This window comes from Brenneria salicis ATCC 15712 = DSM 30166, assembly GCF_003315515.1.
In the GTDB taxonomy this organism is placed as follows: Bacteria; Pseudomonadota; Gammaproteobacteria; order Enterobacterales; family Enterobacteriaceae; genus Brenneria; species Brenneria salicis.
This window is the reverse complement of sequence record NZ_QNRY01000003.1, coordinates 1-115,343: the sequence shown is the minus strand read 5'-3', so window position 1 is coordinate 115,343 and position 115,343 is coordinate 1. Positions and strand designations below refer to the sequence as shown.

The following is a 115,343-nucleotide window of genomic DNA, read 5'->3' as shown; positions in this document are numbered from 1 at the left end:
CCACCATGCAGTAACGACAGCCGGTGCAAATGCTGGCGTCGTAGTGCACCACGCCGGTTTTGGCGTCTTTCTTCAGGGCCGTGACCGGACAGACCGATACGCAGTTGGGATCGACGCAATGCATGCACTGTTTCTTGATGTAGGCGTAGCCGTTGTCGGCCTGATCCTTGTTTTTCCCGTCGCCGGAGCGCCATACCTGGATGATGTTATTGGTGTAAGGACTCAGCTTGTCATTGTTGGACCAGATTGCCGAACCGCCCGCATAGATCTTGCTGTCAGGATTGTAGGCCGATTGGTTGACCAATTGACATTCGGTCACGCACGCCTGACAGCCGACGCACAGTGTTGAGTCATACAACATACCCAACGCGCCGGGGATCGGCGGTTTGTTCTGCGCCGCGGCCTGGCTGGTCAATGGCTTACCGACCAGTAACGCACTGGCGGAAGCCAGTTTGAAAAAATTGCGTCTGTTCACGGCTTAACCCTCCCGGGGTCCGTTTCCGGCGTCTTGCTGGCTTTGGCTCTGCTTTTGCTGACGCCCCAACTCACGCACGGTCATCAGACTGACGCCGCCCACCACCCCCAGTACGCCGCCAATCAACCCGACGGCCGTCGCCGATATCTCGCCGCCTTCCGGACGATGGATGTCCGGTTTTTCGACGCGCGGCGTGGGATTTTCTACGTTGGCCAGTTGGAAGATACCTTTGGTAAACCCGATCCCTTTCTCATTACAGCCGTAGCAGGGATGTCCGATCCCCACCGGCCAGATGCCGCCGCCCACGTCGCAAAATTCCAGCGTCGGACAGTTGCCGTACGTTTCCGGGCCTTTACAGCCCAGATGGTAGAGGCACCATCCTTGCCGATGGCCTTCATCACCAAACTCTTTGGCAAAACGTCCGGCGTCGAAATGCGGCCGCCGTTCGCAGTTTTCATGGATCAGGCGCCCGTAGGCAAAGGTAGGCCGCCCCTCGGCATCCAGGGCGGGCGGACGTTGGTAAGTGATGATGTGGGCGACGGTGGCGAGGAAATTATGGGGATTCGGCGGACAACCCGGAATATTGATGACCGTCTTGCCGGGCAGCACATCCTGCAAACTGACGGCGCCGGTTGGGTTGACGCCTGCCGCCGGTACGCCGCCCCAGGCCGAACAGGAACCGATGGCGATAATGGCGGCGGCATGTTCCGCCGCTGCGCGGATATGATCTACAATCGGCTTGCCCGCCACCATGCAATAGATACCGCCATCCTTCATCGGTATCGAGCCATCAACCACCAGAACAAATTTCCCTTTATATTGTTCAACGGCACGATGTTTGTTTTCTTCCGCCTGCTCGCCGAAGGCGGCGGAAAGCACTTCGTGATATTCCAGCGAGATGGTATTCAACAACAGAGTTTCAATGGTTGGATGCGTTGCCCGCAACAGGCTTTCCGTACACCCGGTGCACTCCTGCGCGCCGATCCAGATAACCGGCGGGCGCTGAGGAGCACTGATTGACTTGGCAATCTCTGCCGCTGCGCAATCCGCCAATCCCATTGATGCCGCCAGTGCCGCACATAACTTCATAAAATCACGGCGAGTCACGCCATGATGGGAAAGCCGTAAATTTTCCCCACTCATTTTTATTATTCTCCTGTACCTGAACGGAGTAACACACAGTATGTGTGTGGGTATGGTAAGGAGTAATTTAAGTTAACAGACTTGATCTCTATCAATCGCTCGGGCAATAGATTTATTGTTTCTGTTATAACTGTGACTTAATACGCACCGCGTCTATTTAAAAGAATGGAGATATTTTTTAAATGAGAAATAATCGCAATAACATTAGAACATTATCGCCTTATTGATATTTAATGAGTTAAATCAATTAATCACCTTATGCAATCATCTAAATAAAAACAAATAGCAACATGATATAAAAAGATTTTTCCACAAAAGCTCCTTATGGATATTTATTTATTCATAAGCACGGAAAGGTATTTTTTCTGCCTGATAAATTATAAATAAAATTACTTACTTTAAGTATTTTAGTTTAAAAAAATTCCAAACGCCCTGAATTACAACGGAAGAAAATGCCTGATAACCGAATACCCCTGGCACAATAAATATTGGTTATCTTTGTTGGCGGAATACAGAATAAACCCGGCTTTCAACGCCTATTCTTGTTGCTGAAGGCCAAATAGAAAGGCAGCGACGGATCAACCGTGCTGCCCTGAATAAGAAATTTCGCCGTTCTCGGCTATTGGTTACTGGATCCCCTGACTGCGCAGGTAATCTTCGTAATTGCCCGTAAAGTCGATGACTTTATTTGCTGTGATTTCCAGAATACGGGTCGCCAGCGAACTGACGAACTCACGGTCATGAGAGACAAACAATAGCGTCCCCTCGTACATTTCCAACGCCATATTGAGCGATTCTATCGATTCCATGTCCAGGTGGTTGGTCGGTTCATCCATCACCAAAACATTCGGACGCTGCATCATCAACTTACCAAACAGCATCCGGCCTTTCTCGCCGCCGGACAGGACTTTCACTCTCTTCTTGATATCGTCCTGACTGAACAGTAATCGCCCCAGCACGCCGCGCACCGCCTGTTCGTCGTCCTTTGCCTGTTTCCACTGGCTCATCCAGTCAAATACGGTCAGGGAATCGTCGAATTCATATTCATGATCCTGCGCGTAATAACCGATTTTCACATTTTCCGACCACTTCACCGTGCCGCTGTCAGGCTGCATATCGCCGACCAGCGTTTTCAGCAACGTCGATTTACCGATACCATTGGTTCCCAGAATCGCGACCTTCTCGCCCACTTCCACCATCAGGGTCAATTTGTGAAACAGCGGGCCGTTATCAAACCCTTTCGCCAGCGCTTCCACTTCCAGCGCATTACGGAACAGTTTCTTATCCTGTTCAAAGCGGATGAACGGATTCTGACGGCTGGAGGCCTTCACCTCTTCCAACTGGATTTTATCAATCTGACGGGCGCGGGAAGTCGCCTGTTTGGATTTGGAGGCATTGGCGCTGAAGCGGCTGACGAAAGACTGCAACTCGGAAATCTGGGCTTTTTTCTTGGCGTTATCCGCCAGCAGACGTTCACGCGCCTGCGTCGCCGCCGTCATGTATTCATCATAGTTACCGGGATAAATTCGCAGTTCGCCGTAATCCAGATCGGCCATGTGGGTGCAGACCATATTGAGAAAGTGACGATCGTGGGAAATGATGATCATGGTGCTGTTGCGCTCGTTCAATACCTGTTCCAGCCAACGGATGGTCGCGATATCCAGGTTGTTGGTCGGTTCATCCAGCAGCAGGATATCCGGATTGGCAAACAACGCCTGCGCCAACAGTACGCGCAGTTTCCAGCCGGGGGCCACTTCGCTCATCGGGCCATAGTGTTGCTCCACCGGAATACCGACGCCCAGCAGTAATTCGCCAGCACGCGCTTCGGCGCTGTAACCATCCATTTCACCATATTGCACTTCCAGATCGGCAACTTTATAACCGTCCGCTTCGCTCATTTCCGCCAATGAATAAATACGATCGCGCTCTTCTTTTACCGCCCACAGTTCCGCATGGCCCATGATCACGGTATCCAGCACGCTGTATTGCTCAAATGCGAACTGATCCTGACGCAATTTACCCAGACGCTCATTGGGGTCAAGGAATACGTTACCGGAACTCGGCGCCAAATCGCCGCCCAGAATTTTCATCAATGTGGATTTGCCGCAACCATTCGCGCCAATCAAACCGTAACGGTTACCGCCGCCGAATTTAACGGAAATATTCTCAAACAACGGCTTGCTGCCGAACTGCATGGTGATATTGTTGGTACTTAACACAGCGCTCACTCAAGTCAAAAATGTGATTTAGCGCGCATTATGCCACAAAAGCGCCTCATAATCGCGGCTAGTTTTGTGCAATCTTTAACCAATAATAAATGATTGAGATGAACGATTGATGAGAAATGGTTGATAAAAAACGGTCGATGAGAAACAGTCTATAAAAAACTGAGGAAGAATAACCTATGCCATTACCTCGCCGTTTTAAACAAGTCGATGTTTTCACCCGGCAGCCTTTCAAGGGCAATCCGCTGGCGGTCATTATGGAGGCGGATGGTCTGAGTGACGAACAAATGCAACAGATCGCCCGCTGGACCAACTTATCGGAAACAACATTTTTATTACCGCCCACCGAACCAATGGCCGATTATCGCGTGCGGATCTTTACTCCGGAAACCGAATTTCCGTTTGCCGGCCACCCGACGCTCGGTTCCGCACACGCTTTATTAGAATCCGGGTTACAGACCAAAACGCCCGGCCAGATCGTCCAGCAATGCGGCATCGGTCTGGTACCGGTTAATATCGGGGATAACGGAATGTTGGCTTTTCATGTGCCGCCAGCCGCTATCGAGCCCTTTGATAGCGGACTGTATCCGTTGCTGGAGCGCACGCTCGGCAGCGGCAAAATCGATAAACGCTGTCCGCCCGCCAACGTCAACATGGGAATACGTTGGCTGGTTATTCGTCTGGACTGCGCCACGACCTGTCTGGCTATCTCGCCTGACGCTTCATCGCTGGCGATGTTAATGCAAAGCTGTCGCACGGACGGCATCGCCATTTACGGTCCTCACGATCATGCCACGCCAGTAGATTATGAAGTGCGTACCTTTTATATTGAGTTGGATGCGTTAAAGGAAGATCCGGTCACCGGCAGCGCCAATGCCTGCATAGCCGCGCTTCTGCGTCATCAGCGTTACCCGGATAATATTGCCGATAAACTGGGCTACAGCGTCCGCCAGGGCGTCAAGCGCCACAGTGATGGTCGGCTGTTGATCACTTATCTGGATGATGAACTCTGGGTAGGCGGACACAGCGTGACCATTATCGACGGTACGCTGCAAGCGTAAATATCATTACATGGAAAGACAACGACATTAATTAAAGGAGCAACAATGGAAACACTCGCCGAATTACATTATCCGCCGCATCTGCATTTAAGTATTCAGGATGAGCGCGACGTCGAAGCGATTTTCACCCTGATCCAGCAAGAAAAGCCCCGGCTGCTACGAACGCTGTCGGGACCGGACTCCTTGACTTGCGTTGATGATTTACGCCAGGCGATCAAAACCAACCGGAAGGCTTTCGAAGCCGGCCTCGCAGTAGTGTATGTGATTCGCTGGGATGAGGTGATCACTGGCGTCGTTTGCTTTGATAGCATCCATAATAAAACCGGTGATATTGGCTATTGGATTGCGCAACAGTTTGAAGGCAAAGGTATCGTTTCGCAGGCGGTGACGACCATGATCGAAGCGTACCGCGCTGCTGGCATCGTTGATCGCTGTATCATCAAGGCGTCGGTTGAAAACTCCCGCAGCAATGCGTTGGCCCGGCGACTCGGCTTTGGGTTTTACCGGCTGGTTGAGAAGGCGGAAAGAATCGGCGATCGTGATCTGGACCAGAACATTTATTACTATCCTGTCTGACGCCTTTCAGTAAAGCCGCCTCAACGCAGGCGGCTTTTTTAACGCAGCCGCCCCGCATTTTTCCTTCTGCTGATGAAAAGATCCGCCAGATTGATGCCGCAGAACGCTGCCCTTTAAAAATAAAACAATGCGCTATGCTTTATATCTGGCGATAGTGATCGCAACGTTCATCCCTGCCGATGTTCACCGGCACCCTGAGAGGCGTTGGTTGCGAACCGCTGGCAAACGTTTGATTTCAACAAGGAGATCTTCATGACGACATCCGTCCCCTGGTGGCAAAATGGCGTGATTTATCAAATCTATCCGAAGAGCTTTCAGGACAGTACCGGCAATGGCGTGGGAGATATCAGGGGAATTATCTCGCGTCTCGGTTACCTGCAACGGCTGGGCGTTGATGCGATCTGGATCACCCCGGTTTACCTCTCGCCGCAAGTTGATAACGGTTATGATGTCGCTGGCTACTGCGTTATCGATCCCGCTTACGGCACCATGGAAGATATGGAAAGATTGATTGCCGAGGCGCACCAACGCCGTATTCGCATCCTGATGGATATGGTGTTTAACCACACCTCGACACAGCACTGCTGGTTTCAGGCCGCGCAAGAACGCCGCAGCGCCTACCGCCATTTTTATATCTGGCGCGATGGCAACGGCAAAGCCCCGCCGAATAACTGGCGCGCCAAGTGCGGTGGTTCGGCCTGGCGATGGCATGCCGCAAGCCAACAATATTATTTGCATCTTTTCACCATCGAACAGGCCGACCTCAATTGGGAACATCCACGGGTACGCGGCGCATTGAAAAAGGTATGTGAATTCTGGGCGGACAAAGGCATCGACGGATTGCGGCTGAATGCAATCAGTCTGATCTCCAAGCAGCCCGATTTCCCTGACGATGAACAGGGCGACGGAGAGCGCTACTATACCGATGGCCCTCGCATCCATGACTATCTGCAAGAATTCAGTCAGGAGGTATTCCAGCCACGTGGGTTGATGACCGCGGGAGAGATGTTATCCGCTTCTCTTGAGCATGCTCGCCGTTACGCGGCGCTGGATGGCAGCGAACTTTCCATGATCTTCAATTCCCAGCATCTGGAAATTGATTACGCCAATGGTGAAAAGCAGCCCTTAACAAAACCGGACTTCATTAAGCTGAAACAGATAATGAACCGATGGCAACAGGGCATGTACCAGCATGCCTGGAATTCGCTTTTCTGGTGCAATCACAATCAGCCCCGTATCGTTTCCCGCTTCGGCGATGAAGGCGAATTCCGGATTCAATCGGCCAAAATGCTGGCGATGATACTGCACGGTATGCAGGGAACGCCCTATATCTATCAGGGAGAAGAAATCGGCATGACCAACCCCGGCTACACGACATTGAGCCAGTATCAGGACACGGAAAGTCTGAATAGGGTTGCCGAACAGCACGACGGCGCACAGTCGGATGAACAACCGCAGGCGATACTCGCCGCCCGCTCGTGTGATAACAGTCGCACGCCGATGCAGTGGAATAACAGTGAAAACGCCGGTTTTACCGCTGGCGTCCCCTGGCTGCAACCTTGCGAAAATTACCCGCAGATTAATACCGAACAGGCGCTGGCCGATCAAAACTCGGTCTTCTATACCTATCAGCAATTGATCATGATACGTAAAACGCTCCCGCTCGTGATACAGGGCAATTATCAGGATCTCCTGCCCGATCATCCCGCTATCTGGTGCTATCAGCGGTGCTGGAACGGGCAGCGGCTATTGGTTCTGGCGAATCTCGCTAAACAACCGCAACTCTGGCAACCTTCGCCGGCTATCATCACCGACAATCGCCGTTGGCGGTTGCTATTGAGCAACTACGCCGATGCCGCCGTCCACCCCGCCACGCTGACGATACGTGCTTTTGAAGCGATTTACTGGGTGCAAGGCATCGCGGAAAAAGAGGATAAAGTTTAAGTGGACGTTATTGATCAAACGCTGCCGGGTTAAACCAGTCAAAAGCAGGCGATTATACATCCCTGTACAAGCTATCTTATGGTGCAAATGATTCATCGCATACACAGACTAGCGTTTGGCCAGAAGCAACCCCAAAACCAGCCCGACGGTCGCGCCGATACCGATACCATGCCAGGGTTTGTCGTGCACATAAACGTCCGCTTTATCCGCAACCTTTTTTGCCCGTGCATAGTAACTGTCGCTCGCACCAATGCGCGACTTCACTTCCTGCAAGGCTTTTTCCGCTCCTTTTTTCAGGTCCATATAGGCTTTGTCAGCCTGATCCCCTGAGTAACGCAATAACTCATCCAGCGCATCAGACAAAAGTTTCAGATCGTCATCAACGCGGATTTCTTCAGACTGTTGCTTTGCTGCTGCCATAACGTTTTCCCTCTGGTTATAAAAAGTGATTGTCTGAGTAACTATAGACAATTCTTAGCACTTTCGGTGTTAAACGCCGACCAGACCATTCCTAAATAAAAACGCCGCTGATCCTCATCAACGGCATTTTTATCCACTACCACACTCTGTTTACTGTTACATGATGGGCTGCGCCAACTGCACCAGCGAAATCAGCGGTTGCGGGTAAAAGCCCAGGAGCAGCACCATTATTGCTGAAATCACGACTACCGCGCCGCCAGCCGTCAATGCCCAGCCTCCCGACACATCACGATTTAATACTGTCGGCGCATCCAGATAAAGGCTGACCATAAGCCGCAGGTAATAATAAAGACCAATCGCGCTACCCAGTACAACGGCGCCGGCCAGCCACCACAGTTCAGCGTTCACGCCCACGGCCAATACATAAAATTTACCGAAGAAGCCCAGCGTCATCGGGATACCGGCTAGCGACAGCATCATCACGGTCATCACTGCGGACAATACCGGTTTACGCCAGAACAGACCACGGTAGGAAAGCATCGAATCCGCCTCCTGATCATTGTTTGGACTGGACATCAAACTGACGACGCCAAAGGCGCCCAGGCTGGCGAACAGATAGCCCACCAGATAAACGCCGACGGTTTCCAGCGCCAACTGATGACTTTGCACCGCGATCAACGCGACCAGCAGATATCCCATGTGCGCCACAGAGGAGTAGCCCAATAAACGTTTGATGCTGCTCTGCGAAACCGCCATCACGTTACCAAACACAATCGAAGCGAGCGCAATCACGCCAAGCGCAATTCTGACCGAATCGCTGTCCACCATCGGCGCATAGAGGAACAAACGCATCACCGCGCCAAAAATAGCGATTTTGCTGGCGGTTGCCAGAAAAGTGGAAACCGGCGCCGGCGCGCCCTGATAAACGTCCGGCGTCCACAGTTGAAAAGGAACCAGCGACAGCTTAAAGCCCACGCCAACGATTATCATCCCTAAACCAGCCAGCAACAGCGGCTCATGGATACGCTGATCGCTCAGGCTCTGCCCCAGACTGGCAAAGGTCAGGTTACCCGACTCCGCATACACCAGCGCCATACCGAACAGCAGGAAAGACGACGATGCGGCCGATAGCAGCATGTATTTGATGCCAGCCTCCAGCGAACGCTCCTGATGGTAGGCATAGCTGACCAGCCCAAATAACGGCAGTGAAATCAATTCAATACCGATGAACAGTGACGCAAGATGGTTGGCGCTTGCCAATACAATTCCGCCTAACGCGGCAATCAGCACCAGCAGATAGAACTCATCACGGTTATCCGCATAGCCCTCCAGCCATGAATAAGCAAAAGTACAGGTGGCCAGACTCGCGACCAGTACCAGTCCGGTATAAAGCATGGAAAAACCATCAACCCGTAACAGCGGAGTGACATCGGTCGGTTCTGCCTGGCCGACGAAGTAAAGCGACAGCAGCGCTATGCTCAGGCCGATAACCGCCAGAGTTGCGTTGAAAAAATGGTTGCGTCGCCACGCAATGCACAGCATCACAGCCACTACCGTCAATCCTACGATCAACAGCGGCGATAGCGCGATTAGTTGTTGATGAGTTATTGTCATGGCGAATTACGGCCTTGTTGTTGAGATTATTGAATCTGGAGCAGACGACATAAACCACTGCTGGATACCTGACATCGTCGCGCTGGACGTATCCAGAATCGGCTGCGGGAACACCCCTAACAACACCAGTAATACCACCAGCGGCATAACGACGGACAATTCACGCATCGTCATACCCGGCAGCGGTTGTTCCGATTTTGGGGCACCATAATAAGCGCGCTGCATCAGCATCAGCGAATAAACCGATGCAAACACCAGGCCGAATGTGGAAATCACCGTAATCACCGGCACAACCTGATAACTGCCGATCAGAATATTAAATTCGCCGACAAAGTTACCGGTGCCCGGCATACCTAACGTGGCGACGGCAAAGAACAGCGACAGCGCCGGTAAATAGCGCAGGCGAGCCCATAGCCCTCCCATCTGGCGCATATCCCAGGTATGCAAACGCTGGTATAGCTGACCACACAGGATAAAAAGCCCCGCAGCCGACAAACCGTGCGCAATCATCAGAATTACCGCGCCCTGAAAAGCCTGTTGGCTACCTGAGTAGATCGCAATCATCACGAATCCCATATGGGAGACGGAAGTATAGGCGACCAGACGTTTGATATCCGTCTGATTAAACGCCATCCAGGCGCCGTAGAATACGCTGATCACCCCAAGCCACATGGCAATCGGCGCAAATTCGTGCGACGCGTTGGGAAACAGCGGCAAACTGAAGCGTAGCAGACCGTAGGCCGCCGTTTTCATCAACAGTCCGGCCAGATCGACGGAACCCGCGGTCGGAGACTGGCTGTGCGCATCCGGCGACCAGCCATGAACCGGCACCAATGGCATTTTCACCGCAAACGCGACAAAGAATCCCAACATCAGCAGGTATTCAATGCCATACGACATTTCAGTATTCAGCAACGCTTCATAACTAAAGGTCCAGACGCCCGTCGCATCGTAATGCACAAACGCCAGCGCCAGAATCGCGATCAACATGATCAACCCGCTGGTCTGGGTGTAGATGATAAACTTGGTGGCGGCGGCGGTGCGGGTTTTGTCGTCAGAACCTTTGTGTCCCCAGATGGCGATGAGGAAATACATCGGCACCAGCATCATTTCCCAGAAGAAAAAGAACAGGAACAGGTCGATGGCGACGAACACGCCAATCACGCCGACCAGCGTCCATAATATTCCCAGGTGGAAAAGTCCCTGGTTGTGTTGCTCTTCATTCCATGAGCAGAGTACCGCCAACACCCCAAGTAACGCGGTCAACACCACCATCAGCACCGAAAGTCCATCCAGTGCGAGATGGAAATTAATGCCGAAGCGCGGGATCCACGGAACATTGTACTCAGCCTGCCATTGCGGTAGTCCGCTGGGCGTTACCAAAGAATAACCACCTTGCAACCACAGTTGCAGAGATAGCACCAGAGTCAGCCCCATCGCAATCAACGAGATCCAGCGCGGCACTTTCGTGCCCAAACGCGCTGACTGCCAACACAGCAGACCGCCGATAAAGGGGATAAGAATTAGCCAAGGTAGTAGCATGGCGCTTTGTGTCCCTAAATTAAAGAAATCTGAAAACTTGCCGGGGCGGACATTCACATCGGGAATGCCCCACCCATCATACGTTCCCGGCTACCGTCTTAAATCAGCAATAACAACGCCAGCACGACGACAGCACCCACCCCCATGGAGGCAACGTACCAGCGCACCTGACCATTTTCGCTCACGGTCAACCCCCGGTTCCCCCAGCGGGTAATGCAAGCCAGAATATTCATCAATGCGTCCAGCGGATCACGCCGCAGCAACTTCGCAATAGCCAGGTAAGGTCTGACAAAGACTTTGTCGTACAACCAGTCGAAGCCCCAGGCATGGAACCACCAGGTCGAGAAGAAACGTCCGGGCGCGCTTTGTGCAATATTGTTCACCAATCGACGTTTACCCAGCCACAGCATGGCAGCCAGTACGATGCCCGCGACGGCGACCACGCCGGAAGCAATTTCCAGCGTCATTAGCTGACCATGCTCAAGTTCCGTTGTTTGCGGCAGTACGCCCTGCAAAGGAGGAACAATCATCGCGCCGATAAACGTCGACAGCACCATCAACACGATCAGCGGCAAATGATGAGAAATCCCTTTTCCCGCATGCGCCTTGGTTTTTGCTTCGCCGTGGAACACGATAAAAATCATACGGAAGGTGTACAACGAGGTCATAAAGGCCCCGGCCAATCCCGCCACCATCAAGTTGAGATGACCATTCGCCCATGCCCCGGCCAGAATTTCGTCTTTACTGAAGAAACCTGCCGTCAGCAACGGCAATGCCGACAGCGCCGCGCCGCCAACCAGGAAGCAGACATAAACCAACGGAATGGTTTTCCGCAGGCCACCCATTTTGAAAATGTTCTGTTCATGATGACAGGCCAGGATGACCGAACCAGAAGACAGGAACAGCAGCGCTTTGAAAAACGCGTGCGTCATCAGGTGGAAAATCGCCGCGTCCCATGCCTGGACGCCCAACGCCAGAAACATATAACCAATCTGACTCATGGTGGAATAGGCCAGCACACGTTTGATATCCGTCTGCACCAACGCGGCAAATCCGGCCAATACCAGCGTAAACGCACCGATGATGCCGACCAGATGCAACACATCCGGCGCCATCAGGAACAGGCCGTGAGTACGGGCGATCAGATAAACGCCGGCGGTCACCATGGTCGCGGCGTGGATCAATGCGGAAACCGCCGTCGGGCCGGCCATCGCATCGGCCAGCCAGGTCTGCAACGGCAACTGCGCGGATTTACCCACCGCGCCGCCAAGCAACATCAAGGTCGCCCAGGTTATCGCCGGGGAACCTTCCGCCAGTTGTTGCGGCGCCAGCACCATCAATTCACGGAAGTTGAGCGTGCCTAGTTCGTTGTAAAGGATGAACAAGGCGAATGCCAGAAACACGTCGCCCACGCGGGTTACCACGAAGGCTTTCATGGCCGCCGCGCCGTTCTTAGGATTGGTATAGTAAAAACCGATCAGCAGATAGCTGCACAGCCCCACGCCTTCCCAGCCGAGATACATCAGCAACAGGTTATCCGCCAGCACCAGCACCACCATGCTCGCAATAAACAGGTTGGTGTAGGCAAAAAAGCGCGAATATCCCTCTTCGCCGCGCATGTACCATGAGGCAAACAGATGGATAAAGAAGCCAACGCCGGTGACAACGGACAACATGGTGACGGACAAGCCATCAAGCGTCAGCGTAACGCCGATATTGAAGTTGCCGACCGCCATCCATGTCCACAAATGCTGGTTAAAAATGGTCGCGCCGCTTTGTTGCTGGCCGATAAAATCGACCACAACCCAGGCGGTAATCAACGCTGCCAGACCAATCGAGCCAACGCCGACGGTTGCAGAGGTATTCTCAGACCAGCGACCGCGGGAAAAAGCCAGCAACAGAAATCCGAGCAGCGGAAATAATATGGTTAAATAGAGTAAGTTCATCCGCGCATCTCACTGACTGTATCAATATTCAGGGTTTGACGGCGACGATACAGCTGTAGCAGCAACGCCAGACCAATACTTGCTTCGGCAGCCGCCAGCGTAATCGCCAGAATGTACATCACCTGACCGTCCGGCTGCTGCCAATAACTCCCCGCCACCACAAACGCCAACGCTGCGGCATTGATCATGATTTCAAGACTAATTAGCATAAACAGCAAGTTACGGCGAATTATCAGCCCGGTTAGCCCTAACACAAACAGCGTGGCGGCTAAAATCAAGCCATGCTCTAACGGAATCATGCGCGTTCCCCCGCTATTTTCTTATCAACATCCTGGTTCTCATTACTGATGACCTCGCCGCGTTTGTCTTCACGACCAATATGGAAAGCGACGACCAATCCTGACAGCAACAGCATCGAGGCAAGCTCAACCGCTAAGACATAAGGCCCGAACAGACTGATGCCTACCGTTTTCGCATCCACCATTTCACCGGTGATGCCCTGATCGCTCAGGCTGAGTATCGCCTTCACCACCACGATCAGTAAAACCAGCGACAGCAGTCCGGGACCAATCCAGACGCCCGGTTTCAGCCAAACGCGCTCCTGATCCTCCACGGTGTTACCGAGGTTGAGCATCATGACCACGAAGACGAACAGCACCATAATGGCGCCCGCGTAAACGATGATTTCCAGCGCGCCGGCAAAGTAGGCGCCCAGCGAGAAAAATACGCCCGCGACAGCCAACAGGGAAACAATCAGATATAACAGCGCATGCACCGGATTAGTGTGGGTAATGACGCGCAATGTCGCCAGTACCGCCACCAGACCCGTAATATAAAAAGCGAATTCCATGCTAGCTCCTTAGGGCAACAGACCTTTGACATCAATGGGTTTGGCTTCGTTTTCGGCTTCGCCTTTATCTTTCCCATCAATGGCCATGCCCGCCATCCGGTAAAAGTTGTATTCTGGATATTTACCCGGCCCCGATATCAGCAGATCTTCTTTTTCATAAACTAGATCCTGACGTTTGTAATCGCCCATCTCAAAATCCGGCGTTAGCTGAATAGCGGTGGTCGGGCAGGCTTCCTCACAGAATCCGCAGAAGATACAACGCGAGAAGTTGATACGGAAAAACTCGGGATACCAGCGGCCATCTTTGGTTTCGGCTTTCTGTAACGAGATGCAGCCGACCGGACAGGCTACCGCACACAAGTTGCAAGCCACACAGCGCTCTTCACCATCGGGATCGCGCGTCAGTACGATCCGCCCACGATAGCGTGGCGGCGGATTCACCGGCTCCTCAGGATACATTTTGGTTTCACGCTTTTTAAAAGCGTTTGATCCCACCATACAGATACTGCGTACCTGGGTGCCGAAACCAACCACTAAATCTTTTAATGTCATGGTTTATTCACCCCTTCTCAAGCGTTGTACAAAATGACGGCGGCAGTCGCCAGCAGGTTCAGCAGCGTTATCGGCAGACAGACTTTCCAGCCGAAAGCCATCACCTGGTCATAACGCGGACGGGGCAACGCGGCACGGATCAGAATGAACATCATCATGAAGAAGGCCGTTTTCAGTGCGAACCAGATAAATGGCGGCAACAACGGACCATGCCAGCCGCCGAAGAACAGGGTTACAATCAGCGCGGAAACCGTCACGATACCGATATATTCGCCGACAAAGAACAAACCGAACTTCATGCCGGAATATTCAATGTGATAACCATCAGCCAGTTCCTGCTCTGCTTCCGGCTGGTCAAACGGATGGCGGTGACATACCGCGACACCGGCGATAGCAAACGTAATGAAGCCGAAGAATTGCGGGATCACATTCCACAAATGCGCCTGCGAATCCACAATATCGCGCATATTGAATGAACCGGCCTGCGCCACCACCCCCATCAGGGATAAGCCAAGGAACACTTCATAACTTAAGGTTTGCGCCGACGCACGGACGGCCCCCAGCAATGAGTATTTGTTGTTGCTTGACCAGCCGGCGAACAGCACCGCATAAACCGCCAACCCCGCCATCATCAGGAAAAACAACAGTCCGATGTTCAGGTCGGAAACGCCCCAGGTGGGGCTGACCGGAACAATGGCGAAAGCCAGCAACAATGAGGTAAACGCGATCATTGGCGCCAGAGTGAAGATGACTTTGTCAGTAAACTTCGGCACCCAGTCTTCTTTGAAGAACATTTTGATCATATCGGCGACAAGCTGCAACGAACCTCCCCAACCTACCCGGTTCGGCCCGTAGCGCCCCTGAAACAGCCCCAGCAACTTACGTTCGCCCATACTCATAAATGCCCCGCAGGTCACGACGACCAACAGGATGACGATCGATTTCCCAACTGAACTCAGAATCTCGATAATTTCCGGTGTAAACCAACTCATTGCGCAGCCTCCCGCAGATTTTCAACGGTTGCGCCCACCAGAACCGGGGCGATACCCGGCAATCCAAGCGGTAAACCAACCTGTCCCTGACTCAGTTCAGCACTTAAACGCAGCGGTAAACGCAACGTCTGCCCCTCGCAGGTCAATTCCACCAATGCGCCGGCATTGACGCCGAGCGCCGCCGCATCGGACGGGTTAACCATCACATAGGGTTCCGGCATACGCTGCTGGATCACCGCCGAACGCTGTGACATTTCATCACTGCCGAACAGGTGGTAATAGGGCGCAACCCGCCACTGACCTGACGCGGCGGCAAACGCGGACGGAATAGTATCGAAGTACCCCAGCGAACTTTCACCGGCTTCGATAATACGCACCCCCGGATCGCCGTGGCGCAGATGTCCGCCCACTTCGTCCTGGAATTTGTTCCAGGCCTGCGGCGAGTTCCAGCCTGGCGCCCAGGCAAATGGAATTTGCTGACGTTGTGCGGTCGGACTGTTGTTTCCTTCCATTGAGAAAGCAAACATGGTGTCCGTATCCTGCGGCTGACGCGGTTCATGCACGCTGATATTGGCGCGCATCGCCGTGCGTCCGCTCGAGCGGTTCGGCGAACGGGCCAGTTTCTGTCCACGAATACGGAAAGACGCATCCGGTGCGGCCTGTTTGATCGCCGCCAGTTGCGGTAGCGCGCTAACGCAGGCATCAATCACATGATCAAGCGCAGTCCAGTCAACCTGCTGACTGCTATAGGTAATAAACAGGGAATGCAGCCAACGCCAGCTTCCCAGCATCACGATGTTATCGTTGTAGTAAGCGGGGTCATAAACCTGGAAGAAGCGTTGAGCGCGCCCTTCCTGATTGACCAGCGTTCCATCGCTTTCAGCAAAACTGGCTGATGAGAAAATCAGGCTGGCTTTATCCATAATCGGGGTACGTTGATGATCCAGCACCAACAGATTGGTCGCTTTTTCCAGCGCGGCGTCAACGCGCGCCGCCGACGCATGACGGTAGAGATCGTTCTCCAGCACCACCACACTGTCGGCTTCACCGTTCTCCAATTGAGCAAGCGCCTCATCCAGCGAACCGCCGCCAATCATCGACAGACCGACGCTGTTCGCGGCGGAAGCGACAAACGTAATGCCGACATCCGCACCGCGATTTTTCAGCGCTTTCACCACATTGGCGGCAGCGGCGATCATCTCTTCACTGCCGGAATTGGTGCCTGAAATGATCAACGGTTTCTTCGCCCCGGCCAGCGCCTGCGCAATGATATCGGCCTTCTGCGCCAGATCGGATGCCAGATCGCTCACGCCCGGCGCATTGTCGTCCAGCGCATGGGCGATGGCGAACCCCAGCCGCGCTTGATCGGCGACAGGCGCACGGTAATTCCAGGCGGCAATATCATCCAGACGGGTGCTATCCACGTTAGTGATGAACAACGGATGCTTGGCATGCTGACCGATATTCATGATGGCCGCGATTTGCCAGTCAGCCACTTTCTGCGCCGCCGCCATTTCACGCGCCTTGCCTTTCACCGCCTGACGCACGGCCAGCGCAATACGTGCGCCGGTCTGGGTTAAATCTTCGCCCAGAACCAGAACCGCATCGTAACTCTCTATCTCGCGCAGAGCAGGCGTGCGCACACCGCTTTCGCGCAATACCTTCAGCATCAGTTGCAGACGATTTTGTTCATCCTGCGCGATGCCGGTATAGAAATTCTCCGCTCCCACCAGTTCGCGCAACGCAAAGTTGCTTTCCACACTGGCGCGGGGTGAGCCGATGCCAATGGTTTTCTTCGCCTGACGCAGAGCATCAGCCGCGCTTTGCAGCGCTTGGTCGGCATTCAGCGCAATCCAGTCGTCACCGCGGCGCAGCAGTGGCTGTTGCGGACGATCTTTCAGATTAACGTAACCATAGCCAAAACGACCGCGGTCACATAAGAAGTAGTGGTTTACGCTGCCGTTGAAACGGTTTTCGATGCGCCGTAACTCGCCATAACGCTCGCCGGGGCTGGTGTTGCACCCGATGCTGCACTGTTGGCAGATGCTCGGCGCAAACTGCATATCCCATTTACGGTTATAGCGCTCGGAATGCGTCTTATCGGTAAAGACGCCGGTAGGACAGACTTCAACCAGGTTGCCGGAAAATTCGCTTTCCAACGTACCGTCTTCGGGACGCCCGAAATAGACATTATCATGCGCGCCGTATACGCCGAGATCTTTGCCGTCCGCGTAATCCTTGTAATAACGCACGCAACGATAACAAGCGATACAGCGATTCATTTCGTGAGAAATGAAGGGGCCGAGATCCTGATTGCGGTGAGTACGTTTGGTAAAACGATAGCGACGGAAGTTCTGTCCCGTCATGACCGTCATATCTTGCAGATGACAGTTACCGCCTTCCTCACACACCGGGCAATCGTGCGGGTGATTGGTCATCAGAAATTCAACTATCGTTTTACGGAATAGCTGCGCTTCTTCGTCTTCAATCGCAATAAACGTTCCCTCTGTGGCGGGTGTCATACATGACATCACCAGTCGACCTCGGGTATCCTCCGCGTTCTGATATTGCTTCACCGCACAAAGGCGGCAGGAACCAACGCTTCCCAGCGCCGGGTGCCAGCAAAAGTAAGGAATATCAAGTCCCAGAGACAGACAGGCTTCAAGAAGATTGTCCGCTCCGTTTACTTCATACTCTTTGCCGTCTACATGAATAGTAGCCATAGTCAGCATGCTTCCATAATGGCCCGCGTCGCCACGGGCGCTAATCAAAAATTCTGTTATCGGAGTGGCCTGCTCGCGCCACCCGGCGGATACATTAATTGCATCTCACACTTATCAGGCCCAGTACTTATCAGGCGTCCTGTCACCAACGCGCTTTCAACAAGTTGGGTTGGATCCCGCCAATCGTTTTAAGGTTACCCAGATAATGCGGAGATATTCCCGCCTCAAATTCTTCCCGGAAATATTTAATGGCGCTTTGCAATGGCTCAACCGCGCCCGGCGCATGGGCGCAGAAGGTATTGCCGGGGCCGAGGAAACGGCATAACTGCTCCAGCGTTTCGATGTCGCCCGGTTGCCCTTCCCCACGCTCCAGCGCACGCAGCAGCTTAACGCTCCACGGCAGACCATCGCGGCAAGGCGTACACCAGCCGCAGGACTCGCGTGCGAAAAACTCTTCCAGATTACGAGTGAGTGACACCATGTTGATTTCGTGATCAACCGCCATCGCCAACGCCGTCCCCAGGCGGCTGCCCGCTTTCGCGATGTTCTCGAAATCCATTGGCAGATCGAGGTGGCTTTCCGTCAGAAAATCCGTTCCCGCGCCACCTGGCTGCCAGGCTTTGAGCGTCAACCCATCCCGCATCCCGCCGGCATAATCTTCCAGGATTTCACGGGCGGTCGTGCCGAATGGCAGTTCCCATAAACCGGGATTTTTGACGCGGCCGGAAAACCCCATCAGCTTGGTGCCGGCATCTTTACTCTTGCCCGCCGACAACCCCTGATACCAAGCTGCGCCATGTTCAATGATCGCCGGCACATTACACAGCGTTTCAACGTTGTTTACGCAGGTCGGCTTGCCCCAGGCGCCGGCGGAGGCCGGGAAAGGCGGTTTGGAACGCGGATTGGCGCGGCGGCCTTCCAGCGAGTTGATTAGCGCCGTTTCTTCGCCGCAGATATAACGCCCCGCGCCGGTGTGGACGAACAACTCGAAATCAAATCCGCTGCCAAGAATATTTTTACCCAGCAACCCCGCATCTTTCGCCTCTTCAATCGCACGGCGTAGATTCACCGCCGCCTCGATATACTCGCCGCGCAGGAAGATATAGCCGCGGTAGGCTTTTAACGCAAACGCGCTAATCAGCATGCCTTCCACCAACAGGTGCGGCAGTTGTTCCATCAAAAGGCGGTCTTTATATGTTCCCGGCTCCATTTCATCCGCGTTGCACAGCAGATAACGGATATTCATGCTTTCGTCTTTCGGCATCAGGCTCCATTTCAGCCCGGTCGAAAAACCCGCACCGCCGCGCCCTTTCAGCCCGGCATCTTTAACCAGAGAAACCACCTCATCCTGCGCCATACCATCTAATACTTTTTTCGCACCGGCATAGCCGTTTTTGCTGCGATATTCATCCAACCATACTGGCTGTTTATCGTCACGCAAACGCCAGGTCAGAGGATGCTGCTCAGCAGTCAGGACAATGTTTTTACTCATTGATACTGCTCCAATAACGATTCAATATCTTCAGGCTTCACCTGGCTGTGGGTATCTTCGTCAATCATCATTGACGGCCCCTTGTCGCAGTTCCCCAGACAGCAGGTCGGCAGTAACGTGAAACGTCCGTCAAAAGTCGTCTGGCCCGGCTTGATGCTGAGCTTGCGCTCCAATGCGGCCTGAACGCCCTGGTAGCCATTGATATGGCACACCACGCTGTCGCAATAGCGAATAATGTGACGCCCGACCGGTTGACGGAAAATCTGGCTATAGAATGTCGCCACACCTTCAACATCGCTGGCGGGAATGCCCAGTACATCGGCAATGGCATGGATGGCGCCATCCGGCACCCAACCACGCTGCTTCTGAACGATCTTCAGCGCTTCGATGGAGGCCGCGCGGGCATCTTCATAATGGTGTTTTTCGTGTTCAATCGCGTCACGCTCAGCGTCGCTCAACACAAAAACGTCTTCTTTCGTCAGCGAATCGGCGGCGGGTTGCCCCTGAGCGTCGATATGATCGTGCTTGTTGTTATGATCATGCATAATTAGCGGTCCACATCTGACATGACAAAATCAATACTGCCGAGGTAAACGATCAAGTCGGATACCAGACATCCACGGATGACAGAGGGAATCTGTTGCAGATGCGCGTAACTCGGCGTGCGAATACGGGTACGGTAGCTCATGGTGCCGCCGTCACTGGTCAGGTAGTAGCTATTGATGCCTTTGGTTGCCTCAATCATTTGGAATGATTCATTGGCAGGCATCACCGGCCCCCACGAAACCTGGAGGAAGTGGTTAATCAGGGTATCAATGTGCTGCAAGGTGCGCTCTTTCGGCGGCGGCGTGGTCAGCGGATGATCCGCCTTGAACGGGCCTTCCGGCATGTTATTCAGACATTGTTCCAGAATGCGCAGACTCTGACGCAGTTCTTCGACTTTGAGCATCACACGGCTGTAGCAGTCACTGATCCCATTGCCGACCGGCACTTCAAAGTCATAGTTTTCGTAGCCGGAATACGGACGGCGCTTACGGATGTCAAAATCAATACCAGTGGCGCGCAGCCCCGCGCCGGTAACGCCCCACTCCAATGCTTCTTTCGCATTGTAGGCGGCAACGCCCTGAGTACGGCCTTTCAGAATGGTGTTCTGCAAGGCGGCTTTGACATAGGTATTAAGACGAGCGGGCATCCAGTCGAGGAACTCACGCAGCAGACGCTCCCAGCCACGCGGCAGATCATGCGCCACCCCGCCGATGCGGAACCACGCCGGGTGCATACGAAAACCGGTAATCGCTTCAACCAGATCGTAGATTTTCTGGCGGTCGGTAAAGGCAAAAAACACCGGCGTCATCGCACCGACGTCCTGAATAAAAGTACTGATGTAGAGCAGATGACTATTGATACGGAAGAGTTCGGACAACATGACGCGGATCGTTTTAACGCGATCCGGCACTTCAATGCCGGCCAGTTTTTCTACCGCCAGGACGTAAGGCATCTCATTGACGCAGCCACCCAGATACTCAATGCGGTCGGTATAAGGTATGTAGCTGTGCCAGGACTGACGCTCGCCCATTTTTTCCGCGCCACGATGGTGATAACCCACATCGGGAACGCAATCGAGCACCTCTTCGCCATCCAATTGCAGGATAAGGCGGAAAGCGCCGTGCGACGAGGGATGGTTCGGTCCCATATTGAGGAACATGAAGTCCTCGTTTTCGGTGCCCCGTTTCATCCCCCAGTCTTCAGGTTTAAAGGTCAGCGATTCCATTTCCAAATCCTCTTTCTGCTTGGTCAGCACGAAAGGATCGAATTCGGTGGCGCGCGCCGGATAATCTTTACGCAGCGGATGACCTTCCCAGGTATGCGGCATCATGATGCGCGTCAGATGGGGATGACCGTCAAAGGTCATTCCGAACATTTCCCAGGTTTCCCGCTCATACCAGTTGGCATTGGGGAACAGATTAGTCATGGTCGGCAAGTGCATGTCGCTTTCGACCAGCGCGACTTTCAGCATGATGTCGCGGTTACGTTCGATGGAAATCAAGTGGTAAAAAACAGAAAAATCAGCGACCGGCAAACCTTCACGATGGGTGCGCAGACGTTCGTCCATGCCGTGTAAATCAAACAGCATGACATATGGCTTCGGCTGTTTTTTCAGAAAAGACACAACTTCCAGTAATTGCTCACGTTTAACCCACACAACAGGAACGCCTGTGCGTGTCGCCTGTACAGTAAATGAATCGGGCCCAAAACGGTTACACAGTTCGCCAATGACCGGATCGTCAAGGTGATCGCGGGTTTTCCAAGCTGGCAGAGCGAGATCGTGCGTCGTTAAATCTGTCATAAATAGGTCACCACATTAAATGTGCTATTGCTGTATTTGATACTGGCCGCACACTGTTATCGTGATATTACGCAGCCAGCGTATTCATCTACAGATCAAATCTCATCGGGCGAACGCAGGTTGGTCACTGCGATACGCTCACCGCGTTTACGTTCCTTTTCGGATTGCATATTGGCCCGGTAAACGCCCTGCTCCCCCACCACCCATGACAGAGGGCGGCGTTCTTTACCAATCGACTTTTTTAACAGCAGCAGAGCCTGCATATAAGCTTCAGGACGCGGCGGGCAACCCGGAATATACACATCAACCGGCAGGAATTTATCAACACCCTGAACAACGGAATAGATGTCGTACATGCCGCCGGAGTTGGCGCAGGCGCCCATGGATATCACCCATTTAGGCTCCAGCATCTGTTCATACAAACGCTGGATAACCGGCGCCATTTTGGTGAAGCAGGTGCCGGCCACGACCATAAAGTCGGCCTGACGCGGTGAGGCGCGCAATACTTCGGAACCAAAACGCGCAACGTCATGAACAGCGGTAAACGACGTCACCATTTCAACGTAACAACAGGAAAGACCGAAGTTATACGGCCATAGAGAATGTTTACGGCCCCAGTTCACGGTATCGTGTAATGCATGTTCCAGTTTGCCCATATAGACACTGCGGTGAACATGCTGCTCCAGAGGGTCGGAAACGGTCTCCTGTCGTTGCAGGGGATAACGGTCATTCTCACCGTCCGGCTCTATGCGGGTGAGCGTATAGTCCATCTTAAAATGCCTCGCTGTTACTGCGGATGAGTGTTGGAGATGTTGATCATGTCTGATTTAACGACTTGTCGCTTGGAACGCGCAGGGGTCCAGTCCAACGCCCCGATACGTACCAGATAAATCAAACCCGCCAACAGCACCAAAATGAAAATGGTTGCTTCGATAAAGCCAATCCAGCCGCTCTCTTTGATAGAGACGGCCCAAGCATAGAGATATAAGGCTTCAACATCGAAGATCACAAAAAACATGGCAACCAGATAAAATTTCGCGGACAGGCGCAACCGCGCTGACCCCACCGCATCAATACCCGATTCATAAGGCGTGTTTTTAGCTCTGGCCCTTGCTCTCCCACCCAGCAAGAACCCCCCTGCCAGCATGAAACCGCACAGACCCACGGCAACGATTAGAAATAGTGCAAACGCCCAATGATGGGCGAGGACTTCTGTAGTAGTTGACATACTCTTTGCTTACTCATCAAAAGTGGCGAGTAACACATCTGCTCTTTTTCCGGCAGTTAATACGCCACATCGATTAAAAGGAAGGATTAATAACCATAAGGAAAGCACGGAAACGTATCAGGTAACGGCGTTCAATATGGTTGAGCCCCTAATTTTGCAACCTTTTTACAACCTTACTAAAAATAACAGTACATTACTTTACATGCACGCAGTTTCGTTAACATTTTATGTCCTTATGTTGCGCTAAATCGAGTCAGTCGGACGGTTTGTTAACAATTTGCGACTTGTAACGCAATACAAGTTTGCGAAAGTCACTATATCATTTCCGCAAGGAATGCCCGTTCTCCCATAGGGTTAATAGGGTTATTTTTTGATCCAGCACACATTTTTTTCAATTTAGTTATTAAAAAAATTAGCAGGGTTAACATGAGGTAGGAGGTTAATTTTTGAGACAGGCAATTAAAAAAAAGGAACCGTTGTTTTATAAAAAATAAAAGATCACTCACCGATATCTATGGACTTATCCATCTAGCGAGAATAACGATGAAAAATCGGGATAACGTGCTGGTGTACACGTATCAGCAATCCGTCGCCATGCATCCGGGCGATATCCATGTTGCCCGAATCATGGTCACATTCTGATAGCGTCTTTCAACGATGGAAGTGAAAAGACGTCATGCTTTACGGCTTATTCCTGTACCGTTATCGCCGGAACCACATGCGATTTATTGCCTGACTTAATCACATTGAAAATGGCGGTTGCCAAATCATTTTCATGATGCGGGTTTCTGCACAGAAAATAATGGGTTTCAGGCAGTTTGGGTAATCCTTCCTCCTCCCCCAGCACTTTCAATTCCGGGCTCATCATCTCCACCGAACGCAGCGTCACCCCAAGCCCCGCTTTAACGGCAGCACGCACCGCCGATAATGTGGATGCCTCATAAGAAATCTTCCAAGGTATTCCTGCCGCTTTCAGGCTTTCCAGAGCTAATGTCCGAAAAGGACTCGGTTCATCCAATACCACAAGTGGAATCGGCTCTTCCGGTCTGAATTGATAATCCGCGGCGCAATACCATAATGTTGGCGAACTGCGTAATAAGATATGAGGAAAACCAACGCTATTCATCGTGGTAATCACCAAATCAATTTCGCCCTCATGTAGCATTTCCAACATTTCCGTACTGCGCTTTACACTTACCGCTATTGATAATTTGGGAAAAACAGAAGTCACCCGATGCAGAATATAAGGGAGAATGGTATCAGCAGTGTCATCAGAGGCGCCGATCATCAATGTTCCCTGAATATCGCTATACATTAATGAAGTACAAGCTTCATCATTGAATTGCAATATTTTTCTGGCGTATCCCAAAAACTGGATACCATGTTCGGTTAACTGTTTATTACGCCCATGCCGGGCAAACAACTCCTTTCCGATGAGTTGCTCCAAACGTTGCATTTGCTGGCTGACAGCCGATTGTGTCCGGCTTACAGCAACTGCGGCGGCGGCAAAGGTGTTTAAATCCGCAACAGCGACAAACGTTCTCAATAGATCAAGATCGAGATTAAGTACTGGTCGATTTGCATTGGTCATACGATTTTCACTTATCTATTTTAATTTTTAACAAAGCATTCCTGGTGTTTTATTACATGTTGGGAACAGCCCATACATTTGAAGACACTATCGCAGACGCACCATAAGGGCAAAAAAAATACTTATATTTCGTTACTCCTATCGTCTTTTTCAATTGATGGATGGTCTTTATTTTTAATGACTCACCCACTTTGATGCTTACAAAATAAAAAACATCTTCTTTTTTCACTCTGTAAAATAAAGAATTCCCGTTATTTAAAATATCCTGGAACCGGTTGTCTGAGAGAAAAGATTTTTAGTCCGTCTAAAACCTGTCTCCAGACTTACCTTATCTCACCCTCGAACCAGCACGCAACACCATAGTGCAATAGCGCTGATATTTGCAGATAAAGCGATAAACATTCTTCAAAAGGCACTACAGGAGGAGTACATTAAGCCGGTTATGCTATTCCACCCAGGAATACGCTTTCCCGCAAAAGGTTTGTGATATTTATGTCCCCGATTGAAAAATCCAAGAAACTGGAGAATGTTTGCTATGACATCCGTGGTCCAGTTCTGAAGGAAGCCAAACGACTTGAAGAAGAAGGCAACAAAGTCCTCAAACTGAACATTGGCAATCCAGCGCCTTTCGGCTTTGAAGCCCCGGATGAAATCCTCGTTGACGTTATCCGCAATTTGCCGACAGCGCAAGGGTACTGTGACTCAAAAGGTCTGTATTCGGCGCGTAAAGCCATCATCCAGCACTATCAAGCCAGGGATATGCGCGATCTCACGGTAGAAGACGTATATATCGGCAACGGGGTTTCCGAACTGATTGTGCAATCCATGCAGGCGCTACTGAACAGTGGCGACGAGATGTTGGTCCCAGCGCCGGACTATCCACTGTGGACCGCAGCCGTATCCCTTTCCAACGGGCATGCCGTGCATTATCTCTGCGATGAGCAAGCGGACTGGTTTCCCGATTTGGATGACATTCGCCAAAAAATCACGCCGCGTACCCGTGGTATTGTCATCATCAATCCCAATAACCCGACCGGCGCAGTATATAGCAAAGCATTGCTGCTTGAAATCGTGGCTATCGCCCGCGAACATAACCTGATTATCTTCGCTGACGAAATCTATGACAAAATTCTCTATGATGATGCTCAACACCATTCTATCGCGGCGTTGGCGCCCGACCTGCTGACCGTCACTTTTAACGGCTTGTCAAAAACCTACCGGGTCGCTGGTTTCCGTCAAGGTTGGATGGTATTGAATGGTCCGAAAAAGCATGCCAAAGGTTACATTGAAGGGTTGGAAATGCTCGCATCAATGCGGCTGTGCGCCAACGTACCGATGCAGCACGCCATTCAAACCGCGCTTGGCGGTTATCAGAGCATCAGCGAATTTATCCAACCCGGCGGGCGATTGTATGAACAGCGTCATCGCGCATGGGAACTGCTCAATCAAATCCCCGGCGTATCCTGCGTCAAACCCAGCGGCGCACTCTATCTGTTCCCACGTATTGATGCTAAACGTTTTAATATCCATGACGATCAGAAGCTGGTTCTAGATCTGCTGTTGCAGGAGAAAGTGCTGCTGGTGCAGGGAACCGCGTTCAATTGGCCTTATCCTGATCATGTGCGTATCGTGACGTTGCCGCGTATCGACGAACTGGACATGGCCATCCATAAACTCGGACGCTTTCTGGAAGGTTATCATCAATAACCATAGCTCATCGCCGGACAGTGCGCTGTCCGGCGATAGTTTGTCTGGTGATAGTTTGCTGATTGCATAATCGCGCCCAAGTGCTCACAATGGATTCTCATCGTGCTGTTGTCTGAGAGATGTCATGAATCAGAGTCACTTTTTTGCTCATTTATCCCGCCTGAAGCTTATCAGTCGCTGGCCGCTGATGCGAAACGTTCGCACAGAAAATGTCTCTGAACATAGTTTGCAGGTAGCCTTTGTCGCCCATGCGCTGGCCGTGATTAAAAACCGCAAGTTCAATGGCGCCTTGAATGCGGAACGGATTGCTCTGCTGGCGATGTACCACGATGCCAGCGAGGTGTTGACCGGGGATATGCCGACGCCAATCAAGTATTACAATGCGCAGATTGCTCATGAATACAAAAAAATTGAGAAGATCGCACAGCAAAAACTGATCGCCATGTTGCCGGAAGAATTACAGCAGGATTACCGAACGCTGCTGGATGAACAACATATGAGCGAGCACGAACGGGCGATTGTCAAACAGGCCGATGCGCTTTGCGCCTATCTGAAGTGTCTGGAAGAACTGTCCGCGGGCAACACGGAATTTACGCTAGCTAAAGCCCGGTTAGAGAAAACCTTGCAGCTACGACACAGCCCGGAAATGGACTATTTTATGAACGTATTCATTCCGAGCTTCAGCCTGTCTCTGGATGAAATCAGCCAGGACTCCCCGCTGTAACCTTATTGTATTGATCCCCATTACGCGAAGCCTGATTATACCTTTCCGATAAAGGAAGATCAGAAAGGGTATAGCCACGGCACCATCATCACGCTGACAATCATCACCAGGATGGTGAACGGCACCCCAATGCGGATGAAATCGCCAAATTTGTACCCCCCTGGCACCAGCACCAGCGTATTGACTGGCGATGACACCGGAGTCATAAATGCCGCGGAAGCGGCTATAGCAATAATCATGGCGAACGGATAAGGCGAAACCTCCATCTGTTTCGCGGCGGCGATCGCAATCGGCGCCATTAACACCGCCGTCGCCGTATTTGAGATAAATAACCCGATAACCGCACAAAGTATAAACAGACAAACCAGCATAACATGAGGCCCCGCCGCGCCAGCAACATCCATCAATCCATTAACGATCAATGTCACACCACCGGTTTGCTGCAAAGCGAGTGCAAACGGCATCATGCCCACAATAAGGATAATACTGGGCCAGTGGATCGCACGATAGGCGGCTTCCATATCAATGCAGCGGAACTTACCCATCAATAAACAGGCGATCAACGCCGCAATCGCATTAGGTATTTCATCCGTCAACATCATGGCGACCATCAGCGCGAGACAAAATAATGCATGGGGCGCCTGACTGACCGCCGAGGCGACATCGTCCACTTCCGCAGGTAAACTCAACAATAGGAAGTCGTTTTTCTGCGCATGTAATTGCCGGATCATTCGCCAGTCGCCAATAACCAGCAAGATATCGCCGAGTTGCAGTTGCTCATCCGCCAGAATCCCTTCCATTGTTTCCCCATCACGGCGAATGCCAACCACGCTCAAACCATAACGACTGCGGAATCCCACCTCATAGAGCGTTTTTCCCAGCAGTTCGGAATCAGGAATCAAGGACACTTCCGCCATACCGACATCACGCGCCTGCTCTGAGAAATACTCCCCGCGCAGCACCATCGGTTCCAGATGCTGTGAAGTACAGAATTCACGTAGATCAATGTCCGACGTCGACATATCGATCAACAGAACATCATTCAGATAAAGCTCGGTATTGCCCGCCACGCTGACCATCACACGGCGGAACTTCCGCCAGCGCTCAATCCCGACAATATTGGCGCCATAACGCTGACGCAAGCGCAGATCGTCCAGACGATGGCCAATCAGCGGGGAGCCGGGAAGGATCGCCAGGCGGCGCGCCCTGCCCGTCAGCTTGTAATCTCGAATCAGGTCACGGAATGTTTTTCTTTTCCAAGCTTCTTTAGACGCTGCCGTTTCCGCACTGCCAAGCCAATAGCGCGCCACCATCATGTAGAGCACGCCAATCAATAAAACCACCATGCCGATTGGCGTCATGCTGAAAAACCCAAATCCTTCGATGCCTTCGCGCACCAACTCGCTGCTGACCACCATATTGGGCGGTGTGGCCACCAGCGTCATCATTCCGCTGATGAGTCCGGCAAAGCTCAACGGCATCATCAATCTTCCCGGTGATGTTTTCATCCGGGAGGAAACGCTCAGTACGACAGGAATAAAGATTGCCACCACGCCGGTTGAGCTCATAAATGCGCCCAACATGGCAACCGTCACCATCAGCAATACCAACATTTTAATTTCACTACTGCCCGCGGCCCGTACAAGCCAGTCGCCCACCTGGTAGGCAATGCCGGTACGCACTAACCCTTCGCCAATAACAAACAGTGCGGCAATCAGGATCACATTAGGATCGCTGAAGCCCACCAGAGCCTGAGGCAATGTCAGCGTTCCACTCAAAACAAAAGCGATAATGACCAATAGCGCAACGACATCCATGCGTAATTTATTGGTGGTAAACAACACAATGGCGATCAGCAACAGGGATAAGACCCAGAGAAGTTCGCTATTCAATACGGTTCCCCTGACGCAAAGTATTCATTGATAGGAATAGAAGCAAAATGCCCGAAAACATGGATGCACTGTTGTCTATTTCAACGCCGCTTTTTAATGCCGTTTTGCTGCTGCCCGTATGGGTGACGGACAGAGAGAGTCTGCCATAAAAAAACCTCGCGGATGCGAGGTTTGATCATCTTTAGTCACACTTTTGTCAGTCAATTACAAAAACTTATTGATTATGAATGATGATCGCCGTGTGCTCAGATTTTTCAATGAGGATCTGTTCCAGTGAATCCAAAACCAAGGCAACCTGATCCAGTTTCGGCGTATCCGAGGGAGATTTTACCGCAATAACCTGACACCCCGCGGCCAGCCCGGACAATATCCCCGCCGGCGCATCTTCGATCACCACACACTCTGCGGGTTGCAGGCCCAATTGCCGGGCGCCAAGCAAATAGGCGTCAGGATACGGCTTTCCCCTGGCAACCTGTTCCGCGGTAATAAACGCGCGCGGGGCGGGCAATCCGGCGGCCCGGTGACGCGCACTGGCAATCGGCACCGTCCCCGATGTGACTATCGCCCACGGAATGTCCAGTTCATCCAATCGCGCCAACAAGACTTTCGCCCCTAGCATTTCGACCACGCCCTGCGTATCTGAGGCCTCAATTTTTTCCAGCGCATCGAACTCTTGCTGAATCGTCTCTTCGCTCTGTCCCTGAAGGAAATGACGCAGAGAAGTGATCGCCTGCTTGCCGTGAATAAAATCCAGCACTTCCTTTGGCGCGATACGATGGGCCTTTGCCCAGTTAGCCCACGCGCGCTCAACGGTGGGTAACGAATCAACCAGCGTACCATCCAGGTCGAACAGAAAACCTTTACACTCCACAGAAAGCCCCTTTGCTCAGAATCAGGCGTTGATAATTTGTGTGATTTCGACCGCACTCAAATGGTATTGACGCGGACAAGACTGCCAGATAGCCAACATACGAATATATTTGTCCCACATCTTGGTCTGGGCGTTAAAACCATGCGTACCCGCATCAAAATGCGGATAACGTCCTTCCAGGTGCACCATAAAGCGAACAAAACCGAGAAAGCGCGCTTCCGTCGCCGCATCAAATCCCAGAAACATTAAACGGCGTTGATCCAGATCCTGTTTATCTTTCAGATTATCCCATGACACCTGCAAAGCATGGTGCATTTCCATGATATTGATAATCGTGCGGCACACCTCTTCGCTCAATTCACCGAACTCACGATCTAATTCACGCATTTGTAAACCATAACCCCGTTCGATAATGGTTTGCAGACGGCGATAACGCTCCGCGTTTTCGGGATCAAGCATGGTCATCATTTTATATTGATTTGAAAGGATCAATCTCTGGGCATTCGTCATTTCCATGGTGTTCTCCTGAACTTCATCCGGCGTACCGCCGATTACTCTGTTACTAACGGCACAATCGCATACTGAATCGTTTCGGGATAGCGTTAGCGGACTGTTTTTTGATTTAAAACAGCAGGAAGGAGAAAAATCATCATCCTCGCGCACCCGATGTTGGATTCAGATCACAGATCGTCCAAAAAGATTTTATCAAGCTGTTTGAACGCCCGCTTCAGCACATCGGCTAGCGACTGGTAAGTCGGCGCTTCCTCCAGCGGTGCCAGCGCCATACCGGACTCAAGCAGCTTATGGCGGATATCATGGAACCAGTTCAATAGCGCAGGCGGCAGCGGCGTCACGGAACGGCGTCCCAGCCACCACAAGCCCTGCATCGGCAAGCTACAGGCAAATAACGTGGTGGCGATGGCCGGACCAAGCTGCCCGTCGAGGGCAATCTGCCAGGTCAGGGTAAACACCGCCAGCGGCGGCATAAAGCGAATGGCAAACTGTGTTGCGCGAGCGACACGGTTTTCAGGAAAGACGGGCGCCAGACGCTTATCGGCGGGCCACGTTTTCATATAATGCTGCCCACGTTGGAGTAACTGTAGCCAACTGATTCTACCGCTAGGTTTCGTTGCCATAGTTACACCTCAACTTTAAAGATAAAAAATAAAACTTTTGCACAAATCAACAACTCAATTTGACAAGATTAAAATATATTTTGTGTTTGCCTTACGCTATCGGTATTCTAGAACGGCCTTTTTGCCGCTATATATACTAAAGTAGTATGACTACACGCAGGGAGTCCGCTCCCTCGATACAATAAGCGTCGCCAACAGCCACAACGCGGTTATTTCATCGCTTTAATAAGCTGCGGCTTTATAGCGTCGGTGTCATGAACAGTATACTGTTCATTCAGTATCATGAATGTGCGATATCGACACTTTTTCATCGTCATATCCGGTGTATTACACCAAGGTATGATGTTAATCATAAATGCCAACAGCGGTATGCGATACGCTGCCTTGATGTGGCATTTTTTTCACCATGTATAACAAGTAGGTACTTCCATGTCGAGTAAGTTAGTACTGGTTCTTAACTGTGGTAGTTCATCCCTGAAGTTCGCCGTCATCGATGCTGTTAACGGGGAAGAATACCTGTCCGGTTTAGCCGAATGTTTCCATCTCCCCGAAACCCGCATCAAATGGAAGATGGATGGCAACAAACAAGAAGCTGAATTAGGTGCTGGCGCAGCTCACAGCGAAGCCCTGAATTTCATCGTTAGCAACATTCTGGCGCAAAAACCAGAACTGTCCGCACAACTGGTTGCCATCGGTCACCGTATCGTTCATGGCGGCGAGAAATTCACTCAGTCCGCGATTATCAACGCTGACGTTCTTCAAGGTATCAAAGATTCCATACCTTTTGCACCTTTGCATAACCCGGCTCACCTGATCGGTATCGACGAAGCGCTGAAATCTTTCCCGAAACTGGCTGATAAGAACGTGGCTGTCTTCGACACCGCTTTCCATCAGACCATGCCGGAAGAATCCTATCTTTATGCGCTGCCGTACAACCTCTATAAAGAACATCATATCCGTCGCTACGGCGCACACGGCACCAGCCATTATTTCGTGACCCAGCAAGCGGCGGAAATTCTGAACAAACCGGTTGATGAACTGAATATCATTACTTGCCATCTGGGTAATGGTGGTTCAGTGGCGGCGGTGCGTAACGGCAAATGCGTCGACACCTCAATGGGTCTGACGCCGCTGGAAGGTCTGGTGATGGGTACGCGCAGCGGCGATATCGATCCGGCGATCGTTTTCCACTTGCATGATTCACTGGGCATGAGCGTTGACGCCATCAATAAACTGCTGACCAAAGAATCCGGTCTGCTGGGCCTGACTGAAGTCACCAGCGATTGCCGCTATGTTGAAGACAATTATCAGACCAAAGAAGACGCCAAACGTGCAATGGACGTTTACTGCCATCGTCTGGCTAAATACATCGGTTCTTACAGCGCCCTGATGGAAGGTCGTCTGGATGCGGTGGTGTTCACCGGCGGTATCGGTGAAAATGCGGCGATGGTGCGTGAACTGACGCTGAAAAAACTGGGTCTGCTGGGCTTTGACGTCGATCACGAACGTAACCTGGCCGCTCGTTTCGGTAAAGGCGGCAATATCGCGAAAGATGGTTCCCGTCCGGCGCTGGTCATTCCGACCAATGAAGAATTGGTTATCGCTCAAGACGCCCTCCGTCTGACAGCATAAAAATGAACGTCAACACCGTCAGCCCAGGCTGACGGTGTTGTTTTGACTAACGAGCAACCGTTAAGAGGTTTAGCCGTGTCCCGTATAATCATGTTGATCCCAACCGGCACCAGCGTTGGTCTGACTAGCGTCAGCCTGGGTGTCATCCGCGCCATGGAACAAAAAGGCGTGCGTTTGAGCGTATTCAAGCCTATCGCCCAGCCTCGCGCCGGCGACAACACGCCCGATCAAACCACAACCATTATTCGCGCCAACTCATCCATCAATGCGGCTGAACCGCTGCAAATGAGTCGTGTTGAAGCGTTGCTGAGCGCCAACCAGCAAGATGTACTGATGGAAGACATCATTGCCCGCTACCATGAAAATACCAAAGATGCGGAAGTAGTGCTGGTTGAAGGTCTGGTTCCGACGCGTAAACATCAGTTCGCCAATGCGCTGAACTATGAAATCGCCAAAACCCTGAATGCGGAAACCGTCTTCGTACTGGCGCTGGGCAATGATTCACCCGCACAGTTGAAAGAACGTATCGAACTGGCCAGTTCCAGCTTCGGCGGCAGCAAAAATAAAAACATCACTGGCGTGATCATCAACAAACTGAATGCGCCGGTGGATGAACAAGGTCGTACCCGCCCCGACCTGTCTGAAATCTTTGATGATTCCAGCAAGGCCAATATTGCGAATATCGATCCGAAACAACTGTTTTCCAACAGCCCGTTATCGATACTGGGTTGCATTCCGTGGAGCTTTGACCTGATTGCCACACGTGCGATTGATATGGCAAAACACCTTAATGCCCGTATCATCAACAAAGGGGATATTCAGACTCGCCGCGTTAAATCCGTGACGTTCTGCGCACGCAGCATCCCTCATATGCTGGAGCATTTTCGTCCCGGCTCCCTGCTGGTGACGTCTGCAGACCGTCCTGACGTGCTGGTCGCCGCTTGCCTGGCCGCCATGAACGGCGTGGAAATCGGCGCGCTGCTGCTGACTGGCGGTTATGAAATGGATCCCAGCATCAGCAAACTGTGTGAACGCGCGTTCCAGACCGGCCTGCCGGCGTTTATGGTTGACACCAACACCTGGCAGACTTCGCTTAGCCTGCAAAGCTTCAACCTCGAAGTACCGGCTGACGACCACCAGCGTGTGGAAAAAGTTCAGGAATACGTAGCTCGTCACATCGATACACAGTGGATCGATTCACTGAGCGCCCAATCCGAACGTTCACGCCGCTTGTCGCCGCCGGCATTCCGTTATCAGTTGACCGAACTGGCGCGTAAAGCCGGTAAACGTATTGTTCTGCCGGAAGGTGATGAGCCGCGTACCGTTAAAGCCGCCTCTATCTGTGCTGAACGTGGTATCGCTCATTGCGTACTGTTGGGCAACCCGGAAGAGATTCAGCGCGTCGCGGCGGCTCAGGGCGTAGAACTGGGTAAAGGCATCGAGATCGTGGATCCGGTTGCCGTGCGTGAACGTTATGTTCCGCGTCTGGTTGAACTGCGTAAGAGCAAAGGCATGACCGAAGTGGTTGCCCGCGAGCAACTGGAAGACAACGTGGTTCTGGGTACCCTGATGCTGGAACAGGGCGAAGTTGACGGTCTGGTTTCTGGCGCGGTTCACACCACAGCCAACACGATCCGTCCGCCGTTGCAGTTGATCAAAACCTCACCGGGCAGTTCTCTGGTTTCTTCCGTGTTCTTCATGTTGCTGCCGGAGCAGGTTCTGGTTTACGGCGACTGCGCCATCAACCCGGACCCAACGGCAGAGCAACTGGCTGAAATCGCCATTCAGTCCGCGGATTCCGCCCTGGCTTTCGGTATCGACCCGCGCGTGGCGATGATTTCCTACTCTACCGGCAACTCCGGCGCTGGCAGCGATGTGGAAAAAGTACGGGAAGCAACTCGTCTGGCTCAGGAAAAACGCCCTGATCTGATCATTGACGGCCCATTGCAGTATGACGCGGCTATCATGGCGGACGTTGCCCAATCCAAAGCGCCGGATTCGCCGGTTGCAGGTAAAGCGACCGTGTTCATCTTCCCTGATTTGAACACCGGCAACACCACCTACAAAGCAGTACAGCGTTCAGCCGACCTGATCTCCATCGGACCAATGCTGCAAGGTATGCGCAAACCGGTCAACGACCTGTCTCGCGGCGCACTGGTAGACGATATCGTTTATACGGTTGCCCTGACTGCGATCCAGGCCACTCAGATCTAACTGACCAACTTGTCGCCAAACAAAGCGCCAACCTTTCGGTTGGCGCTTTGTTTTTTTATTCCGAATAATGAATGGAATCAAACGGCGACGTCTAGACAACAGCAAAAGCGTTACAAAAAACGCTTATTTCCCGGTTTCAGCCGCTTCGCTGTCACCCGGCGCCTGACTATCAAGCGCTGCGTTAGCCGGCGCTTCACGAACCACCGGTTTGCCATAATCCTGCTCGTTGTAACGCGTTAACCACAGCGACAACGCTTTGAGTGAATCAGGAGTGAATTCGTCACAGCGTGCGGTGATTTCTTCCGGCGATAACCAACTGACTTCATCAATTTCAGCTTCCTGCAACGCAAACGGCCCATGCGTAACACAACTGAAAAGTCCGCCCCATACACGGCAATTCTCGGCCTCGTAATAAAACAGGCCATGTTCAGCAAACGGCACGCCAGCAATACCAAGTTCTTCTTCGGCTTCACGCCGTGCGGATTCAAGCATCTGCTCGCCGCTTTGCACCACGCCGCCCGCCGTGGCGTCTAACCAGCCCGGATAAAAATCTTTGCTTTCGGTACGACGCTGCACCAGAATCTTGCCCATGCCGTCATGTACAACAATGTAGGTAGCCCGATGACGAAGGCTCTGAGCACGCATCTGCTGACGACTCGACTGAGCGATTACCTCATTGTTTTCATTGACGATATCTACCCATTCGGTGCCTGCTGACTGACTTTGTTCCGCCATCCTCTGAAACCCTTTCTATTAGCATGTCTGTTTTAAATAATAGATTTTACTGACAGATAAATTAGTGCCAAATTTCTACCTGTGCAATAGGCTCGCCATCCGACAAAGAAAGAACGCGCAACACATCATCTTCCAGTGTCCCATAGCTCGCCGGGTAGCCGCCTTTCGGCAGGCTGACCGAACCCGGATTAAAATGGTATATCTCCCCGCGCTGTTCGGCGACCGGGATATGAGTATGTCCATAAACCAATACATCGCCAACATTTAGCGGTGGTAAGTTGTCAGGATGATAGAGGTGACCATGCGTCAGGAAAAGGCGATTTTTCGGCAATAGCACATGTTGCCAAGGCGCGGTGACAGGAAACGTCAGCAGCATCTGATCCACTTCGCTATCGCAATTGCCGCGCACCGCGATAATACGTTTGGCATAGCCATTCAGACGTGCCGCCACTTCAGCTGGCTGGTAGTTGTCCGTCAACGGATTACGCGGGCCATGATTTAGAAAATCGCCCAGCAGGATTAACCAGTCTGCGCCGCTATGTTCAAAGTGGCTCAGTACCCGTTCTGTCGCACTCAAAGAACCGTGCAGGTCCGATGCAAACATCAACTTCATCGTTTATCCCCAACGTGTCGTCATTAACAATCGGGCCTAGTTTAACAAAGTTGGACAAGGGGGCTTAGTATGAATTCAGTATAATTCACGCGACAATTCGTCCCGCCCACAAGCGCGCGGCAACATTGGATGATTAACGCAATATAGGTAAAGATGGTGGCGGTGTAATTCGTCCGTGCAGCGCCGGGTTATCACTTTCATCTTTAAGTTGAACGCCCGATAAGCGGCGCTGAAAAGATTGCTCCAGCAACCAAGCCAGCTTGAATGCCGCCTGAGGATAATCCAATCCTTCAGGACGAATATTCGAGATACAATTACGCTCCGATTCAAGCCGACGAGTATGCGGTCCCCAGGTCATGTAAACACTCAGGCTGTCCGGCGATGATAAACCGGGCCGTTCGCCAATCAGGATCGCCACCGCTTTGGCTTGAATACATTCACCGATATCATCACCCAACGCGACGCGGGACTGATGGGCCAGTACGACGGGCGCCAGAGAAAGTCCCAGTAGTTCCAGATACGGTTGTAGCGCCAGAATGAATGGCACGGCCTGCCGATGCACCGCTTTGGAAGACAAACCATCTCCGATAACCAACAGCAGATCCGCCTGCCGAACGGATGAATTCATCAGTAATGTACGGCTTGCTTCCGACAACCGGCGACCTAAATCCGGTCGGCACAGATACTGTTCCCGCGTCGGCGCCGCGCTGCGAACCGTCAGCGTTTTCAATCCAGCCTGCTCCAACGCATTCGCCAGCGTTTCGCTGTCAAACGTCTGATGAACCGAATCCCGCGCCTGCGCATGGGCCATGCCGAACTTTAATAGCTCGCGGGTCGGCATGCTCGCGCCGGTTCGCCCCAGTGCGATGCGCGCGGCGGTAAACTCGCGCAGCGTCTCCCAGGGGTTGTCATGAATCACCTCTCTCATAAACGCCCCTCCAGATAGGGTTGATGTTGCAACAGCGGGTGTTGGCCGCTGGTGTCGCATAAACGTCCCTGAGCATCAATGATGCGCATTTTTTCCAGCCATTCACCGAACTCAGGCGCGTGTTTCAGCCCCAACAACTCACGGATATAAAGCGCATCGTGGAAGGACGTGCTCTGATAATTGAGCATGATATCGTCCGCGCCGGGTACCCCCATCAGGAATGTCAGTCCGGCGTTGGCAAGCAATGTCAGCAGCGTATCCATGTCATCCTGATCGGCCTCGGCATGGTTGGTATAACACACGTCGCATCCCAGCGGGACGCCCATCAGCTTGCCGCAGAAGTGATCTTCCAGACCGGCGCGGATGATTTGTTTACCGTCGTACAGATATTCTGGACCGATAAAACCCACTACCGTGTTCACCAGAAAAGGGGAAAAATGCCGCGCCACCGTATAAGCGCGAGCTTCACAAGTTTGCTGATCGACGCCATGATTGGCGTTCGCCGACAGACAACTCCCCTGCCCGGTTTCAAAATACATCACGTTGTTGCCCAGCGTACCGCGTTTCAGGCTTAACGCCGCCTGACGCGCCTCTTCCAGCGTCGCCAGATTAAAGCCGAAGCTACTATTGGTCGCCTCAGTACCGGCGATGGACTGAAAAACCAGATCGACCGGCGCGCCACGCTCCATCAGTTGCAGCGTATTCGTAATATGCGTCAGCACGCAGGATTGCGTGGGAATGTTAAAGCGGCTGATCACATCGTCCAGCATATAATTCAGCTTTTCCAGCAGCGGCAGACTGTCGCTGGCAGGATTGATCCCCACCATGGCGTCACCACTGCCATACAGCAGCCCATCGAGCATGCTGGCGGCGATACCTTTTAAATCGTCCGTCGGATGATTAGGCTGCAACCGCACGCTGATATGGCCCTCCAATCCAAGCGTATTGCGAAACCGGGTGATCACCCGGCACTTCTTCGCCGCCAGAATCAAGTCCTGATTGCGCATCAGTTTACTGACGGCGGCCGCCATTTCCGGCGTAATACCCTTTGCCACCCGCGCCAATAAAGCACTGTCCGTTCGTTCGCTTAACAACCAGTCGCGGAAATCCCCGACGGTCAGGTGCGAAACCGGCGCAAACGCCGCGTCATCATGTGAGTCCACAATCAACCGTGTGACCTCATCCTGTTCGTAAGGAATAAGCGCCTGCTGCAAAAAGGTCTTCAACGGCAAATCCGCCAGCGCCATGCGCGCCGCCATGCGTTCTTCCGCGCTTTGCGCCGCCACCCCCGCCAGAAAATCACCGGAACGGGCGGGAGACGCTTTCGCCATTAGCTCACGCAGATCGCGAAAACGATAGCTGCGGTGACTCAGCGTTGTCTGATACATCCATTCGCCTCGAACATTAAGTGGAGACAGTCCGCCATCAGATAACGGACTGTCATTTTCAGTATGAAAAACCGTGGGTTACTTAGACGCCGTCAACTGCGGATCAAACGCCGCCGTATCACGCGACGATCCGGTCAGACGGAACCAGCCATAACCCAACAGCATCATGGCCGCAAAAATCATCGCCAGCAGCGTGTTGTAATAAACCATCGCCGCCAGGCAGATCGCCGCCATCACCAGCGCGAAAGCAGGCGCGAACGGATACCACGGCGCACGGAACGGACGCGCCAGATCCGGTTCGCTACGACGCAGCTTGAACAGCGACGCCATCGACGTGATATACATAACAATGGCACCGAATACCGACATTGTCACGATATTGGCGGTGAGCGGTTGACCGCCGATGGTCACCAGCGAATCGGAGAAGATCGCGGTGATACCGACAACGCCTCCCGCCAGAATAGCGCGATGCGGAGTTCGGAAACGCGTATGTACGCAGGCCAGTGGTTTAGGCAGATAGCCTGCGCGGGCCAGCGCGAAGATCTGGCGGGAGTAGCCCATGATAATGCCGTGGAATGACGCCACCAGACCAAATAACCCCAGCCACACCAGCATATGCAGCCAGCCGCTGTTGCTGGCCACAATCAGCTTCATCGCCTGAGGCAACGGATCGTTGATATTCGACAGTTGACGCCAATCGCCTACGCCGCCGGCAAAGAGCATGATGCCGATCGCCAACATCGTTAAGGTCAGGATACCGCAGATGAAAGCGCGGGGAATGGTGCGGCGGGGATCCTTGGCTTCCTCAGCCGCCATCGCCGCGCCTTCGATCGCCAGAAAGAACCAGATGGCAAAGGGGATCGCGGCAAAGATGCCGGAGAGCGCGACCGAACTGAATTCATCAGAGCCCGCCCATCCGCCGCTGGCGAAATTGCTCCATTCGAAGCCCTGCGCAACCACGCCCATAAACACCAGCAACTCGAAGATCGCCAGCAACGTGACCAACAACTCAAACGTCGCCGCAATACCGACGCCAAGAATATTGAGTCCCATAAATATCAGATAAGCGCTGACCGCCACCCATTTTGGATCCAATGACGGGAACTGCACATTCAGATAGGCGCCAATCGCCATTGAAATGGCTGGCGGCGCAAACACAAATTCAATCAACGTGGCAAAACCGGCGATAAAGCCTCCGGTCGGGCCAAACGCGCGATAAGCGTAAGCGAACGGGCCGCCGGCGTGGGGAATCGACGTGCTCAGTTCGGTGAAGCTGAAAATAAACGCGCAATACATCGCGGCAATCGCCAGCGCGGTGATCAGAAAGCCTAATGTCCCGGCCTGCGACCAACCATAACTCCAGCCAAAATACTCACCCGAAATCACCAGACCCACGGCAATGCCCCATAAATGGAAACTGCCCAATGTCCGTTTTAATCCCGGTTCTGCTTTATTGTTTTCCATCCTGCCATCCCCTGATATCGATATAATATTCAGGGATGTTGCAAAGACTGTACCAGATGACAGCAAGGGTTGACCGCAAGCGGCCTATCGGTTCTTTCCCACACCACGACTATGCTGCTGCTCCGTTTTGAGACATCCTGCTCCGCAATGCGGCAACTAATGCGTACTTTGAGGGCATTTCGCCGATGTGCCCGCTAAATGTAACGCAATTTCCCATCAGATCCCCACGCTATTTGGTCAAGATTAAGGCGATAATCAGCCTGATCGCCCTATACTATATGATTGAGCCGACAGTAAACGGTCAACGCAGGTGATAATACTTACCATCACTTACGCTTATGTTCCCGGAGGGAAAATGGTAGGGTAACTTGCCGACGATTCAGAAACACCCGCTTGACCCAATAGTAACGTTTGACGGAACATCGGCGTATCAATCATCACGCCATACCACCCTATTTTTCTGAAGTGAAACGTTTTTCTGAAGTGAAACGGAGAAGCCAGTCATGATCGATCTTTATTACGCCCCGACGCCTAACGGCCACAAAATCACCCTATTCCTGGAAGAAGCCAATCTGCCTTATCAACTTCACCAGGTGAATATCGGTACGGGTGAGCAATTCAGGCCGGAGTTTCTCGCCATTTCGCCCAATAACAAGATCCCGGCGATTGTCGATCACCAGCCAGCCGACGGCGGCGAGGCCATCAGTCTGTTTGAGTCCGGCGCCATCCTGCTTTATCTGGCCGAAAAACACGATGTCCTGCTCAGCAAAACGCTACGTGAACGCACCTCAACCTTGCAATGGCTGTTCTGGCAAGTGGCGGGATTTGGCCCTATGCTGGGACAGAACCACCATTTCAACCACTATGCCCCTCAACCGGTTCCCTATGCGATTGAGCGTTACCAGCAAGAAACACAGCGTCTTTATTGTATACTGAACAAACAGTTGCAGGGAAAAACCTGGCTAGCCGGGGAACACTACAGCATTGCCGATATCGCGACTTACCCGTGGGTTGTCTCTTATGCTCGTCAACGTATCGATCTGGATGATTATCCGGCGGTAAAAAGCTGGTATGCGCGTATCAGCGAACGTCCGGCAACGGAACGTGCCTATAAGCTGGCGGAACAATGAAAAAATAAGCGAGGCCGGATATGCAATTACTTATTACCGGTGGAACCGGTCTGATCGGACGTCATCTGATCCCGCGGTTACAACTGCTTTCTCATCATGTCACCGTACTTACCCGCGATCCCGAGCGGGCGCGACGGATAGTGGGCGATCAGGTGGAATACTGGTCCACGCTGAACAATAAAACCTCACTTAACGGTTTCGACGGCGTCATTAATCTGGCGGGCGAGCCGATTGCCGATAAACGATGGACGCCCCAACAAAAACAGCGTCTGAGCCAGAGTCGCTGGAACATTACCGAACAGATCGCCAACCTGATCAACGCCAGCAGTGAACCGCCTTCCGTGTTGATTTCCGGTTCCGCGGTGGGCTATTACGGCGATCAGGGCGCGGCGTTGGTCACCGAAGATGAAACGCCCGCCAATGAATTTACCCATCATCTGTGCGCTCGCTGGGAAGCGCTGGCGCAATCCGCGGAGAGTGAAAAAACCCGCGTCTGTCTGTTGCGTACCGGCGTTGTACTTTCCGCGCAAGGCGGCGCTTTGTCCCGGATGCTGCCGATTTTCAGGTTGGGACTTGGCGGGCCGATGGGGTCAGGGAAACAGTATATGCCGTGGATTCATATTGACGACATGGTGAACGGGATCCTTTATTTGCTGGATAACCCGATACTTAGCGGCCCCTTTAACATGGTTTCGCCCTATCCAGTGCGTAACGAACAGTTTGCGGCTATGCTGGCGCGCGTGCTCAATCGCCCCGGCTTTCTGCGTGCGCCCGCTTTCGCCATCAAACTGCTGATGGGAGAAGCCTCAACGCTGGTTCTGGGCGGACAGCGCGCATTACCGCAGCGTCTTGAAGCCGCGGGGTTTGGCTTTCGTTTCTTTGACCTGGAAGAAGCGTTGAGAGAGGTAGTGACGCCAAAAGATGCCGCGCAAGCTGGCTGACCCGCAGGACAGCCAGCCCGACTTTTACTTCAATGCGCCGGACAGAAACTGCTGCAAACGCGGGCTTTTAGGGTTGCCGAACACCCTGTCAGGCGGCCCTTCCTCCTCGATCACGCCTTGATGCAAAAAGATCACATGGCTGGAGACGTGGCGTGCAAACTCCATCTCGTGCGTCACTACCACCATGGTTTTTCCCTCTTCGGCTAACTGTTGCATGATCCGCAGCACCTCACCCACCAGTTCGGGATCGAGCGCCGACGTCGGTTCATCAAACAACAGCACTTCCGGCTCCATCGCCAACGCGCGCGCAATGGATACCCGCTGCTGTTGACCGCCGGACAGATCAGCCGGATATTTATCCTGCGCCGCGCCGGTAATCCCCACTTTATCCAGATAGAAAACGGCGCGTGCACGGGCTTCCGCTTTGCTCAGCCCCAATACCTGTACCGGCGCTTCCATAACGTTTTCCAACGCCGTCATAAAGCTCCATAGATTAAAGTGTTGAAACACCATGGTCAGGCGAGTACGCAGCAACTGAAGTTGTTTTTTATCAAACACTTTCAACTGACCATCATTATCACGCACCATCCGAATTTCCTGATCGTTGACGTGGATCGTCCCTTCGCAGGGTTTTTCCAGAAAATTGATGCAGCGTAGCAAGGTGCTTTTACCGGAACCGGATGATCCGATAATGGAAATCACGTCCCCGGCTTTAGCCTGCAATGAAATACCTTTCAACACTTCATGCTGACCATAACGTTTACGCAGTTCCGTCACCATCAGCTTAATATTCGACATGCTTGGTTCCTGCTTTTAATGGGATGAACGGGTATTAAGATGACGCAACCAGCGCTGTTCCGCTTTTTTGAACAACCCGATTAATACAAAAGAAACCACCAGATAGATCACCGCCGCGATACCAAACGCCAGAAACGGCTGATAGGTGGCGGCGTTAATATCACGAGCGACTTTCAGAATATCCGGCACCGTGACGGTAAACGCCAACGCGGTGGAGTGCAGCATCAATATCACTTCGTTGCTGTAGGCGGGCAATGCAATACGCAGCGCGCCCGGCAAAATGATATGACGATATTGTTTAAAGCGTGAGAAGCCGTAAGCTCTGGCCGCTTCGATTTCACCGTGAGGAACCGAGCGAATGGCACCGGCGAAAATCTCAGTGGTATAAGCACAGGTGTTCAACGCCAGCGCCAGGATCGCGCAATTCAGCCCGCTGCGGAAAAACGCGTTTAACAGGTCAGTACCACGCACAATTTCCAGGCTATAAACACCGGAATAAAAAACCAACAGTTGAACATAGAGGGGCGTACCGCGAAACACATAGGTAAACAACCAGACCGGCAAGCTGAATCGTCGTCGCGGCGATACCCGCGCCACCGCCAGCGGCAACGCCAGAATACCGCCGATCGTCACCGAGGAAATCAGCAGCCATAAGGTCATCGCCAACCCGGTCATGCGGTAACCGTTGCTCCACAGCAGCGGCTGCCAGTATTGTTGCAGGATCTCACTCATAGTTTACTTTTTTGACTCCCTGCGAGTAGTGTCTTTCCAACCACCACAAGACGCCGTTGGATATAGTGGTAAAAATCAGGTACAGCACTGCGGCGACGATGGCAAAGTAAAAGGGTTCATGCGCACCCTTACCCGCCAGTTGCGTCGCCTTGATAACGTCATTCAACCCCAGTAACGATACCAGCGCCGTGGCCTTTAAAATAACCTGCCAGTTGTTGCCGATCCCCGGCAAAGCAAAACGCATCATGGCTGGAAACATGATCCGGCGGAACACTTTGATTGGCGAAAAACCGAAAGCCACGGCAGCTTCAATCTGTCCGGGCGGCACCGCCAGAAAAGCGCCCCGGAACGTTTCCGTGAAATATGCGCCGTAGATGAATCCCAGGGTAATAATACCCGCCGTCATCGGATCAATATCGATCTGGCTGATGCCCGCCGTCTCGGTGAGGCTGTTCAGGGTGATCTGTAAACCATAGAAAATCAACAGCATCAGAACCAGATCCGGTACGCCACGGATCAGCGTGGTATAGCAGGAGAAGCAGCCCGATAACAATCTGCTGGCGGAGAGCTTCGCCCCCGCGCCAATCAATCCGATGATCAATGCCAGTAGCAGTGAGCTAATCGCCAGTTCCAGCGTGATGACTGCGCCATCCAGAATGAGTTGGGAATAGCCATAAAGCATTAATCATTTCCGTTCAGAGTAAAAAGAGAGGTTGATGAAATCACACATGATTACCAGACAAAAAACATCGGGGCGAAGCGACAAGCTTCATCCCCGAATTCAGACAGTGCAGAGGTGGTTAGCCGCCGTAAACATCAAAATCAAAGTATTTTTTCGCAAAGATATCGTAGGTACCGTCTTTACGCATTTCTGCAAACGCTTTGTCCAGCGCGGCTTTTAGTTCAGTATCCGCTTTACGCAACCCCATGCCGGTGCCTACGCCAAAGAACTTGTCGTCTTTAACCGCCGGGCCGGCAAATTCATAGTCTTTACCCGCGTCTTGTTTCAGGAAGCCTTCGCTGCCCGCCACTTCATCCTGAAACGCCGCATCGATACGGCCAGCCGTTAAGTCGGCATAGACCAATTCCTGATTCTGATAAGCGACGATCTCAACGCCTTTGGGCTGCCAGAGTGCATTCGCGTAGGATTCCTGCGTCGTTCCCTGCAATACCCCGACACGTTTGCCGCCTAACGACGCCACGGTAGGTTCAATGTTCGCGCCTTTTTTAGCAATCAGACGCGAATTAGCGGCATACAATTTCTCAGTAAAAGCAATTTCCTGCTGACGTTTTTCAGTAATGGAGAGAGAGGAAATAATGGCATCTATTTTTTTGGCTTTCAGGGACGGGATCAACGCATCAAAATCACTTTCGACAAACGTACAGTTGGCTTCAATACGCTTACACAATTCTTTGGCGAGATCGATATCAAAACCGACTAATTCGCCGCTGGCGTTTTTAGATTCGAAAGGTGCGTAAGTCGGATCAGTACCAATTTTAATATTTTTAGGAATGGCGGCCATCGCGCTGCCTGCGGCCAGAATGAATGCCAACGGTAGAATTTTCACTAGTTTTTTCATATTGCTACCCTTACCATAAGTGATTGAGGTCAAAAGTCAGTCATCGTTAATTAACGGTTTTTATCGATGTAAAAATGAATGACGGGATTGCTGTTTATGTGTCGTTACGAAACATAGCAGTTTTCATGCCATATTTAAAATACGGCGATAGGAACAAAACCAAAGGCAACCACTCCTATTAAAAGCAATCTATTTAATTGATTTTAATACTTTCTATTGATAGCGCCAGGGCAGGCGCGAAGCCGGTTGGCATAATGGTAGTCGTCAGCATGCACCATAATAGTGCTCATATGTGCAAACATGGAGTAATGTTAAAAAAAAGCCCCACGAATGAGCATTGAGTCTGATTTATTGCAAACAGAATAGCCTTTGGTCATCACGAACCTTGCCAGCGGGTAAAGAGATCTTGCGGCAGTTCGATATCAAACTGATCAAGCACGCGGTTGACGGTTTGATCGATAATACCCTGCACAGTTTGTGGGCGATGATAAAAAGCAGGCACCGGCGGCATGATAATCGCCCCAAGCTCGACAGCCGTCGTCATCATCCTTAAATGCCCCAGATGTAATGGCGTTTCACGCACGCAAAGCACCAGCGGGCGACGCTCTTTCAGCACCACATCCGCCGCTCGCGTCAGCAGGTTGTCACTGTAGCTGTGTGCAATGCCTGACAGCGTTTTTATCGAGCAAGGTAATATGACCATGCCATCGGTTTTAAATGACCCGGAAGAGATGTTGGCGGCGATATCGCGGGTGTCATGTACCACATCCGCCAGCGCCTGCACTTCGCGCAGACTGAAATCAGATTCCAGGGAAAGCGTCTGCCGGGCGGCATTGCTCATGATAAGGTGAGTCTCTATTTCCGCCGCGGTCTGCAAAACCTGCAACAAGCGGATGCCATAAATCACACCGCTGGCGCCGGAAATACCTATTATGAGTCGCTTCATCAATACTGCCTCTGGCTGATTCGTTGGTGATTCACCGATACGAATAAGTGATTTGCGCTGACTTTGCCGTAATGATCAATGATAAGCAAGAACAAGAAACCATTAAAAGCAGAAAGGGAGTACGCCGCAGCGTGCTCCCTTTCTCATCTCGTTATCCCCGGCATCTCCCAAGCGGCGGGCGCGTTGGCTTCCCGCACACCTCGATATCTATTGGGTATAGTGTTCAGCCTTCGTTGTGTAATTCCAGATCTTCGACTTCGCTCTGACCGCGCAATGCTTTGGCATCATCATTACGCAGCATTTCCAGATAATCGAGGTAACCCTGATCGACGTCCTTGGTCACATAGATGCCATTGAAGACAGAACATTCAAACTGGGTGATATCGGGATTATCTTCACGCGCCGCGGCGATTAAATCGTCCAGATCCTGGAAAATCAACGCGTCGGCGCCGATGAGTTGGCGAATCTCTTCCACTTCACGCCCGTGAGCGATCAACTCATTGACGCTCGGCATATCGATGCCATAGACGTTAGGGAAACGGATTTCCGGCGCCGCGGAAGCCAGATACACGCGTCTGGCGCCCGCTTCGCGGGCCATTTCCACGATCTGTTCGGACGTGGTGCCACGCACGATGGAGTCATCAACCAGCAACACATTCTTATCGCGGAATTCCGCACGGTTGGCGTTCAGCTTACGGCGCACCGATTGACGACGCGCCTGCTGGCCCGGCATGATAAACGTCCGACCGACATAACGATTCTTCACAAAGCCCTGACGATACGGTTTGTTAATAATGCGCGCGATTTCCAGCGCGATATCACAAGACGTTTCAGGGATAGGAATAACCACATCGATATCCAGATCTTCCCATTGACGTGCAATCTTTTCGCCGAGCTTCTGCCCCATCCGTACCCGAGCGCTGTAGACGGAAATTTTGTCGATGAAAGAGTCCGGGCGCGCAAAGTAAACATACTCGAACAGACACGGATTGCTCTTCGGATTTTCGGCACACTGGCGGGTAAACAACTGGCCTTTCTCCGTGATATAAATCGCCTCTCCCGGCGCGACATCACGCAGAAATTCAAAACCCAGCGTATCCAACGCGACGCTCTCTGAAGCAACCATATATTCACTGCGTCCATCTTCCAGATCGCGTTTACCGATCACCAGCGGACGAATGCCATTCGGATCGCGGAAAGCAACCATTCCGTGACCGATAATCATGCCGACACAAGCATAAGCACCGCGAATTTGCTGGTGCGTCGCAGCAACTGCCGCAAAAATATTATCGGCTTCCAGCGGATAATGCTGGAAACGATCAAGCTCTCTGGCAAAAATGTTTAACAGAATTTCGGAATCAGAGGTGGTATTGACATGACGACGCTCCTGTTCGAACAGCTTTTTACGCAGTTCGTGCGCATTAGTCAGGTTGCCGTTGTGCGCCAGTGTGATCCCGAACGGCGAGTTAACGTAAAAAGGTTGCGCTTCCGATGCGCTGGAACTGCCTGCGGTGGGATAACGCACATGACCAATACCCATATTGCCTTGTAAACGTTGCATATGTCTGGCTTCAAACACATCCTTCACCAGGCCATTGGCCTTACGCAGGCGGAAACAATTTAAGTCATTAATGGTGACAATGCCTGCTGCATCCTGCCCACGGTGTTGCAACACCGTTAACGCGTCATAAATCGACTGGTTGACCGGTGTAAAACCGGCGATACCGACAATACCGCACATGGTGTCTTTTCCTCATCAGCGCTACCGCAGCGTTATGTGCTGCGGCAAGAAACTTGACGTGCTTTGCAGGTAGTCAAAAAACCACCTGATAATATAACTGAACTGCGGGATTAACTGGGACTGCTTCCAGTCGGCACTCTGTGAAAAACCGGTAAAGGTATCCAGAAAGAATAGCAGCGCGGAGACAATCAACACACCGCGTAACGCGCCGAAGCAAACGCCCAGTACACGATCGGTGCCCGATAATCCAGTGCGTTCAACCAGTGAACCGATCACATAATTGACGATAGCACCCACAATCAACGTCGCAATAAACAGAATGGCAATAGCGATACCGTTACGTACCAGTTCGTCATCAAAACGGGTGAAATAAATCGCGAGATAGGCATAGTACTGGCTGGCGACAAAAAATGCGCAACCCCAGGTCACCAGCGACAACGCTTCACGAACAAATCCCCGAATCAGGCTAACCAGAGCCGAAAATCCGATGATGCCAATAATGACGTAATCAACCCAAACCATGAACCATCCTAATAATGAACCAGATTACCGGTAAGCCGCGACGTCATCCTGTTCGCGGCGAATTCTAACAGAAAAAAAAAACGTTTGCGTAGCGTATTTCCGCCGATTTTATCAATAGCCGATAAACGCTGGCGCAACGCCTTACCGTACGCTATGCGACCTCACCTGACCACTCAATCCGCTCAGCCGTTGCAGCTCGCCCAATGATGCCTGCAACTTCTGTCTGGCCGCATCAGGGCCGACATAAATACGGGTAATCTGCCCCGCAACCGGCGTGGCGGGCACGGTATAGGCGCGATAGCCGGAGAGACGCAGTTTGGCGACAATTTCATTCACCTTGTCCGCATTTTTCAACGCGCCCAGTTGCACGATATAGGCTTGTCCGGCAGGCGCTTGTTCTGCGGCGGGCATTTCCGTTCTGGCTTCAGGTTTTGTTTCAGGTTTCGGTTCCGGTCTGGTTTCCGCCTTGGGCTTCGCCTCCGGTTTAGGCGGCGCTTTGGGCGCGGCCGGGGCTTGAACCGGCGGACGTTCAACCACTACTGGCGGCGCCGTCACGTCCGCAGGCGGATTCGCGGCGGGCGGCGCATTTTCTGTAGGCGCGGCCGTATCCTCAAGATCCGGCGCCAACGATTTATCCTCCATCGCCGCCTTCGCCCCTTCCGAGGGTTGGCTCAACAATGACTGGTTCAGCGGCGGCAACGCCTCCATCTCATTGCTGTCTCCCGGCTTGGGGATCAGCGGGATGGCGGCGAAATCATCCTCATAATGCTTCTTTTCACCATCCAGCAGACCGGGCAAAACAATCACGCCCAGCGCGACGATAATAATCGTCCCTACCAGGCGATTCTGAAATTTACTCGCCATAGGTTTTCTCCTCATCCAGCGCTTCCATCACCTGCGCTACCGTATGAAAAGATCCGCACACAATGACGATATCCTGTTCCGTCGATGCCGCCATCGCCTGACGCCAGGCGCTGGCGACATCAGAGAACGACTGGCTGTGATGCAGATGCTCGGTCAGTTGTCCAGCGGTAGCGCCACGCTGGACATCCAGCGGTGCGCAATACCATTCATCCACCAGCGGCTGTAAACAGCTCAATGTGCCGGGAATATCCTTGTCCGCCAACATGCCCGCCACGGCGCGGATTTTCCCCGCTGTCGGCAAGGCCGCCAGCCGACTGGCGAGATACGCGGCAGCGTGCGGGTTGTGCGCCACATCCAGAATCAGCATTGGTTTTTCGCGCACAATCTGAAACCGGCCAGGCAGCGTCGCTTGCTTCATCCCCTGCCGAATGGCGTCTTCGCTCACATTGAGCGGCGAATAATTCAACGCCGTCAGCGCGTTGGCCGCATTTGCCAGCGGCACATTCGGCATTGGCAATCCTGAAAGCTCGCGCTGTTTGTTCTGCCAACTCCAACTGTCGCGCTGGATGGAGAAATCCCAGTCCCGACCACGGCGCAACAACACCGCCCCGGTTTCATGGGCGACATCGGCGATTGACGGCGGCATATTCGGTTCCCCCACCACGGCGGGTTTACCCCGGCGGAATACGCCGGCTTTTTCTCTGCCGATGCTATCACGATCGTTGCCCAGCCAGTCAGTATGATCGAGCGCGATACTCGTCACCACGGCGACGTCGGCATCCACGATATTAGTCGCGTCGAGGCGTCCCCCCAGACCGACTTCCAGAATGACCACATCCAGATTCGCCTGCCTGAACAGTTGCAACGCCGCCAACGTGCCAAATTCGAAATAGGTCAGAGAAACCGTCCCTCTTCCCGCCTCAATATCGGCAAACGCCTGACAATGACATGCTTCTGGCAACTCCGCGCCCTGAATGCGCACTCGCTCGGTATAACGCAGCAAGTGCGGAGAGCTATAGACGCCGACGCGCAGTCCGGCAGCGATCAATATCGATTCCAGCGTACAGCAGGTCGTACCCTTGCCGTTGGTGCCGGCGACGGTAAAGACCACCCTGGCGGGCTGTAATAATTGAAGATGTCCGGCAACCTGCCTGATACGATCCAGTCCCAAATCAATGGCCTGAGCGTGCAGGCGCTCCAGATAATGAAGCCACGTGACCATAGGCGACGTGGCTTGGGGTATTTGAAGATTATTCATGAGTCCCGTTCACTGGCTTACGGTTCATTTTATACAGGAAGCGTAATATTGCCTGAGGCGGACTCACGCTTCCTGTTCATCGGTTCAGTTACACTGCATCCTGTGATTCGGCCGCGTCATCGACGTGGTTTTCAACCTCATCACCACCGGGTTCCGGCTGATTGGTCAATTTGGCCAGGATCGTCGCCAGTTTATACCGCATTTCAGGACGACGCACGATCATGTCAATAGCGCCTTTCTCAATCAGGAACTCACTGCGCTGGAAACCCGGCGGCAGTTTTTCTCGCACTGTCTGCTCAATAACGCGCGGCCCCGCAAAGCCGATCAGGGCTTTCGGTTCAGCGATATTCAAATCACCCAGCATCGCCAGACTCGCAGACACGCCGCCCATGGTCGGGTCGGTCAATACGGAGATGTAAGGCAAACCACGTTCACGCATTTTAGCCAGAGCCGCACTGGTTTTTGCCATCTGCATCAGCGACATCAACGCTTCCTGCATACGGGCGCCGCCACTGGCGGAGAAACAGACCAGCGGACATCCGTCTTCCAGCGCCTGTTCAACCGCACGGACAAAACGCGCGCCGACGACAGACGCCATAGAGCCGCCCATGAACGCAAACTCAAAAGAGGCCGCGACCACCGGCATGCCATATAATGTCCCTTTCATCACGATCAGGGCATCTTTTTCATCAGACTGCTTTTGCGCCGCAACCAGACGATCTTTATATTTTTTCGAATCCCGGAATTTCAGGATATCCTTCGGTTCCAGTTCGCTGCCTAACTCCACTGTCCCTTCTTTATCCAGGAAAGCTTGTAAGCGATCACGCGCGGAAAGACGCATGTGGTGGTCGCACTTGGGGCAAACCTCCAGATTACGCTCCAGTTCCGCACGATACAGTACCTGACCGCAACTATCACATTTCGTCCAGACACCCTCAGGAATGTTCGCTTTACGAGTCGGGGTGATGTTGCTTTTGTTAAGAATTCGTTCAATCCAGCTCATTGATAACCTTTCTGCTTGAACCTGGCACATGCCAGTCCGCTGTTCATGCGTCAACTATTGCCTGACAACATTTATTCCCTGACGACATTGCTAATTAAAAAAATACCTGAGATCCGCGTTAATCGCGATACTGAGGCATTGGCATCAAGGATTGTTCCAGGAACAGACCATAAATGCCGCCCATTAAACCATAACGACCCGGCGCTGTGGAAAAAAAACTGAGTTAAACCGGATGTTAAAACAGGTTTCACTTATTTCACACCGCCGCGGTTTGCACTGCTGCGCGCCGCCGCTCGCCGGTGCCGGATAATCTCGACAACGCCCGGCAGAATTGAGACAACGATAATCGCGACAATCAGTAACTTCAGGTTCTCCTGCACAATCGGCAGGTCACCGAACAGATACCCCGCGTAGGTGAATAAAATAACCCACAGCAACGCGCCAATAACATTATAGGCCGCAAAATGACGATAGCTCATCTGCCCCATCCCGGCGACAAACGGCGCAAATGTTCTCACAATAGGAACAAAACGCGCCAGAATTATTGTTTTGCCACCGTGACGCGCATAAAACTGATGCGTTTTGTCCAGATAGCTGCGCCGGAAGATTTTTGAATTCGGGTTACTGAACAGCTTATCGCCGAACAAACGGCCAATCGTGTAGTTCACCCCGTCGCCCAGGATCGCCGCGGTAATCATCAGGAAAACCATCGTATGCACATTCAGGTCATTCGATGGCAGCGCCGCCAGCGCTCCCGCCACAAATAGCAAAGAATCGCCCGGCAGAAACGGGGTGACGACCAGCCCGGTTTCACAAAACAAAATAAGAAACAGAATGGCATAAATCCAGACACCATATTGTGCGACCAGTTCCGCCAGATGCACATCAATATGTAGAATAAAATCAATAATAAACTGTATAAATTCCATAAAAACGTCTCTTTTGATAGGTGGCGCCAATATACAGCGCACCCAAAGATATCGCCAAAACCCATCATTCATCAGTCGTCATGCAAAAACAGCGGCCCCATCGGGGGCCGCGGCAACGCAAAACGCTCAGGATAATCCACCGAAACCAGATATAAGCCTTCCGCTTTGGCCGTCGCCGCCGCCAGAGTGCGATCTTTGGCCGCCAGCAACGCCGCTATCCACGTTTCCGGCTGATTGCCGCAGCCGACTTCCATCAGACTGCCGACAATGTTGCGCACCATATGGTGTACAAACGCATTGGCTTTAATATCTACCACGATATAAGCCCCATGACGCGTAACCTTTAAATGATTTACATTGCGCCACGGCGTGCGAGACTGGCATTGCACGGCGCGAAACGAGGTAAAATCGTTCTCACCCAACAGGCATTGCCCCGCTCGCGCCATCCGCTGCGCATCGAGCGGCAGATAGCAGTGCGTGACGCCCTGAGCCAGTACCGCCGGACGATAGCGGTGGTTATAGATGACATAACGATAGCGGCGCGCTGTCGCACTGAAACGGGCGTGAAAATCATCATCCACCGTTTTCACCCAACGCACGGCGATATCCGGCGGCAAATTCGCATTCACCCCCATCGTCCAGGCGGCGTCTTTACGCACCGCCCGCGTGACAAAATGCACCACCTGCCCTGTCGCATGCACGCCCGCGTCGGTCCGGCCCGCACAGAAGACAGTGATGGGTTCATCCGCCACCTTGCTCAAGGCCTGTTCAAGACAGCCCTGCACGCTATCGACTTCCGCCTGACGCTGCCAGCCATAATAGCGGCTGCCATCATATTCAATTCCCAGCGCAATTTTCACCACAGCAGGATCGTCTGCCGGGGCCGCCTGCGCCAACATCGGTTCCGTCATTACCCCAGATACTCCCGTACCAGACATTCCGCGGTTTCCACTGCCATCAACGCGCCGCCAAAACGCACGTTATCCGCCACCGACCAGAATTGCAGTTGTTCCGGGATGCCGTAATCATTGCGCAAACAGCCGATGCTCAGGCGAATGTTGCCAGAGGCGTCATCCACCTGCGTCGGGTAGTCCTGTTCATCGCTGATCTGAACCTCATCAACCTGCAACAATTCGTCACGCGCTTCTTCCGCCGCCAGCGGGCGCAGGGCTTCCAGATGAACGACCTGAGCATGGCCGTAGAACACCGGCGACTGAATACAGGTAACAGAAAGCGGCAATCCCTCATCCTGTAGCACCTTGCGCACTTCATCCACCAAACGGCGCTCCTCACACACGCTGCCTTCGTTATCCGGCAGCAGAGGCAACAAATTGAACGCCAACTGTTTGGGGAATATACCCGTTTCTGGCGGAATGCCGTTCAGCAGACGCGCGCTTTGCCCCGCTAAATCATTCACCGCGGCTTTGCCGCGCGCGGAAACCGACAACATGGCGGTAACGTGCAGACGGGACAGGCCCGCGGCCTCCGTCAGCGGCTTGATGGCCACCAGCAGTTGGCTGGTCAGGCTGTCCGCCACCGCGACAAGGTTGCGATTACGGTAATCCGCCAGCACATGGGTATTCACGCCCGGCACCACCAGCGGCACATCCGGCTCCAGCGCGAACAGGCCGCTACTATCTATCACCAGACAACCAGCGTTGCTGGCTTCCTCCGCATAGCGCTCGCTGGCCTCCTGACCGGCGACAAAAAACGCCAGTTGCGCCTGCGACCAGTCAAAATCCGCCACATCCTCGACCGGACAGGATTTTCCATTAAAACGTATGATTTCACCCACGCTACGTTCGCTGGCCAGCGGATAGAGTTCACCCACCGGAAATTCACGTTCCTGCAACAGTTCCAGCAACGCTGAACCCACTGCGCCCGTTGCGCCCAGCAGAGCAATATTCCAGCCGTCAGACATGTGGTTGTTCTCCCAAATTGATAAATAACACATCCACGTACACAAAAGACGCCAGCCTGCGCAGCATGCCAGAGGCGCGGACATGGTGTTTATGGGCGGATTAATTAACGATGATCTACCGTTGCATAAAATCCCAGCTTGTTCAGACACGCTGCGCTGGCGCTGTCGGTACAGATGACATGGAGCGACGACCATTCGCGTCGTTCCTGATAATGTTTGCGCAGACGATCAAACCCGCCGTCCTGATGGGCAACCTGACGTAACAGGGCATCATCCCGGCGCACATCATACACCAGATGCACCAGTCGCTTTAATAACGCTTGGTTCAGGGGCAAAGTCAGCGTCAGCGTGGCGAATTCCGGCGCGGGCAATAATGAAGACAGAGCAACCTGTTGCGGATCACCGATAAACTCGCTCCAGGCTGCGAAAATCTGTGTGGTGCCGCGGGCTTTACCTTCGAGGGTATAACCGGCAATGTGCGCCGTACCGATATCGACCCGCTCCAGCAATTCGGTGGACAGCGCCGGTTCCGGCTCCCAGACATCAAGGATCACGCTGAGTTGTTTACCGCGCTTCAGGACAGCGAGCAAGGCCGTATTATCCACCACCGGCCCACGGCAGGCATTAATCAGAATGCGTCCATCGGCGAAGTTATTGAGCACGGTTTCATCAATCAGATGTTCCGTCTTGTAAGGGCCTTGCGCGTACAGCGGCGTATGCAGGGTTAAAATATCGGCGTCCCGCACCAACGTCTCCAACGGCAAAAACGCTTCGTCATCAACACGCGCCGCTCTGGGCGGATCACACAACAGCGTTTTTACGCCCCACGCCTGCAATCGGGCATTCAACCTGCCGCCCACATTGCCTACGCCGACAATCCCCACCGTTTTGTCGCGCAGTTGAAAGCCATCACGTTCAGCCAGCATCAGCAGGGAAGAAAAAACATATTCGACCACCGCGATAGCGTTACAGCCTGGCGCGGCGGAAAAACCGATACCGTTCGCCGCAAGCCAGTTCTGGTCAACATGGTCGGTGCCTGCCGTCGCGCTGCCGACAAATTTCACCGCTGCGCCGTTCAGCAGTTCCGCATTGACGTTGGTCACCGAACGCACCATCAGAGCATCGGCGCCCTTCAGGGCTTCAACCGGCAGCGGACGCCCTGGAACCGCCCGCACCTCACCCAGACGGCTAAACAGTTCGCGAGCATACGGCATATTTTCATCAACCAGAATTTTCATTTCCTTCCCCGGTAACCTGTTACCCAGCCAAAAAGAGGGAAGCTATTTTGCCACTGAATGAGGGGGAAGCCCATCGCTATCGGCTTTTGATGATCCCGCCGCTCCAGCGCAATCATCACGATTAACGCTGGGTTTGGGCTGTTTTGCAACTATCGAAGACGACCAGAGCTTGCTATGATTCCGCTCATTAACTTGCGGTGAGGATAGCCAGTATGCAACCTGTCAGCGGCCCTGGGGCCCCACTGCCCGGCGAACGTTCGGCCAACGCCACGACGCCTGCCACCACCACCGGCCTGACCGCCGCCCGCGGCGGCGATCAGCCGCTCACTCCGGCGCAACGCACCACCCTTGAGAATTTGGTGTTAAAAGTGGCGGCGCTGACGACATCGAAAGCCACGGAAGTTTGGAGCAATGTCAGACAAGAGCTCGGATTGACGGAAAACGCGGAATTGCAATCTCGTCACTATCAGCCCGCCGAACAGTTGCTGCAAACACGATTAACGCAAGCGCAGGATAACGGCGAGCGCCAGCAACTGCTGCAACGCGTGACCGACATGCTGTCGCAGGGGAATAACCGTCAGGCCGTCAGTGATTTTATTCGCCAGCAGTTCGGCCACACGGTACTCGGTTCGCTCAGCAACGCGCAGTTAAAACAGGTTGTGACGCTGTTGCAACATGGGCAGTCGCCGCTCTCGACAACCGCCGCGGGTAGCGCTCAGGCGACGTCTAATGCCCCTGATCGCCCTCTGCTCCCTGCCGAGCAGAACAGTTTAAATCAGTTGGTAAGCCGAGTGGCCGCTCAGACCGGCGAGCCGTCATCCAGAATCTGGACGACGCTGATGACCATGCAGAATTTAACGACGGGCGATGCCATTCCCCTGAAAAATCTGCAATTGCTGACCCAGTTTCTGCAAACGCAAGTGACGCTGCAACAAGCGATTCAATCGCAGCAAGCATCGTCATTATTATCGCCACAACAAGCCGCACAACCAAACACAGCGGGCAATGCCATCACGGGACAGCCCGCTTCGACCAATGGCAATTCGCCCGCCTTGACCAACGCGACGCTCGCGACACCACCGGGCGCAGCAACGCCGACCGCGTTTGCCGCCTCCCCGCTCGCCGTACTGCAAGGCGCATTACCACAACCACTCTCGGCGCAAGAGCAGCAAATGCTGCTGGATTACACCCAGGCGCGTTTTGCCCCCGGCTTACAAACGCCGCTCACGTTGATGCAGATTAATGATGTCCTTACGTTCCTGTTTACTCAGCGTCTACAGCGCGCACAGGAAAGCGATGGGGCGACCTCGCCGCTGTATCCGCACCCGCTGTTCAACCCATTGATTGCGTCGTTGCCGCTGAACTGGCAAGCCCTGTTCCACAGACCGCTGTTTCTGGTGATTGTCAGCCTCTGCGTCGTCGGCTTTCTGTTATGGATTTTGCTCTGAGCGTGGTTCGACGGCGAAATGCCGCGTTTAAGCGAAGTAAAAACAAGGCGGGGAACTATCAGAAAAGTAACGGGATATTAAACATAGCGACGGATGTCTCCGCCGCTATGTTCATTCATCAGGCAACAGCGATTACTGTTCGAACTTGCTCATCACCAGAGCGGCGTTGGTTCCGCCGAAGCCGAAGCCATTCGACATGACCGTCGTCAGCTTGCGCTCGGTTGGTTCGGTGATGATGTTCATCCCCACCGCATGCTCATCCAGCGTATCGATGTTGATGCTTGGCGCAATAAAGCCATGCTCCAGCATCAGCAGGGTATAAATCGTTTCCTGTACGCCCGCGGCGCCCAGAGAGTGACCGGTCATCGCTTTGGTGGCGGAAATGGCCGGGACGTTGTCGCCGAACACTTCACGAATCGCGCCCAGTTCTTTCACATCGCCCACCGGGGTAGAGGTGCCGTGCGTATTGATGTAATCGATCGGCGCTTTAACGTCCTGCAACGCCATTCTCATACAACGCACCGCGCCTTCGCCGGAAGGCGCGACCATATCGGCGCCGTCGGACGTCGCGCCGTAGCCGATAATTTCAGCGTAAATGTGCGCGCCACGCGCCAGCGCGTGCTCCAGTTCCTCGACCACGACCATGCCGCCGCCGCCCGCGATAACAAAACCATCGCGATCCGCGTCATAAGTACGTGACGCTTTTTCCGGCGTATCGTTATATTTTGTAGACAGAGCGCCCATGGCGTCAAATTCACAGGCCAGTTCCCAACACAATTCTTCACCGCCGCCAGCGAACACAATGTCCTGCTTGCCCATTTGAATTTGCTCGACCGCATTGCCGATACAGTGGGCGGAAGTGGCGCAGGCGGAACTGATGGAGTAGTTAACACCGTAGATTTTGAACGGCGTCGCCAGACAAGCAGACACGCCGGAACCCATCGCCTTGGTCACGACATAAGGGCCAACGGCTTTCAGACCGCGCGGGCTGCGCATGGCGTCGGCGCCGAATACCTGATAACGCGCCGAACCGCCGGAACCGGCAATCAATCCCACCCGCGGGTTGCACTGATAAGTCTCTGGGGCCAGCCCCGCATCTTCAACGGCCTGTTCCATCGACAGGTAAGCATAGATAGAGGCATCACTCATGAAACGTACAACTTTACGTTCAATAAGTCCGGTTGTATTCAGTTTGACATTGCCCCAGACGTGACTACGCATGCCGGAATCTTTCAACTCTTGAGAGAAAGTAATACCTGAACGTCCTTCACGCAAAGAAGCCAGAACTTCCTGCTGGTTATTACCTATGCTTGATACGATCCCCAGACCAGTAATCACTGCACGTTTCATTCAATACCTCTTCCACTTATAAATTTTGGGATTTCGCATCGCACTTTAGCGTACAGTTGTAAGCTGAACAAGTCCGATCAGCCGAACTTTTACTAAATTTGCACCCCGACACTCCGCTGGTTAGAATCGCCGCATCGCTTGAATAATGAGTCATTTGTCGTGAACAACCGTCCTATCCAGTATGCGTCCTTAAGCTGGAACGAACAGGGTACACCTGTATCGCAACAGTTTGATGACGTCTATTTTTCTAATCAGGATGGGCTGGCGGAAACCCAATATGTCTTTTTACGCGGCAATCAGTTTCCTGAACGGTTTCTTACCCACACACGCGCCAGTTGCATTATTGCGGAAACCGGGTTCGGCACCGGGCTTAATTTTCTGACGCTGTGGCAGGCTTTTGACCAATTCCGCGCCCGGTCGCCAGACGCGACATTACAACGCCTGCATTTCATCAGTTTCGAAAAATTCCCCTTGCAACGCCACGATCTGAAGGCCGCCCATGCGTCATGGCCCGAACTGGCGCCCTACGCGGATGCGCTGCGCCAGCAATGGCCGCTGCCGCTGTCGGGCTGCCATCGTCTGCTTCTGGCTGAGGGGCGGATCACGCTGGATCTGTGGTTTGGCGATGTGAATGCGCTATTGCCCGCATTGGATGATTCACTCACTCATCAGGTTGACGCCTGGTTTCTGGATGGCTTTGCCCCGGCCAAAAACCCGGATATGTGGACGGATAATCTGTTTCAGTCCATGGCGCGTCTGTGCCGCGAACAAGGCACCTTTGCCACGTTTACCGCTGCCGGATTCGTGCGGCGCGGGTTACAACAAGCGGGATTCAGCGTCAGTAAAATCAAAGGATTTGGGCGCAAGCGCGAGATGTTGAGCGGCATCCTTACCACCGCCCTTCCCGCTCCTTCGCCCACACCGTGGTTTGCACATCCGGCGGCGCCGGCGCCGCATGACATCGCCATTATTGGCGGCGGTATCGCCAGCGTGTTAACCGCGCGCGCCCTGCAACGGCGCGGCGCCCGCGTCACACTTTACTGCGCGGAAACACAGCCCGCCACCGGCGCGTCCGGCAACCGCCAGGGCGCACTCTATCCGCTGCTGAACAACCAGCATGATGCGCTTTCCCGCTTTTTCGCCGCCGCCTTCACCTTCGCCCGCCGTCAGTATGCGGCGCTGGCGACGCAAGGGGTAGCATTTGAACATCAGTGGTGCGGCGTCAGCCAACTCGCTTATGATGAAAAGAGCAGGCTCAAGATCGAACAAATATTACAGGGAGAATGGCCGCCAGAACTGGTGTCGGCTGTCACCGCCCAACAACTTGAAGCACACAACGGTCTGCCGCTGGGCGCGGGAGGCGTGACCTATCCTGACGGCGGCTGGCTGTGTCCGGCGGAATTGACCGCGTCGGCGATGAAGTTGGCAGAGAAGCAAGGACTGGTCGCCAACATGAACACCCCGGTTTCCGCCATCGAACCCTCCGCTGGCGGCTGGATATTAACGTTCAACGAAGGACGACAGGCCACCCATTCCACACTGATTTTGGCGAATGGTCATCAGATTTCCGACTGGCCGCAAACCCGCCAGTTGCCCTGCTATGCGGTTCGTGGTCAGGTCAGTCATATTCCAACCACCCCGGCGTTACAGCGGCTGCAAAAGGTGTTGTGCTATGACGGCTATCTGACCCCCGTCAGCCCGCGACATCAGCAACACTGTATTGGCGCCAGCTACCAGCGTGGCGATACCGGCAATGGGTATCGGGAAACAGAGCAACAGGAAAATCGCCAACGTCTGATAACTTGTCTGCCCGATGCGGCATGGGCCTCACAGATTGATGTCAGTGGTCAAATGGCGCGTCAGGGCGTGCGTTGCGCATTACGCGATCATCTGCCGTTGTTGGGCGCGGTGCCGGATTATCAGCGAACGCTCGACAGTTATCAGGATTTGCGCCATCAGCAGCGCGATGCGCAACATCTGCCGCCAGCGCCCGTCTATCCGGGTCTGTTTATCATTGGCGCGCTGGGATCACGCGGACTCTGCTCCGCGCCGCTGGCGGCGGAAATACTGGCTTCGCAAATTTATGGCGAGCCATTGCCGTTAGACAGAGAAACATTGGCCGCGCTGAGTCCGAACCGTTTCTGGATCAGAAAATTATTAAAAGGCAGACCGGTATGAGTGAAAAATTGTCTGGCGTACTTTAATGGTAACCAGAGCAATTTTGTTCTATACCCGGTGGGCATCAATGTGTAGGTATAGACCTGTCTACAACAAATAACCTGTCTACAACAAATAAGAAGCGGGTATAAATCACCGCATGGGAGAGCGTCAGTGAGTGGGAAGGAAAAGAGCCAGGAGCGCACCCAATTCCGCCACCTGACAGAATTTGGCGGTCTGGAAATGCTTCAGGCCCATTATAAAAATCAGCGTTTCTCCCGCCATGCCCATGAAAACTTTTGTATCGGCGTGATCGAAGAAGGCGCGCAACGCTTTTATCGCACCGGCGGTGAACACGTTGCGCCCAAAGGCGATATCATTCTGGTGAATGCGGATGAGATTCATACGGGGTATTCCGCCATCGCTGAAGGTTGGTCATACCGGGCCATTTATCCCAATCCCGATTTGCTGCGCGACCTTTCGCGCGATATGCAACAGACACAGGGTACGGTGCCCTGGTTTCCAGACGCGGTGGTACACGATGCGGGTCTGTCCGAACAATTAAGGATGACCTTCACCCTGCTCGCACAGGACGGCAATGCGTTGCTCAAAGAGAGTCTGCTTTTTTCCTCCCTGGCCTGGTTGATCATGCGATATGGCAAAAGCCGCATTCACGACCGGCATTTAGCCGACTCAACCCAGCACATCGTCACAGTCAAAGCCTTAATGGATGCCTGCCCGGAACAGGATTTCTCCCTGATTGAACTGGCGGATCTCGCCACGCTCAGTCCCTGGCATTTTTTACGACAATTTAAAAAGTCTATCGGTATGCCACCTCACGCTTACCTGATTCAGGCGCGGTTGAGAAAAGCCAAATCATTATTACTGACAGGACACAGCATATTATCAGCGTCTTCCCTGTGTGGTTTTTCCGATCAAAGTCATTTCAACCGGCACTTTAAAAAAGCGCAGGGGGTGACGCCCGGTGAATTTATTCGTTCACTGCACTTCCCCGCTTCCCACAATTAATCGGTTAACCGTAACCGCACGCAATTTTATTCAATACACCCTTTCACGATCATCGTAGGCTGTAGCCATGAATTTGATCTCAGGGTACCTTTATTGATGAAAACAGTAGATTTCGATTCGCCCTCATCCGGGGGAAATAAAACACCATCACGCTGGCATAGCGTTATTTCCGGCATGATGGAAATGTTGCCGTTATGTCTGTCGGTTATTCCCTGGGGTTTATTGGCCGGCTCAATGGCAATACAATCGGGATTGACCCTGTGGCAATCCATCGCTATGTCAGCCATTATTTTCGCGGGTGCGGCGCAACTCGTTACGCTCGGCTTGTTGATGTCAGGCGCCAGCCTGTTTACCGTGATCATTTCGGTATTTTTCATTACCGCCCAACATTTTATTTATGGGCTGACGCTGCGGGCGTTTATTTGCCATCTCTCAATCCGTTTACGTATTCCAATCGGCTTTCTCCTCACCGATGAATTATTTGCGCTGAGCATCGCCAAGAAAGATAAAAAAATGCTGACGCCAGGCTACCTCATCGGCGCAGGACTGACATTTTATTTAAGCTGGAATATTGCCAGTCTGTTGGGGATTTTCATGGCGAATGCCATCCCCGATCTGGAAAAGTATCATCTGGATTTTTCCATTATCGCCACGTTTATTACGCTGATTGTACCGATGATTAATCGGCTCAGCGTCGCGGCAGGGGTGGTATTATCACTGTTCACCTCCATCCTGCTGACTTATTATCGTATTGAGGGCGCCATTGTTATTGCCGGCCTGTGCGGTATGGCGTTTTCCGTTATGATTTCCCGATTATCCGGGGAGCGGGTATGAACTGGTTATTACTCTGCACACTGGCTGGCATTGTCTTTTTTAACCGATATATTTTCCTTGAGCCGCGAACCCCGGTTAAATTACCGGGGCTGATTCAGGATATGCTGAAATATTCAGCCCAGTGTCTGCTCAGCGCATTGTGTGGACCAATTATTGCGCTAACGCAGGGGGAGTTACGCTCTTTTCCCGACAATCCTTATTTTTGGGGCGCTGTATTCTGCATTATAGTCGCGTTTCTGCTCCGCAATATGGTGGCCTGCCTGCTGACCAGTATGGCGTTCTTTTATTTACTCAGTTCACTATTTTAAACATATAAAAACGGGAGAGCGGCTGACGAACCAATTAACCGGCGCGTCAGCCTGCGATGATATTTAATGCGTTTGCAGGTTTTGCGCTTGCTGGAATAAATTGTCCCACATGCGGTTCACCAGAATCTGGTCTGGCGGCGAAAGTTCGCCATTCTTTATCGCGTTGGCAATGCTTGCGCTGACTCGCGCATGCAATGCTTCCGGCGAATGATCGCCCGCTTCCTCGGCTTCCGCCACCGACACAGTCAAATGACCGCGCAAGTAGCCGCCGGCAAAAAGTTCATCGTCGCTGGCATGCTCCACCATATCGTCAATCAGCGCCAGAATGCGCGCTTCAAATTCTGCGATCATGTATTACCCTCGATTAATCGGTTCCCGTCGCACTCAATAGAGATCGGCGGGATAGGGAAAGCGTTCCGCCGTCAGCGGCGGCGTATTGTAAAACGATTGTAATGCGTTAATAAAGCACGCGGGACGCGCGGGCAACCCGTGTTCCAGATAGGTCATGACCTGTCCATGCACTCGGCGTTGGAAATCAATACGATCCGGTTCGCTGTCGCCGTTCAGATTGTCGCAACTGACATTGAACGGAAAACCCGCCGCGACGCAGAACAGCCATTCAAAGGCCTGCGGCTTGATCTCAACCGCTTCAAACTGGTGTTGGGTCGCCGCATCCCGGCCATCAGGACAATACCAGTAGCCGAAATCCACCAGTAAACGCCGCTCGGCGCCCGCTACACACCAGAGAGAAATCTCATGCAGCGCTGGCGTAAAAACCATGAGCAAAAACAATCCGGTGATACGGCGTCTGTTCATCGGCAGGCAGGTAGACAGGTTCATCGTCGCCTTTAATCAGACGCGTGTTGTAGTCACCGCTAAAACACGCGTCGAAAATATCAATCAATTGCTGGTAGTGGTGAGTATCCATCAGGTTATTCGTCATCAGAAAAATTGTCCCAGCCAGACGCCAATCGCCGCGCCATGACTGTCATAAATCAACTTACCGCTCATCACGGCTGAGACCATCACCAACATGGGGCGAATCAGCTTTTGCCCTTTATTCATCACCATTTTGGCGCCAAGGCGCGCCCCCAGGATCTGCCCGATCAACATCACCGCGCCGACGCCCCACACCACTTTCCCGCCCAGGATGAAAAACAGCAGCCCGCCGAAATTGGAGGTGAAATTCAGGATTTTGGCGCTTGCCGTCGCTTTTGCCAGATTGAATCCACTTAGCGTGACGAATGCCAGCGCATAAATCGATCCGGCCCCCGGCCCAAAGAAACCGTCATAGAACCCGATGCAACCGCCGGCAATCAACGCAAAAGGCAGGACGGAAAGACGGCGCTGGCGATCCTCTTCGCCAATTTTAGGCGATAGCAGGAAATAGAGACCAATAGCGATGAGCAACACCGGCAACAATTGTCGCAGAAAATCCGTATTAATCTGCTGAATAAACCAAGCGCCGAAGGTCGCTCCTGCAAACGTCAGCATGATAGGCAGCTTCAACTCGCCAAGGTTGACCGCCCGGCGGCGAATGAAGTAAAGACTGGCGGAGAGGGAACCGCCGACCCCCTGAAGTTTGTTGGTGGCCAACGCTTGCGCGGGAGAAAGCCCCGCGGCGAGTAACGCCGGAATGGTCAATAATCCGCCGCCGCCGGCGATTGAATCAATAAACCCGGCCAACGTTCCGACAAAAAACAGCACGACCAGCATTTGTGGTCCGAGGACAAACCAATCCATATTTATCTCGCAGAAAAATGTTCGTCAACCAAGGCCTGGCAAGACGGGGGCAACGGCGGTGGCGAGGTTTTCACCGGCGGCTCGCCGCCCGGTTGTTTTGGCTGGAACCAACTGGTCAACTCAGCCGCGCATCCATCACCCGCTGGCGGCAGGTCCTGATCCTGACACTCCAGACTGTCCGCCGGACAGCGCAGGCGCACGTGCATATGCGCACGATGCCCGAACCAGGGGCGAACTTTGTTCAGCCAGTCACGATCGTGACCCGCATCAATACAGAGTTGTTTTTTAATCGCCGGGTTAACAAAAATACGGGTAACGTCGCTATCCTGAGCAGCCAGCTTCACCAGCGTGGTGACCTCTGGCAGCCAGACGCGCGGATTAACCTGACGGCCATTGGCCGTTACCAGATCAATCGGTTGCGGATTCCGCAATTGCTGCTGGCTCCAACGCTGTTTCGGCAATTGCAGCCAGATATCCACATCCAGACCGGACTGATGGCTGGCATGACCGCTGCTGAAGCGGCCGCCGACCGGCATCCCCATATCGCCAATCAATACATTGCCAGCGGTACGACGCTTCACATTCGCGCTCAGCCGATGAATAAACGCCAACAGATCAGGGTGACCGTAATAGTGGCGTTGATCGACGCGCATCACCTGATAATTTGCCGAATCCAACGGCAACGGCTGGGCGCCGACAATACAGCCATTGGAAAAACTGCCGATGGCCTGCGGCGCGCCCGTTACCGGGCGCGTCATTTCCTGCCACGGGGTTTTCGCCCACAGCGGCGCGCTCAACGCCAACGCGATAACCCCAATCAACCCGTGTTTCATCATTATTTACCAGCGGGGAACCTGACTGACCACATCGCCACACTGCGCACGCTGGCGCAGCAGGTGATCCATTAACACAATCGCCATCATCGCTTCGGCAATCGGCACCGCACGGATCCCCACACAGGGATCGTGACGTCCACGGGTAACCATTTCCGTCGCTTCGCCCTGGCGATTGATCGTCCTGCCGGGCACCATGATGCTGGATGTCGGTTTAAGCGCCAGATGCGCGACGATATGCTGTCCGCTGCTGATGCCTCCCAAAATGCCGCCTGCGTGATTGCTCTGGAAGCCATCCGGCGTGATTTCATCGCGGTTCTCACTGCCGCGTTTAGTCACCACGGCAAAACCACCGCCAATCTCGACGCCTTTCACCGCATTGATGCTCATCAACGCGTGGGCCAAATCCGCATCCAGGCGATCGAACACCGGCTCGCCTAATCCCGCCGGGACGGACTCGGCCACCACACTGACTTTTGCCCCGATGGAGTCCCCGTCCTTTTTCAGCCCGCGCATCAGTTCATCCAGCGCGTCCAGCTTATCGGCGTCCGGGCAGAAAAAGGGATTCTGTTCAACCAAATCCCAATCCTTAAGCTCACAGACAACATCACCGATCTGCGACAGATAACCGCGGATTTTAACGCCATATTGCTGTTGCAGATATTTTTTGGCAATAGCGCCGGCGGCGACACGCATCGCCGTTTCACGCGCGGACGAGCGACCGCCGCCACGATAATCACGCAGACCGTATTTTTGTTCATAGGTGTAATCGGCGTGACCGGGACGGAACACATCTTTAATCGCGCTGTAATCCTGCGAGCGCTGATCGGTGTTTTCAATCAGTAAACCAATACTGGTGCCGGTGGTCACCCCTTCAAACACCCCTGACAGAATGCGCACCTGATCGGGTTCGCGACGCTGTGTGGTATAACGGGACGTCCCCGGACGACGGCGATCCAGATCGTGTTGCAGATCGGCCTCCGTCAGCGGAATGCCCGGCGGTACGCCGTCAACAATACATCCCAGCGCAATACCGTGGGACTCTCCAAATGTGGTGACGCGGAAAAACTGTCCGATACTGTTTCCTGCCATCACGACTCCTTAGCGTATGCGTCTATTTTTTTAGCGTAAGCCTATAATTTTAGCGTGTGCGTCGCGTCAAGGTGAATGCGCCCGCCACGCCGCTTAATCACGATAAATGCTGAAATGCGCATGGCAGTCAATCAACTGCGCTTTAGTCAGCATAAATACCCCGTCCCCGCCGTTTTCAAATTCCAGCCAGGTGAAAGGAATATCCGGGTATTGATCAATCAGATGCACCATGCTGTTGCCGACTTCGCAAATCAGCACGCCGTCATCACTGAGGTAATCCGGCGCACAGGCCAGAATGCGTTTTACCAGCGTCAAACCATCGCTGCCCGCCGCCAACCCCAGTTCCGGCTCATAGCGGAATTCTTGCGGCAAATCCGCCATATCCTCCGCATCGACGTAAGGCGGATTGGTCACAATCAGGTCGTACTTAATCGCGGGCAGTTCGCGGAACAGATCGGAACGAATCGGGGTAACGCGATATTCCACATTATGTTGCTGAATATTTTGCTCGGTCACCGCCAGCACATCATCGGAAATATCCACCGCATCGACGTCGGCGTCGGGAAAGGCGTGGGCGCAGGCGATGGCGATACAACCGCTGCCGGTGCACATATCCAGGATATGCGTCGGCGCATTGGGCAGTAGGTCAGCGAAATAATCACTGATTAATTCACCGATCGGCGAGCGCGGCACCAGAACCCGTTCATCAACATAAAATTCGAGACCGCTGAACCAGGCTTTATTGGTCAGATACGCCACCGGAATACACTCATTAGCCCGCCGGATGACGCGTTCGACGATACGATGCCGTTCGCTGGACGTCAGGCGGGAAATATACATATCTTCGGGAATATCGAGCGGCAGAAACAGGCTCGGCAACACCAGTTGAACCGCTTCGTCCCAAGGGTTATCCGTTCCGTGACCGTAATAGACGTTGGCTGCGTTAAACCGGCTGACCGCCCAACGCAACATATCCTGAATGGTATGAAGATCGCTGACGGCCTCATCGACGAAAATTTTGTCCAAAGTTGCCTCCGCAGACACATCGGAATAGAAAATTGGCGCTTAGTTTGCCATGAAGCCCGCGACAAATCAGCAGATATCACCGGTTGAACCCACGCTTAGCGCGACTTTTATTTAGCGACCGAACCGAGACAAGGTAAACTGGCCGAATGTTGGAGCGGGATGAATAACCGATGAGTAATAAATATTCACTGAATGACGACGATTTACAGCTTTTTCGCGCGTCAATCTCTGGTGCGAAAAAATTGCGCCAGGATACTTATACCCATAAACCACAGCGCAGAAAGGTTGGCGAGTTGCCAGCCAAACGCGTTCTACAGGAACAGGTCGATGCCAGCTTTTATTTTTCAGATGAATTCCAGCCCCAACTGGGGAGCGAAGGGCCTACGCGTTATGTGCGTCCCGGCGTCAGTCATTACGAACTGAAGAAATTGCGTCGCGAGGATTACTCGCCGGAACTGTTTCTGGATTTGCACGGGCTGACCCAGTTGCAGGCCAAACAGGAACTGGGCGCGCTGCTGGCGGCCTGCCGCCGCGAACATGTTTATTGCGCCTGCGTGATGCACGGTCATGGCAAACATATTCTTAAGCAGCAAACACCATTATGGCTGGCGCAGCATCCAGACGTGCTGGCTTTCCATCAGGCGCCGAAGGAATTCGGCGCTGACGCGGCGTTACTGGTGCTGGTGGCGTTGGACGCGCCCGATCATCAATAGCGTAGCGCTGAACAATGGCGGCTTAAGACTTCGACGTTAATTGCGCCGGACTGATCTGCCAATCCAGCACGCCGTTGCCTGATTGCGCATTGACGGTGACACAGGCAATGGCGGAGGTGGCAAACATCGGCGCGTTTTCGCCCGGACACAGCGACGCCACCAGATAGCCGACCAGCGGAAGATGCGATACCACCAGCGCCGCATTGGTTCCCTCTTTCGCCAGCGTTTGCAGATAGTAGCAAACCAACTGCGCATCGCCGCCCGGCGTCAATTCCGTCAGACAATCATTTTCTTCCGGCAAGGGCAGGATAGCCTGCACCACGTCCAACGTTCGCTGCGCACGCAAATAGGGACTGACCAGAACACGGTCAATATCGATTTGTTGATCGTTCAACCAAAACGCCATTTGACGCGATTCATCGCAGCCACGACCGCTAAGTGGCCGCTGGGCATCACTGGCGGCGTCAGGTACGGCATCACCATGACGCATTATCAAAACTTGCATATCACACCGCTATGTTGACGAAATATCGTGATAAAAGTGTTTATCAGCAATAGGTTAGCTGATTGCTTCTCTTCGCCGATCATCACATCCGGCAAAGCAAGACGTTATTATTACAGATCGCTGCTTTAAACTTAAACAAAACCACAACGCGATTTCAGGTGGCTGCGATAAACAATCAATACCCGCGCCATCAGGACAGACTGGCGGAAGTATCCTGACGGCGGACATATCAGTGAATAGCGTCGCGGTTACCCGGAAGACGACTCGCCAGCGTCCGGCTCTGGTAGCGCATCAATGGCTTCATCATCCGGTATCACAGGGTAAAAAGTTTGCTGATTATCGAGCATTCTCAACAAGCATTCGCAAGGCGCAAAGCGATCGCCGTATTGTTGTTGCAATACCTGCAGGGTTTTCACTACCGTCGCCATGCCAAGACGATCCATATAGTGAAACGGGCCGCCCAGAAAAGGCGGGAAACCGATGCCGAATACCGCCCCGATATCACCGTCACGGGCGCACCGGATCACCTTTTCATCCAGACAGCGCGCCGCTTCATTCAGCATCATCATCACACAGCGTTGGCTAATCAGCGCCGGATCGATATGGGCTTTCGGCGTAACGGCCAGCAGAGGATAAATGGTGCTGTCCACCACGCTTTTCGGCTGCCAGAAACGGTGTTTCTCCCCATAACGATAAAAGCCTTTGCCATTTTTACGGCCTTTACGCCCATCTTTCAGGATAGCGTCAAACGTCGGCGGCGATTTAAATCGTTCACCAAGCTCCTCGCTCAAGACCGGCACGATCTTAGTGGCGACATCAATACCCACTTCATCCAACAAGGTTAGCGGGCCGACAGGAAAACCGAAACGCACCAGCGCTTCATCAATGGATTCAACCGGCTCGCCTTCCAGCAGGCAATATGCCGCTTCATTAATGTACGGCGCCAGAATGCGGTTAACATAAAATCCGGCGCGGTCCGCCACCACAATGGCGGTTTTGCCCTGTTTTTTTGCCAGCGACACCGTCGTGGCGATGGTTTCCGCGCTGGTTTGCGCATGCGGGATCACCTCAACCAGCGGCATTTTTTCCACCGGACTGAAATAATGCAATCCAATCACCTGCTGCGCACGGCGGGCCTGCGCCGCGATCTGATGGATAGGCAACGACGAGGTGTTTGAGGCAAAGATCGTATGCGGCGCCGCGTACTGTTCAATCTCGGCAACCATTTTCTGCTTCAGAGACAACGTTTCGAATACCGCTTCAATCACAATATCGGTGTGTTCAAATCCCCGATAGTCGGTGCTACCGGAAATCAGAGTCATCAGCCGCTGGCGCTCAGACGGTTTCATCCGTTTACGCCGCACCCGTTTGGTAAGCAATTGCCAGCTATATTTCAGCGCATGGTTAATTCCCTGCTCGTTGATGTCTTTGATCCGAACCGGTAACCTGCCGCGCATCGCGGTCACGCTGGCAATGCCGCCGCCCATCAATCCGCCGCCCAGAATGCCGACGCGACGAAGCGGTTGCACCTCAGCCGACGCGCCGGACTCTTTTTTCAGCGAAGTCGAGGCAAAAAACAGGTGACGCAACGCGGCTGACTCCGGCGTCATCACCAGTTTGCCAAACGCTCTGGCCTCCAGACGGAGGCCTTCCTCCATGCCTTTTTCCATACCACGGCGAATGACCTGTATGATGCGATCGGTTGCCGGATAATTACCATGAGTTTTCGCGCGCGTTTTCGTTTTGACAAGATTAAACAACCAATGCCGAACCCCAGGGCTTGCCAACACACGAGCACGCCAGCCCGGTGGTTGCGCTTTGCGTTTGCCCTTTTTGATCAAGGCAACCGCCGTCTCCAGCAAGATACTTTGCGGCACGGCGTCATCAACCAGTCCCATTTGCACCGCCTGACGCGCACCGACGCGGCGTCCGGTCAAGATCATATCCAGCGCTTTATCCACGCCGATCAAGCGAGGCAGACGCTGCGTGCCGCCGGAACCGGGCAGCAAGCCAAGTTGAACTTCCGGCAGGCCAAGCGTGGTTTTGTCCTCCAGCGAGCACACCCGATAATCACAGGCCAGCGCCAATTCCAACCCGCCGCCCAGACACGCGCCATGAATCGCGCAAACAATCGGGAAAGGAAGCGACGCAAGACTGGCAAAGAGTTGTTGTCCCTCGGTAGCCAGATTTTCGGCTTGTCCGGCGCTGGTGCATTTATCCAGCATGGCGATATCCGCTCCGGCAATAAATGAATCGGGTTTGGCGGATACCAGAATCAGCCCTCTGAGCGCCGCGTGCCGCTGGGCTTGTTCAAAGACATGCTTGATTTGAGCGGCGAACTCACGCTTCAACGTATTCACTTTTTCACCGGGTACATCAATGGTGATGATGCCGATATTGTCTGGCCGCATCGTCAGCGAAAACGCCGCGTTCTGCGCGGAAGAGGCTGTTGAAAATTCTGTCGAAGATGGTTTGTCGATCATGGCGTCACCTCCAGAACCATCGCAGCGCCCAGTCCGCCCGCGGCACAGGACGTGGTCAGTCCCAATCCGCCGCCGCGTCGACGTAATTCATGCAGTGTCTGGGTGATCATCCGTGCGCCAGTCGCAGCAAACGGATGTCCATAAGCAATCGAGCCGCCAAGGACATTAAACTTATCCATATCCACTTCTCCCAATGGCGCCGCGCGGCCCAGTTTATTGCGCGCAAAATCTTCGCTGGCAAACATCTTCAGGTTTGCCAGCGTCTGAGCGGCAAACGCCTCATGCATTTCGATCAGCGTCAGATCAGCAAGTCTTACCCCCGCCCGCGCCAATGCCAGAGGCGACGCATACGCCGGCCCCAGCAGCATATCCTGCCACACATCAATCGCGCTAAACGCGTAGCTGCGCAAATAGCCCAACGGGGTCAGGCCCAGACTTTTCGCTTTGGATTCACTCATCAGCAAAATGGCGGCGGCCCCGTCAGTCAAGGGCGTACTGTTGGCGGCGGTGACGCTGCCGTGCTTGCGGTCAAAAGCAGGCCGCAACCGTGCGTAATCTTCCGGCGCCGAGTCGTGGCGGACATTGTTGTCTTCGCGCAGAGCTTGCTGGTAAGGCGGAATATAGGCGGTCATCACCTCGTCAAGCAACTTACCCTCCTCCCAGGCGCGGGCAGCTAAACGATGTGAACGATACGCAAGCGCATCCTGTTCCTCACGCGTAATGCCATAGGTTTTCGCCATTTGCTCGGCGGTATCGCCCATACGTAATCCGGTGGAATACTCCGCTACAGGGGGAGCGACAGGCAACAAATCTCCGGGACGCAATCGGCTCAACAATTTAAGCCGCTGGCTGAATGTACGGGCTTTGCTCAAATCCAGCAGCGTTCCGGCAAGTTGTTTGCTTACGCCGATAGGAAGAACCGAGGAAGAATCCGCCCCGCCGGCAATGCCGACATCAATCGTTCCGACCATAATGCTTTCAGCAATATTCGCGACAGCCTGAAAGCTGGTGGCGCAAGCGCGCGAGACGCTGTAAGCATCGGTATGAACGCTCATACCCGTACCCAGCACAATTTCTCTAGCGATATTAGGTACTTCCGGCATTTGGACCACCTGACCGAACACCAGTTGATCCACCATTTCAGGGGCCACACCGGTACGAATGAGGAGCTCACTCACCACCATTTTCCCCAAATCCATCGCAGGAATGCCATGATATGCCGTTGCCTGGCGAGCAAATGGAGTACGTAACCCGTTAACAATCGCTATGCGATCACCACGATGCGTTATCAGTGGCAATACCTCATTCATAAAAACTCCTATTAAACAGAAAAATTAAGCAGGCACACAACAGGTCAGACCTGATCTTATTGTTAACCAGATAGTTACATTTCGCAAACGCGTACCGTACAAAAGCTTGCCTGGTAATAGAGGCATGACAGGTAAATTGGAAATAACAAGAAAGGGATAAAGCACATCAAAGAAGGGAAACCGTTATTTGACCTTCAGCATCCTGGCGATAGCGATGACGGCCCTTATTTCAGGGGCCGATGTTCAGCCCCCGATAAGATGCAAAATTAACGAAGACCGAGTTGGAAAATCATCGTTTCAGCCTGACAACTGAAGGTAAAATCAATATCCAGTTTCACCCCGCCTTCCACCACATCAAGCTTACTTTCAATCAGGCAAGGCTCGGATTCTACCGCACGGGCTTTTTCCGTCAGCAGATTTAACGTGGCTTCCGCCTCGGCTTGATCGGCGAAGACCTTGCTGTAAGACGCGGTACAATCGGTATTATCCATTACCGTACCCACATCAACACAGCAACAGGCAGCCGTTTCTTCAGCACTACATTTGTTTATCGCGTTTGTCATCATTCTTTCCTCTATGTTGCAAGTAGCCTGTTTCTACCCGTTAGCTCTCAAAATAATTTAGTCAGCCGCACAGCTTTTGGAATGGTTCTATCGGTACTTTGAAACCTATTGGATATAACAGATTTGATCCAGTTCAAAAATCCTCTATTCCCTTCTATTTTACCTGCCGACTCCCCTGCGCACTAGAACTTACGGTTTACCGGGATATTTAGTGATATTCATCACAGCCTATTGTTAGAAAAGAGTAAAAACAGGGTAATCCGGCCTTATTAAAATCAACCAAACTGTTAAGCAGATCTAAATTCCTTATCATTTTGACCATATTTTTTATACATGATTGCAACACCGCCATATTCACAACTTATACTTTGCCAACTGGTCTGATTTGTCAGACTGAATGCGCCCCCCTATAATGCGCGTCCCTTGTTACTCCGTGTAACAATGTTAAATAACAAGCATCTAAAGAGGCTTTGGCCATGAGCCAGAAAAACCTGTTAAAACAATCAGCAATTGCTGTTGCAGTGGCACTGGTTTCAGTAAATGCGTCCGCCGCTGGCTTTCAGCTTAATGAATATTCCTCATCTGGCCTGGGACGCGCGTTTTCAGGTGAAGGCGCGATAGCTGACAACGCAACCTCAGGCAGCCGTAACCCTGCCACCATGACCCTGTTTGATCGTCCGTCCTTTTCCGGCGGTGTGACTTACATCAACCCGGATATTGATGTTCAGGGGGAAAACTCCCTGACAGGTCAGGATACCAGCGCAAAAAATATTGCGCCCCATGCCTGGGTGCCTAATCTGCATTTTATCATGCCGCTCAATGAACAATGGGCGATTGGCGCTTCAGCCGTTACCAACTATGGTCTGGCTACCGAGTTCAACGACAACTATACCGCGGGGTCTATCGGCGGGCAGACCGATCTGGTGACTTCCAACCTGAACCTGAGCGCGGCCTATCGCCTGAATCAGCACTTCAGCTTTGGGCTGGGGGTGAATGCGGTTTATGCCGATGCGAAAATTGTTCGCCGCGCGGGTGAGTTAGCCAACATTCCCCTCGCCGCAGGCGGGTTACAGGGCGTTGTCGCCGGCCCCTCCTCAGAACTGGCGCATATGGAAGGTAAAGAATGGGGTTACGGCTGGAACGCGGGCATCCTGTATGAAGTGGATGAAAACAACCGCTTCGGTCTGACCTATCGCTCCAAAGTCGATATCGACTTCGACGGCGACTACCGCAGCGACCTGCCGGCAGGTGCCCAGGGAGCACCGGTTGGCACCGGTGGCGCGACCATCCCCGGCAAGTTGACGCTGAATCTGCCGGAAATGTGGGAGGCGTCCGCATACCATCGCGTCGCTCCTAAATGGGCGGTCCACTATAGCCTCGTCTATACCAGTTGGAGCCAGTTCCAGGAACTGAAAGCCAGCGGTAATAATGGCCAGGCGTTATTCCAGAAAGAGGAAGGCTTTCGTGATGCCTACCGTATCGCGTTCGGCACCACCTACTACCATGATGAGAACTGGACCTTCCGCGGCGGCATCGCCTTTGATGACAGTCCGGTTCCGGCCAATAAACGCTCGATATCCATTCCAGACCAGGATCGTTTCTGGCTGAGCACAGGCACAACTTATGCTTTCAACAAAGATGCTTCTGTTGATGTCGGCGTTTCTTACATGCACGGTAAAGAGGTCAGTATCAGTGAACCGATTTCTGACAACGCCGGTTCACCGCGATATGAATTTAATTCAAAAGGGAAAGCCTGGTTGTACGGCGTAAACTTCAACTACGCGTTCTAACATCGTTTGTTTGGATTTTCAGCACCGGCAGGTAAGTCAATCTTACCTGCCTTTTTATTTGCCGCTCTCATCTCCCGCCCGGCATAAACAGCAGCCGAAAAAAAGGCCGCTCGCGTGGCCTTCGGTAATCGAACCCTTATCTTATTCAGGCTTCACTTCGATATAATTCAAATTCAGCGTGCTGCTGGTGTAGCGACGGATTTTATTGGTCAATTCAATATTACCATCCAACTTCTGATCATAAGAAGGAATGATCTCTTTAAGCTTGCTCTGCCACTCAGGAGTGGCCATCTTATCTTTAAACACTGTTTTCAGCAGGCTCAGCATGATTGGCGCAGCCGTGGACGCGCCCGGAGAAGCCCCCAACAGCGCTGCGATAGAGCCATCTTCCGAACTGACGATTTCGGTGCCGAGTTTCAACACGCCGCCTTTATTTTCATCTTTTTTGATGACCTGTACGCGCTGACCCGCGATAGTCAGTTTCCAGTCTTCTTTCTTCGCATTGGGGAAATATTCCTGCAATGCGGCAAAACGGTCGTCATCGTCCATCATCACCTGGCTTATCAGATACTTAACCAGATCGAAATTATCCAGACCAACACGCGTCATCGGCCAGACATTCGACAGCGTGACGGAATCAAACAGATCCCACAGCGAACCATTTTTCAGGAACTTACTGGAGAATGTGGCGAATGGCCCAAACAGCACCACCGGTTTACCGTCAAAAATACGGGTATCTAAGTGCGGAACTGACATCGGCGGCGCGCCTACCGAGGCTTTACCATAGACTTTCGCCAGATGACGCTTCACGACTTCAGGGTTGTCCGATACCAGGAACTTCCCGCCCACCGGGAAACCGCCATAACCATCCGCCTCAGGAATGCCGGATTTTTGCAGCAACTGCAATGCCGCACCGCCCGCGCCGATAAAGACAAACTTGGCTTTGATCACGCTTTCTTTCTCGCCGTTCTTCAGATCGGCGTAAGTCACGCTCCAGGTGTTGTCCGCATTACGCTTGATATCGCGCACTTCAGAATTAAGGTGTAACGCAAAATTCGGCTTTTTCTTCAGCGAGTCCACCAACTGACGGGTGAGCTCGCCATAGTTCACGTCCGTCCCGATCGGCATACGAGTAGCGGCAACTTTCTGTGCCGGATCGCGCCCCTCCATCACCAACGGCGCCCACTCTTTAATAACGTTGGGATCTTCCGAGAACTCCATGCCACGATATAGCGTGCTATGTTGCATCGCTTCGAAGCGGTGGCTCAGAAAACGTGTATTTTCATCGCCCCAGACAAAGCTGATATGCGGTACATTGTTGATAAAGGACTGCGGATCGTGAAGAACGCCGTTTTTGACCTGATACGACCAGAACTGGCGTGACACCTCAAAAGCTTCCGTGATCTCGACCGCTTTGCTGATTTCTATCGGACCGTCGGGATTATCCGGCGTATAGTTGAGCTCCATAAACGCAGAGTGCCCCGTACCCGCGTTATTCCAGCCGTTCGAACTCTCCTGTGCCACATTATCCATACGCTCAACCATATCGATTGACCAGTCTGGTTGTAGCTCTTGCAGATAGACACCCAGTGTAGAGCTCATGACGCCGCCGCCGATCAATACCACATCGGTCGTTTTATCAGCAGGTTGATTATCTTCGGCTTGAGCAAGTTGGGCGACCCCTAATACACTCAAACAAAGGATCATAGTAAGTCGTTTCTTCATTCTTATCTCTCGATTTATGGAATTTTTTATTGTTGCAGTTGAATAGCCCCATCCCATCGTTAGCGACGATGTTGCCCCTTAACGCATATCAAAAAATCGTTGTTATAATCCTTTTGTTAATCAGTTTTTTTAACAAAAAAACTAGCCTACTGACTCAGATGCACGCTAAAGCTATACGCTAATGCTGTAATATTATTCTTACCTGACAGCGGAAAATAAATTTTTGTAATTAAAAAAATGAAAACAATGTAGTAACTTTTAAGAAACAAAACAAATGCTAAGATAAATGTAAGCTTAGCAGTGTTTTATAAAAGCTAAAGGCACTGAGAGGTGCCTTGTTCACTATACTTACTGTTACTGGCCGGCGTCAATTTCGCCGAGCGAGTCTTGTATCGCCGAGTCATTGGGGTGAGCTTGCGGCGTAATCTGTCCGTCGCTGGCCAGGAAATCATGCCGCTGGAAATATGCCTCACGCATCATCATATAGGGATCGGAAGAGTTACGCAGCAGACCATCGGAATCAAGCAGTTGGGCTCGCGTCTCCAGCCCTTCAATCGCCCATTTGCCCGCGGACATCCAGAACGTCAGATAGCTCAATACCGGATACAGCGTATCCACGACGCCGCCGCCATCTTCACGCAATGTCGCGCTGCCGTAACCCGGCAACACCACATAAGGCCCATAGCCCATACCATAGCTGCCCAAAGTATTGCCGAACCGACGCGATTCCTCTTTCGCCAGTTTGGGGTTGGCCATGGATGCCACATCAATCAAACCGCCCATACCCAGCAGGGTATTCAGGAAAAAGCGGTTAAAATGAATCATCGCTTTATATGGCTTGCCCTCAGCAAAATAGTTCACCATGGAGGCGGGTTCTTCCAGGTTACTGAAAAAATTGCTCAGGCCATTGCGCGCTGGTGTGGGTACATAGTCACGCCAGGCGACCGCCGCCGGTCGTACCAGATAAGGATCCAGCACATCGTAGTTAAAACTGAACATGGTACGGTTAAAGCCTTCAAGCGGATCAGAACGCCCTTCTTGAGACTGATCCCCGGAACTGGCGCAGCCGACGAGTAACACGCTGGCAAACACCACCCCGCTCAGGCGGTAATTCATATCTGTTCTCCCTGATTATGTTGCGTTGCGCGCCGCAGCCGAGAATAGGCATTCCCAGCGCCTGTGCGCCAAACCAAATGGCAAGCCAGAGCGCTTACTGCCAACAGTTTACCATTTTATGGTTTTGCTTCTACTTTGGCTTATGCATCCCTACCTTTTTCAGAGGTTTGCCAGATAAATCTCTGTGCAGAGGGGAATAACGCTAACCGACATGACAGATCATAGCATAGGGCCGCAAGAACAGATGTCGAAGCAGGCGTTACCATATGTTTTGAAAGCAACTACGATTACTACAAGGAAAAAGAATATAGCGAGAACCTGATGAATCAAGCTCCTGAGAAGAATAAGAATGTTGATGAAGAGAAAACTCATGCCCACGATGGAAACAGAGAGGTAGAAAGCGAAGAAAACACTCGTGGTCAAGAGATTGAGGTAAATGAAAAAATATTGCCCTCTCCCGCCGCGGTCATTCACGAGGCACTGCGTCAGGAAGGACAAAAAGAACTGCAACGCGATGCGATGGCATTATTCTGGTCAGCCATTGCAGCGGGCCTGTCGATGGGGACATCCTTTATGGCCATCGGTATGCTGCACATCAATCTGGTTGGCGTTCCTGGCGGATTTTTACTGGAAAGCTTCGGCTATACCATCGGTTTTGTCATCGTCATTATGGCCCGCCAGCAATTATTTACTGAGAATACTGTAACAGCCGTACTACCGGTGATGCACAAGCTGGTCGGTCATAATTTTTATCTATTGTTCCGGTTGTGGAGCATTGTGCTGATGGGCAATTTGATGGGCACCGCACTGGCTGCCCTCGCCTTCACCTACATGCCGGTATTTGATGGTGAAACGCGGGAAGCATTGCTCGAAATATCCATGAAAGTCATGAAAAACTCGCCAACGGAAATGTTCGCCAACGCGGTGGTTTCCGGCTGGATCATCGCCACTATGGTCTGGATGCTGCCACACTCGGGGGCGGCCAAGATAGTCGTTATCATCATCATGACCTGGATGATCGCTTTCAGCAACCTCACGCATATTGTTGCTGGCGCATCAGAGATTTTCTACCTCATCTTTATCGGCGAAATTACCTGGCAAAACTTTATCTGGCCCTTCGCCTTGCCCACGCTGGCGGGCAACATCATCGGCGGCACCTTTATTTTCGCGCTGATGAGTCATGCCCAGATCCGCAACGACATGAGCGACAACGCCAGACTTGAAGCAGAAAAAGGAAAAAAGAAAACACGGCAGGCGGAAGAAGAAAAAGAGTCCGATTGCTGACAGTTTAAGCAAACGCGCGGTATAAGTACTTATTTTCAGAACGAAAACGAGTATAATGGCCGCGCTGCAAGTCCCCATAGTTAAATGGATATAACGAGCCCCTCCTAAGGGCTAGTTGTAGGTTCGATTCCTGCTGGGGACGCCATCACCATGACGACATTGCCCGTCCTGCACAATATGGTTACGCTTTTTTCCCCCACAGTCGGCTAATCTGGTTGACGACAAACAGCACGATAGCGCCAAGGATAATACCCACCACCAGATTAGCCAGATTTGCCACCAGCATGGCTCCAAGTGTGCCAAAACGTTCGCCAAAAACGGTGATGGCATGATAAAGGCGAGGCACACCGTGTACAACAATACCCCCACCGACCAAAAACATCGCCAGCGTCCCCACGACGGAAAGCATTTTCATCAACCAAGGCGCGGCAACCAGAAGCCCGGCTCCCACTTTTTGCGCCACGATTGAGGCTCGCTGCTCCAACCACATCCCCAGGTCGTCCAGTTTGACGATGCCGGCCACAATGCCATACACCCCAACCGTCACCAGAATTGCAATCCCCGACAACACAAGCACCTGATTAAGCAACGGCGCCTCAGACACAATCCCCAGCGTGATCGCGATAATCTCTGCCGAAAGAATAAAGTCGGTACGGATCGCCCCTTTCACTTTATCGGTTTCATACTCTGCCGAGTCCGCCTGAGCAGCGGCCAATAATCGCTGCTGTCTGGCTTCCGGGGTTTGCTGGTTTTTATCGCGATGCAGACTGTGCATCACTTTTTCCACCCCTTCATAGCAGAGGTAGGCTCCCCCAATCATCAACAACGGCGTAATCGCCCAAGGTAAAAATGCGCTAATAAGTAACGCCATCGGCACCAGAAAAACTTTATTCAGAAACGAGCCTTTTGCTACCCGCCAGACCACGGGCAGTTCACGATTCGCCGTTACCCCACTTACCTGTTGCGCGTTCAGCGACAGATCGTCGCCCAGCACCCCCGCCGTTTTTTTAACAGCCATCTTCCCCATTACAGAAATATCGTCCAGCAACGTGGCGATATCATCCAACAGCGTCAGTAAACTTGCTCCAGCCAAAGTATCTTTCCTTATTCGGGTTCATTATGTTAACGACAGGGTATCTACCTGTATTTCAGACATCAGCATAGACGGAATCCCGCCAGAATCCCATTCCCCACTGACAAATCGTCTTTCCTTGCTGTCATGCGCCTTTTCCATTCCAGTAGAGAGACTAATGCACTTTTAGTAAAAAAAAACCAAAAAATATAATTTTTAAGTATTAATGAAATAGATAAATTGGCCGATCTATTTTACGATAACACGTTTTTTTGCCGTGTTACTCCGCTTGTCACTATTTACATCTTTACTGGGCCGCGTCATTGATGTGATTAAACTGGAGAAGGGGCTGTGTTTTCCGTAAGGGAGACATTCCACCATTAGTTATAATTATCACTCCGGTCATAAATAATGATCTTATATCAATCATTTGGCCTTAATACATTGAAGTACTCCACTGGTATGAAAATTGTCAGTATTAAATAGATATAAGAAGGAGTTATATTGTGGTTATACCAGATATTCAGCCCCTGAATGTAAATATCCAACCCAATATGCCTGCGGCGGGTGTTGCAACCAATGCGGATGCCGTTACTGCCATTGGTACAAACAATAAAACCGACACATTCACAAATTCTGATTCATCCCCTTCAACGACGTCCCAAAATGGTACAAGTACGCGAGTCACGTTGTCATCCGATAAAAAACGTATGATCGATGACGAGAATGCAGAAAAAAAATCTGCCGAAGATCAGGAGGAGGAGCAGCAAACCGCCTCCGAATACAAGCTCACCATGCAAGGAATCCCCTTGTATGACGGTAAGCTGATTTCTATTGTTAAGTATCCGAATGGGCAATCCGAAATGTTTGATGCTTTTACCGGAAAACGAATCACGCAGGAAGACCTCGCCTTATTGAGCTTCCTGCAAGAACCGGGGAAAGAGCAAGTATTAACTTTTGAAAGTTCCATGTCATACAACAATATGTCCGCCGCCGAGATTTATCAGCAGATTCAGGAAATGTTGCACAATAATGAAGGAGAAAACGAGTCATCATAATGATCATATAAAACTGTTATCAAGTTAATTCTTATCGTTATTACTATGCCGTATCTTTTAATTAAAAATAGAATTTCATTTTTATTATTTTAGCTGTTGAACCGCGACCACTCCCGTTTATTGGTTAACAGACTCAGACCGCACGACAAACGCACCTGATTGATAACGTTGGCCTTGTGTGACCACTACCATTACACAAGGCCAGCATTGCAGGAAAAGCGTTTTACTAATGACAGGCCCGATCGATTAGGAACGTATTCCCCCTGACCCAACCTATCTCTGCATTATTTCAACAACCTGACTTTGCAGCTTTTCCCTTTTATCTTGCCTTGTTGAAGTTGTTGCAGCGCTCGCTTCGCACTGGCTTTGCGGATAGCCACGTAAGCATGCATGGGGAACATATCGATTTTGCCGACGTCCGCTGCGGTCAACCCCGCTTCACCGGTCAATGCGCCGAGAATATCACCCGGACGAATTTTGGCTTTACGACCGCCATCAATGCATAGCGTCATCATTTCCGGTGCCAATTCAGCGACGCCACTACGACTGATTTCAGCGGTCGATGCCCAATTGATTGGTATACCTTGATAATCTTCGAGCAAATGAGCGCGGTTCATCTCCTGCGGTACACATAAACTGACGGCCAGCCCTTGCATTCCCGCCCGTCCGGTTCGGCCAATACGGTGAACATGCACTTCTGGATCGAAAGCCAGTTCGAAATTCACGACCAGTTCCAGTTCTTTTATGTCCAGCCCGCGAGCAGCCACATCGGTCGCCACCAACACACGGCAACTGCGATTGGAAAAGCGTACCAATACTTGATCGCGATCGCGCTGCTCCAGATCGCCATGTAGCGCCGAAACACTGATACCACGAGAATCCAACGCGTCAAATACGCCCTGACAATCACGCTTTGTGTTACAGAACACCACGCAGGATGCAGGCTGATAATGGTTCAGAATAGCGATCAACAGCGGTAAACGCTGCTCTCTGGTAGTTTCATAAAAACGTTGTTCGATGGCCGGTTCAGCGTTTTCATCAACCACATCGACGCTCAATGGCTGACGCTGAACGCGGGCGCTAATCTGTTCGATTTCATTCGGATAGGTGGCTGAAAATAGCAATGTCTGACGAGTTGAAGGCGTATAACTGATCACATCATCAATTGCGTCCGTAAACCCCATATCCAGCATGCGATCCGCTTCATCCAGCACCAGCACTTTCAATGCATCAAGCAACAGAGATTGCTTACGCAGGTGATCCTGAATGCGCCCCGGCGTACCGACCACAATATGCGGCGCATGAACCAACGAATCCAACTGATGACCGATAGGCTGGCCGCCGCACAGCGTCAGAATTTTGATATTCTGCGCAAAACGCGCCAAACGACGCAGTTCCTTACTCACCTGATCCGCCAGTTCACGCGTTGGACATAGCACTAGTGCCTGAGTCACAAACGCCTCGACAACAATCCGATTGAGCAGGCCAATACCGAAAGCCGCCGTTTTACCGCTGCCGGTTTTCGCCCTGGCGCGCACATCGGCGCCATGCAGGATGGCCGGTAACGCGGCAGCCTGAACAGGGGTCATTGCGGCATAGCCCAGTTCATTAAGATTAGATAACTGCTCGGCAGGCAGAGCAAGGGAAGAAAATGCGGTTGTACTCACAATAATTACTCTTATTACCAACAGTGACACGACGAGAACCTACGCCAGTCCACTGACGGCGCATGATGAGTGGCAATAATAACAGAGATGGCCTCGGTTGCCCGATTTACCTGATAATATTGCCGGCGACAGATCCAGCCTGATATTAAGATTAATCAGGCTGACGAATAAAGCAGGATCCGAGGTTGCGCGGTTTCACCCTTTAGCGGCTATCGGCACTGAACGCTTTTTAATGCTATTTCGATAAATTTAGTGTCTCCGCCCTCTTGAATTATGCCCCTCACTCGGCGTAGATTGAGCGCCGATCCCGTCATAACTAGTGTGACCTCTGGTGATGACAACGGGGAATTGTTTTCCCGCTGCGCAATAGCAAACGGCACGCATTTCCCTTCCATAATAAAACGCACAATCGGGATCGTTGCTGGCGTGGTTTCTGCTGGAGAATATATCGGTGAAGTATTTTTTTATGGGTATCTCATTCTGTCTGGTTGTTTGGGTGAGTACTTTTATACTGATGGTGGAATAACCAGTCATTTTGCCTGACGGAACAGATTTCCTGAAAGGCGCAGAACAGAGATGAACAAAACGCAGGCTGATGGTGTAAATACCCTCAGCCTGTTTTTATGCGATACATTTGCTATACGCCTATCCCGTTAATCAGGATGCTAATGCCGCCGCCGACAGCCAGCCAGGGACCGAATGCCAACGGTTGATCTGTCTTTTTCCGCCGTACCCAACGCCACGCTAACGTAGCGATCAACCCGCTCAAGGCGGCGATAAGCATCAGATTGGGTAATGCACGCCAGCCCAGCCACCCGCCCAGCGCCGCCAGTAGTTTAAAATCGCCATATCCCAGCGCGTCTTTGCCTGTAAGTAATATAAATCCCCAGTACAGCAACCAGAGAGACAGGTAACCGGCTATCGCCCCAATCACCGCATCATCCAGGGAAACAAACGTACCCGACAGGTTAAACATCAGGCCCAGCCAGAGTAAAGGCAGCGTCAGCGCATCTGGCAGCAGCCATGTTTTCATGTCAATAACCGTCAATACCAACAGGAACGATAGTAGGATCAACGCGCCCCATAGCGCCATACCGGGTGGCCACAGCAACCCGGCGGACATGAAGAACAGCATGGTCAGCACTTCAATCAGTGGATATTGCGTGGATATCGGTCGCTGGCAGCATCGCGAGCGACCACGCAACCATAACCAGCTAACTATCGGAATATTGTCTTTTATCGCGATGGCATGTTGGCAGTGCGGACAACCAGATGGCGGCCACCAGAGATTATAGTGCGGTTCATCAACAGGCAGCGGCAAACCGAGTTGGGCACAGGCATCCCAGTGCCAGCGCCGCTCCAGCATGATTGGCAACCGGTAAATCACCACATTCAGAAAACTGCCCACCATCAGGCCAGCCAATGCTAATGCAGCCAGCCACCCTGCGGGAAATCTTTCGGCAAATGCCAATATCCCTTCCATGCCAATCCCATCCTGATACTCGATAATGATGTTTAATAAACGCTATCCCCGCTTAAGCCACAGGCATACTTTCATAGTCTGTGCAATACGCCAATGGCGTCAGGCCGGGGAGTTTGGTTATTGCGAATCGCTGCGCAATTATTGCTGAAAAATCGCCTGAAAATTCAGGCAAAAGGCCCGACGGCGTTACTCTTCATCCGGCCTCGCCAGTAATAATCTGGTGATATCAACGCTGCCGGGACTTTGATCCACGGCGGCGACATCCAGCGCCAGCACCCTGACACCGTTTTTCTGTTCCAACTCGCTCAACCAACGGATCAGCGTATTGAAATCACTGCGCTCCAACGCTACCATAATCTGGCTGCCTTGTGGTTGCAGTCGCACCACCGTCAGTCCGTAACGCCCGGTGCTTTGCGATACCAGAATGGGCAGGCTGATATCACGCCCTTGAACGTCTTCCTGCGCCTGCCCATCTCCCGGCAAGTTCACCGCCTGCTTTTGTATCCACTCAACCGTCTGCTGTTCGCGGGAAATGATGCGTTGCCATTGGTGCTCGCGGTTCTGCCAGGGCTGCCATATCGCGTAATACCCCAGACAAAGTAATAGCATACCGGCGCAGACCAACAGCAACTGCCGCTCACGTGGGTTCATGGCGCGCCAGCGTTGTAGTAATTCGTTCATGGCCGACTCCTTAATGTTAATCGTCCTTCAACATAGCCCTCTTCCTGCCGCATCTCGCCCGCCTGAACCTGATAGTACGCCGCCGCCTGTTGTTGGAGTTGCTCCAGTGCCTGATACGACGTTGCTTGCAAAGCTACTCGCAGTTCGGAGCCTGACGCCTCATAAGACAGGGATTGAATCTGTACATCGCTATTGCGCGTGATGATCTGCTGCAACGCCGTGAGTTGGCTGAGTAACCCCTGCGTCCCCTTTACCGCGGACGCGCGTTGCAACCGCTGCTGCATTTGCAGTCGGGGATTAATTACCGCTGTTTCTGACGGGAATAGCTGCCGATAGACGCGGATGCTCTCCTGACGCCAGTACGCGGCCTGCCGGTAAAGCTGATAATGCGTCCATCCCATTTCGCCAATCACCAGCAGCATGTAACATAACAGCGCAATAGCGACACCCCGCCAGGGAAGCAGGGTATGCCGCCACGCTTTAACCGATGCAAACTCGCCCTGCCGCAAATCGGCTGAAGGCGGCAGACGGGCCTTCGCCGCCAGCGCAAACAAATCCGTTTCAGGCAGAGTTTGCCATTCGGTCGGCGAGAATCCCTCGCCAATCACTGGCGCCGCGCTATAACAGTAGATAGCGGGCAACGGCGCACAGGCAATCAGTAGTTCGGCGAACCACGAAGACTCCGCAGCCATGGCATGACCATTTTCCTGTCGAAACAGCCATGTCCCATTGTGATTCAGCGCGCTCCAGCCGTCTTTATGCCGGGGCAATACCTGAGCATCTGGCAGCAGCGAATCCGCCGCTATCCCTGACTCCGCACACTGCGATAACCAATGGCGCATACGACTTTTTTCCACCACGGCAACCGTGCCGGTCTCCCCTTGCCGTTCGAGTAAAGCAAAGTGTAGTTTTTCAATATCGGTAGCCAGTTGATCTTCCAGCATAAACTGCACAACTTGCGCCAACTGACGCCGGACCTGAGCAGGGAGCGTCAGCGTATGCACAGTCACATCCGTGGCTGGCACCAACACGCGGGTAAACGCCGGAGCCGGGTAGCCAGCCAACGACTCACGCACCTGCTCCGCACGGCCGCCCCCATGCGCCACAATCTGATCGCCGCTGTTTGCTCTCATCTGCCATTCGATGGCTTCCCCATCGGCGGAGGGAAGCCTAACGATCAGACAGGTTTTTCTGCTGTGCTGGGATTGATTCATGGATTCACCGTCCTATATCCTCCATATTGCCGCTGCACGACCAACGCTTTTTGCCCACTGAGTTGAATTAAACTGCGTTGATAAAAGTCACTGTCGCCAACGCGCACATGCAATTGCGCGAAAAACCATTCACTTTTCACTGTCAGTATGCTTTGCACGGTATTTTTACTGTTTTCAGGCAATAATCCCGTTTGCTGAAGCACAGACAAACTCTCCCAACCAGTACGCGGTCTTTTCTGTATCAACGCCACAGCTTGCGGCACCGTCATTTCTTTTAGAAAAAGCGCCGCCAGCAGCGGCGCCTGCGCCTCCGTCAGCGTATTAATATTGACCAGCAGCGTTTCAACCGGCAATACACAGACATAGGGCAACAAGCGCTGATAGAGATCAGCGTCCATGCCATATACCGCGCGCAATTCGCTGATCTCGCTCATGGCCCTGTTTCCCGCCTGGTAAGGCACCGGTAGCGAAGCATAAACCTCATCCTCGGCGCCATTCGTCAGCGGATGACTATCATTATCAATCCAGTCGCGCACGGCGGCCACAATCTGCTCCGCTCGCGTCGCTTCCTCACCCAGATGCTGCAACAGCATACGAAATACCTGTGCAGGGTAAGGTATGGTTAACTGCGTATCGGCATTACCACTGCCCTGATTAATCGCATTGAGATTGAAGCAGGTGCCGGCATCCTGTAGCTGCACGGATACTTCCCCCCCGTCAATCGGGAACTTGCGGCCCGGTTGCGCCCAGTTTTGCGCCAGATGCGTTCTGTCAGACTCGCTTAGGGCATCACGCTGCAAGAGTTTGCCCGCTAGCGCTTCCGTACCCAGGGCATACCATTTGGCCTGCTGGCGGCCAAGCTGACTGTCCGTGCGCAAAAATGCCTTGCCGCTGCGCTCGGTAATCACCGTGGCTATCGTCACCATCAGTGCCAATATCAGCAAGACCACCAGTAGCGCGACACCACGCTGACGAGACGACATCATTTAACCAGCCCGGCGGTAATAAAATAGATGCGCGACATTTCGCCATAGTCCTTTAACGTCAGGATCACTTCGATACCTTGTGGAAGCTGAGTCTTGTTCTCCCACCGATCCCGCCAGGTTTTATTGGCGAAGAAACGCAGGCGGAATCCATCAACCCGCGTCAGCAACTGCGTCCCCCCCGGCTCCACGCCATCGATAGGATCTGGATAGGGATAGGTAAGGCGCTCCAGTATATTATTACGCAACCGGTAAGCCACAGGCTGAAGCTCAGAGCGTGGCAACAAACCGAACGGATTCTGCCAGCCGCTACGCATAAAACTGACGCTCCAGTCGTCGCTTTTCAGTTGATCCCTGCCGGCGTAAAACAGAGACGAACCGCCGCGACTACCACGAGCAATCATCTGCGAAAAATCGTTATCCATCTGCGTGAAAGCGCGTTGCAGTTCACCCAGCCGTTGCGCCTTGCGTTGGGAAATTTCATCGTTACGCATGACGCCATTCAACACCTGAAAAGCGCTGAGGCTCAATGCGGCGAAGATAGCCAACGCCAGCAGCATTTCCAGCAACGTAAAACCCTGTTGACGCACGCGATCCTGCGGTTTTCCCGCTACTGTTTTCACCGATATCACGGTTTCACCACATAGGTGCGTAGTATGCCGTCGGCGGCTAACGCATCGTTATCCCGTCGTACTTCAACATCCAGCGCCCGAAACTGGGGATCGTCCATTTCCACCCCTTGCCAGCGCCAATACCAGCGTTGACCGGCGAACTCCGTTTCTCCCTTTATCCAACGAGTTTCCGGCCATTGCTGTTCAAGGCGCAGCCGCACCTGTTGGTTTTCCGCAATCCAGCCGGCAAAGGTCTTCTCTTCCAGCCGGCTCAGGCTTGCCGCCTGCTTTGCCGTGGTCTGCAAAACCGCGACGCCCGCCAGCGCAAAAACCGTTAGCGCCACCAGCACTTCCATTAACGTCATGCCTTGCTGTCTGCTCATGGGATCTCTGCCTGTTTGAACGACGTTCGCATCATGCCGTTGCCATCCACTTCCAGCCAGTTCGACAGGGATTTGTCTTCAGCTTTCAGCAACAGTCTGAAAGGGGTGATTTCTCCGCCGGGGAGGATCAGGATGTCGGGTGCGTCGTTATCTTTCCCGCGCCTTTTTTGCGCTTTTTTGCCATTTACTTGCAACAGTTCAAAGCGTAATGAATCTGGCATCGTGGCAGAAGGATTAACACGGTAAGGCCGCCAGGGACGCCATTGATAGCCTTTCCAGTTGGCATCGCTCTCCGTCTCAGATGAGGTTTCCCGCTGTAATTGATAGAACTGCCAACGGTCAGGGTATATCCGTACTCCCAACATCAATTCATTGATTTGACTGGCATCAGCGGCAAACGCCAGTTGGGTCTGGAAACGAGCCAACTGCCAGGCGCTGTCATTCTGACGCTCGGCTGGGAACGCCATTACCACCAGGGTGGCGGCCACCCCCGCCAGCAAAACGACCAACATCATTTCCAGCAAGGTGAACCCGCGCTGATAGCGTCTCGTTGATCGTGTTGTTGTCATAACACCTGACTTCCCTGCTCCGGTTGATGCGACGAGCGCAAAACCTGCTTATTTGCCGTTGAGATTCCAGTTGCCGATATCATCTTCCGTGTCCGGCATGCCATCCGGCCCGAATGAGAAAATATCCAGCTTGCTATGCTGGCCGGGGTTCAAGAGTTGATATTCCGCGCCCCACGGATCTTGCGGCAGACGTCGGATATAGCCATCCTGAGAGTAATTGCGCGGTTCCGGTTGCACCGTTGGTTTTTTCACCAGAGCTTGCAATCCCTGTTCTGTTGTCGGATAGCGATGGTTGTCGAGTTTGTACATATCCAACGCGCTTTCCAGCGATACAATGTCGCTAATGGCTTTTTGCCGATCCGCCTTTTCCTTGTTCCCCATCAGGTTCGGCACGATCAGACTCGCCAATACGCCGAGAATGACGATAACCACCATAATTTCCAACAGGGTAAAACCACGTTGACGTTGTTGCATCCTTACTTTTCCTCACTCAAATGTTACGAACTCATTAACGTATTCAGTTGCAGGATCGGCTGTAGAATGGCGAGGACGATAAACAGCACAATCGCCGCCATACTCACTACCAGCAAAGGTTCAAACAGTCCCAGCGCCAGCGTCATCTGCGCGTTGAATTCACGATCCTGATTATCCGCCGCCCGCTCCAGCATACTGTCTAGTTCACCGCTGCGTTCGCCGCTGGCGATCATGTGGCGCATCATGGGGGGAAACAGCGCCGTCTGCTCTAATGCCTTGTGCAAACTGACGCCTTCCCGCACCGCATCCGCCGCTAATGCCAGTCGATGACGGGCGTAGTCATTGGTCATGACATCGCCGCTGATACGCATGGCCTGCAACAACGGCACGGCGCTGGCGTTCAGAATGCTCAGCGTGCGGGCATAACGCGCGGTATTCAAGCCTCTGGCGATACGTCCCAGCAGCGGCAAAAACAGTAATCTCCGGTGAAAAACAATGCGCCGTTTTTCTTGGCGCAACAGCACACGCAGCACGATGAAGCCCGCCAGTAACGCCAGAGCAACCCAAGGCCCCGCCGTGCGCACCGCATCGCTCATTGCCATCAACATCCGCGTTGACAGCGGCAGCGTCTGTTTCATATGGATAAACTGTTCGACCACTTTGGGAACCACGGCTGACAGCAGAATGCTGACAACCGCGATCGCCACCACAGTCAACATGCAGGGGTAAATCATGGCCTGTTGTATCCGGCTGCGCATCTGCTGACGCTGCTCGGTATAGTCCGCCAGCCGATTAAGCACCGCATCGAGATGACCGGAGGTTTCCCCCGCCGCCACCATCGCGCAATAGAGACGTTCAAAACTGCCGGGAAAGCATTTCATGGCATCCGCCAGCGAATGGCCTTCCATGACTTTGCCGCGAACCGCCGCCATCAACTGGCTTAAATGCGGTTTTTCGCTCTGTTTGGCGACCGCATCCAGCGCTTCCTCCAACGGCAGGGAGGCCGCCACCAGCGTCGCCAGTTGCCGGGTGAGTAACGCCAGATCGGAAGCGCTGATACGGTGTTTTCGCCGCAGAGAAAAGCTGGCTGAAGCGGATTTTTGCTGTCTGCTGTGGTTTTCGCTCAATGCAACGGGTATCAGACCGCGCTCACGCAGTAATTGACGCGCTTGTTTGGCTGAATCCGCCTCCTGCGCGCCGCGACATTTTTTTCCCTGAGCATTCAGTGCCTGATAGTGGTACTGCGCCATATCACTCCTCTTTGGTCACGCGGATCACTTCTTCCCAGGTGGTGATCCCGGCCAGCACTTTCTCCAGACCGTCTTGCCGGATCGTCTTTCTCTCGGCCCCCAGTATTTGCGCGATCGCCATTTCCCCCTCGCAGCGGTGAATGGCCGTTCGTACCCGATCATCAATCAGTACCAGTTCATGAATCCCGATGCGGCCCCGATAGCCGGTAAAGTTACATTGCGCACAGCCGACGGGATGACGCAGCATCGTGTCCGGCGGCACGCCCATTTGTTCCGCATGAACGGCATCAACCTGCTGCGGATGGCTGCACTCAGGGCACAACGTGCGCACCAGACGCTGCGCCAGCACTCCCAGCAACGATGTCGACAACAGAAAAGACTCCACTCCCATGTCCTGCAACCGTGACAGCGCCCCCAAAGCACTGTTGGTATGCAGTGTTGAGAGCACCAGGTGGCCGGTGAGCGAAGCCTGTACCGCAATCTGCGCGGTTTCGCCGTCACGAATCTCTCCCACCAGCACGACATCCGGGTCCTGACGCAAAATCGCCCGCAAGCCACGGGCAAAGGTCATGTCCACTTTGACGTTAACCTGCGTTTGCCCAATCCCCTCCAGTTCATATTCGATGGGATCTTCCACCGTCATGATATTGCGTTCCGCCGCATTCAAACGGCTTAGCGCGGCATAGAGGGTGGTGCTTTTCCCCGATCCGGTTGGCCCGGTCACCAGAATAATACCGTGCGGACGGTGGATCAGCTTATCCAGTTGCTGACGATGGGCTGACGACATCCCCAGCGCGGCCAGATCCAACTGAACACTGTTTTTATCCAGCAAACGCAAGACCACGCGCTCCCCATGACTGGAAGGCAACGTCGACACCCGCACGTCAATCGCCCGACCGCCGATACGCAGCGCCATGCGGCCATCTTGCGGTATGCGCTTTTCAGCTATATCCAGCTTCGCCATCACCTTGATACGCGATACCAAAAGCGACGCCAGCTTACGTTGTGGTCGCAGAATTTCGCGCAGCACGCCGTCCACGCGGAAACGAATTTGCAGATAACGCTCATAGGTTTCGATGTGAATATCCGAGGCCTTGTTTTTAATGGCTTCGGTGAGCATGGCATTGATCAAGCGGATAATCGGCGCGTCATCGTCGGTATCCAGCAGATCGTCGCTATCCGGCAATTCTTCGGCCAATGTATAGAAATCCATTTCATTACCGATGTCTTCCATCAGACGCCGCGCCTCCTCGGAGTCACGCTGATAGCTGACCACCAGTTGCCGCTCGAATTCCGCTTCCGTCACACGTTGGATCTTGAGCGGATAACCCGCCACGCGGCGCGCTTCCAGCAACGCGGAGGCTGGCGTCCGCGCCGCGCAGATCGCCTGTTGATTGCCGTCTCCCTCGCCTTGCAACAACAGAATCTGTTGTCCTTTGGCATAGGCAAAAGGCAATACAGGACGTAATTCAATCATGCGCGGAGAAATATCGCTCATCGCCCCCCCGCGGGATAAAACGCCACGATAGAGGATTGCACCTGACGGAACGTGTAGGCATTACCCGTCGGCGGTAGATTCAGGAGATCGTTGCTCAATAAGCCTTCGCCGCGCTTGACATCGCGCTGCCGCTCCTGTTCCTCGCTAAACGAATGGTATTTTCCCGCAGAAGCGCTCTGATACTGATTACGATCGCGAATAATGGAGGGACGAATAAACAACATCAGATTACGTTTTGAAACCTGGCGGCTATTGGAGCGAAACAGGTATCCCAACAGCGGAATGTCGCCCAATACCGGGATTTTATCCATACTTTCCCGCGTACTTTTATCTAACAAGCCGCCGACAACCACCGTTTCACCGCTGCTCACCAGAACGGCATTATTGACGGTGCGCGTGTTAAACGTGGCCCCAAGCTCAGAACTGCTGCTGGACGCGGAGTCGGCCACGCTGGAGACTTCCTGTTCAATCTCCAGCAATACGGAATCGCCTTCATTAATCTGCGGCTTCACCTTCAGCTTGATGCCGACGGTTTTACGTTCCACCGTATTGAAGATATTGTCGCCGGAGGTCGTTTGGGAACCAGCCAAAACCGGCACTTCCTGCCCGACATTGAAGGTGGCCTCCATATTGTCCAGCGTCACGATGCTCGGCGTCGCCAGAATATCGTTCTTGCTGTTGCTGGACAGCGCGGTGAGCAGCATCGACCAGTTGCCCTGATAGAAGCCGGCGGCAATACCGTTAAAGCTGTTGAGCGCACTCGTAGCGGAGGTCGTGAGCGTGCCGTCTCTTTTGTACTGATCCGTGCCCGCGACCATCGTGGAAATCGGCAGGCCGGTGTTGGTGAATTGCGTCATCCCGGCATTTTTATTGGACCATTGAATGCCCAGATTCATGCCGTCTGCGTCCTGTACTTCCGCAATGACCGCTTCCACCAGCACCTGAGGGCGGCGAATATCCAATTGCGCGATCACCTGTTCCAGATCGCGCATCACATCCGGCGCCGCATTCACAATCAATGAGTTCGTCTGTTCATGCGCTTTAATGGATATTTCTTTGCGTAGCGCCGGTAAAGCGTTCTGTTGTTCGGTTTTGATGCTGTCGCCCACGCCGGTCAGCACTTCGACCAAATCGGTGGCCTTGGCGTATTTAAGATAGATAACTTTAGTGTTGCCCTGGACTGCCTGCTGCCGATCGAGTTGTTTGATCATATCGATCACCCGCTGACGGGAATTCGGCTCGCCGCGAACCAGCACGGAGTTGGTTCGCTCATCGGCGACGACATTGGCGGTCATCATGCCCGGCAACGCCGTTTTCTCGTCGGGTTTATTCAACTCGTTCACCAACTTCACCACTTCCAGCGAGGAAGCGTAGGAAAGCGGAACGGTGGTGACATTGCGGTCGCCGGTTTTATCCACCCGCTCAACAATCGTCATCAGTCGTTTGATGACAGCGGCGCGCCCGGTCATCAGCAGCACGTTTGACGGCTCGTAATGCACCACGCTCCCGGCGCCGGCATTGTCATTCAACTGGCGCAGCAACGGCGCTAAATCACGCGCCGCAACGTTATTGACCGGCACCACACGCGTCACCACTTCATCCCCAATGCCGGGTTCGTCATCGCTGGCCAGCGGCATCGAGGTGGATTTCGCCTCTTTTGATGAGATAACCTTCAATACATTGTTATCCATCGGCACCACGGTGAAGCCATACACATCCAACACGCTGAGAAAGAACTGGTAATACTGTTCTTCATTCATCATGTCATAACTGCGCACGGTAATATTGCCTCTGACGGAAGGATCGATGATCACGGTTTTATTCAGATTTTTACTAACGGTATTGATGAATTCCTGAATGTCCGTGCCTTTAAAACTGGCGGAAAACTCAGCGCTCCATGCAAGTGAAGAAACCAGCAGAAGCATGCTGCTTCCTAACAGGCACAATCCTTTTCGCCGTGTGCTGCTTAACCATTTTCTCTTAGAAAATGGTTGTCCTTTACTAAACAAATTAGTCGTCTCCATCTAGTAGCAAATAAATATCCTGTTGTTGACCGTCGCGCTCCACAGTCAAGTTGATTTCATCCATGCCAGGCAACTGCGTTACCGCTTGTTGCGCCTGCTCGACATCCTGCAAATTGATACCGTTTAACGCCACCGCCAGATCGTTATCCTGTAAGCCCGCACGATAAAATAAATCCGGCTGTTTACCGGGATTAAGCAGATATCCCTTCAAAGCCTCCTCTTCCATGACGGGAGAAATGGTGAAGTAATCCAACGCGCTTAGCAGTTGTTGCGGTGTCTTTTCCTGCGCCTGCGACTGGCTCAACGCGCCTGTGTCACCGCTTTCGGCATCATTTCGATATAAATGCAGCGCTTCATATCGCCCTTGATATTGCAATACCACACGATCGGCAAAGATAGTCACAATTTTGGCTTCATAACCCGGCACGGCGTCCCCTTCGCCACAACTGTATTGCTGACTATCTTTGGCGATAATGGCAATGGATTGACCGCCATCTTCACTCGCCAAAATACCGGTGAGACTGATGTCTAAAGTGGAAAGCGGGATATCCCCATTTAGCGCGTCTGGCGCCGTCGGGGTAATGACGTCAGGAGAGCGGCCGAACAACGTAAACTCACCCGATATAACCGGTTTTTCTTTAGCCTGAGCGGGTTTGACGGAGATGTTGATAGAACGAGGATTTTCGGGCTGTAGCACTCGCCAGGTGAGGACCGCCAGTTGCTGGCAAATCAGCAGCAAAATGCACCCAAGAAGAACACGGCGAATCAGAGGTAATGGTAAGGATTGGCGTTTTATCAACAGCGCATTGAATGAAAACGCTTTAAGGGTCCATGATTGAGATTGAGGCATTATATATCGTCCATAATTATAGCCCACGCCTTTCGCTTGGGCGTCAATCCTTATTCCGTCGCGGCTTCGCGGATGATAACCTCATCCCCCGTCGTCGTCAGGGAAGCATCTCGATTAACCCGATCTTCCAGTTTGATATTTTCGCTATAACCAAACTTCCAGGCCGCTGCGACATTTTCAAAAATCACATCTTTGAACACGCTGTCTTTCAGGAAAGTGATGTCGGTGGCTTGGGTGTTTTTGAACTTTACTCTTTCAAAATGCAAGCCTTGGTGATAGGCATCACGGCTGAAAGAAAACCCATACGCCGCCGCCATTTCAGCTACCGTCATTCCATCAACCAGAATGCTGTTTTCATTCGCTGCGCCATCAACCGTGACGTCAGAAACTGTCACATCACGGAACTGGGCCGGTTCAGCCGCAGGCCGGGTATCGTTCACATCCGCTTTATATTTGATGGTGAACACAAACGGTTGTCTGACAATACCACGCATTGCGTTGTTGCGAAAGACCACGTCACGCGCGCCTCCGCCATAATACGGGCGACTTTTCATACGCAACCCGACATCCGTCAAATTCATGACATTATTTTCGGCAACGATTTTCTCAATCCAGGCCCCGGTATGACTCCCGGTAACGACAGCGCCATGACCTTTACGGAAGTAGTTATTGAAAATCCACGCGCCGCTTTGCGTTTTCTGCTGTTTTGCCGCCACCTCCGCGCCATAACCCGCGGCAAAATTGATACTGTCGTCGCCGGTATCAAAAAAGTTATTGAATACCATCGCATTCTGACTGTTGCCGAACTCGATACCGTCCGCGTTATTCGCATCATAAGTGGTATGCACCAACGCATTCATCGCCACATTCTCGGATTCCAACACCATCACGCCATGATAAGCCGGATTGAGGATGGTCAGCCCTTCCAGATACAGATTGCGGACACCACGCAGCGTCATCAGACTGGAACGACGATTCTTGTAAGCCTCATTACGCGACATCCCTTGCGCCACCGCTTTTTCAGTTTGATCTTTCGCCAGAATCCCATCGTCGGACACCTTGCCGGCTTTACTTGCCCGGTATTGCGGCAGCGTTTGCCCCAATTCATCCGTCATGGTCGCCGCGCCGTCCGCCTTGACGCCGCGCTTCCAGCCATTACCATCAATAGTGCCTTTACCCACGATACGGATATTTTTAAACGTGCCGGCGTGGGTACTGCCTTTATCATTGCTTTCTAAAACATTAATCAGTGATGGCGGACGTTTCGGCAACGGTGGATTACTGTAAGGATAGAGGTAATAACCACGCGCCAGCGGATAATCATCACCGCTTTGCGAACCGCGCAGTATCGCGCCTTCAGCTACTTCAAACGTCATATCGCTGTGCAGGAACAGCGCGCCGGTCTTAAACTCGCCGCCCGAGACCACCACCTTACACCCTTGCGGATAAGTCGCTATCGTGCAGTCATCAATTGCTTTCTGAATCGCCTGCGTATCGTTGGTGACGCCGTCGCCTTTGGCGCCGTAATTGGTCACGTTCAGCGTCTGCGGCACCGGCGTGGTTTTCTGGACGATTGTTACACTGTCCGCCGATTCGCTACCGTCGGCATAAACCGCGCGTACGGTGAACCGGTATTCCGTATCCGGCGACAGGTCCGTCACTTTGAAGTTATAGAAACCGATACGGGTATGCCAACCCGCTGTATCGATAACACGATAAAAATTATCAATATAAGGCTTGGTCGGTGAATGGATATTCTGGTTATCAAGAGTTCCTCCCAACAGTTTTCCATTCATATAGACATGATAATCCTTAATGGCGGAAGGTGCCTGGACGGGCTCTTCCCAGACCAGGACAACGCTTGAATCATCATAGGCAAGAGCGGGAACTTTCACATTCCGCGGCGTGGGCGCCAAGCCTGTCGTGACGTCACTGGCGGCATAAACCTCTCCACTGCCTGCCAATAAACCACTTAATACCAGAACGGCGCTCAGAGTTATTCCGGCGCGGGGTAAAAAATAAACCATATCATCATTTCCTATGTTGTTTTTGCACGTAACGGTTAAAAATGATTTATCCCCTGCCGTTGAATCTCCGTTCCAATAACAGGATCTATTTTTACTCAAATTATATTTCACCAAGCACTGCATAAATATTTTATTATTAGCAATAAAATTAAAAATCCTGACAGTCAATCGTATGTTTTTATACCTTCTTTTTGGAAAGAACTGCTAGTTAAAAAAATAAAACCAATTTAATAAAAATATTTAAAGAGGGACAAAATATAAATATCACATGATATAATTACCAATATTACTTTTAGACTGATAACAAAAAAACCTCTCACATCAATCTGTTTATTTAAGTAAACAAAAAAAAGGAAACAAAAATCCATTAATAATAAAATATTATTTCATTAAATCATAACTCTGTTCTTTTTTTGCGATCTGCGTCAAAATTTCATTTGTAATTATTATGAGTTTTCATCAAAATGAAGTTTCGGTCACATATCCGCTGTAATGTTCAGTGCAAAGAGTGAAGTATTCGTTGTGGATACCTTACAAAGCTGGCCCGACGGAAAATTTAATGACAACGCCGATTCCGCCGGATGATGTGCTGATGCTCAACGCTGACGGCGTAACGCATCAATGAAAGGCGCCAGTGTTCGGTTAAACTCGGAGCACTGAGCTTCCTGCGAGGTGCTGTCCTTTAACAATCCCTGATACAGGCTTTCACTGCGTTGAGGTAGAGCCTGATAGTTTGAAATATCCCATCCGCGCTGCTTCGCCACGTCCAACGCGACATTATTGATCGTCGACTCATCGGGAAGATCGCTGCGGTTGCATTGCGATTTCAGATATCGAGTCGCCGCCACCAGGGACGACAGTTGATTAATCTGATCATTAACAGATACCGCCCCAGCTTTATCGGCACCATTTCCTTTATTGGCGGACATCCCAGTCTGCTGGCAACCAGCCAGACCGATACAAAATAGGGTGAAAACAGAAAATTTGATAAGTGATAATGACATGACACGCCTCATCCTGATTGAGATTAACGACAGGCATTCTAACAAATATTCGGCGGCTGTCACTTTATCGATCGCGGGAATAGAGAAGCTATCGCAAGCAGAATACGTTCCCGGCCACTGGCCGGGAACGTTGACAGGACTCAGGAAGTAGAAACTTTACCTGTCGCCGCTTTCGACGGGGCTAAAATACCATCGGCACGGAACATGGCCTTAATACCGCGCACCGCCTGGCGGATACGATCCTGATTTTCGATCAAAGCGAACCGAACATGCGTATCGCCATAGTCGCCGAAGCCGATCCCCGGCGATACGCACACTTTCGCATCAGCCAGCAGACGTTTGGCGAATTCCAGCGATCCCAAATGCGCATACGCGTCAGGGATTTTGGCCCAGACATACATCGAAGCCTTTGGTTCATCCACCATCCAGCCGGCTTCATGTAGACCGCGCACCAGCACATTGCGTCGCTGACGATACTGTTCGGCAATATCACGAACGCATTGCTGATCACCCTCCAGCGCTGCAATCGCCGCTACCTGCAATGGCGTAAACGTACCGTAGTCGTGATAACTCTTGATACGGGCCAGCGCGTTGACCAATTCCTGGTTACCCACCATAAACCCAACCCGCCAACCCGCCATGTTGTAGCTTTTCGACAGCGTGAAAAACTCGACGGCGATATCTTTCGCGCCAGGCACCTGCATAATCGATGGCGCTCTCCAACCGTCATACACGATGTCGGCATAAGCCAGATCGTGGATCACCAGCACGCCATACTGCTTTGCCAATGCCACCACCCGCTCGAAGAAGTCCAGTTCGACACACTGCGCGGTCGGATTAGAAGGGAAACCAAGAATCATCATTTTTGGTTTCGGAATACTTTCACGGATCGCCCGCTCAAGTTCATTGAAGAAATCCACGCCTTCAACCAGCGGAACTGACCGCACCTGAGCCCCGGCAATCACCGCCCCGTAAATATGAATCGGATAACTTGGATTAGGCACCAGTACCGTATCGCCATGATCCAATGTTGCCAGCATCAAATGCGCCAGCCCCTCTTTGGAACCGATGGTGACGATCGCTTCACTTTCCGGGTCAATATCCACCTGATAACGATCGGCATACCAACGCGAAATGGCGCGACGTAACCGCGGAATGCCTTTGGAGGTTGAGTAACCATGCGTGTCTTCACGCTGAGCGACAGTACAGAGTTTTTCCACGATATGAGGCGGTGTCGGGCCGTCTGGGTTACCCATGCTGAAATCAATGATGTCTTCGCCACGACGACGAGCCGCCATTTTTAATTCAGCCGTGATGTTAAATACGTAAGGGGGAAGACGATCGATGCGCGTAAAACGGCGCGAAGAATTAGAATCAGCCATAGCATCCTCAAAGTAACGTGAGCGCCCGGACCGTCCGATCGACGCCTGGTTCCGCATTGCGGACCAGCCATTCAAGCTATCCCAGATTATGGAATCTGTCGATATGGCAGCCGATAAATTTTTATGGTGCGGGAATCGGATTAATCCGCGCGTGAGTCGTATCACATTACGCTAAGCGTACCACTACCAGTAGGACGAACGACCATGGCGGCAACCTCTTTCATCACCAGGCTATACCAGGTATTAAAAAAATAACGTCCATCAGTTTAATTTATATCCTCCGTTCAACGGGATATTAATTATTCTTTTAACTGACCATAATAATATTAGCATTATTGATATTGATAAGAGAAAATCCATTTCTGATTAACAAATCCAAAACAAAAATGCGCCTTGCTTTATTTTGGGGCCCCATAATAAGTCAGCTCACCAAGTTAGCGCATTATCGTTAACAGTATAAAAAACAATAATTCAATAAAATCATATAATTAATAAAAACCAAGCATTCTGTTTTTATAAAAAACCGTCACCTATAAAAACAAACAGCAGTTGCAAAATTTAATGCTTAATTAGCATAACTTAATAGATTTAAATTTCAACAAAATGCTTAAATTACAGTTCCTATAACTTAATAGGCATTGATATTGACAATAATATATTCATCATTATTATCAGTGGTAAATCGATACCGCTTATCTAATTTATTTTCCAAAAAGCACTCTTTCAATCAACGTTTTTCTATTTTCATGAGGATGAATAATGGATATCAAAAAACCTTATTTGTTATTTCTGGGGGATGCACACGATCAGTTAGCGGCCAAGGTTGCGATCGGCATTAAGCAATGGCACCCGGAATACTGTGTTGGACAGTACAGAATGGACGGCTGTCACGCCGACTGCGATTTGCCCGATATGGATATCAGCGCCGCGCGCGCGGCAGGCGCAAAAACGTTGGTGATTGGCGTAGCCAACCGCGGCGGCATTATTTCGCAACAGTGGATTGCCGTACTGAGTCAGGCACTGGAAAGCGGCATGGATCTCGCGGCAGGTCTGCACAACTGTTTATCTGATGTGCCAGAGCTTAGAAAATTGGCCGCCAAACTTGGCCGTTCGTTGTTCGACGTACGCCATCCTTCCCAAACCTTCCCGGTTGCCAACGGACGCAAACGTTCAGGCAAACGCCTGCTGCCTGTCGGCACCGACTGCTCCTGCGGCAAGATGTATACCGCGCTGGCGATCGAAAGAGAAATTCTCTCCCGCGGCGGCAACGCAACGTTTCGTGCGACTGGACAAACCGGGATTCTGATCAGCGGTTCCGGCGTGAGTATTGATGCGGTGGTATCCGATTTCATCGCCGGTGCCGTTGAAACCCTCTCCCCAGCCAATGACGAAAACCATTGGGATATTATCGAAGGTCAGGGCTCACTGTTCCACCCCTCTTTTGCCGGCGTCACAACGGGTATTATCCACGGTGCGCAACCGGATGCGTTGGTTTTGTGCCATGAACCGACACGTAAAACCATGCGCGGCGTCGATTATCCTATTCCTGATATCGCCGATTGCATGGCCCTGAATCTGTCAATGGCGAAATTGACCAACCCGAATGCGCGCTTTGTCGGAATTTCAATCAATAGCGCCGCGTTAAGCGAAGAAGAATCATTACAATTAATGGCCGATCTTGAGAAAAAATTTGGCCTGCCTGTCGTGGACCCGTTCCGTCAGGGAGTAGGACGTATTGTTGACCAATTGGCAGACCTATGACCGACATTCAATTATCCCATGAAAGCTGGCCGCTAAAGGGTATATTCACCATCTCTCGCGGCAGCAAAACCCAGGCCGATGTGGTGGTGGTCACCTTGCGATCCGGCGAAGCCATCGGCTATGGCGAATGCGTGCCCTACGCACGCTATGGAGAATCCATCGAAAGCGTGATGGAACAAATTGCGGCGTTAAGCGGTGATATCCGCAATGGACTCGATCGCGCCGCACTCCAGAACCGTCTACCTGCGGGCGCGGCGCGCAATGCGATTGACTGCGCATTCTGGGATCTGGAGTGCAAACAGCAGCGCCAGCGTATTTGGCAACGCCTGAGTCACCCCGCGCCCTCGGTGCTGGAAAGCGCTTATACGCTCTCGTTGGATACCCCGGAACGCATGCATCTGGCGGCGCAAAATAACGCCAGCCGCCCCTTGCTCAAGCTGAAACTGGCGGACAAAGACGATTTGGCCAGAGTCGCAGCGGTACGCAAAGGCGCGCCCGCCGCGCGTTTAATCGTGGATGCGAACGAAGGCTGGGATACGGATCTTTATTTAAAACTAGTGCCGGAATTGGCTGCGTTGGGCGTCACCATGATTGAACAGCCCTTGCCTGCCGGAAAAGACAAGGTACTGGCCGAACTACCGCGTCCGATACCGATCTGTGCCGATGAATCCTGCCATGACAGCCATTCACTAGAGGTAATCGCCGGATGTTATGACATGATAAACATCAAACTGGATAAAACCGGTGGATTGACCGAAGCATTACGTCTACGTGCCAGTGCATTGCAGGCTGGTTTGCAAATTATGGTCGGTTGTATGGTGGGTACGTCATTATCTATGGCCCCCGCTTTTATCGTGGCGCAAGGAGCAAACGTTGTCGATCTGGACGGCCCGCTGTTATTACAGCGCGACCGTACTGAAGGATTGCGTTATAACGGCAGCGAAATATATCCGCCAGAAGCATCGCTGTGGGGCTAAGGCGCTGCGGGGCTTAAATAGTTAATCTGCATTGAACGACGATTAAGGAGTGTTTTGATGCAACGTCTTGTTTATGTTGATGGACAGTATGTTGAAGAGAATGAAGCGAAAGTGTCGATTTTTGACCGCGGCTTTCTCTTTGCCGATGCCGTCTATGAAGTAACTGCCGTCGTTAACGGCAAACTAGCGGAATTTGATGGTCATATCGAGCGGCTGCAACGCTCCTGTCGCGAACTGTCTCTTACACTGCCCGTCACACCGGCTGAATTGAAGAATATTCACCAAGCCATGATTGAGAAAAACAATCTAAAGGAAGGGGCGATTTACTTACAGTTAAGCCGGGGTAACGCTGGCGATCGTGATTTTTATTTCCCCCCCGCCGATGTAAAACCCACGCTGGTGCTGTTTACTCAGGCGCGCGCCATTATTGACAACCCGAAAGCGGAAACCGGTCTGCGGGTTGTCACCAGCCCGGATATCCGCTGGCATCGTCGGGATATTAAAACCGTTGGGCTGCTTGCGGCATGCATGGCGAAAGAATATGCCCACAGCCACAACGCAGACGATGCGTTCATGGTGGAAAACGGCTTCATCACCGAAGGCAGTTCATGCAACTGCTATATCGTGCTGCATGACAACACCGTGGTGACTCGTCCGCTTAGTAATGACATCCTGCACGGTATTACACGTCATTCGCTGCTGAAATTGGCGGCAAGCGACGACATCAAGCTGGAGGAGCGCTTATTTACGCCGGAAGAAGCCTATCACGCGACTGAGATCTTCATCAGTTCCGCAACCACCTTCGTCTTACCTGTCGTAGCACTGGATGACCAAACCATAGGCGACGGGAAACCCGGACCAGTTACACGCCGCCTGCGTGAAATTTATATCGATATGGTGAATCAACAAGTTAAATAACCAACAAGCATCGCGTTCCATTCTCATCATCGGCTGTAACGCCCATCATCTCTATCCCTGTAGAGATGATGGGATCACATCGCTTATGTTGGACTCTTGTCATCCAGGGTAATCCCATCCGGCAACGCTGCGCCATTCTCCAGCACCATTTTTTGAGGGACCGCCAACGGAATATTGGCTGTCCGCAACCGCTTGATGATTTCGAATAACAAATCACTTTTTGCATCGGCGACCATTCTTGGGCTGCTGACATAGCCTGTCACGCTCAGCACCATACCTGTCGGATTTAGCTGGCTAAATTTAACCGTGGGCGCAGGCGCGTCCAGAATGGCCTCATGATTGATATAAGCATCCAACAAAATAGACCGTGCTTCTTCAGGATCAATATCCAATGGAAAGGTAAGCGCCAACGTCGCGAGGCCCAAAGGATTTCCCATTGTGATATTACGTACATTCTGCGAGATAAACTGCGAGTTCGGGACAATCACCGTCGAACGGTCGCCCAGTTGGATTTCCGTCGCTCGTACATTAATTCGCCGAATATCGCCTTCTACCCCACTGATATTCACCGTATCGCCGACCTTAACCGGGCGCTCCGTCAGCAAAATCAAACCGGAAATAAAGTTTTTCACGATCTCTTGCAGACCAAAACCGATACCGACCGAAAGCGCACTGACAATCCAGGCCAGTTTATTCCACTGAATACCCAGCGTTGCCAGCGTCAATAAAATAATCAGAATGTAACCAATGTTGCTGAACAACGTCACCAGTGACGCGCGGATACCACGTTCAAGCATCGTTTTGGGAAGAAACTCATACTCCAGCCAACGTTTCGAGGAACGCAGCACATATATGCCAACCACCAGAAACAAAATCGCATTTACTAAATGAGCAGGCACAATGCTCAGCGTCTCAAGTCCTTTACCACCCCAGAGTTCAACCGCTTTTTGTACCAGTTCGAGCGGCGTTGTGGTGCCAAATGTGCCATTGAGAAGCGCCACCGCCGCCATCAATATCAAAAAAACTTTACTGCTGGCCGAAAACAATGACGTAGCCTGCGCCAGATGCCGGTCATCAAGATTAAGGGAATTCTTAATACGCTTGCCGCTGGCATTGTTGGGAGAAAAAACGCTTTCACAGATATCCGTAATAAACGTTGAGAACAGGTAAAGGCAGGAAAACACCATGCCGATCCATACCAGTTCATAGGTTAAAAAACGCGCCAGCGATATGTAACCGATGACCAGCGAGATCAACACCGCAATTGACGTTGCCAGTACCGCCAGATGAATCAGCCCCGCCAGCGTAGAACGGGCTTCCGGTTGCTCGCCGGAATGCACCATCTGGCGGCGAACCTGATCGCTCTTAAGCGCAATCGTTCCAGTGGTGAGGGCCAGGAGTAACGCCGATAATCCATTTACCATGATGGTGGCGGCGACAGATGTCCCAACCGTAACCGTGATCTGCTCAACTATGCCGAAAAACAGAATAAACAAAGCAGCGACAACCGGAAAAGGCGTCATTGCCTTTGCGACGGGATTAGAGATCGCGGGCAAACGCCACGAAGGTCGCTGATTCGAAAGAAAAGCATGTCCCAACCCGGCGATCATGGCGCAAAAAATAGCCAACCGCACCAGCGCATCAAGAAATGACGCCACGCGCTCAGACGCCCCGCCATGTCGGGTAAGCATAAAATCCAGCAGATTCGTGGCAATACCGATCGTCAGCACGGTCGATATCACAACCGCCGTCGCCAAAAAACTCCGACGCAACCGGCCTTCCGGCAATATATGAATACCGACCCAGGCCAGGTATTTCTCAAGAAACTGACGCCCTGCCGTCGTCAACGCGGCGGCCAACAGAAGTAAAAACACTGAACCATAACGCCAGTCAGGAGCCCATGACGCCATAAAAGCATCGCTCAGTTGCTCTTGAAAAGTACTCAACCGTCGTTGATCTTCCGCCTGAGTCGCCACAAGCAGCGACCAGAATCGCGCGCCAAGAATACTGCCGGAGTTTAGCGCCAACTGCGTTTTTAACGCATTACGCCGCAAAGTGACAATCTGTGCCGATAAGTTAGTCGCATTGGCGCGCAGCGCCTGAATTTGCTCAATCTGCGCATCCATTTTGGACTTTTGCGTATTCAGATTATTGCGCTTACGTGTCACTTCCGCTGTTTCATTGATATTAGAACCAGCCGCCGGAGCCGGCCCCAGCACATCCAACTGCGCCTGAATCTGCGCTCGCAATGGCGCTACCGCCGCAGAAAGATCATCCGTACTGTTTACCAGTTCCTGCGCCGTATCATTCAACGCCCCGAACATGCTATCGCTGTTAGCCCCGGACACCTGCTGCTTAATGCTATCCAGTTGCTTCTGCAACTTTACCAGTTCCGCATCGATATTTATTTTCACTGGCGCTTCAGACTTCGCAGGTTGCGTATTAGCATCCGATTCCGCCGCGGACACATACACGACTGGCGACATAAGCGTCGCTAGTAGACAAATACGCAATAACGCGGATAACAAATTATGCATAAATCGAAAAATTCCCAGTTCGACAGAAATTGCAGTGGTTACGAACAACGGTAACCGAACCAGACAACCCATATTGTCTTTCACTTATCATCTAGTGTATCAACGTCACGTTGTGGCGAATACATCTGAGCACAACTTACAAAAGATTTCCGAATCGGCCCAGCAGAGAAAGCTGAAAGACATATTCTTGTTATCATTTATCGTGAATCAGGTTCGCAATCATGTTCCCAAGAGCTCCGACGATAGTAAGAAGGGCCAATGCTGTACAAGGATTCACCGTATAGCGTAAATCGCACGCCAATCCGTTGACTCACCGAGGTGTGTGGGTATAATCCAGCCCACTGTTATCTCACTAACCAACAGTTTCATCTCTCTTCGCAACGCGCCCTTAGCTCAGTTGGATAGAGCAACGGCCTTCTAAGCCGTAGGTCACAGGTTCGAATCCTGTAGGGCGTACCATTAAATTCAATAAGTTACCTTTAATTTTCGTATTTTATTTATATCTACAGGTGTTTTAACGGGTGCTGCAATGAAAACTACCTACTATCACGGAACCACGATCTGCATACTCGACGACAATGATATGCTGACGGCATGTCCCGTTGGCTCGTATGCAGTGATTGAGGACTCCGGGTTTTATGTCGCTGTGCGCGTCGGAGAGACAGAGGCGCCGGCGATTCACACCGACCCCGTTGAAACATTGGAAGAGGCGCTCGACATCATTGCCGGTCTGCTTGACTCTTTTACTCCTCTTCAGGGGTAGGTGCTTCAATTAGTGGCATCGACAATCTCAAATCTATCCAGCGGCCAGCAGGGATATCCATCGGTTCGCCCGCCACAATATTTCCGGTTTCAATATCAAATTTGCGTTTACTGACGTATACCGTGATATCACCATTATCGGCTGTTTCAGTTGCAACATGAACCAGTCGGTTGCCGTTGACGTCCTGCGGAATTTCTATCGTCCACCCCTCGACAGACAACCCTAGCGCACCGGTTACGCGATATATACCAACCGCCAATCGCTCAGCATTAGCGCCAACCGCCTCAATGTTCACTGCTCCGCAACCAGATGGTTCAAAACCATCCAGATAATTATCAGGCATGTCACTAATGGAATTGGCGAGCCGTAGAATCGGTGATGCTGATTTATAGAATCCGTTGGCGTCAACGGTGTACTGGTTGGACATTAATACGTTTAGCCAACCATTATTAATGCTAGATCTACGGGTATGAACCTGCATTCTGGCAGCGCCTAAAGATGGGGCCGCTAATATAGCCAGTGCAACCGTTGCCGACCCATCGACATTGAATGGTACATGAATACCTGTCCACGCAACATCCGAGGTTGGAAACCCAGTGTTATTTGATACACTCCCGATAAATTGACTGCGGGGGGTACTGGCGATCGTGGCATAGTTAGCCGAGCTTATTGCTATGCCGCCAAGACCCCACGAACCATTAGTTAAGACAGCGCCTATGGTGGTATCAGACACTGAGGATTGTTTGGTTAAGTTCCCGCTGTGCCACAAGGTAACTGGTGCAAGCCACGATCCTCCTACCTGTTTCCTTACGGATATAACATCGTAATTAGCCGACGTCATACTGCGGTCTTCCAGTACGAAACCGTAATTAATCCCATCACCGATTCCGCTTCTGTGTTTTACATTCAGATATGTGTGCCACGAACCACCGTCATTTGAGATCGGTGCAGAACCAGCCATGTTACCGTCAAGCGAGCTAAGCCAATCATTTAAAGTTCTACTTGATGGGGCATTAGGGGCATTGCGAACGGCTCCGTCGGTTGATCCTGACCCGCCATTGTCGCGGGATAATGGCAATGAGATGTTATCCATTTTCCCATTCAGCGCGGTGTCCCATGCCCGTTGGCTGCGAACCGTTACACTCTGTCCGTCTGGCGTCGTTAACGTTACGTCACCTGTTCCGGTTAAAATCGCCTGCCAGCCCGCTAATTGCTGCTGGTAATATGCGAGCGTCTCCGCAAAATCATGCGCGAACTGCTCGATAGAAACAGTCGGTGACGTCGGAATGGCATAGAGTTTTCCGGCGCCAGTTGTACCGGTATAATTATCGACTAATGTTAATTGGGTGTTTGACTGAACAGACGCGATTTCATAAATCTGAACAGTTCCCGCGCCAGGCAATAGCAGCATGCGGCCAGCGGAAACCCCGTTCAGCGGGTTTAAAAACTGTGTTCCTGCCCCCGTAATGATTTTACTGCCATTGGTTGCAGCAATAGTTCCTGTTCTATACCAAGACATAATTTCTCCAGACATAAAAAACCGCCTGATTTGGCGGTTCTTATTAATTAATAGATTGCAGGCGTTTTTGAATAATTCACGCTAAATTAAGTCGCGTAATGTCTATAACAATCAAACCTATATTTTCACACTGGTATGGGCCATTAAATAAACCTGATGGTGTGCCCAACGAGTCAGCCAATACGGTTTGAGCGTGTATTAATAGGTTTTTTTTCAAATGTATAGTAGAATTGCCATCTGTGTACCGCATAAATTAAACCACCACCACTGCTCAGATTGAAACCGGTAAATATGGTATTACATGCCGCATATTCCCGTTCGGGCGATAGCGGGACCTGGATCATATCGGTATATGCATTAGTTAATCGTCTGTTTTCGACATGCACTGGTATCATGTATTTATAGGCGCTATCGAATGTTTTAACCGCTGTCCGTCGCTATTTGTCTTCCAAACAGCAAAAACGCCCTCCCTGTCGTTATTTATGGCTCTGGGTATTGTGAATATATAATATTTTATCCGTTGAGATGAAGGAGACATTACATTGCCGTATATCCTAAATGTCAACGTGTTACCAGTACGTTGTATAGACGATACACAAACAGAGTTCCACGCAGGCTGATTACTATTATTTCCCGGCGTGCCGGGGCTAATAAAAATTAATGGAGGATAATCTGTGTCAACTGTTGCTGAAATTTGTTTTATAGGAGCCATACCCCATGTTAAATCATTAACGGGTGAGTCCATGATGGTTTCACCATACGAAGACAGAACATAACATGGAATATCAGAATCAAATAAAATTTTTCCATCTTTATTCCGGGTCCGTAAATACGCCATCAGTACACTCCATAAAGCAGAATCGGATTCCCGGTATTACCACCCGACGCCGGGTAGCCCGCTTCGCTAAAGCTCCAGTTGATGTTTTTACCGGATATTGTAATAACTGGTGGGATTCGCATCATTTGGTTTGGGGCGAGAAAAACCGAATACCATATATCTGAGGAATCCGTGTCATTACCAACATCAATGGAGCCATTAACGTTTCCCAAGTTGATTAGCCCTATGACTTTAACAATTCGATCATTATGATCAAACTGTATGCTGCCATCAGGATTTCTGAGTATAAATTTAGTCACTACGGCCCCCACTCTATAACGGTAACCCCATTAGCATCTTTTAGGTCGAAATTTCCGTTTTTTCTCAACCAATATCCACCGACACCCGGCACGTCATATCCAGTTGATTTAATGTCATCGGCTATTTTCAAAAATGAAATAGTTGCATCACCTATAACCGCACTGCGCAAAATCACCTGAGTTCCCTGATTTGTAAATATCGGCGTTGGCGTTCCTCCCGCATTTACCATCATTGTGAATCTGTCAGCCAGCATAATAATATTTGCCTGCATCCCAGACGTTGAATTGGAAACGTCCAACCCAATTCCGGCAATGTATTGCCGCCCGTTTGCATCTACGGCCACTTTTATTGAACGATACGCAGACATTTTTGCGTCCATGCTGCCGACAACACTACTCACATCGCTGATTTCAGCAGATACGCCGTTAACTGTCGCCGTCAGTTGGTTAATCTGTGACCCCTGAGACGTGATTGTGTTGCCCTGCTGGGTAACGGTTGCAGATACGCTATTGATGCTCTGCACTGAGCCGTTAGCGGTAGACTGGGCGTCGGCAACCAATGCAGTGATCTGCGTAATCTGCGATCCTTGAGATGTGATTGTGTTGCCCTGCTGAGAAACGGTTGACTCAATGCCATCAACAACCGTTGACAGGCCGTCAATGTTCCCCTCCGCTGACGTCATTTTACTATTCAGACTGGCGATATCCTGCGCCGTTGTTTGCTCCAGCGTCGTGACTGTCTGCTGTAACGAGTTCAGGTTGCTGTTTGTATTGCCGATACTGGATTGCATTTCCAGCAGTGCAATTGTGCGAGCCTCCACCTCACTGGCGACAGCGGCGCGGGTTTCGGATATCTCAGCAGTGCGCTCCCCGTTCTGAGCTCGCCAACGGCGGGTTTCAGCGTCGTTAGCCAGACTGTTGCGGATAATCGCCCGCGCCTGCTCAATGCTGGTCAGCATGCCGTCAGCGATCTGCTGGGTATTTAACTCAACGTCACCAGACAGTGATTTCCATGCGTCAGTTTCCGTTACCTCCGCCATAATCACATCAGTAATATCGCTAACATCAGTGCTGGATTCCCCGTGCATCCATCCAGTCCACGGCCCCTGATTACCTGATTTATCGACAATACGGGCGCGGTAAAAAAACGCCTGCCCGACAGACAACCCCATTTGCTGATAGGTTCGCGTGGGATACGCAACATCAGCCAGTAACAAGACGTCCTGTCCGTCGCTCGTCGGGGAGTACTGGATTTCTGTTTTTAGCGTGTCAGTGGTATCAGCGGGGAAACTCCAGTTAATCTGGATGCCGAAAACGAGTGGCGCTGTGATGAAACTCGCCAGCGCAGGCGGATTGCCCTCTTTGCCGTTAAGTCGGGTTTCCTGCGCATTGGCCCACATGCTGGAGATTTCAGCCGCATTAATAGCCCGAACGCGAGCCTGGTATTGTCCAGCGTAAATGCCTGACACCTCAAACCCCAGCGCAGATGTGCGCGGAGCGTTTATCCAGTTCCCGCTATCCCGGCGCCACTGCGCCTCATACGCAATCGCGCTGTCGGCTCGCTCCCACATCACTCGCAGCGTCGTAATGTTTATGCCCTGATCAACAGCGTTATAGCTGCCGATTAAAACGTTTGCGGGTGCGGATTGAACAGACGGCGGAATAACACTGATCGGGCGCGACTCGATACGGGCGCCGTTATCAATTTTGTCCCATTTATTCGGGTCGTATTCAATGCCGGTAATATCGAAAGAAACGCCGTCATCACCCTCCTTCACGCCGATAATGCGATACAGTTGCAGCGCCAAATCCGTGGCGTCCACAGCCCAAACCGATTCGGGGATCGGTGTTTCGCTGTATTCGGTTGTGACCGTAACGATTTTCTCATTCACGGCCTCAATCGTGCGCCCCTGCGCCCGCCCGCTCGGAAGATTGACGATCAGCCGCTCACCAACCGCGGCTGACGATACACGATCGAGCGTGATGTTCCGTCCATCGACGGCACTAATACGTCCACCCAGCGGACGACCGGCCAGCAACGCATCAGCAACGCCAACAATTGAGCCAGGCACAGGGACATCGCCGTCCAGTCCCATCGTATACGAAATCGCTCGATCGGCATCATTGGTGTGCAGAATCCATTTACCACGGCGGATACTCTCAGTCTAACGAGTACACCCGATCGCCGTAATATCAGCCTGTTTAATGCCATAGCGCCGAATCAGCTTGTTGTCAGAAACCGCCTCAACTGCATCCTGATAACCATTGGCAGGATCAGACCAGGCAACCATAGCTGTGCTGTAGTGCGTTTTTTCGCTGGCGTTGCTGTACGTGAATTTCCCGTCTTTAACGTTAGCTCGCGTTACGATGTAATCAATATCGCGAGGCATATCAGCGATGACGTTCATCTGATTGTTAGCCCAGAACGTCGCGCCACGAAAAATCGCAGCCAGATCATTGATTACTGTCCAGGCCTCTTCCTGAGACTGGATATAAACGTCACACAGAAAACGCGGCTCTGTGCCGCTACCGCCACGACCATCAGGCACCAACTGATCGCAATACTGCGCGATTTGGTACAGCGTCCATTTTGTGATCGCCAGATTCTCGACCTTAATCCGCTGGCCCAGCCCGAAACGCTCACTGATTTGGATGTCGTAATAAATCCACGCGGGATTATTCGTCCACGCCCATTTAAATGTACCGTCCCACGTGCCGCTATATGTGCGGGCGAGTGGATCATAATTTGACGGAATGCGGATAATACGACCGTCAGGTTCGCAGGAAATAACCGGGATGTTCTGGAATTGAGAGGCGTCAAACTGGATAAATAATAAAGCGGTTTCGGGGTAACGCAATTTTGCGTCGATCACCTCCGTAATAGCCTCAATCACCATGCGATCGGCAATACGGTTACTGGTTGAGTTTGGTGTGATACGGCGTACGCGGATTTGCCAGCCCGTTGATGCGTTCGGTAGGTCAATACGGTGGCTACGCTCGTATGTTGTCGTCGTTTTACCGTCCACTGCGGTTCGCAGCAGTTCCTGATAACTGCCGCCATCTGTGGCTACGTCAATCGCATACTCAATGCGATAACCGACTACATCGACGTTATCCAGTTGCTGTTGCAGAGTTGACCACGAAAATCGCAGGCGGGCAGCAGACAGTTGCGTATTTGTCAGCGAGCGCACCCATGCCGTTTGGCTCGTCAATTCTGTGTTGACCGTGATTTCATTTTCAACACCAGGGAAGCCGGGAATATACGATTGATCCGGCGTGCCGGGACGAAATTCCCACGTCACGCCAGAAAAATTCGCGTTGCCGTTCGCGTTAGTGATCGGCGTCCCATCCAGAAAAATACGTGTGCCATCCAACCCGCCCGCAAACTCTCCCTCACCCAGCGCCAGCAGAATTTTTGCATATGACGTGGACTGAATAGAGTCAGGTGATTCAACAGGTGTCCGAGCATTGCTGCTGCCGCCCTTTTTACCCTCAATCACTGCTTGCATGGATACCTCAGATACAAAAAACCCGCACGATGGCGGGTCTGGGTAATAAATTGAGATGTGCTACTGCTGGTCTTCCGCGTAAATACCCGCTGAAATGATTGCGCCACCGATTCGGCGACGGCCATACAAAATAGGAACCGGATTACCCTGGGCGATAGAGTTAACCGGGCCACCGAATGCATAGCTCGGTTTGTTGTCGGGAGACTCGCGCATTGATACCCCACCCTGTACGGGAGATAGCATCTGTACAACGCCGCCGAGCATCATTGCCCCGCCCATTTTAGCTATGCCATATCCCACTGATGACATCGCGCCAGCCGTAAAATACCCAATGGCAACACCTACAACGACAAGAACAGCGCCAAGAATGGTCTGAAATGCCCCTGCTTTTTTACTACCAATAATGATCGGCGCAATGCGGATTTCATTGCTGACGTTAAAATCGAGTTCATCTCTAGACAAGTTCCGTTTACCGTCAAATACCGCATAGGTCAGCCCACGCGCTTTACTCGTCAGCAGGAATTTTTCAAAACCAGGGATAATGACGCAGAGCGCCTTTATCGCCTCCTGCCGACTCTCAACCGCCAGACGATGAACGCGGCCAAATGTTGCACCCAGAACGCCATAGAGTCGGATGGTTTTTAGTGGCTGATACTCAATTGCTACTGACATTCTCGCCCCCCTGTATAACGCAACCGGGTTATCGTTCTGTCCAGCCAGTAGCCGCCGTATGGCACTTTCTGGCTAAGCTGGTTGTACATGTGATGAACCATTTCACCATTGCCAACATAAATCCCGGCGTGATTTGGTTCGTTGGCGCGAATCTGCATAACGATAACGTCACCGGGTTGTAATTCACCGCTGACAGCAGTAAATCCTGCCTCGGCATAATGTTTCATATAGAGGTTTTCGCCCCGCTCCCACCATCCATCCGAGCGCTCGAAATTCAGCAGCGAAATGCCTCGCTCCATCTGATACCAATCCCTAACAATGGTGTAGCAGTCCCAGATGCCGTGAACGAATGGTCTCTCCAGTAACGGTTTAATGCCATCGACCGGCATAATCGTTCTGATATCGCCCTCTGGCCAACTAGCGATAACCCACGGCAACTGTGACAGGTCACATTGCGCCTGATCGACGTTGCTGGGCTGTGTCGACGCGTCGGGATGGCTGTGGACGATAGCAATAATCGTCCCTGTGTCCTCCGCCTCTGCATAGTCTTCCGGGCTCATAGTAAAATGTTCATACGGCTCCTGCGCTATATTACGGCAACGGACATAACGCCGTTTTTTGCCGTTCTGGACAATCACACCACAGCACTCAAACGGATATTCATCCTCAGCATGAGCGAGTATTTCCGTAATGATTAATTTACTCAGTTTCACGATTTACCTCTTAATCAGCGCAGAGCCTGGGAATCCACCAAACGGCAACTCTGCGTCCTCACCGAACCGTGGCTTACAACCGGTCGATAGCAGACCGGAACACTCATCCAGCGCCGGATCGTCAACAGGGTTTCCGTCAGCATCGAAATAGTTTGTTCCGGTATACCCGCATGATGCCCCGCGATACTCTCCGCGCTGGCACCAGGTGCAAAGACTATGAATTTGTCGGGTGGGGATCAGAATGCCTTGCAGGTCGGCCGGGGATGACATTTCGAACGTGATAAACTCGTCATCCTCTTTAGTTTTTCTGTCGATATACCAGACATCCAGCCGTTCCTGTGTCGGATCGGCCTCATCGTTGCCATCAGGAAAATTCCGGGCATCAAGATAGTGTTTATACGTGGTATGAATACGCACGGTAGCTTGTGCCAGGTTCTGATACGCGAGACACAGTGCGGTAATTGTGCCGTCAATGTTCCCGACTGATAGAGTGGGCGTCGGTGCGCTGCCGTCGCTGATCATTTCCAGCCCCTCTACCTGTGTCGGCCACGCTTTGTATTCGATGCCCTGCCACCAGATTGATTTTGCGAGAAGTTTTGTTTCATCCCCGCCTGCCGCTTCAATTTCAGCAGCAGTATGGGGGATCGGGTGATTGTGAAAATACAGTTCCGGGCCGTCGAATGCAGTGCAGTCCACTTCAAACAGGCGCACTTTATCGCCCGGCTCCAGTTTTTGGGAGTCGGTGTTTAATGACATGGATAGTCCTGATTATGGATGGTAAGCGGTAATGAATGTCGCGGTGAGTTGGAACATCTGAACGCCGCGACTGTTTTTACCCAGCGCCGTAACGTTAAACCCGTCAGGACAGCAATACAGCCCTAACTCGGACAGCGGACTAACCCATTGAAACGCGGTATAACCGTTATGACGGCGCAGGAATGCCATAATTTCCTGGATGAATGTATTATCACCCACAAACGTTAACGGCCAACTCTGCGACTCGCTATTAATACCGTCGCCTGAGCGTTGGGTATAGCCATCTCCAAATTGTACCGCTCGCGTTCGCTGAGTAAATTCGCCCTCCGGGTTAACGCGGGGACAGAAAGTAAACGTTTCCATCATGAGCTCCTGCGCCCTGTTCTTGCGGGATTCAGCGCGCCACCTTGTCGTAGATCTTTATCGCGTAACACCCGATAACGCTGATCGACAAACTGACCAATTTCCCGCCCAAACTGCTCCCATCCCGGTGTAGAGGTTTGCGATACTTGCCCGTCACTTGAAATATTGACGGTTACCTGTGGCGCTCCTCCGCTTGATGTAGACACATCAGGCATAATCGCCCTGACACCCAGTGAGCCATTTGATGCGCGAGTGAGCGGCATAATGGCTTCTGGCCCCGCCTCGCCAAACACGCCAGCCCCTTTAGCAAATGCAAATAATTGGGGTGTATTGTAAACACCACCACTGTAGGCGCTCAGAGAAGGCGACTGATAAACTCCGCCAAGAGCGAGGAAAGAAAGGTTATCGTATGCGCCCGTAGTGAATCCATTCGCTGTTGATGCCCCTCCCGCGGCACTAAATAACTGCGCCTATTACCGCTCCACTTTTGTTAGTCCAGGTTTGTTGCCTGGGAAAGGTGATGCGGTTTTAATAAATTGTCTGACATTTTT

At 52.2% G+C, this 115,343-nt stretch carries 100 protein-coding genes, 2 tRNA genes and 2 pseudogenes (1 of these 104 running past the window's edge); 25 read left to right on the top strand and 79 right to left on the bottom strand.

The genetic code is table 11. The features are described 5' to 3' along the window. The 3 genes from hybA to DES54_RS02840 all read right to left on the bottom strand — a co-directional run. On the bottom strand, nucleotides 1-475 hold the beginning of the coding sequence (gene hybA, locus DES54_RS02850) for a hydrogenase 2 operon protein HybA (protein WP_113865111.1). Its footprint begins 554 nt before the window's first position; the window shows 475 of its 1,029 coding nt (coding positions 1-475); the start codon lies at nucleotides 473-475; its stop codon lies beyond the left edge, outside the window. A gap of 3 nt (nucleotides 476-478) precedes the next feature. After that, entirely contained in the window at nucleotides 479-1,618 is a 1,140-nt protein-coding gene (hybO, locus tag DES54_RS02845) for a hydrogenase 2 small subunit (RefSeq protein ID WP_113865110.1), read from the bottom strand. 626 nt (nucleotides 1,619-2,244) lie between these two features. Next, nucleotides 2,245-3,837, bottom strand: a complete 1,593-nt coding sequence (locus tag DES54_RS02840; RefSeq protein WP_113865109.1) for an ABC-F family ATPase — start codon at nucleotides 3,835-3,837, stop codon at nucleotides 2,245-2,247. 185 nt (nucleotides 3,838-4,022) lie between these two features. On the opposite strand from DES54_RS02840, the gene DES54_RS02835 reads away from it, so the two are divergent. The 3 genes from DES54_RS02835 to DES54_RS02825 all read left to right on the top strand — a co-directional run bounded on the left by DES54_RS02835 (nucleotide 4,023) and on the right by DES54_RS02825 (nucleotide 7,424). Continuing rightward, the gene (locus DES54_RS02835) at nucleotides 4,023-4,904 is read left to right on the top strand and encodes a PhzF family phenazine biosynthesis protein (RefSeq protein WP_113865108.1); all 882 of its coding nucleotides are present in this window, start codon (nucleotides 4,023-4,025) and stop codon (nucleotides 4,902-4,904) included. 45 nt (nucleotides 4,905-4,949) lie between these two features. After that, the gene (locus DES54_RS02830; RefSeq protein WP_113865107.1) at nucleotides 4,950-5,480 is read left to right on the top strand and encodes a GNAT family N-acetyltransferase; all 531 of its coding nucleotides are present in this window, start codon (nucleotides 4,950-4,952) and stop codon (nucleotides 5,478-5,480) included. Between the two features lie 252 nt (nucleotides 5,481-5,732). Continuing rightward, entirely contained in the window at nucleotides 5,733-7,424 is a 1,692-nt protein-coding gene (locus tag DES54_RS02825; protein WP_113865106.1) for an alpha,alpha-phosphotrehalase, read from the top strand. Nucleotides 7,425-7,532: 108 nt separating this feature from the next. Here DES54_RS02825 and elaB read toward each other — a convergent pair whose 3' ends face one another. The 15 genes from elaB to lrhA all read right to left on the bottom strand — a co-directional run bounded on the left by elaB (nucleotide 7,533) and on the right by lrhA (nucleotide 24,721). Beyond that, a complete protein-coding gene (gene elaB, locus DES54_RS02820; RefSeq protein WP_113865105.1) occupies nucleotides 7,533-7,844 on the bottom strand; it encodes a stress response protein ElaB in 312 nt (103 codons plus the stop codon). 156 nt (nucleotides 7,845-8,000) lie between these two features. Next, entirely contained in the window at nucleotides 8,001-9,458 is a 1,458-nt protein-coding gene (gene nuoN / locus DES54_RS02815) for an NADH-quinone oxidoreductase subunit NuoN (protein WP_113865104.1), read from the bottom strand. Nucleotides 9,459-9,464: 6 nt separating this feature from the next. Continuing rightward, nucleotides 9,465-11,000, bottom strand: a complete 1,536-nt coding sequence (gene nuoM, locus DES54_RS02810) for an NADH-quinone oxidoreductase subunit M (protein ID WP_113865103.1) — start codon at nucleotides 10,998-11,000, stop codon at nucleotides 9,465-9,467. Between the two features lie 98 nt (nucleotides 11,001-11,098). Beyond that, nucleotides 11,099-12,946 (bottom strand): NADH-quinone oxidoreductase subunit L, encoded by a 1,848-nt coding sequence (gene nuoL / locus DES54_RS02805; RefSeq protein ID WP_113865102.1) that lies wholly within the window; start codon nucleotides 12,944-12,946, stop codon nucleotides 11,099-11,101. Next, a complete protein-coding gene (gene nuoK / locus DES54_RS02800) occupies nucleotides 12,943-13,245 on the bottom strand; it encodes an NADH-quinone oxidoreductase subunit NuoK (RefSeq protein WP_113865101.1) in 303 nt (100 codons plus the stop codon). Before nuoK ends, nuoL begins: the two co-directional genes overlap by 4 nt. Continuing rightward, nucleotides 13,242-13,796 carry an NADH-quinone oxidoreductase subunit J gene (gene nuoJ, locus DES54_RS02795; RefSeq protein WP_113865100.1) on the bottom strand — a complete coding sequence of 185 codons (555 nt, stop codon included), beginning with the start codon at nucleotides 13,794-13,796 and terminating at the stop codon, nucleotides 13,242-13,244. Before nuoJ ends, nuoK begins: the two co-directional genes overlap by 4 nt. A 9-nt stretch (nucleotides 13,797-13,805) precedes the next feature. Then, nucleotides 13,806-14,348, bottom strand: a complete 543-nt coding sequence (nuoI, locus tag DES54_RS02790; protein ID WP_113865099.1) for an NADH-quinone oxidoreductase subunit NuoI — start codon at nucleotides 14,346-14,348, stop codon at nucleotides 13,806-13,808. 17 nt (nucleotides 14,349-14,365) lie between these two features. Beyond that, entirely contained in the window at nucleotides 14,366-15,340 is a 975-nt protein-coding gene (gene nuoH, locus DES54_RS02785; protein WP_113865098.1) for an NADH-quinone oxidoreductase subunit NuoH, read from the bottom strand. Further along, complete coding sequence (gene nuoG / locus DES54_RS02780) at nucleotides 15,337-18,063, bottom strand: NADH-quinone oxidoreductase subunit NuoG (protein WP_113865097.1); 2,727 nt, start codon at nucleotides 18,061-18,063, stop codon at nucleotides 15,337-15,339. The genes nuoH and nuoG overlap by 4 nt, the downstream gene beginning before the upstream one ends. Nucleotides 18,064-18,205: 142 nt before the next feature. Then, a complete protein-coding gene (nuoF, locus tag DES54_RS02775; protein ID WP_113865096.1) occupies nucleotides 18,206-19,555 on the bottom strand; it encodes an NADH-quinone oxidoreductase subunit NuoF in 1,350 nt (449 codons plus the stop codon). Next, nucleotides 19,552-20,100, bottom strand: coding sequence for an NADH-quinone oxidoreductase subunit NuoE (gene nuoE, locus DES54_RS02770; protein WP_113865095.1), 549 nt, complete (start codon nucleotides 20,098-20,100; stop codon nucleotides 19,552-19,554). Before nuoE ends, nuoF begins: the two co-directional genes overlap by 4 nt. 2 nt (nucleotides 20,101-20,102) lie before the next feature. After that, nucleotides 20,103-21,902 carry an NADH-quinone oxidoreductase subunit C/D gene (gene nuoC, locus DES54_RS02765; protein WP_113865094.1) on the bottom strand — a complete coding sequence of 600 codons (1,800 nt, stop codon included), beginning with the start codon at nucleotides 21,900-21,902 and terminating at the stop codon, nucleotides 20,103-20,105. 95 nt (nucleotides 21,903-21,997) lie between these two features. Beyond that, on the bottom strand, nucleotides 21,998-22,672 hold the full coding sequence (locus DES54_RS02760; protein ID WP_113865093.1) for a NuoB/complex I 20 kDa subunit family protein: 675 nt from the start codon (nucleotides 22,670-22,672) through the stop codon (nucleotides 21,998-22,000). Between the two features lie 17 nt (nucleotides 22,673-22,689). Next, entirely contained in the window at nucleotides 22,690-23,130 is a 441-nt protein-coding gene (locus DES54_RS02755; protein ID WP_113865092.1) for an NADH-quinone oxidoreductase subunit A, read from the bottom strand. Nucleotides 23,131-23,818: 688 nt separating this feature from the next. Continuing rightward, nucleotides 23,819-24,721, bottom strand: a complete 903-nt coding sequence (gene lrhA, locus DES54_RS02750; RefSeq protein ID WP_113865091.1) for a transcriptional regulator LrhA — start codon at nucleotides 24,719-24,721, stop codon at nucleotides 23,819-23,821. A 492-nt stretch (nucleotides 24,722-25,213) separates the two neighbouring features. On the opposite strand from lrhA, the gene DES54_RS02745 reads away from it, so the two are divergent. Both DES54_RS02745 and yfbR read left to right on the top strand, forming a co-directional pair. Continuing rightward, nucleotides 25,214-26,428 (top strand): pyridoxal phosphate-dependent aminotransferase, encoded by a 1,215-nt coding sequence (locus DES54_RS02745; RefSeq protein WP_113865090.1) that lies wholly within the window; start codon nucleotides 25,214-25,216, stop codon nucleotides 26,426-26,428. Nucleotides 26,429-26,552: 124 nt separating this feature from the next. Next, on the top strand, nucleotides 26,553-27,152 hold the full coding sequence (gene yfbR, locus DES54_RS02740; RefSeq protein ID WP_113865089.1) for a 5'-deoxynucleotidase: 600 nt from the start codon (nucleotides 26,553-26,555) through the stop codon (nucleotides 27,150-27,152). 59 nt (nucleotides 27,153-27,211) lie between these two features. Here yfbR and DES54_RS02735 read toward each other — a convergent pair whose 3' ends face one another. From DES54_RS02735 to yfbV, 4 genes are all read right to left on the bottom strand, one after another. After that, nucleotides 27,212-29,044 (bottom strand): SLC13 family permease, encoded by a 1,833-nt coding sequence (locus DES54_RS02735; RefSeq protein WP_113865088.1) that lies wholly within the window; start codon nucleotides 29,042-29,044, stop codon nucleotides 27,212-27,214. Between the two features lie 214 nt (nucleotides 29,045-29,258). After that, on the bottom strand, nucleotides 29,259-29,915 hold the full coding sequence (locus tag DES54_RS02730) for a sugar phosphatase (RefSeq protein ID WP_113865087.1): 657 nt from the start codon (nucleotides 29,913-29,915) through the stop codon (nucleotides 29,259-29,261). Nucleotides 29,916-29,936: 21 nt separating this feature from the next. Beyond that, nucleotides 29,937-30,431 (bottom strand): YfbU family protein, encoded by a 495-nt coding sequence (locus DES54_RS02725; protein WP_113865086.1) that lies wholly within the window; start codon nucleotides 30,429-30,431, stop codon nucleotides 29,937-29,939. Nucleotides 30,432-30,595: 164 nt separating this feature from the next. Further along, complete coding sequence (gene yfbV / locus DES54_RS02720; RefSeq protein WP_113865085.1) at nucleotides 30,596-31,051, bottom strand: terminus macrodomain insulation protein YfbV; 456 nt, start codon at nucleotides 31,049-31,051, stop codon at nucleotides 30,596-30,598. Between the two features lie 429 nt (nucleotides 31,052-31,480). Between yfbV and ackA the strand changes: the two genes are divergently transcribed. Together ackA and pta are read left to right on the top strand one after the other, a co-directional pair. Then, nucleotides 31,481-32,683, top strand: a complete 1,203-nt coding sequence (gene ackA, locus DES54_RS02715; RefSeq protein ID WP_113865084.1) for an acetate kinase — start codon at nucleotides 31,481-31,483, stop codon at nucleotides 32,681-32,683. A gap of 90 nt (nucleotides 32,684-32,773) precedes the next feature. Next, nucleotides 32,774-34,897: a phosphate acetyltransferase gene (gene pta / locus DES54_RS02710; protein ID WP_205680172.1), complete on the top strand. Its 2,124-nt coding sequence runs from the start codon at nucleotides 32,774-32,776 to the stop codon at nucleotides 34,895-34,897. 123 nt (nucleotides 34,898-35,020) lie between these two features. On the opposite strand, the gene yfcD is transcribed toward pta, so the two are convergent. From yfcD to eat, 5 genes are all read right to left on the bottom strand, one after another. Beyond that, nucleotides 35,021-35,632, bottom strand: coding sequence for an NUDIX hydrolase YfcD (yfcD, locus tag DES54_RS02705; RefSeq protein ID WP_113865082.1), 612 nt, complete (start codon nucleotides 35,630-35,632; stop codon nucleotides 35,021-35,023). A gap of 61 nt (nucleotides 35,633-35,693) precedes the next feature. Continuing rightward, nucleotides 35,694-36,245 (bottom strand): phosphodiesterase, encoded by a 552-nt coding sequence (gene yfcE / locus DES54_RS02700; protein ID WP_113865081.1) that lies wholly within the window; start codon nucleotides 36,243-36,245, stop codon nucleotides 35,694-35,696. 133 nt (nucleotides 36,246-36,378) lie between these two features. Continuing rightward, nucleotides 36,379-37,173, bottom strand: a complete 795-nt coding sequence (eutC, locus tag DES54_RS02695) for an ethanolamine ammonia-lyase subunit EutC (RefSeq protein ID WP_113865080.1) — start codon at nucleotides 37,171-37,173, stop codon at nucleotides 36,379-36,381. Then, a complete protein-coding gene (locus DES54_RS02690) occupies nucleotides 37,170-38,561 on the bottom strand; it encodes an ethanolamine ammonia-lyase subunit EutB (protein WP_113865079.1) in 1,392 nt (463 codons plus the stop codon). The genes eutC and DES54_RS02690 overlap by 4 nt, the downstream gene beginning before the upstream one ends. Before the next feature lie 78 nt (nucleotides 38,562-38,639). Continuing rightward, nucleotides 38,640-40,025, bottom strand: a complete 1,386-nt coding sequence (gene eat, locus DES54_RS02685) for an ethanolamine permease (RefSeq protein ID WP_113865078.1) — start codon at nucleotides 40,023-40,025, stop codon at nucleotides 38,640-38,642. Between the two features lie 503 nt (nucleotides 40,026-40,528). On the opposite strand from eat, the gene yfcG reads away from it, so the two are divergent. Continuing rightward, nucleotides 40,529-41,155: a GSH-dependent disulfide bond oxidoreductase gene (yfcG, locus tag DES54_RS02680; RefSeq protein ID WP_113865077.1), complete on the top strand. Its 627-nt coding sequence runs from the start codon at nucleotides 40,529-40,531 to the stop codon at nucleotides 41,153-41,155. Between the two features lie 20 nt (nucleotides 41,156-41,175). Beyond that, entirely contained in the window at nucleotides 41,176-42,096 is a 921-nt protein-coding gene (locus DES54_RS02675; RefSeq protein WP_113865076.1) for a TIGR01777 family oxidoreductase, read from the top strand. Between the two features lie 24 nt (nucleotides 42,097-42,120). Here DES54_RS02675 and hisP read toward each other — a convergent pair whose 3' ends face one another. From hisP to pdxB, 14 genes are all read right to left on the bottom strand, one after another. Further along, entirely contained in the window at nucleotides 42,121-42,894 is a 774-nt protein-coding gene (gene hisP / locus DES54_RS02670) for a histidine ABC transporter ATP-binding protein HisP (protein WP_113865075.1), read from the bottom strand. Between the two features lie 15 nt (nucleotides 42,895-42,909). Further along, nucleotides 42,910-43,626, bottom strand: a complete 717-nt coding sequence (locus tag DES54_RS02665) for an ABC transporter permease (protein ID WP_113865074.1) — start codon at nucleotides 43,624-43,626, stop codon at nucleotides 42,910-42,912. Continuing rightward, nucleotides 43,619-44,308 carry a histidine ABC transporter permease HisQ gene (gene hisQ / locus DES54_RS02660; RefSeq protein WP_113865073.1) on the bottom strand — a complete coding sequence of 230 codons (690 nt, stop codon included), beginning with the start codon at nucleotides 44,306-44,308 and terminating at the stop codon, nucleotides 43,619-43,621. The genes DES54_RS02665 and hisQ overlap by 8 nt, the downstream gene beginning before the upstream one ends. Before the next feature lie 118 nt (nucleotides 44,309-44,426). Beyond that, nucleotides 44,427-45,206 carry a lysine/arginine/ornithine ABC transporter substrate-binding protein gene (locus DES54_RS02655; protein WP_113865072.1) on the bottom strand — a complete coding sequence of 260 codons (780 nt, stop codon included), beginning with the start codon at nucleotides 45,204-45,206 and terminating at the stop codon, nucleotides 44,427-44,429. Nucleotides 45,207-45,582: 376 nt separating this feature from the next. Next, nucleotides 45,583-46,152 carry a UbiX family flavin prenyltransferase gene (locus DES54_RS02650; protein WP_113865071.1) on the bottom strand — a complete coding sequence of 190 codons (570 nt, stop codon included), beginning with the start codon at nucleotides 46,150-46,152 and terminating at the stop codon, nucleotides 45,583-45,585. Between the two features lie 223 nt (nucleotides 46,153-46,375). Continuing rightward, complete coding sequence (gene purF / locus DES54_RS02645) at nucleotides 46,376-47,893, bottom strand: amidophosphoribosyltransferase (protein ID WP_113865070.1); 1,518 nt, start codon at nucleotides 47,891-47,893, stop codon at nucleotides 46,376-46,378. Between the two features lie 21 nt (nucleotides 47,894-47,914). After that, a complete protein-coding gene (gene cvpA, locus DES54_RS02640) occupies nucleotides 47,915-48,415 on the bottom strand; it encodes a colicin V production protein (RefSeq protein ID WP_113865069.1) in 501 nt (166 codons plus the stop codon). A 141-nt stretch (nucleotides 48,416-48,556) separates the two neighbouring features. Next, entirely contained in the window at nucleotides 48,557-49,279 is a 723-nt protein-coding gene (dedD, locus tag DES54_RS02635) for a cell division protein DedD (RefSeq protein WP_113865068.1), read from the bottom strand. After that, a complete protein-coding gene (folC, locus tag DES54_RS02630) occupies nucleotides 49,269-50,537 on the bottom strand; it encodes a bifunctional tetrahydrofolate synthase/dihydrofolate synthase (RefSeq protein WP_113865067.1) in 1,269 nt (422 codons plus the stop codon). Before folC ends, dedD begins: the two co-directional genes overlap by 11 nt. A gap of 88 nt (nucleotides 50,538-50,625) precedes the next feature. Beyond that, the gene (accD, locus tag DES54_RS02625; RefSeq protein ID WP_113865066.1) at nucleotides 50,626-51,540 is read right to left on the bottom strand and encodes an acetyl-CoA carboxylase, carboxyltransferase subunit beta; all 915 of its coding nucleotides are present in this window, start codon (nucleotides 51,538-51,540) and stop codon (nucleotides 50,626-50,628) included. Nucleotides 51,541-51,791: 251 nt separating this feature from the next. After that, nucleotides 51,792-52,469 carry a DedA family protein gene (locus DES54_RS02615; RefSeq protein ID WP_113865065.1) on the bottom strand — a complete coding sequence of 226 codons (678 nt, stop codon included), beginning with the start codon at nucleotides 52,467-52,469 and terminating at the stop codon, nucleotides 51,792-51,794. A gap of 71 nt (nucleotides 52,470-52,540) precedes the next feature. Further along, a complete protein-coding gene (truA, locus tag DES54_RS02610) occupies nucleotides 52,541-53,380 on the bottom strand; it encodes a tRNA pseudouridine(38-40) synthase TruA (protein WP_169050501.1) in 840 nt (279 codons plus the stop codon). Beyond that, nucleotides 53,380-54,390, bottom strand: coding sequence for an aspartate-semialdehyde dehydrogenase (locus DES54_RS02605; RefSeq protein ID WP_113865064.1), 1,011 nt, complete (start codon nucleotides 54,388-54,390; stop codon nucleotides 53,380-53,382). Before DES54_RS02605 ends, truA begins: the two co-directional genes overlap by 1 nt. A 104-nt stretch (nucleotides 54,391-54,494) precedes the next feature. Then, on the bottom strand, nucleotides 54,495-55,628 hold the full coding sequence (gene pdxB, locus DES54_RS02600; protein ID WP_113865063.1) for a 4-phosphoerythronate dehydrogenase PdxB: 1,134 nt from the start codon (nucleotides 55,626-55,628) through the stop codon (nucleotides 54,495-54,497). A 212-nt stretch (nucleotides 55,629-55,840) separates the two neighbouring features. Between pdxB and flk the strand changes: the two genes are divergently transcribed. Continuing rightward, nucleotides 55,841-57,076 carry a flagella biosynthesis regulator Flk gene (gene flk / locus DES54_RS02595; protein ID WP_113865062.1) on the top strand — a complete coding sequence of 412 codons (1,236 nt, stop codon included), beginning with the start codon at nucleotides 55,841-55,843 and terminating at the stop codon, nucleotides 57,074-57,076. A 132-nt stretch (nucleotides 57,077-57,208) separates the two neighbouring features. On the opposite strand, the gene fabB is transcribed toward flk, so the two are convergent. Beyond that, a complete protein-coding gene (fabB, locus tag DES54_RS02590; RefSeq protein WP_113865061.1) occupies nucleotides 57,209-58,426 on the bottom strand; it encodes a beta-ketoacyl-ACP synthase I in 1,218 nt (405 codons plus the stop codon). Nucleotides 58,427-58,585: 159 nt separating this feature from the next. On the opposite strand from fabB, the gene mnmC reads away from it, so the two are divergent. From mnmC to DES54_RS02570, 4 genes are all read left to right on the top strand, one after another. Next, nucleotides 58,586-60,604, top strand: coding sequence for a bifunctional tRNA (5-methylaminomethyl-2-thiouridine)(34)-methyltransferase MnmC2/FAD-dependent 5-carboxymethylaminomethyl-2-thiouridine(34) oxidoreductase MnmC1 (mnmC, locus tag DES54_RS02585; protein ID WP_113865060.1), 2,019 nt, complete (start codon nucleotides 58,586-58,588; stop codon nucleotides 60,602-60,604). Nucleotides 60,605-60,757: 153 nt separating this feature from the next. Continuing rightward, complete coding sequence (locus DES54_RS02580; RefSeq protein WP_427846317.1) at nucleotides 60,758-61,612, top strand: AraC family transcriptional regulator; 855 nt, start codon at nucleotides 60,758-60,760, stop codon at nucleotides 61,610-61,612. A 174-nt stretch (nucleotides 61,613-61,786) separates the two neighbouring features. Beyond that, nucleotides 61,787-62,446, top strand: a complete 660-nt coding sequence (locus DES54_RS02575) for an AzlC family ABC transporter permease (protein ID WP_240634911.1) — start codon at nucleotides 61,787-61,789, stop codon at nucleotides 62,444-62,446. Next, nucleotides 62,443-62,754, top strand: a complete 312-nt coding sequence (locus DES54_RS02570) for an AzlD domain-containing protein (RefSeq protein ID WP_113865058.1) — start codon at nucleotides 62,443-62,445, stop codon at nucleotides 62,752-62,754. The genes DES54_RS02575 and DES54_RS02570 overlap by 4 nt, the downstream gene beginning before the upstream one ends. Nucleotides 62,755-62,817: 63 nt before the next feature. On the opposite strand, the gene DES54_RS02565 is transcribed toward DES54_RS02570, so the two are convergent. From DES54_RS02565 to prmB, 6 genes and pseudogenes are all read right to left on the bottom strand, one after another. Continuing rightward, nucleotides 62,818-63,105, bottom strand: coding sequence for a YfcL family protein (locus DES54_RS02565; protein WP_113865057.1), 288 nt, complete (start codon nucleotides 63,103-63,105; stop codon nucleotides 62,818-62,820). 33 nt (nucleotides 63,106-63,138) lie between these two features. Continuing rightward, nucleotides 63,139-63,685 (bottom strand): annotated as a pseudogene (locus DES54_RS02560) (elongation factor P hydroxylase). An 11-nt stretch (nucleotides 63,686-63,696) separates the two neighbouring features. Then, entirely contained in the window at nucleotides 63,697-64,497 is an 801-nt protein-coding gene (locus tag DES54_RS02555; RefSeq protein WP_113865056.1) for a sulfite exporter TauE/SafE family protein, read from the bottom strand. Nucleotides 64,498-64,499: 2 nt separating this feature from the next. Then, complete coding sequence (mepA, locus tag DES54_RS02550; protein ID WP_113865055.1) at nucleotides 64,500-65,330, bottom strand: penicillin-insensitive murein endopeptidase; 831 nt, start codon at nucleotides 65,328-65,330, stop codon at nucleotides 64,500-64,502. A gap of 6 nt (nucleotides 65,331-65,336) precedes the next feature. Further along, nucleotides 65,337-66,422: a chorismate synthase gene (gene aroC / locus DES54_RS02545; RefSeq protein WP_113865054.1), complete on the bottom strand. Its 1,086-nt coding sequence runs from the start codon at nucleotides 66,420-66,422 to the stop codon at nucleotides 65,337-65,339. 93 nt (nucleotides 66,423-66,515) lie between these two features. Next, on the bottom strand, nucleotides 66,516-67,448 hold the full coding sequence (gene prmB, locus DES54_RS02540; protein WP_113865053.1) for a 50S ribosomal protein L3 N(5)-glutamine methyltransferase: 933 nt from the start codon (nucleotides 67,446-67,448) through the stop codon (nucleotides 66,516-66,518). A gap of 170 nt (nucleotides 67,449-67,618) precedes the next feature. Here prmB and smrB point away from each other — a divergent pair, with 170 nt between their 5' ends. Next, nucleotides 67,619-68,161 (top strand): endonuclease SmrB, encoded by a 543-nt coding sequence (smrB, locus tag DES54_RS02535; protein ID WP_113865052.1) that lies wholly within the window; start codon nucleotides 67,619-67,621, stop codon nucleotides 68,159-68,161. Nucleotides 68,162-68,183: 22 nt separating this feature from the next. On the opposite strand, the gene sixA is transcribed toward smrB, so the two are convergent. From sixA to DES54_RS02515, 4 genes are all read right to left on the bottom strand, one after another. Beyond that, complete coding sequence (sixA, locus tag DES54_RS02530) at nucleotides 68,184-68,666, bottom strand: phosphohistidine phosphatase SixA (RefSeq protein ID WP_113865051.1); 483 nt, start codon at nucleotides 68,664-68,666, stop codon at nucleotides 68,184-68,186. A gap of 248 nt (nucleotides 68,667-68,914) precedes the next feature. Continuing rightward, a complete protein-coding gene (fadJ, locus tag DES54_RS02525) occupies nucleotides 68,915-71,149 on the bottom strand; it encodes a fatty acid oxidation complex subunit alpha FadJ (protein WP_113865050.1) in 2,235 nt (744 codons plus the stop codon). Next, nucleotides 71,146-72,459: an acetyl-CoA C-acyltransferase FadI gene (gene fadI, locus DES54_RS02520; protein ID WP_113865049.1), complete on the bottom strand. Its 1,314-nt coding sequence runs from the start codon at nucleotides 72,457-72,459 to the stop codon at nucleotides 71,146-71,148. Before fadI ends, fadJ begins: the two co-directional genes overlap by 4 nt. 266 nt (nucleotides 72,460-72,725) lie before the next feature. Continuing rightward, nucleotides 72,726-73,022 (bottom strand): YfcZ/YiiS family protein, encoded by a 297-nt coding sequence (locus DES54_RS02515; protein WP_113865048.1) that lies wholly within the window; start codon nucleotides 73,020-73,022, stop codon nucleotides 72,726-72,728. 476 nt (nucleotides 73,023-73,498) lie between these two features. Here DES54_RS02515 and fadL point away from each other — a divergent pair, with 476 nt between their 5' ends. Then, a complete protein-coding gene (gene fadL / locus DES54_RS02510; protein WP_113865047.1) occupies nucleotides 73,499-74,812 on the top strand; it encodes a long-chain fatty acid transporter FadL in 1,314 nt (437 codons plus the stop codon). A 141-nt stretch (nucleotides 74,813-74,953) separates the two neighbouring features. Here fadL and mqo read toward each other — a convergent pair whose 3' ends face one another. Together mqo and mlaA are read right to left on the bottom strand one after the other, a co-directional pair. Continuing rightward, on the bottom strand, nucleotides 74,954-76,537 hold the full coding sequence (gene mqo, locus DES54_RS02505; RefSeq protein WP_113865046.1) for a malate dehydrogenase (quinone): 1,584 nt from the start codon (nucleotides 76,535-76,537) through the stop codon (nucleotides 74,954-74,956). A 354-nt stretch (nucleotides 76,538-76,891) separates the two neighbouring features. Beyond that, entirely contained in the window at nucleotides 76,892-77,653 is a 762-nt protein-coding gene (gene mlaA, locus DES54_RS02500) for a phospholipid-binding lipoprotein MlaA (RefSeq protein ID WP_113865045.1), read from the bottom strand. A 321-nt stretch (nucleotides 77,654-77,974) separates the two neighbouring features. On the opposite strand from mlaA, the gene DES54_RS02495 reads away from it, so the two are divergent. Together DES54_RS02495 and DES54_RS02490 are read left to right on the top strand one after the other, a co-directional pair. Then, on the top strand, nucleotides 77,975-78,937 hold the full coding sequence (locus DES54_RS02495; protein WP_113865044.1) for a formate/nitrite transporter family protein: 963 nt from the start codon (nucleotides 77,975-77,977) through the stop codon (nucleotides 78,935-78,937). Between the two features lie 70 nt (nucleotides 78,938-79,007). Next, nucleotides 79,008-79,082, top strand: a tRNA-Arg gene (locus DES54_RS02490). Between the two features lie 36 nt (nucleotides 79,083-79,118). Here DES54_RS02490 and DES54_RS02485 read toward each other — a convergent pair. Continuing rightward, nucleotides 79,119-80,030 (bottom strand): DUF808 family protein, encoded by a 912-nt coding sequence (locus DES54_RS02485; protein ID WP_113865043.1) that lies wholly within the window; start codon nucleotides 80,028-80,030, stop codon nucleotides 79,119-79,121. Between the two features lie 485 nt (nucleotides 80,031-80,515). Between DES54_RS02485 and DES54_RS02480 the strand changes: the two genes are divergently transcribed. Further along, nucleotides 80,516-81,067: a hypothetical protein gene (locus tag DES54_RS02480; protein ID WP_113865042.1), complete on the top strand. Its 552-nt coding sequence runs from the start codon at nucleotides 80,516-80,518 to the stop codon at nucleotides 81,065-81,067. A gap of 284 nt (nucleotides 81,068-81,351) precedes the next feature. On the opposite strand, the gene dbpA is transcribed toward DES54_RS02480, so the two are convergent. After that, nucleotides 81,352-82,734, bottom strand: a complete 1,383-nt coding sequence (gene dbpA, locus DES54_RS02475; RefSeq protein WP_113865041.1) for an ATP-dependent RNA helicase DbpA — start codon at nucleotides 82,732-82,734, stop codon at nucleotides 81,352-81,354. 466 nt (nucleotides 82,735-83,200) lie between these two features. Here dbpA and ypdK point away from each other — a divergent pair, with 466 nt between their 5' ends. Then, complete coding sequence (gene ypdK / locus DES54_RS19220; RefSeq protein ID WP_199377238.1) at nucleotides 83,201-83,260, top strand: membrane protein YpdK; 60 nt, start codon at nucleotides 83,201-83,203, stop codon at nucleotides 83,258-83,260. Between the two features lie 111 nt (nucleotides 83,261-83,371). Here ypdK and DES54_RS02465 read toward each other — a convergent pair whose 3' ends face one another. From DES54_RS02465 to alaC, 15 genes are all read right to left on the bottom strand, one after another. Then, on the bottom strand, nucleotides 83,372-84,217 hold the full coding sequence (locus tag DES54_RS02465; RefSeq protein ID WP_113865040.1) for a prepilin peptidase: 846 nt from the start codon (nucleotides 84,215-84,217) through the stop codon (nucleotides 83,372-83,374). 186 nt (nucleotides 84,218-84,403) lie between these two features. Beyond that, nucleotides 84,404-84,898, bottom strand: coding sequence for a type II secretion system protein M (locus DES54_RS02460; protein WP_113865039.1), 495 nt, complete (start codon nucleotides 84,896-84,898; stop codon nucleotides 84,404-84,406). Further along, entirely contained in the window at nucleotides 84,895-86,112 is a 1,218-nt protein-coding gene (gene gspL / locus DES54_RS02455; protein ID WP_113865038.1) for a type II secretion system protein GspL, read from the bottom strand. Before gspL ends, DES54_RS02460 begins: the two co-directional genes overlap by 4 nt. Further along, the gene (gene gspK / locus DES54_RS02450) at nucleotides 86,109-87,095 is read right to left on the bottom strand and encodes a type II secretion system minor pseudopilin GspK (RefSeq protein ID WP_113865037.1); all 987 of its coding nucleotides are present in this window, start codon (nucleotides 87,093-87,095) and stop codon (nucleotides 86,109-86,111) included. Before gspK ends, gspL begins: the two co-directional genes overlap by 4 nt. Then, complete coding sequence (gspJ, locus tag DES54_RS02445; RefSeq protein WP_113865036.1) at nucleotides 87,095-87,727, bottom strand: type II secretion system minor pseudopilin GspJ; 633 nt, start codon at nucleotides 87,725-87,727, stop codon at nucleotides 87,095-87,097. The genes gspK and gspJ overlap by 1 nt, the downstream gene beginning before the upstream one ends. Further along, entirely contained in the window at nucleotides 87,724-88,089 is a 366-nt protein-coding gene (gene gspI / locus DES54_RS02440) for a type II secretion system minor pseudopilin GspI (protein WP_113865035.1), read from the bottom strand. Before gspI ends, gspJ begins: the two co-directional genes overlap by 4 nt. Beyond that, entirely contained in the window at nucleotides 88,086-88,658 is a 573-nt protein-coding gene (gspH, locus tag DES54_RS02435) for a type II secretion system minor pseudopilin GspH (protein ID WP_113865034.1), read from the bottom strand. The genes gspI and gspH overlap by 4 nt, the downstream gene beginning before the upstream one ends. Nucleotides 88,659-88,706: 48 nt before the next feature. After that, a complete protein-coding gene (gene gspG / locus DES54_RS02430; RefSeq protein ID WP_113865033.1) occupies nucleotides 88,707-89,132 on the bottom strand; it encodes a type II secretion system major pseudopilin GspG in 426 nt (141 codons plus the stop codon). A gap of 23 nt (nucleotides 89,133-89,155) precedes the next feature. Further along, on the bottom strand, nucleotides 89,156-90,382 hold the full coding sequence (gspF, locus tag DES54_RS02425; protein WP_113865032.1) for a type II secretion system inner membrane protein GspF: 1,227 nt from the start codon (nucleotides 90,380-90,382) through the stop codon (nucleotides 89,156-89,158). A 1-nt stretch (nucleotide 90,383) separates the two neighbouring features. Beyond that, complete coding sequence (gene gspE, locus DES54_RS02420) at nucleotides 90,384-91,880, bottom strand: type II secretion system ATPase GspE (protein WP_113865031.1); 1,497 nt, start codon at nucleotides 91,878-91,880, stop codon at nucleotides 90,384-90,386. Continuing rightward, nucleotides 91,877-93,805, bottom strand: a complete 1,929-nt coding sequence (gene gspD / locus DES54_RS02415) for a type II secretion system secretin GspD (protein WP_205680165.1) — start codon at nucleotides 93,803-93,805, stop codon at nucleotides 91,877-91,879. Before gspD ends, gspE begins: the two co-directional genes overlap by 4 nt. Before the next feature lie 85 nt (nucleotides 93,806-93,890). Next, nucleotides 93,891-94,754: a type II secretion system protein GspC gene (gene gspC / locus DES54_RS02410; RefSeq protein WP_113865029.1), complete on the bottom strand. Its 864-nt coding sequence runs from the start codon at nucleotides 94,752-94,754 to the stop codon at nucleotides 93,891-93,893. Nucleotides 94,755-94,804: 50 nt separating this feature from the next. Then, on the bottom strand, nucleotides 94,805-96,781 hold the full coding sequence (locus DES54_RS02405) for a glycosyl hydrolase family 28 protein (RefSeq protein ID WP_113865028.1): 1,977 nt from the start codon (nucleotides 96,779-96,781) through the stop codon (nucleotides 94,805-94,807). A 596-nt stretch (nucleotides 96,782-97,377) separates the two neighbouring features. Beyond that, nucleotides 97,378-97,785 carry a type II secretion system pilot lipoprotein GspS gene (gene gspS, locus DES54_RS02400; protein WP_113865027.1) on the bottom strand — a complete coding sequence of 136 codons (408 nt, stop codon included), beginning with the start codon at nucleotides 97,783-97,785 and terminating at the stop codon, nucleotides 97,378-97,380. Nucleotides 97,786-97,925: 140 nt separating this feature from the next. Next, nucleotides 97,926-99,167 (bottom strand): alanine transaminase, encoded by a 1,242-nt coding sequence (gene alaC, locus DES54_RS02395; protein WP_113865026.1) that lies wholly within the window; start codon nucleotides 99,165-99,167, stop codon nucleotides 97,926-97,928. A gap of 759 nt (nucleotides 99,168-99,926) precedes the next feature. On the opposite strand from alaC, the gene dgcN reads away from it, so the two are divergent. From dgcN to DES54_RS02380, 3 genes are read left to right on the top strand one after another with little or no spacing between them, the layout of a single operon-like run. Next, on the top strand, nucleotides 99,927-100,928 hold the full coding sequence (gene dgcN, locus DES54_RS02390; RefSeq protein ID WP_113865025.1) for an N-acetyltransferase DgcN: 1,002 nt from the start codon (nucleotides 99,927-99,929) through the stop codon (nucleotides 100,926-100,928). After that, a complete protein-coding gene (gene dgcA, locus DES54_RS02385) occupies nucleotides 100,925-101,905 on the top strand; it encodes an N-acetyl-D-Glu racemase DgcA (RefSeq protein WP_113865024.1) in 981 nt (326 codons plus the stop codon). Before dgcN ends, dgcA begins: the two co-directional genes overlap by 4 nt. A gap of 57 nt (nucleotides 101,906-101,962) precedes the next feature. Continuing rightward, complete coding sequence (locus DES54_RS02380) at nucleotides 101,963-102,823, top strand: D-amino-acid transaminase (RefSeq protein ID WP_113865023.1); 861 nt, start codon at nucleotides 101,963-101,965, stop codon at nucleotides 102,821-102,823. 83 nt (nucleotides 102,824-102,906) lie between these two features. Here the strand turns inward: DES54_RS02380 and DES54_RS02375 are convergent, their stop codons facing one another. Continuing rightward, nucleotides 102,907-105,360 (bottom strand): DUF3772 domain-containing protein, encoded by a 2,454-nt coding sequence (locus DES54_RS02375; RefSeq protein ID WP_113865146.1) that lies wholly within the window; start codon nucleotides 105,358-105,360, stop codon nucleotides 102,907-102,909. Nucleotides 105,361-105,742: 382 nt separating this feature from the next. On the opposite strand from DES54_RS02375, the gene DES54_RS02370 reads away from it, so the two are divergent. Continuing rightward, nucleotides 105,743-105,819, top strand: a tRNA-Arg gene (locus tag DES54_RS02370). Between the two features lie 70 nt (nucleotides 105,820-105,889). Beyond that, on the top strand, nucleotides 105,890-106,123 hold the full coding sequence (locus DES54_RS02365) for a hypothetical protein (protein ID WP_113865022.1): 234 nt from the start codon (nucleotides 105,890-105,892) through the stop codon (nucleotides 106,121-106,123). Here the strand turns inward: DES54_RS02365 and DES54_RS02360 are convergent. From DES54_RS02360 to DES54_RS19135, 7 genes and pseudogenes are all read right to left on the bottom strand, one after another. Next, a complete protein-coding gene (locus DES54_RS02360; RefSeq protein ID WP_113865021.1) occupies nucleotides 106,104-107,657 on the bottom strand; it encodes a phage tail fiber protein in 1,554 nt (517 codons plus the stop codon). The genes DES54_RS02365 and DES54_RS02360 overlap by 20 nt on opposite strands. 1,121 nt (nucleotides 107,658-108,778) lie before the next feature. After that, nucleotides 108,779-112,288, bottom strand: a pseudogene (locus DES54_RS02350) (TipJ family phage tail tip protein). A 60-nt stretch (nucleotides 112,289-112,348) separates the two neighbouring features. Continuing rightward, entirely contained in the window at nucleotides 112,349-112,960 is a 612-nt protein-coding gene (locus tag DES54_RS02345) for a tail assembly protein (RefSeq protein ID WP_113865019.1), read from the bottom strand. Continuing rightward, complete coding sequence (locus DES54_RS02340; RefSeq protein ID WP_113865145.1) at nucleotides 112,951-113,667, bottom strand: C40 family peptidase; 717 nt, start codon at nucleotides 113,665-113,667, stop codon at nucleotides 112,951-112,953. The genes DES54_RS02345 and DES54_RS02340 overlap by 10 nt, the downstream gene beginning before the upstream one ends. 9 nt (nucleotides 113,668-113,676) lie before the next feature. Continuing rightward, nucleotides 113,677-114,429: a phage minor tail protein L gene (locus DES54_RS02335; protein ID WP_113865018.1), complete on the bottom strand. Its 753-nt coding sequence runs from the start codon at nucleotides 114,427-114,429 to the stop codon at nucleotides 113,677-113,679. Nucleotides 114,430-114,441: 12 nt separating this feature from the next. After that, on the bottom strand, nucleotides 114,442-114,792 hold the full coding sequence (locus DES54_RS02330) for a phage tail protein (protein WP_113865017.1): 351 nt from the start codon (nucleotides 114,790-114,792) through the stop codon (nucleotides 114,442-114,444). Further along, entirely contained in the window at nucleotides 114,792-115,085 is a 294-nt protein-coding gene (locus tag DES54_RS19135) for a phage tail tape measure protein (protein WP_205680166.1), read from the bottom strand. The genes DES54_RS02330 and DES54_RS19135 overlap by 1 nt, the downstream gene beginning before the upstream one ends. Between the last annotated feature and the right edge of the window lie 258 nt (nucleotides 115,086-115,343).

Coding starts and splice junctions, on each gene's coding strand:
- hybO (WP_113865110.1), bottom strand. CDS start 1,618: ATGAGTGGGGAAAATTTACGGCTTTCCCATCATGGCGTGACTCGCCGT.
- DES54_RS02835 (WP_113865108.1), top strand. CDS start 4,023: ATGCCATTACCTCGCCGTTTTAAACAAGTCGATGTTTTCACCCGGCAG.
- DES54_RS02830 (WP_113865107.1), top strand. CDS start 4,950: ATGGAAACACTCGCCGAATTACATTATCCGCCGCATCTGCATTTAAGT.
- DES54_RS02825 (WP_113865106.1), top strand. CDS start 5,733: ATGACGACATCCGTCCCCTGGTGGCAAAATGGCGTGATTTATCAAATC.
- elaB (WP_113865105.1), bottom strand. CDS start 7,844: ATGGCAGCAGCAAAGCAACAGTCTGAAGAAATCCGCGTTGATGACGAT.
- nuoN (WP_113865104.1), bottom strand. CDS start 9,458: ATGACAATAACTCATCAACAACTAATCGCGCTATCGCCGCTGTTGATC.
- nuoM (WP_113865103.1), bottom strand. CDS start 11,000: ATGCTACTACCTTGGCTAATTCTTATCCCCTTTATCGGCGGTCTGCTG.
- nuoL (WP_113865102.1), bottom strand. CDS start 12,946: ATGAACTTACTCTATTTAACCATATTATTTCCGCTGCTCGGATTTCTG.
- nuoK (WP_113865101.1), bottom strand. CDS start 13,245: ATGATTCCGTTAGAGCATGGCTTGATTTTAGCCGCCACGCTGTTTGTG.
- nuoJ (WP_113865100.1), bottom strand. CDS start 13,796: ATGGAATTCGCTTTTTATATTACGGGTCTGGTGGCGGTACTGGCGACA.
- nuoI (WP_113865099.1), bottom strand. CDS start 14,348: ATGACATTAAAAGATTTAGTGGTTGGTTTCGGCACCCAGGTACGCAGT.
- nuoH (WP_113865098.1), bottom strand. CDS start 15,340: ATGAGTTGGTTTACACCGGAAATTATCGAGATTCTGAGTTCAGTTGGG.
- nuoG (WP_113865097.1), bottom strand. CDS start 18,063: ATGGCTACTATTCATGTAGACGGCAAAGAGTATGAAGTAAACGGAGCG.
- nuoF (WP_113865096.1), bottom strand. CDS start 19,555: ATGAGTAAAAACATTGTCCTGACTGCTGAGCAGCATCCTCTGACCTGG.
- nuoE (WP_113865095.1), bottom strand. CDS start 20,100: ATGCATGATCATAACAACAAGCACGATCATATCGACGCTCAGGGGCAA.
- nuoC (WP_113865094.1), bottom strand. CDS start 21,902: ATGACAGATTTAACGACGCACGATCTCGCTCTGCCAGCTTGGAAAACC.
- DES54_RS02760 (WP_113865093.1), bottom strand. CDS start 22,672: ATGGACTATACGCTCACCCGCATAGAGCCGGACGGTGAGAATGACCGT.
- DES54_RS02755 (WP_113865092.1), bottom strand. CDS start 23,130: ATGTCAACTACTACAGAAGTCCTCGCCCATCATTGGGCGTTTGCACTA.
- lrhA (WP_113865091.1), bottom strand. CDS start 24,721: ATGACCAATGCAAATCGACCAGTACTTAATCTCGATCTTGATCTATTG.
- DES54_RS02745 (WP_113865090.1), top strand. CDS start 25,214: ATGTCCCCGATTGAAAAATCCAAGAAACTGGAGAATGTTTGCTATGAC.
- yfbR (WP_113865089.1), top strand. CDS start 26,553: ATGAATCAGAGTCACTTTTTTGCTCATTTATCCCGCCTGAAGCTTATC.
- DES54_RS02725 (WP_113865086.1), bottom strand. CDS start 30,431: ATGGAAATGACGAATGCCCAGAGATTGATCCTTTCAAATCAATATAAA.
- yfbV (WP_113865085.1), bottom strand. CDS start 31,051: ATGGCAACGAAACCTAGCGGTAGAATCAGTTGGCTACAGTTACTCCAA.
- ackA (WP_113865084.1), top strand. CDS start 31,481: ATGTCGAGTAAGTTAGTACTGGTTCTTAACTGTGGTAGTTCATCCCTG.
- pta (WP_205680172.1), top strand. CDS start 32,774: ATGTTGATCCCAACCGGCACCAGCGTTGGTCTGACTAGCGTCAGCCTG.
- yfcD (WP_113865082.1), bottom strand. CDS start 35,632: ATGGCGGAACAAAGTCAGTCAGCAGGCACCGAATGGGTAGATATCGTC.
- yfcE (WP_113865081.1), bottom strand. CDS start 36,245: ATGAAGTTGATGTTTGCATCGGACCTGCACGGTTCTTTGAGTGCGACA.
- eutC (WP_113865080.1), bottom strand. CDS start 37,173: ATGAGAGAGGTGATTCATGACAACCCCTGGGAGACGCTGCGCGAGTTT.
- DES54_RS02690 (WP_113865079.1), bottom strand. CDS start 38,561: ATGTATCAGACAACGCTGAGTCACCGCAGCTATCGTTTTCGCGATCTG.
- eat (WP_113865078.1), bottom strand. CDS start 40,025: ATGGAAAACAATAAAGCAGAACCGGGATTAAAACGGACATTGGGCAGT.
- yfcG (WP_113865077.1), top strand. CDS start 40,529: ATGATCGATCTTTATTACGCCCCGACGCCTAACGGCCACAAAATCACC.
- DES54_RS02675 (WP_113865076.1), top strand. CDS start 41,176: ATGCAATTACTTATTACCGGTGGAACCGGTCTGATCGGACGTCATCTG.
- hisP (WP_113865075.1), bottom strand. CDS start 42,894: ATGTCGAATATTAAGCTGATGGTGACGGAACTGCGTAAACGTTATGGT.
- DES54_RS02665 (WP_113865074.1), bottom strand. CDS start 43,626: ATGAGTGAGATCCTGCAACAATACTGGCAGCCGCTGCTGTGGAGCAAC.
- hisQ (WP_113865073.1), bottom strand. CDS start 44,308: ATGCTTTATGGCTATTCCCAACTCATTCTGGATGGCGCAGTCATCACG.
- DES54_RS02655 (WP_113865072.1), bottom strand. CDS start 45,206: ATGAAAAAACTAGTGAAAATTCTACCGTTGGCATTCATTCTGGCCGCA.
- DES54_RS02650 (WP_113865071.1), bottom strand. CDS start 46,152: ATGAAGCGACTCATAATAGGTATTTCCGGCGCCAGCGGTGTGATTTAT.
- purF (WP_113865070.1), bottom strand. CDS start 47,893: ATGTGCGGTATTGTCGGTATCGCCGGTTTTACACCGGTCAACCAGTCG.
- cvpA (WP_113865069.1), bottom strand. CDS start 48,415: ATGGTTTGGGTTGATTACGTCATTATTGGCATCATCGGATTTTCGGCT.
- dedD (WP_113865068.1), bottom strand. CDS start 49,279: ATGGCGAGTAAATTTCAGAATCGCCTGGTAGGGACGATTATTATCGTC.
- folC (WP_113865067.1), bottom strand. CDS start 50,537: ATGAATAATCTTCAAATACCCCAAGCCACGTCGCCTATGGTCACGTGG.
- accD (WP_113865066.1), bottom strand. CDS start 51,540: ATGAGCTGGATTGAACGAATTCTTAACAAAAGCAACATCACCCCGACT.
- DES54_RS02615 (WP_113865065.1), bottom strand. CDS start 52,469: ATGGAATTTATACAGTTTATTATTGATTTTATTCTACATATTGATGTG.
- truA (WP_169050501.1), bottom strand. CDS start 53,380: ATGACGGAACCGATGTTGGCGCAGGCGGCCCCGGCAGACGATCCTGCT.
- DES54_RS02605 (WP_113865064.1), bottom strand. CDS start 54,390: ATGTCTGACGGCTGGAATATTGCTCTGCTGGGCGCAACGGGCGCAGTG.
- pdxB (WP_113865063.1), bottom strand. CDS start 55,628: ATGAAAATTCTGGTTGATGAAAATATGCCGTATGCTCGCGAACTGTTT.
- flk (WP_113865062.1), top strand. CDS start 55,841: ATGCAACCTGTCAGCGGCCCTGGGGCCCCACTGCCCGGCGAACGTTCG.
- fabB (WP_113865061.1), bottom strand. CDS start 58,426: ATGAAACGTGCAGTGATTACTGGTCTGGGGATCGTATCAAGCATAGGT.
- DES54_RS02575 (WP_240634911.1), top strand. CDS start 61,787: ATGATGGAAATGTTGCCGTTATGTCTGTCGGTTATTCCCTGGGGTTTA.
- DES54_RS02570 (WP_113865058.1), top strand. CDS start 62,443: ATGAACTGGTTATTACTCTGCACACTGGCTGGCATTGTCTTTTTTAAC.
- DES54_RS02565 (WP_113865057.1), bottom strand. CDS start 63,105: ATGATCGCAGAATTTGAAGCGCGCATTCTGGCGCTGATTGACGATATG.
- DES54_RS02555 (WP_113865056.1), bottom strand. CDS start 64,497: ATGGATTGGTTTGTCCTCGGACCACAAATGCTGGTCGTGCTGTTTTTT.
- mepA (WP_113865055.1), bottom strand. CDS start 65,330: ATGAAACACGGGTTGATTGGGGTTATCGCGTTGGCGTTGAGCGCGCCG.
- aroC (WP_113865054.1), bottom strand. CDS start 66,422: ATGGCAGGAAACAGTATCGGACAGTTTTTCCGCGTCACCACATTTGGA.
- smrB (WP_113865052.1), top strand. CDS start 67,619: ATGAGTAATAAATATTCACTGAATGACGACGATTTACAGCTTTTTCGC.
- sixA (WP_113865051.1), bottom strand. CDS start 68,666: ATGCAAGTTTTGATAATGCGTCATGGTGATGCCGTACCTGACGCCGCC.
- fadJ (WP_113865050.1), bottom strand. CDS start 71,149: ATGATCGACAAACCATCTTCGACAGAATTTTCAACAGCCTCTTCCGCG.
- fadI (WP_113865049.1), bottom strand. CDS start 72,459: ATGAATGAGGTATTGCCACTGATAACGCATCGTGGTGATCGCATAGCG.
- DES54_RS02515 (WP_113865048.1), bottom strand. CDS start 73,022: ATGACAAACGCGATAAACAAATGTAGTGCTGAAGAAACGGCTGCCTGT.
- fadL (WP_113865047.1), top strand. CDS start 73,499: ATGAGCCAGAAAAACCTGTTAAAACAATCAGCAATTGCTGTTGCAGTG.
- mqo (WP_113865046.1), bottom strand. CDS start 76,537: ATGAAGAAACGACTTACTATGATCCTTTGTTTGAGTGTATTAGGGGTC.
- mlaA (WP_113865045.1), bottom strand. CDS start 77,653: ATGAATTACCGCCTGAGCGGGGTGGTGTTTGCCAGCGTGTTACTCGTC.
- DES54_RS02495 (WP_113865044.1), top strand. CDS start 77,975: ATGAATCAAGCTCCTGAGAAGAATAAGAATGTTGATGAAGAGAAAACT.
- DES54_RS02465 (WP_113865040.1), bottom strand. CDS start 84,217: ATGGAAGGGATATTGGCATTTGCCGAAAGATTTCCCGCAGGGTGGCTG.
- DES54_RS02460 (WP_113865039.1), bottom strand. CDS start 84,898: ATGAACGAATTACTACAACGCTGGCGCGCCATGAACCCACGTGAGCGG.
- gspL (WP_113865038.1), bottom strand. CDS start 86,112: ATGAATCAATCCCAGCACAGCAGAAAAACCTGTCTGATCGTTAGGCTT.
- gspK (WP_113865037.1), bottom strand. CDS start 87,095: ATGTCGTCTCGTCAGCGTGGTGTCGCGCTACTGGTGGTCTTGCTGATA.
- gspI (WP_113865035.1), bottom strand. CDS start 88,089: ATGAGCAGACAGCAAGGCATGACGTTAATGGAAGTGCTGGTGGCGCTA.
- gspH (WP_113865034.1), bottom strand. CDS start 88,658: ATGACAACAACACGATCAACGAGACGCTATCAGCGCGGGTTCACCTTG.
- gspG (WP_113865033.1), bottom strand. CDS start 89,132: ATGCAACAACGTCAACGTGGTTTTACCCTGTTGGAAATTATGGTGGTT.
- gspF (WP_113865032.1), bottom strand. CDS start 90,382: ATGGCGCAGTACCACTATCAGGCACTGAATGCTCAGGGAAAAAAATGT.
- gspE (WP_113865031.1), bottom strand. CDS start 91,880: ATGAGCGATATTTCTCCGCGCATGATTGAATTACGTCCTGTATTGCCT.
- gspD (WP_205680165.1), bottom strand. CDS start 93,805: ATGCTTCTGCTGGTTTCTTCACTTGCATGGAGCGCTGAGTTTTCCGCC.
- gspC (WP_113865029.1), bottom strand. CDS start 94,754: ATGCCTCAATCTCAATCATGGACCCTTAAAGCGTTTTCATTCAATGCG.
- DES54_RS02405 (WP_113865028.1), bottom strand. CDS start 96,781: ATGGTTTATTTTTTACCCCGCGCCGGAATAACTCTGAGCGCCGTTCTG.
- gspS (WP_113865027.1), bottom strand. CDS start 97,785: ATGTCATTATCACTTATCAAATTTTCTGTTTTCACCCTATTTTGTATC.
- alaC (WP_113865026.1), bottom strand. CDS start 99,167: ATGGCTGATTCTAATTCTTCGCGCCGTTTTACGCGCATCGATCGTCTT.
- dgcN (WP_113865025.1), top strand. CDS start 99,927: ATGGATATCAAAAAACCTTATTTGTTATTTCTGGGGGATGCACACGAT.
- dgcA (WP_113865024.1), top strand. CDS start 100,925: ATGACCGACATTCAATTATCCCATGAAAGCTGGCCGCTAAAGGGTATA.
- DES54_RS02380 (WP_113865023.1), top strand. CDS start 101,963: ATGCAACGTCTTGTTTATGTTGATGGACAGTATGTTGAAGAGAATGAA.
- DES54_RS02375 (WP_113865146.1), bottom strand. CDS start 105,360: ATGCATAATTTGTTATCCGCGTTATTGCGTATTTGTCTACTAGCGACG.
- DES54_RS02365 (WP_113865022.1), top strand. CDS start 105,890: ATGAAAACTACCTACTATCACGGAACCACGATCTGCATACTCGACGAC.
- DES54_RS02360 (WP_113865021.1), bottom strand. CDS start 107,657: ATGTCTGGAGAAATTATGTCTTGGTATAGAACAGGAACTATTGCTGCA.
- DES54_RS02345 (WP_113865019.1), bottom strand. CDS start 112,960: ATGTCAGTAGCAATTGAGTATCAGCCACTAAAAACCATCCGACTCTAT.
- DES54_RS02335 (WP_113865018.1), bottom strand. CDS start 114,429: ATGTCATTAAACACCGACTCCCAAAAACTGGAGCCGGGCGATAAAGTG.
- DES54_RS02330 (WP_113865017.1), bottom strand. CDS start 114,792: ATGGAAACGTTTACTTTCTGTCCCCGCGTTAACCCGGAGGGCGAATTT.